Origin of the sequence: Spiroplasma endosymbiont of Colias croceus (genome assembly GCF_964020095.1) — a bacterium.
Lineage (GTDB): Bacteria > Bacillota_I > Bacilli_A > Mycoplasmatales > VBWQ01 > Spiroplasma_E.
The window spans coordinates 2,191,519-2,306,861 of sequence record NZ_OZ026536.1 but is presented as its reverse complement, the minus strand read 5'-3'; the positions used below and the strand labels follow the sequence as shown (position 1 = coordinate 2,306,861).

Here is a 115,343-nt window from a genome sequence, read left to right as displayed (position 1 = left end):
CATTTAAAGCACTTAAAAAAGGATTTATTATTAATAGAAAAGTAGATAATAAAAAATTAACAAATGCATATGATTTATTTGTTAATGGTGAATATTATCAATTATTAGATTTTTTAAAAGAAAATAAAGTTGATGAGCAAATATATAAATATTTTAAAAATAATAAAGATGGTGTTATTAATCAAAAAGAAAATTGAAATCAAGGAGTTTGTGCTGAAAGTGATGTATCACATTTAGTTAAATCTTTAAAAGGATATGGTGCTAAGATTTTTAATGATAAAGTACTTGATAATATGCTTATAATTAATTCAGCAAGAATTAATAAATTAAATCTTATACTTTAATTTTTTAAAACTTAATAAATCTAAACCTAAATAGTTAGGAATTTTTTTCATTTATAATTATAAAATAATTATTTAAAACACTTGATTATAAATGAAAAAAGGTATATAATTTAACCAACAATTAATAATTTATTTTAATTTTATCTTTTATTTAAAAAAAATTAAATTATAACTATTAACTTTATACGCCCAAATTATGATAATGATTATTTTTATAATTATCATAATAAAAATTACTTTAAAGTTATAAAACGTAGATATCGTACTATTTGAACTGAATATGGTTTATTAACTTATTTAAGACGTATTTATAAAAATAAATTAACTAAAGAAATTTTTATTCCAACAGATTTATATATTGGTATAGAACCTTATTCACGAATAATAAATTATATAAAAACTAAAATTATTAATAACATGAATACTGGTAAAAAAAATAAAGATATTTTAGATATAATACCAAATGTAAATATCTCATTAATGGGTAATGTTTAGTAATCTGTGTAACTTACAAAAATAACTATGTTTAATTAATTCTAGTAAATATAATTAAATGACTAGAAAGAGTGAGTTACAGATGGCTAAAAAGCAAAATATTAATAATAATGATCCAATATCAAAAGCAGTAGATTTATTATTAGAAAATACTGAAGATTTAACAACAGTTTTTAAAGAGGGAGGATTGTATAAAGAATTAACAAAAAGATTAGTAGAAAAAATGTTGAATTCTGAGATGCAAAATTATTTGGGATATGAAAAGAATCAACATAGTAATAATGACAATGCTCGTAATGGTATAAGTTCAAAAAAAATAATAACTCAACAAGGTAAAATTGAGATTGATGTACCACGAGATCGCAATAGTAATTTTAATCCTATAATAGTTGCAAAAAGACAAAGAAGATTTGATGGTTTTGATCAACAAGTTCTTTCTTTATATGCAAAAGGTATGACATTATCAGATATTAGAATGCAATTACAAGAGTTATATCATGGTGCTGATATTAGTGAAAGTGTTATTAGTCAAATTACTGATGATGTTATTGATGATGTAAAAGCATGGCAAAATCGACCATTAGAAAGTGTCTATCCGATTGTTTATTTTGATTGCATAGTAGTGAAAGTACGACAAGATAAAAGGATTATTAATAAATCAGTTTATATAGCTTTAGGAGTTGATTTAGAAGGTAAAAAAGATGTTTTAGGTTTATGAATTAGTGAAAATGAAGGTGCTAAATTTTGATTAGCAAATTTAACAGAAATGAAAAATCGTGGCTTAAATGATATTCTTATTGCCTGCAGTGATAATTTAACAGGCATGTCAGAAGCAATACAATCAGTTTATCTTAAAACAGAACATCAATTATGCATAGTTCATCAAATTAGAAATAGTTTGAAATATGTCTCATATAAGCATAGAAAATCTCTAGTTGCAGATTTAAAACCAATTTATACTGCATGTAGTGAAGAACAAGCAATGCAGGCTTTAGAATCCTTTGAAAATAAGTGAAATAAACAATATCCTCAAATTGCTAAATCTTGATATAAAAATTGAGATAATTTAATGGTTTTTATTAGTTATCCTACAGAAATCAAAAGAGTTATTTATACAACAAATGCTATTGAATCTGTAAATAGTCAATTACGAAAAGTTATCAGAAATAAAAAAGTTTTTCCTAATGATATGGCAGTTTTTAAAATATTTTATTTAGCAATTGAAAATATAACAAAAAAATGAACAATGCCCATTCAAAATTGAAATACAGCAATTGCTCATTTTATGATAAAATTTGAAGATAGAATTAATCTAAACTAGTACTTTGTAAAACAAAGATACACAGATTACATAAAAGCCTCCATTAATGACTATTAATAATATTAAAAATAAAAGTAATATTAATTTTATTAATTTACATAAAATTAAAGTAAAAGATAATAGACTTCTTGCAAAACTATGATATTAATCACATTTTTTAAGTTTAAAAATTTATTTTAATAACACTTTTAATATTTTTTAAAAATTATTGTTCAAAATATGTTTTATTTTTTGTCATTAAAATACAACAAAAATTATTATTTCAAATAAAAAAATAAAATATTAAATTATCAAATATATTTAAATTAATAATTGTAAATTATAAATTGAAGCTATTAAATTAAATCTTAATGCAAATTTTTTTCTTCTATTTCGATATTTTTCACTAATAATTATAAATTTTTTAAGAATCGCAAAAACATGTTCAATAACAACTCTCATTTTTGAAATAGCCTTATTATTTTTCTTTTCTTCTTTAGTTAAAGGGTTTTTCTTTGATTTTCGTTTAGGTAATAAGACATTTTTATGTATGTTTTGTATACCTTGATATCCTAAATCTACTAAAATAGTTGTTTCTGATAAAAATTTCGTTTTTGAATTTTTTAAAATTTTAAAATCATGATTTTTACCATAAGAAAAATAAGAACTTATAATTTTTTTACTATCTTTTTCAATTATGACTTGAGTTTTTATTGTATGTTTTTTTCTTTTTTCCTGAATAATATTGTTTTTGACTTTTTTTGGGCGTTGAATAGTACTTTCAGTCACATCAATGATAACTGTTTTATCTTTAAAATTATTATTTAACAGTGATTTTTGCCCATCAAGTTGTTGAAAATCAGGATGTTTTATTAAAGTATTTTCTATTCACTTGATATTCCTATAGCAACTACTTTCACTAATTCCATAACTTTTAGCAATATGAAAATAAGTTCGATACTCTCTTCAATATTCTAAAGTCATTAATAAACGATTTTCTAATGATAATTTATTAGGTGTACCACCATTTTTAAACTTTTTTACTTCTTCTGTCTTTAAAATTTCTAGAATTTTATTAAAAATAATATCATTTATACCAGTTAATCTTAATAATTCTGGATTGTTAATAGTTTTTAATTTATCAAACATCATAGATTACCTATCTTTTTTATTTTTAATTTTATTTTAAAAATTAAATTTTTAATAGATAGGTTTTGCAAGAAGTCTAATGAATATATTTATATAAATGTAGATGATTGTTTTGTACCAGTTTGAAATAAAGATAATAAAAGAGAAATGCAAAAAATTAGAAGTATTTCATATAATACTGGTAAAAAACAAATAAGTAAAAATCGTAATAAATTATTAAATAAAAAATATAATTTTATGTTTAATTATAAATTTGATACTAAAGAAGATTATTATAAAGATAATCCTACTGTAGATTCAACTTGAAAAGGATTAATAAACTATTATGATTTTTATAATCCAAAATTTGTAGTATGTGGTGATGGTGCAACTTGAATTAGAACTTTAGCAAAATATTTAGGAGCATATTATGTTTTTGATAAATATCATGGTTTAAAATATTTATGAACAGCATATAAACCTAATTCTGGTAAAAGAAAATTAATTATTAATAAAGAAAAATATAATAATTATAAAATTGCTAAAGATTATTTTTGTAATGGTAATTATGATGAATTAATAAAATTTTTAATTAAAACAAAAGTTAATAAAGAAACTTTAAGAATTTTTAAAAATAATAAAGAAGGTATTATTAATCAAACTGCTAGTTGAAATATTGGTTGTAGTGCAGAAAGTGATGTATTTCATTTAGTTAAAAGTCAAACTAAAGGTGCAAAAATATATAATTATAAAACTTTAAATAATATGTTAATTTCACGGGCTAATTTTTTAAATAGTAGAATATAAATTTAATTATTTAAAAAATAAAAACTAAGTCATTGACTTAGCATTTTTGTTATAATTAAATTGTAAAAATTTTAATTATAATTCTTGAAGTAATAAACCAAAAGTGCTATAATTAAAGCATAAATATAGATTTTACTAATTTTCTTTCGTTAGATTATTAAAATATATCCACAAAATTTATTCGTCCAATTATTAAATAATAATTGTTATAAACTAATAACATGAACAGCAAAACTAATTGCTTCTTCATATTTATTAAAAAGAAAAAATAAACGTTTATTTTGAAAATTAATTTCAATACCAATATATTTTTGTTTATTTTTTATATAATTATTTTTTTCTCAAAAAAATGTAATACTTTTAACATTAACTAATGGTATTATTTGTAGTTCAAAAGAATCAATAAAATAAAGATTATTTCGTGAAATTAACAAGTCTATTTGATTTAAAGGTATAAAATCTGATGATTTGATAAGATTAATGTCTTTAATTTTATAACGTAAAAATAATTTTTTGGCATCACTATATTCAGTTTTTAAAAGAATATTTTGGCCAGAAATCTTATTAAGATCTTCATACTTTCCCAAAATGACTTTGTCACTATAATAAATATCTTCTTTAATTTTTTCTATTGAAACTGGTAATTCTTTAGTATTTATTTTTTTTAATTTTAAATATTTATATAAAGTATTTATATCTTTAGTAATTTTTAATATTTTCTTTTGTTTATTTTTTTTAATTAATAAAATTAGTGCAATTAATAAAATCAATATTGTTGTGCATGCAATAATAATTAAAATTATTCATCAATTCATAGTATTATCTCCTTTTTTAATACTGTTATCTAATTATTATCTAATAATTTTATCATTAAAACTATTAAAAATAGTTGATGGTTTATTTGTTAAAATCTCACCTGCTACTCTATACCTTAAGTTAGGCAAGTTTATATTATGATAATCGTTAATTGGTTGTTCATTACTTAAATTACAACTTGTAGCTACTAAAGGCCCTGTTAATTTAATTAATTTTTGAATAAAATGTGAAGCACTAACTCTAATTGCTATTGTCTTTTTATTTATTCAATATGATGTGTTTAAACTAGGTTGTTTTAAAACTATAACAGTAACTTTACCAGCACTAAAATTATTTATTAAAAATGACTGTAATTGATCGCTAATTATACCAATGCTTTTAGCTTGTTCTCAACTAGCAACTAAAATTGGCAGTTCTTTAGTATAATCACGTTTTTTTATTTGATAAATTTTATTAATAGCTTTGTCATCATTAAATTTACAAGCAAGACCATAAATTGTATCTGTTGGTAAAGCAACCACTTCGCCATTAGCAATGATTTGACTAATTTCTTTAATTTGATTTTGCTGTAAAGTTATCATGAAAACACCACTATAAATTTTAACTAAATTATACACCTATTATTTTAAATATAATAGTTGTTTCAAAATAATGAATAAAAAACTTATAAATGATATTTGTAATTTAAAATAAACCTTAAAATTACTAATTAAAGATTGGAAAATCATTCATTAATGGTTTAATAAACATCTTAATTTAATATAGATTAATATTTATATTAGATTTTTATTAAATTAAATATAGAAGGAGAATCAAAAAATATGCCCAAAAGAAAAATAAGAATACAACATACTAATGAAGAAATTGAAAAAATAAGAAAAGAAATTGAAGATAATGATAATAAACCATTTATAATAGAAACAATTTGTATTCAAAATATCATTGAAAAAACAATTGATAAAAAATTTAATAATAATGATTTTACAAAAATGATTTTTCCCAATAAAGAATTAGATAGCACTATAAAAAAAGAAATTATAAAATTAGAAACTCAATTTAAAGATGCAGAAATAGATTAGACTTCTTGCAAAACTATGATATTAATCACATTTTTTAAGTTTAAAAATTTATTTTAATAACACTTTTAATATTTTTTAAAAATTATTGTTCAAAATATGTTTTATTTTTTGTCATTAAAATACAACAAAAATTATTATTTCAAATAAAAAAATAAAATATTAAATTATCAAATATATTTAAATTAATAATTGTAAATTATAAATTGAAGCTATTAAATTAAATCTTAATGCAAATTTTTTTCTTCTATTTCGATATTTTTCACTAATAATTTTAAATTTTTTAAGAATCGCAAAAACATGTTCAATAACAACTCTCATTTTTGAAATAGCCTTATTATTTTTCTTTTCTTCTTTAGTTAAAGGGTTTTTCTTTGATTTTCGTTTAGGTAATAAGACATTTTTATGTATGTTTTGTATACCTTGATATCCTAAATCTACTAAAATAGTTGTTTCTGATAAAAATTTCGTTTTTGAATTTTTTAAAATTTTAAAATCATGATTTTTACCATAAGAAAAATAAGAACTTATAATTTTTTTACTATCTTTTTCAATTATGACTTGAGTTTTTATTGTATGTTTTTTCTTTTTTCCTGAATAATATTGTTTTTGACTTTTTTTGGGCGTTGAATAGTACTTTCAGTCACATCAATGATAACTGTTTTATCTTTAAAATTATTATTTAACAGTGATTTTTGCCCATCAAGTTGTTGAAAATCAGGATGTTTTATTAAAGTATTTTCTATTCACTTGATATTCCTATAGCAACTACTTTCACTAATTCCATAACTTTTAGCAATATGAAAATAAGTTCGATACTCTCTTCAATATTCTAAAGTCATTAATAAACGATTTTCTAATGATAATTTATTAAGTGTACCACCATTTTTAAACTTTTTTACTTCTTCTGTCTTTAAAATTTCTAGAATTTTATTAAAAATAATATCATTTATACCAGTTAATCTTAATAATTCTGGATTGTTAATAGTTTTTAATTTATCAAACATCATAGATTACCTATCTTTTTTATTTTTAATTTTATTTTAAAAATTAAATTTTTAATAGATAGGTTTTGCAAGAAGTCTATTGTTTATTTCACTTATTTTCAAAGGATTCTAAAGCCTGCATTGCTTGTTCTTCACTACATGAAGTATAAATTGGTTTTAAATCTGCAACTAGAGATTTTCTATGCTTATATGAGACATATTTCAAACTATTTCTAATTTGATGAACTATGCATAATTGATGTTCGGTTTTAAGATAAACTGATTGTATTGCTTCTGACATGCCTGTTAAATTATCACTGCAGGCAATAAGAATATCATTTAAGCCACGATTTTTCATTTCTGTTAAATTTGCTAATCAAAATTTAGCACCTTCATTTTCACTAATTCATAAACCTAAAACATCTTTTTTACCTTCTAAATGAACTCCTAAAGCTATATAAACTGATTTATTGATAATCCTTTTATCTTGTCGTACTTTCACTACTATGCAATCAAAATAAACAATCGGATAGACACTTTCTAATGGTCGATTTTGCCATGCTTTTACATCATTAATAACATCATCAGTAATTTGACTAATAACACTTTCACTAATATCAGCACCATGATATAACTCTTGTAATTACATTCTAATATCTGATAATAGACTTCTTGCAAAACCTATCTATTAAAAATTTAATTTTTAAAATAAAATTAAAAATAAAAAAGATAGGTAATCTATGATGTTTGATAAATTAAAAACTATTAACAATCCAGAATTATTAAGATTAACTGGTATAAATGATATTATTTTTAATAAAATTCTAAAAATTTTAAAGACAGAAGAAGTAAAAAAGTTTAAAAATGGTGGTACACTTAATAAATTATCATTAGAAAATCGTTTATTAATGACTTTAGAATATTGAAGAGAGTATCGAACTTATTTTCATATTGCTAAAAGTTATGGAATTAGTGAAAGTAGTTGCTATAGGAATATCAAGTGAATAGAAAATACTTTAATAAAACATCCTGATTTTCAACAACTTGATGGGCAAAAATCACTGTTAAATAATAATTTTAAAGATAAAACAGTTATCATTGATGTGACTGAAAGTACTATTCAACGCCCAAAAAAAGTCAAAAACAATATTATTCAGGAAAAAAGAAAAAACATACAATAAAAACTCAAGTCATAATTGAAAAAGATAGTAAAAAAATTATAAGTTCTTATTTTTCTTATGGTAAAAATCATGATTTTAAAATTTTAAAAAATTCAAAAACGAAATTTTTATCAGAAACAACTATTTTAGTAGATTTAGGATATCAAGGTATACAAAACATACATAAAAATGTCTTATTACCTAAACGAAAATCAAAGAAAAACCCTTTAACTAAAGAAGAAAAGAAAAATAATAAGGCTATTTCAAAAATGAGAGTTGTTATTGAACATGTTTTTGCGATTCTTAAAAAATTTAAAATTATTAGTGAAAAATATCGAAATAGAAGAAAAAAAATTGCATTAAGATTTAATTTAATAGCTTCAATTTATAATTTACAATTATTAATTTAAATATATTTGATAATTTAATATTTTATTTTTTTATTTGAAATAATAATTTTTGTTGTATTTTAATGACAAAAAATAAAACATATTTTGAACAATAATTTTTAAAAAATATTAAAAGTGTTATTAAAATAAATTTTTAAACTTAAAAAATGTGATTAATATCATAGTTTTGCAAGAAGTCTAATATCTTTTAAACAGCGATTTGATTGCATAAATGCTTGATGTACTAATGATGCATTTTTTTTAACTCCAACACTATGTCCGATAATTTCGCGGTTAAATAGGTCTATTAATAGGCAAATATAGTTTCACCTACCATTAACTTGTACATAAGTTAAATCACTAACAATAACTTCATTTTTAATCCTATTCTTAAATTTTCTATTAACAAGATTAGTTATTTGACTATCGTTAACTTTGTTATTATGATTTTTGAATGATAATTTAGTATATTTTGATATTAAATTATGTTCATTCATAATTTTTTTAATTTTTCTGCGCGATAAATAAATTTCTTGGTTTTCTAGAATTTTTTTAATCTTCTAGTACCATAAACTTCTTTATTTTCTTTAAAAGCACTAATAACAGCTTCATCATAAATATTATTTTTGATTTTATTTTCTTTTTTCTTTAAATTAAAATAATATGTTGATTTAGATATTTTTAAAAAACGACACATTGTGCGAATTTTATATTTAGCTTTATTTTTGACAATAATTTCTATTTTCTGCCTATTATTAGTGCTGCTTGCTTTAAAATATCATTTTCCATTCGTAATTGCTTTAATTCTTTTCTTAATTTAATTAATTCATTTTCTTCAAAAGAACGATTATCTTTAGTTTTAAAACTTCCTGAATTACTAAATTGCTTAATTCAATTGTAAGTAGCTGCTCTTGTAACATTATATTCTTTAGCAAGGCAAGATACTGATTTGCCACTTTGATATAAAGCTACTATTTGTTTTTTAAATTCATCGGTATATGAGTTAATATTGGCCATAATTATAGTTCCTTTCTTTTAACAAATTTGTTTACTTGTCTACGTAATTAGTGTCCAATAAATTGTAACCCATCCAAGATACACCATATTTTGAAAAAATACGAGAAAGTATATATAAATTACAAGAAAAATTTGAAAAGTTAGAAAAACAAGCATTTGAGAAAATTAAAAAATTAAAAGAAAAAGCAACTGATTTATTTACTAGTGCAGAAAAAAGAGCAATTAAACATGCACAATTAATTCCATTAAATTCCCCAGTATTTATGGGTTGTAAAATTCAACCTTTATCATTAGATAAATGTGCAATTACTATTTATCATAGCAATCCTAAATATAAACCAATTACAGTTGTTGATAGTATTCTTAAAGCAGAAACTTTTGTTACTCAAATACATCCGTTCCATTGATATCGTTGATATAGTGGTTGATACATTGGTTATGGAGTTAATCAAAATAAATGATTAAAAGCAATAGCGTTTGCTCCACCAGTTGTTCAACAAATAATTAGAGATAGTTTTAAAGTATATAGAGAAATATTTAGAACGATAAGAACTTATCATAAAGTAGTAAATGTTATTAATAACCCTATTGAAAATATTAATAAATCATTTAAAAATGTTGGTTTAAAATTTTCAGTTAATACTTTATTTGGTAGTGGATTATTACATCATTTAGAAAAATTTGCATATAGTCAAGTTGTAGCAAAAAGTAAGAAAAAAATTAAAAAAGGTAAAAATAAAATACAAAAAGAAATTGAACATATAACACATAAAAAAACAAAAAAACATACTCATCATTATAAACAAGCATTTTTTAAGGAATGATAAAATATGATTAATAAACTTTGAACTGGTGTCAGTCTAGAAAATTATAATAACTGATATCCATTAACTGGAAAAATTACAGAAACTCCACCACAATATATCAATACATGACCAAATGTTAATGATTGATTTAAAACTTTTGCTATTCGTGCTCAAAATGATATTAATGCTTATCTTGGTTTTATTTTATCTAAATTTCCTTTTGATAGTTTTAAAGATGAATTAATTAAAGAAACATTAAGAGATATGGTTTATGTAACCACTGAACATTGAGTATTTAATCGTACACCAATTGAATTTAATGTTGATGCTACTATTCAATTTAATAATGGTAGTCAATTTAGTGCAAGTAGTATTCCTACAATTAATATATGAGATTTAGCACCAAGTAGAATGAAAATATGGGCAAGACTAACAGAATTAAAACAAATATTATCAAATTATAATGATGATGAAATAGATGTTGAAAAAATTGATTTAAAAGCATTTTATACTAGAAATCAAGTTGATGAATTAATTGAACAACAAAAAGAATTTACATTATCAAAACAAATTAAATTATATGATGATTTAGTTGATGATAATGAAAAGGAAATATATAGAGGTCCTGTTAGTAAATTTGTTAATAAAGGTTATGTTGCAACTGATTATGATAAAGAAACTGAAACAATGATTTTAGATTGACCTGATGAAATTGGTACATTACCACCAGAAGCATTACAAAATAATCCGCAAATTGGTGATTATACACATGCACCAACTTGTGATTTTTCTGCTAAACAACAAAAACGAATTACTACTAATGAAAATGAAATTACCAAATTAAATAGTGAATTAATTAAAACAAACGAAAATATTAATGATGTTAAAAATAATTGATTTAATATTGAAACTAGTCCTTTATGAAAAAAAGTTGAAAATAATAATATAGAAATATTTAAATGATATTTTATTAAAATCAGTTATCAATATTCAACAGAAAATAACTTTATGAAATTTTATAAAGTAATTAAAATTTATTTAAATAATGTTTTTAATGAATTTGAATTGCTAAATGTTGATTCCATGACGTATAGTGAAGAAATCCAAAATAAAAGAATTTTAAATACCGGAACGATTTACTAGACTTCTTGCAAAACTATGATATTAATCACATTTTTTAAGTTTAAAAATTTATTTTAATAACACTTTTAATATTTTTTAAAAATTATTGTTCAAAATATGTTTTATTTTTTGTCATTAAAATACAACAAAAATTATTATTTCAAATAAAAAAATAAAATATTAAATTATTAAATATATTTAAATTAATAATTGTAAATTATAAATTGAAGCTATTAAATTAAATCTTAATGCAAATTTTTTTTCTATTTCGATATTTTTCACTAATAATTTTAAATTTTTTAAGAATCGCAAAAACATGTTCAATAACAACTCTCATTTTTGAAATAGCCTTATTATTTTTCTTTTCTTCTTTAGTTAAAGGGTTTTTCTTTGATTTTTGTTTAGGTAATAAGACATTTTTATGTATGTTTTGTATACCTTGATATCCTAAATCTACTAAAATAGTTGTTTCTGATAAAAATTTCGTTTTTGAATTTTTTAAAATTTTAAAATCATGATTTTTACCATAAGAAAAATAAGAACTTATAATTTTTTTACTATCTTTTTCAATTATGACTTGAGTTTTTATTGTATGTTTTTTCTTTTTTCCTGAATAATATTGTTTTTGACTTTTTTTGGGCGTTGAATAGTACTTTCAGTCACATCAATGATAACTGTTTTATCTTTAAAATTATTATTTAACAGTGATTTTTGCCCATCAAGTTGTTGAAAATCAGGATGTTTTATTAAAGTATTTTCTATTCACTTGATATTCCTATAGCAACTACTTTCACTAATTCCATAACTTTTAGCAATATGAAAATAAGTTCGATACTCTCTTCAATATTCTAAAGTCATTAATAAACGATTTTCTAATGATAATTTATTAGGTGTACCACCATTTTTAAACTTTTTTACTTCTTCTGTCTTTAAAATTTCTAGAATTTTATTAAAAATAATATCATTTATACCAGTTAATCTTAATAATTCTGGATTGTTAATAGTTTTTAATTTATCAAACATCATAGATTACCTATCTTTTTTATTTTTAATTTTATTTTAAAAATTAAATTTTTAATAGATAGGTTTTGCAAGAAGTCTACTATAACAATAAAAAGAAAGAATTTAGTGGTGGCGGTAATTCTTATCCTGAACGTGGAAAAATTAATTTAATTGGTGATATAGAAGAAATATATCAATATATAGGAAAAGATAAACCAACTGAATTTATAGCAGAAGAAAGTACTGAACGTGATTATTATACAAAACTAGAAACTAATAATTTATTAGATAAAAAACAAAATAAATTAACTGCTGGTGAAAATATTAAGATTGATGAAAAAACTAATACTATTAGTGCTACTGGTGGTAGTTCAGTTGATGAAAATAGAATATTTAATAATAAAGATGATAAAGTTAGTACTACAAGATTAGTTAATGAAATTATTAAAACTAATGTTGGTGGTAAAACTTTAATTTATAGAAATAATCCAGTTATAACTGATGATTTAGATATTCCAAATAAAAAATATATAGATGATAAAATTCCTAATTTAGATAATTATTATATAAAAGAAGAAATAGATATAAAAATAGATAAAAAACAAGATAAATTAAAAAAAGGTTCATTTATTAATGTGGATAAAGATAATACAATTAGTGTTGGAGATGAAACATTAATGTGTAAAGGATTAACTTATAATAATTATAAATGTTCAAAAAATTTAAAAACTATTGATAAATCAATTATTGGTGGTATTAATGAAAATAAATCAAATATTTTAGAAAGGTGGTGAATATTATGTTAAATCCATTTAAGAGAAAAGAAAAAAGTAATATTACTGATAATCAAAATGAAAAAGTAAAATTTTTAACTAATAAAAATAAAAGTACACATGCTTCCATTTTAAATTATTTTGGTTTTAATGATTTTAATCATGAAACTTATTTTACTGATTTTGTAGCAGAAAATAATGCTAATTTATATAATGCTCCATTAGATATTAATAATGAAACCATTAAACAATATTTAATTAATCAAGAGTTTTATAGAAAAAATTGAAATTCTATTTTTAAATTAAGTAAATTAGGAATTAGTGGTTATTTAATTTTTATTGCTAATGATGATTTATATTTTCAAGTAGTTGATATACAACAAAGAGTTTATGATATTACTGGTAAATTAATTCAATGTACTATTTTTTATGATAGTTATGAACAAAATGCACAAATGGTTAGATTATTTGAAATTTATACACTAAATAATGAACAAGTAACTATTAATCGTGCAATTTATAGTATTAATGATAGTAAAAAACAATTTCCACTAGATTTTAAATCATTCATTAATAATCCAAATTTAGAACAAGAACAAACACTAAATATTAACTATATACCAATAGCAATTATGAGAAATAAAGCAAATGAGCTAGCAGATTGTAATAAAGTAATGGATAAAATTAAAGCATTAGATGTTATTTATGAACAAATTGTTTTAGATACTATTTTAAACTCACCTAAATTTATTTTTAATCAAACTTATGGTAATGTTCAATCAACGTTAGAGCAAGCAGTAAGAGAACTGGTTACTAAAAATTACTTATTTAAAAGTGGTGGAGATAATAACGAACAAAATGAAAATATTAATATGACAAGTAGTAATTTTAAAGGTAAAAATTTAACTGATATATACGATTGAAATGTTAATGAAATATTTAAACGTTGTGGTATTCATATTCCAAGTCAAAAGAAATCAGCACAACAATCAGTACCCGAAAGTACAGCAGTAAATATTTCAACTATTAATTATATTGAACAAAAGTTATGACAATTTAATATTGATATTCTTAAATTTATTCAAATATTAGTACGTTTAGATAAAGACTTATTAAATAGTAAAACATTTAATATTAATGATGAACAAGACATTAATAATTTAACAGTTAAACTACAATTATTTAATCCTGAAAATAACCAATTAATAGGAGAGAACAATGGAAAACAACAACAAACCACAAACGAAGTTTCCACAGAAACAAACTAAACTTAATCAAGCAGAAGTAGAAAATGATTATTTAATTGATAATATTCCTTATGACTTTACTAATATGATGAGAGCAACTAGTGACCCAGATATTAATAGAGCATACGATGAATTTAAAAAAAGAACAATTTATATTTATGAAATTGAACGTTTATTTAAAAATAATGAAAATAATAGTTTAAGATTTTCAGCAAATACTATTAAAATTGGTTTTATTGATATTGAAAAAGTATTAAAAACTACTGCTGCTGAAACATCAGACTTTACTATGCAATTAAATCAAAGAGCAAGTACTAATATTAATGATAATACTATTGAATATAGTATGACTGATATTAAAAATTTAATTTTTCAAGAAATTAATTTATTAAATCAATTTAAATTATACGCAGTTAGTATAAATGAACAATTAACGGAAGATAATATTGATAATTTATATATTATTAATAATTATTCACAACCTTATCAAAATCCAAAAACTAGAAGTACTAAAAGTATTACTATTATTAAAATTAAAGATTTTAAAACAAGAGATGGTTATCCAATCATTATTAAATTACAAAAACCATTAGATAAAGATACTAAGGTTATTGGCTTAAAAATTAAAGCCCCTAGAAGCATGATTTTTGGCAATATAAAGGTACTTGGTGAAGTTGACAATATGGAAGTATATCCAAAGTTATTTGTTAAAGATAAGATAGCATTTCCGCTATTATCAATGCCTATTGAAACTCAACCAAAAGTTAGAATATTACAACAATGATTTAGTGAACAAATATTACCTTGAAATTTAGCAAAAGAATTTATAGGGCAAGAAAAATCAGTTTTAGATTTAATTAAAATTAGTACTGGAACTGAAACAAGAAGAGAAGTTATTAATAATGCAAGAATAACTCATGCTTGATTAGGATATGAGTTTAGTAATGTTTTAGGTGGTAAATGACCATTAAAAAGCCAAAAAGAATTAAAAGATAAAGAAGTTTGAGATTTTGTAGGTGAAAGTCAATTTTATCAATATGTTGCAACTAATAATAAATTTGATGATATTGAAATAGAAATTAAAGATGCACCAACTAATGATAGTTTACAACAACTATTATTAGATATGCTAAGTTACACATATAACTATAATAGAAATTTTGAAGGTGCTACATATGATGAAAAAACAGGTAAACCAACAAATAAAATGGCAATATTACGTGATACATTTTCAGGACAAAAACCTGATGAAATTATTACTAATTTATTTAGACAGTGAGAATTAGATTATCCAAATTACATAAATTTATCACAATTTAAAATATTTAAACAAGTATTTATTATGTTATCAAAATATATTTATTCATCTTTATCAATAAATAAAGGATTAAATGATGATAATAAAATAGTATTACCTTATTATTTTGAATTAAAATCAAGTCCAATAAAACCTAGTGATAAAGATATTTGAAAATATAAAAACGTAAAAGTTATATTAAAATCTCCATATTTTGATTTTACAGATATAAATAATATTAAATTAAAAAATAATGATATTAGTCAAAATGAATTATTCAAACTAGATGATAATCAATTTAACTGATTATCTATTACAAATGAATTAGAAAGTAATAATATACCTTCTTTAATTCCTGCTGATTGAACATTAGCAAATGGTGAATATGGAAAATACTTTACAAGAGTAATTATTAGTAACAATAAAATTGAGAATGCTTTAAATTTATATGGTTCAAATAAATCTCAATTATTTTCAAAATTGGAATTTTATGAAGAAATTTTACAAATTGATAATATTAATGAATTTGAATTACAAATTAAAAACCCAATTAATAACTTAAATCGCCTAGAAATTAGTGCTATTTTTGGTGCTGGTAACTATGATTTAATTTTAATAACTGATAAGCAAAAAATAAATCTAACTAATATTAACTTATTTGATAAATATAATGAAAACATTTCTTACATAAACTTAGAAATTTAATTATCAAAATATCCATCAGGATATTGACCATTTCATTTTATATCCTCTTTAAATTTTGGCTTAATATCAAAATATAAATCTATTTTATTTTCATCATATAAATTTTTAGTTTCTCAAATTGTTGTTCCAGCCCCCCCAGTAGACTGTATAATCATGTCCTAAAAATGATTGATAACCATTAGTTTTATTTTGTGCTATTGAACCAACTATTAAACCAGTTGTTGCTAAAAATAATGCTAATATTGATGTTATTTTATAAAAATTTGTTTTTATTCATGTTTTCATAATAAATTTCTCTTTTTTTTCCTTGATTTTACTTATAAATTGTACTATTTTTGATTATTTTTACAAGTATGCTTTTAAATGCAAAATAACGCCTAAATTAAAGGCGTTATTTTGTGATACCTATACTATTAATTGTATGTTACTTGTTTATTATATTTTAAATATGAAAGTGGTTTTTTAAATAATTTTTATTTTATTTAAAATTACACTTATATATTTATATAATAATTAAGTAAATTAATTTTTTAAATATATTTACAATAAATTTTGATTTTTTTAAAATAGTTAGGAGAAAAATATGAGTTTTAATTATTTATGAACTTTAAATGAAGCAACAAAAAGAATGTATCAATCTTTTAGAGATGATGTAAAAAATCAATGAGAAAAAAGAGATTGAAGAATATTAAAAGAAAGAGATAGAAAATATATTCCAGTTAAAATTAAAACAAGAACTAGAAATACTATCAATGGTCTTGTTATTTATAACTGTCGTGATTATAAATATTATGATGAACAATTAAAAAAATGAGTTCGCGTTTGTTTATTAGATGAAGAATTAGAATTACCTAAATATAAAAGAACTTGTCAAGATATAAAGAATAATGTTATTGAACATTTTGCAGATGGAAAAAGGTATATTGATATTTTACATACTATGAAACAAACAAAATTTAGCACAACAAGTATTAGTAGATTATTTTAAGAATATCAAGTTAGTAAATTAGATGTTCCTAAAATAAAATTAGAACCAAATCAATTTATTTATATTAGTATTGATGACGGACATCGAAAGTTTTGAAAATTTAAACGAAATTCTGGTAAATATTCAATGCGTTTAGTGTTATTTTGTACAGATAATGTTAATCATAAATTAGTTAATAAAAGAGTAGATGTAATAATAAGACCAACAAAAACTAAAATTGGAGTTCAAAAAACTGCTGAATTTATTTTAGAACAAGGAAATAGATTTTTTGAAAATTTTGACCAAGCAAAAATCATTATTTGTGGAGATAGTGCAGAATGAATTAAAGATGTTGCTAATTATTTAGGTGCACAATTTGTTTTAGATAAATTCCATTTAGTTAAAAAGTTGTATGTAGGAATTATTGCTGGAAACAAAGGAAAATATTTTGAAGAATATAATACTTGTAGAAACTTTATTGAAAATGGTCAATATGATAAATTAATAAAGTATATGAATGAAATATTAAAAAATCATAAAAAATTAAAAAAACAATATTTTAAAAATAATAAACAAGGAATTGAAAATCAAGGTGCAAAATGAAATATTGGTACTTTTGCTGAAAGTAATATTTGATATATTTTAAAAGAAATGCTTGGTAATAGAACATATAGTATAGATATTTATATTAAAATGGTTATTTTTAAATGTAATCTTGTAAATTCTAAAACATAATCATTTTTTTATTTTTAATTAAAAATATTAAAAACTTATTAAATTAAAAGTTAATAAGCATTTTTGTTGTATATTGATATTAAATTTTCTTAGTGATTTTTTAATATTTGTATTTTAATTGAAATTAATTTAATTTAGTAGTAATATAAATGTACAATTGCATATAATTACAATTATTTCTTGTCTATAATTTTAAAGAAATGTTTAAAAAGTAATTATATCCTCCGTTTTTGTTACCGTCGCAATTATTTTTAAAGAAAAATTAAAAATTATTAACGATCATCACCATTATTAATAGTACCTTTAACAATAACATAATCACATTTTGTTAATGCAGATAAATCTTTACCACCAGCATAAGAAATAGCAGATTGTAAATCTTCTTCCATTTCTTTATAAGTATCAGCAATTGAACCTTTATATGGAACAAGTATTTTTTTACCTTCAATATTTTTCGCTTCCGCTTTGTTAAAAATACTTGCTGATCCAAAATATTCTTTGTAAGATTGACCATTTATTGTAACAATTTTGCCAGGTGATTCATCATAACCCGCTAAAATACTTCCTGCCATAATCATAGTGGCACCAAAAGCTATTGCTTTAGCAATATCACCATTACATCTAATACCACCATCTGCAATTAATGGTTTAGTGGTGCTATTGGCAACATCTTGTAAAGCATTTAATTGTCAACCACCTGTACCAAATCCAGTTTTTAGTTTAGTAATACAAGCTTTTCCTGGGCCAACACCAAATTTAATTGCATCAGCGCCTCATTTTTCTAAATCTTTAACAGCGGTTTTTGTCATAACGTTACCAGCAATAATAAAAGGTTTAGTATTTGTTTTAGCAAAAGTAGTTTTTATAAATTTAATCATTTCTTCCATAGCATTACTATGACCATGTGCAATATCAATAGTAATAAATTCTGGAATTAGATTCAGTTTGATTAATTGTTCAAGTAACTCTTTATCCTCTTTTTTAACACCAATGCTAATTGAAGCATATAACTTTTGTTCATGCATACTTTTAATAAATTTAATTTGATCGATATTAAAACGGTGCATTACATAAAAGTAATTATTTTTAGCCAATCAAATACATAATTCTTGGTTAATGACAGCACTCATATTTGCCGGAATAATTGGAATTTTAAAAGTAAAACCATTTAGTTTAACACTGGTATCACATTCTTTTCGTGATTTAACTATTCCTTTATTTGCAATTAGATTTATATCTTCAAAATCAAATTTCACATTCATTTTTTATTTATTCTCCTTAGTCTTTACTAATTGTAATAGTCAAAATATGTACATATTATTTTATAACGTTTTAAATAAAATGCTAAAGGACTAAAACACCATTAGTATTATATATTATTTTTTTGCAATTTAATTATCTTTATTATTAATTAAGTCTGATAATTGGTTAATGATTTTCTTTAAATTAGTAATTAATGGGTTATAAACATCAATTTGTGTTAAATCAACACCCGCATCTTTTAAAATATCTAATGGATATTTGCTGCCACCGGCTTTTAAAAAGTTAAGTAAATTTTCTTTTTTGCCATTTTTAACATCTTCATAAAGTTTATAAGAAACGGTAATTGAAGTAGCATATTTATAAACATAATAAGGTGAGTGGAAAAAATGAAGAATTCGTGGTCATGAGTATCCTTTTGCTTTTTCTTCGTATTTATCTAATGCTTTTTGTCCATATTTATTAGCTGTATTTTCAAATAAATCAGCCAAAATATCGGCGTTTAATGGCACTTCTTTTTCTACTAATTTATGTGCTTCTCATTCAAATTCAGCAAATTGAATTTGACGAAAAAAAGTACCAATTACAGTTTCAATATGAGTTTGTAGTAAGTAAATGCGTTCTTGATTATTTGACGCTTTATTATATAAATAATCAAAGGCTAGATGTTCATTAACTGTTGAAGCAACTTCAGCTAAAATAATTGGATAGTCAGCATTTGGATATTTTTGATATTTTTCTGAAAATAGGGTGTGAACAGAATGACCTAATTCATGAGCTAGTGTATTAAGTGAATTAATAGTATCATCTCAATTCATTAAAATAATGGGTTCTACGCCATTACCACCTGTTGAATAAGCACCAGTTCGTTTATTTGTGTCTTCATAATAGTCAATTCTACCTGGTAATAATGCTAAGTTTAACTGCTCTAAATATTCATCACCTAAGATACTTAAAATTTCTTTGACTGAATTAATACCTTCTTCAACACTGAATTTTTTAGTTGGTATTGTTGTCATTTTTAAACTAGTATCGGTACTATAAAATTTTTTAAATTTAAAAAATTTACGTTTTAAATTATAAAATTCTTCTACTAAAATAGCGTGTTTCTGTCCTGTTTTTATTAAATTTTCATATAGTATTAATGGTACATCATCACTTAATAAACTATATTCTAAAGTAGTTAAATGTTTTTTATTATCTTTTTCTTTATCGTTGTTACGAATTTTTATTTCTTCAACAGCTACTTCTAAAATGCTTTCATAAACTTGTGCTAATGAATGTTTTTTATTTTTAATATCTTCATAAAATTTTTTTGAAATATCAATTCTTAATTGTTGATCTTTTACTGGATTACTATTTTCTAAAATGTCTAAATATAAAGTTTGTGTTAATTCTTGTTCTTTATTTTGATAATTAAACATTGTTTTTTGTTTATCAGCATAAACCAAACTATCATATAAACCACCAGCAGCACTTCTTGATTTGCTAACTTTGCTTAGTAAAGTTTCATCGTGCTCACTTAAAATAAATTTTTCAAATTTAAAAAAAACTTCCATATAATGTTTATATATCATTAATGAGGGGTCATTATTAATTCAGTTTTTAATAGTTTGTAAACCAATAGTTTTGATTTCTGGTTCAATTCATGCTAACTTTTCCGATAACTTACTTTGTTGAGTCGCAAATAAACTAGATAATTGTTGTAATTCTAAGTTAGTTTGATCTAAATCTCCATAATGTAAATATTGCACAACTTTAGAGCCTAACATTGATATTTCTTTGCTAATTGCTAAATATTTTTTAAAGTTATCAATATTATTTAATTTTCCTTTAAAAGTTAAAAGTTGATTGGCAAATTTATCAAACTCAGGTAAAGCTTTTTTTCAAGATTCATTATTAATAAATAAATGCTTAAAATCTCAGCAGTACTTTTTTTTATCTTTTTCATTTAATTCAGAACGCTTCATAGTTTTTGCTCCATTCTATGGTAATATTACAATACAATAATAATACAATAATATTGTTTAACTTATCTATTTTTGTTGTAATTTTCGAAAATATTAATTCAGATATATTGTAATTATTTTAATATTACCATTTAGGAGTGAAAATATGGATAAAAATATTCTACTTAATGTTAGTAGTAAACTTGAATTAAAATTAAAATTAACAGCGGTATTTGCTGATAAAGTTCCTCATGAATTGATTGCTAAAGAAAAAAATAAATTAACATTAATTTCTGAAGATAAAACTTATTACCTATATTTAGGTGATAGTAAAGGCTTAACTCGTAATGATGTTTATAATTTTTTTGTAAATTTTAGTAGTAATAATAGTCAAGATTTGGATATTGATGTCAAATCTTTTGTTACGAGTAATTTAGATGAAAGTATACTTTTACAAACTATATATGAAGCATTATGATTCGGTACTTTTAAAGAATATACTTTAAAAAGTAAAAACAATGAAGAAAAAAAAGTTAAATATAATGTTGTTTCAACAGCAAAATTCCCTAACTATACTTCACAACAACAAATCGAAATTCAAGGAGAAAGTATTAATTTAGCACGTAATTTGCAAGATATGCCACCTAATTTGTTATATCCCGAAGTTTTTGCAAAAAAAATTCAAGATGCAGCAAAAGGTATTAAAAATTTATCAATAAAGGTTTTAGGACAAAAAGAAATAACAGAACTAAATATGAATTTATTATTAGCAGTTAATGCTGGAAGTAATTTTGATGCTTGTGTTGTTGTTTTAGAATATAAAGGTGATCCACAGCATGCCGATGATATTTTAGGATTAGTTGGTAAAGGAATTACTTTTGATAGTGGTGGTTATTCACTAAAACCTTCTTCAGCAATGAAAGGTATGAAATTTGATATGTCGGGTGCAGCTAGTGTATGTAATGCTGCCATTGCTGCTGCTAAATTACAATTAAAAATAAACTTTGTAGCTGTTGCTTGTTTAACAGAAAATAAGATTGGTAGTCATGCTACTTTAGTAGAAACAGTCTTTACTTCAATGAATGGTAAAACTGTAGAAATTAATAATACCGATGCCGAAGGAAGGTTGCTATTAGCAGATGGTATGACATATGCTTTACGTAAAGGAAAAGCAAATCGTATTATTGAATTATCAACTTTAACTGGTGCAATGCTAGTTGCATTAGGTAGTTATATGACTGGTGCTTTTGCTACTGATGATAAATTATTTAATGATTTTGATTTATCATCACAACAAACTAATGAAGAAATTTGAAGAATGCCAATTCATCAACAAAATATTTTAAATATGCGTTCATCTAAAATAGCTGATTTAAGTAATGTTTCTAAAGATCCATATGGTGGTTCATCAAATGCTGCTGCATTTTTAAAAGAATTTAGCGAAGATAAACCATTTTTACATTTAGATATTGCGGGAACTGCTTATAAAAATGATCGTGGTATGGGTGTATTAGTTAAAACATTAGTTCAATATATGAAAAATTATAGTACAAGTAAATAAAGTTATAAAAAAGTTATTTAACAATATTTTTAGTTAATTGGTATTGAAATAATATTTGATTCTATTTTTTGTAGTGTTTTTAATAATGGTGGTAGTTGAGAATTATTAATTTTATTAATATTTAATCGATTACTTGTATCAATAGTATCATTTAATTTAATATTTATTTTTTCTAAGATTTTAATATTTTTATCAAATTTTTCATAATAATTTTTGACTAATTTTTCTAAATTTTCTTCAGTAATATTTGAATTTAATTGGAAAATTGAATTGTTTGAGTAAACAGACTGATAATATTTTTTAGGAAAATTACATATATAACTTAATGTTTGACAAGTATATGTATTTTTAAATTTTTCTCAACAAAAATCAGTAATATTAAGTTTAAATGAAAAACCAATTTGGGCTATTATTGCAACTATTATATTTTCTTTAGTTATTAGTAGTTTTAAATCTTTTATAAAATCTATTTTTTTGTTAGCACTTATTTGAGCAGTAATAATATCAAAATAACTATCAAGTGTCATTGAAGATACTATTGATATTAATCAAGTAAATAAATATTTAATATTTTTACAAATATTGCTATTGTAGTTATTATTAGGATTTAAAGTTTGTATTTCTAAAATATTTTGTATTTCATTTAAATTAAATTCTAGTTTAATAAAATTTAAATCATATCATCTTTTTAAAGCAGTTATTTTTTCATATTCTAATTCAATATCAGCTTAACTAATAGTAGGTTTATTAATAATTTTTTTAATGCATTGTCATAATAATGAGCGTTTAATATTTTTTAATCCATTTTCAAATAGATTAAATTTTAATTTAAAAATTATTAATGCTAAAAAGGACACAATAATAGTTTCAAGAGCAGTAAAAGTTTTAACAAAGGATGTTGGATTTAAAGGTAAATCATTGGCTATATCGTTTTTTATAATACTTATAGAACTAGCAAAAGCTAGTCCGCTAGTAAAAACTGCGAAAGTAGCAATAATTTTTATTAATTCATTAGTAATTATTGAATATGCTTTAAGATTGTTATTAATGTTTTCTTCAATGGTTAATATAATAGACTTCTTGCAAAACTATGATATTAATCACATTTTTTAAGTTTAAAAATTTATTTTAATAACACTTTTAATAATTTTTAAAAATTATTGTTCAAAATATGTTTTATTTTTTGTCATTAAAATACAACAAAAATTATTATTTCAAATAAAAAAATAAAATATTAAATTATCAAATATATTTAAATTAATAATTGTAAATTATAAATTGAAGCTATTAAATTAAATCTTAATGCAAATTTTTTTTCTATTTCGATATTTTTCACTAATAATTTTAAATTTTTTAAGAATCGCAAAAACATGTTCAATAACAACTCTCATTTTTGAAATAGCCTTATTATTTTTCTTTTCTTCTTTAGTTAAAGGGTTTTTCTTTGATTTTCGTTTAGGTAATAAGACATTTTTATGTATGTTTTGTATACCTTGATATCCTAAATCTACTAAAATAGTTGTTTCTGATAAAAATTTCGTTTTTGAATTTTTTAAAATTTTAAAATCATGATTTTTACCATAAGAAAAATAAGAACTTATAATTTTTTTACTATCTTTTTCAATTATGACTTGAGTTTTTATTGTATGTTTTTTCTTTTTTCCTGAATAATATTGTTTTTGACTTTTTTTGGGCGTTGAATAGTACTTTCAGTCACATCAATGATAACTGTTTTATCTTTAAAATTATTATTTAACAGTGATTTTTGCCCATCAAGTTGTTGAAAATCAGGATGTTTTATTAAAGTATTTTCTATTCACTTGATATTCCTATAGCAACTACTTTCACTAATTCCATAACTTTTAGCAATATGAAAATAAGTTCGATACTCTCTTCAATATTCTAAAGTCATTAATAAACGATTTTCTAATAGACATATTCCGTAATTAAATTTTTTAAAAGTCAATTAATAATTTTAAAATTTATTTTATAATTTTGTTATTAACAATAAATTTAGAAAAGTGTTGATAAAAATGATTTTTGAAAATTTAAAAAAATTAAAAAATGAAGAATTTTATAGATATTTTGGTATAAAACGTTTTCATTTTAATGAAATGTTAGAAAAATTAATTGAAATAGAAAAATTAGAAAAAAATAAAGGTCGAAAAAATAAACTTTCAGTAGAAGAAAGATTAATGATGACTTTATTATACTGAAAAGAATATTATACTTTTTTTCAAATGAGTATTAAATCTAAAATGAGCCCATCAAGTTGTTTTCGAAATATTACTTGAGTAGAAAATAAACTTAGTAACCACAAAGATTACCAATTTTTAAAAGAAAGATATAAATTAAAAATTGATAAAAAACAAGAAAATTCAAATGAATTTCAATTTTATTTAATTGATTCAACTGAGATTGAAATTGAAAGACCAACTAAAAAAAACTACAGTTAGAATATTTTTCTGGTAAAAGTTGAATGTATTCTATAAAATTTCAAATTGTATATGATTTTTTTAATAAAAAAATTGTTGATATTTTTGCTGATAATGGTAAAGTGCATGATTTTCAAATATTAAAAAATTCAAATCTTGAATTTTCAGAAAAAACAATAATTATTGGTGATTTAGGATATCAAGGTATACAAAATATTTATAAAAAAACAATAATACCAATTAAAAGAACTAAAAATAAAAAATTAACTAAACAAGAAAGAAAATACAATAAGATTGTATCTAAAATTAGAATTAAAGTTGAACATGTCTTTGCTTGATTGAAAAGATTCAAAATTTTAGTAAATAAATGTAGAAAATCTAAATTTAGACTTATGTACTTAAGATTTAACTTACTTTGTGAAATTTTTAATAAAATAAAACCATTAAAATAAAAAAAATATTAAAAATATTTTTTTAAAATTTAAATTTTTATCGAGTTAATATAAAAATATTATTAACAATTTTTTGTTTAAAATGTAAACTCATTTTTTAAACTATTTTTTCAAAAAATATTTATTTCTATATTCAATAACACTAATGATAATTTATTAGGTGTACCACCATTTTTAAACTTTTTTACTTTTTCTGTCTTTAAAATTTTTAGAATTTTATTAAAAATAATATCATTTATACCAGTTAATCTTAATAATTCTGGATTGTTAATAGTTTTTAATTTATCAAACATCATAGATTACCTATCTTTTTTATTTTTAATTTTATTTTAAAAATTAAATTTTTAATAGATAGGTTTTGCAAGAAGTCTATTGATTTAAAGTCTGATTATACAAATATTTATTTACCTTATACAAAAACTGTTTCAAGTAAATATTCATTACGTTTATATGAGTATTTGCGAAGTTATTTGTATATGAATGCTAAAACTAAAAAAACACCAAATTTTAAACATGAATGAGATTTTGGACAATTAGCAAAAATTTTAAATATAGGTTTGAATAGTAGTTATTTTAAAAGAATTAATGATTTAAAAAGATATGTTTTAGAACCAGTGAAAAAAGATTTGTTGAAAACTGACATTATTTTTACTTATGAATTGATAAAAGTTGGTAAAAAATATAGTAAAATAATTTTAAATACGCATTTAGATTTAGAAAAATTTAATGCTCAAAATCCTGAACTAGAAAAAGTACCAACTAAAAAAGAATATAAAAAGTATTCAAATAAATCAAAGCTAATGGCAAATAATTTTGAAAATAAAAAAAATCAAATAATTGAAAAACCAATTTTAAGTAATGAACAACTACAAAATATTTTAGATAATATTGATAGTAATTAAATTTAACTCAAAAATATGTTTGTTATAGATAATTAATGATTTTTTTATTAATAGGTAGTAATAAATATTATTACATATTGTTGTTATATATATTGTTATTATTATTAATATATATTAGTACAATAATTATTTATGATATTATAATAATAACAACAACAAGTTTTAATTAAAGTTTAAGGAGGAAATTATGAAAATTATATCATTTGTTTCTAGAAAAGGAGGAGTTGGTAAAACTACTATTACTTACTTAATATCAACGTATTTATCGGAAATCAAAAATAAAAGAATTTTATTAATAGACGCAGATCCACAAGGTAATTTATCAAGTATGTTTGATTTATATGAAAACAACACGGCAATATTATTTAGTAAAAATAAATTTAATTTATTTAAAATAATTAAAAAAACAAGTATTAAAAATTTAGAGATAATTAGTTCGAATATTGATTTAGATGAGATTAATAATTTAATTTTAAATTATAATATTAAACAAAAAGTTTTATTTAAAAATATTACACCGTTTTTTAATCAATTAAAAAATAATTATGATTATATATTAATTGATACTAATCCTAGTTTAAATTTAATAAATCAAAATATGTTATTAATTTCAGATGAAATTATTTTAATTTGTGATGAAAGTAGATATTCTGTAAAAGGTATTATGAATTTAATTTCTGATTGATCTGGAATTTGTCATGATTTTGAAATAAAAAACACAATTAGAACAATTATTTTAAATCGTTTAGAAAACAAATCAGCAAGTAAACAAATTGTAGATTTTATGAACCGTGAATTTTCAGATATTGTTCTAGAAAATACCTTGAGAGAATATGCCATCATTAAAAATGCCATAAACAATAATAAAACACTTTCAAAAAATAAATCAATTGTAAATTTAGGTAATCCTATAGAAAAAATAGTTCAAGAATTATTTAACAAAAAAATATTATAATTACTAGTTATAAAAATAATTATAATACTAGTACTAATAATAACATGTTATAATATATGTTGTAATTAATTGCAAGGAGAATAAATGATATGAAAAATATTTTTGATGAATTAAGCAGTAAAGAAGAATTAAATAAAACTAAAGAAGCAGCACAAAGAGCTCAAAAATTAAGAAAAACAACCGAAATTAATTTAGATGATAGCCGGTTAAATGAAAATGAAATAAAATTAAATTTTAATAAAGAAAAATTGTTATTAAAAAATAACAAAAATAAAGAACAATCGGGTGGATTAAAAACTTTTTATTTACATAGTATTCATATCAAAAAATTAAATCAATGAAATAAACAAGGTTATAGTAACTCTAAAATTATTCAAATGTTAATTGAAAATGCACCAGAAAAATTTTAATAATAATTTTTAATATTATAAAGTAAATCATTTACCAAAATTAATTTTGAAATAAAAAAGCCCAACAGGTAAGGTTGGGAATGCGAAGGCTTACTCCTTCTTACAAATAATATTATATCATATTGTAATAACAATTTAAAGATAATTTTAAAAAGTTAGGAATTTAAATACATATGCAAAAACATAATTGAGATTGAAAAAAATTACAGAAAGGACGTGGTATTAAGGTTCAAATTCCCAATGATATTGATAATAAAACTGGTAAGCAAAAGTATCGTCCAGGCATTGTTATTAAATCTTATCCAAGTCATGTAAAAGTACAGTTAATGACTACTGAACCAAGTGGTCATGATTATTTTAAAATTAAAATTGATAATCAAATTCAGTACATACGGTCAATTTATTATAGAACTATACCAATTGAATGAATTAATCGTATTTGAAGAGATAATTTTAATAAACCAATTCAATTGGATAAAAATAGTACTTTATTTACTAAAATACAAGAAATGGAAATAAAAGAAAACCTCAATTATGAAATTAATTTAAACAAAATTAAACAGTTAGAAAAAGAAAATCAGGAACTTAAAAAGCAAATTTGTGTACAAGCTTTAAAGTTAAAAAATCGTAATCGTGGATAGTTTTCTTTATTAAACACCAATATGTGCAAAATTAATTTTGAAATCATGTAAAATTATAATTACTAAATACTTAGGGGGTAAAATTATGTCAAATAAAATTAAAAGACCTATGAATGCTTATATGCTTTTTAGTAAGGAAAAAAGATCAGAGATTATTCAACAAAATCCTGAACTTAAATCAAAAGTTGCAGAGATTGCAAAATTGATTGGTAATCACTGAAAAGAAATGACAAATGAAGAAAAATCTAAATATGTAAAAATGGCAGAAGAAAACAAAAAAATATATGAAAGTGAAACTCAAAAATAAGTATCTTTATTTCATTTAAAACATCTCTCATTAGAGATGTTTATTTTTTGAATACATTAAAACCATATAAACTTTTAAATCGTTTGAATATGAGCAAATTTGATTACTTAAAATTGATTTTAAATATATAAAGAGATTGCATTTTCAATATCTCTTAACATTTCATTGTTAATTGTGATTTTAATAATTTTTCTTTTTGTTTTGAAGTTGTTTTTTCTAATTTATGAGTTGGTACATTTGGTAATAGAGAATCTAATTCAGATCAAATTGAAAAATTTTTATTTTTTTCAATTTGATGTAATTTTATTGTTTGTTTTTCATTAATTTTTTCATTTACTTGTGTTCAACTTTGAGATTGAATTGCTTGTAATTTTTGTCATTGGTTTTGTTTAGCAATTTCTAATTCTTCTATTTTTTTTACGGTTTCTTGATATTTTTGTTCAAGTAAATCTTGTTCACTTACAACTTTGTCACTTTGTCACTTTGTTTTTTAGGATGAAATTTTCCACTAGAACTTTTAACTCCACCTTTATTTGATTGTGAATGACTGTCAATATTTAAAAATCCTTTTTTAAATCGTAAATATTTTTTTCACTTGATTTAAATTTATCATCTTTATCAGAATCATCATCTTTTTTATTTTGAGTTTCTTGAAAAGGTTTACATCCACTTGTTGAAGTTTGTTCCTCTTCGATTTTTAATGAACTTAATTTTATTTTTAATTTTTCACTTTCATTTGTATTTTGACTTGAAACTATTTTACTTCCTTTAGGAATTGCTCCCATTTTTTTAGCTTGTTCTTCAGTTACTTCTTTTGATGATTTTTGAAAATAACGTTTTAAACCAGAAAATGTTTCAGAATAATTACTTGTATGATCTTTATCAGAATCATCATCTTTTTTCTTTTTTAATTCCTCGCTTTCATTTCTACTTTGACTTTGATTTTCATATTGATCTTTCATATTTTCTTGTTGCTCATAATTATTTACTTTTTTATTTATAGGAATTATCTCCTTATTTATTTTTAAAAGTTCTTGTTTTGATTGATCTAAAATTTTTAATTAATTTTCAATTTTGATTCTGTCTTCTTTAGATAATTCTGAATTTTTTAAGTCATTTTCATATTTTTTTATTTCATTATCTAAATTTTCAAAATCCTTTAAAAACTCAATTGTTTCTTTTTCATTAGACTTCTTGCAAAACCTATCTATTAAAAATTTAATTTTTAAAATAAAATTAAAAATAAAAAAGATAGGTAATCTATGATGTTTGATAAATTAAAAACTATTAACAATCCAGAATTATTAAGATTAACTGGTATAAATGATATTATTTTTAATAAAATTCTAGAAATTTTAAAGACAGAAGAAGTAAAAAAGTTTAAAAATGGTGGTACACCTAATAAATTATCATTAGAAAATCGTTTATTAATGACTTTAGAATATTGAAGAGAGTATCGAACTTATTTTCATATTGCTAAAAGTTATGGAATTAGTGAAAGTAGTTGCTATAGGAATATCAAGTGAATAGAAAATACTTTAATAAAACATCCTGATTTTCAACAACTTGATGGGCAAAAATCACTGTTAAATAATAATTTTAAAGATAAAACAGTTATCATTGATGTGACTGAAAGTACTATTCAACGCCCAAAAAAAGTCAAAAACAATATTATTCAGGAAAAAAGAAAAAACATACAATAAAAACTCAAGTCATAATTGAAAAAGATAGTAAAAAAATTATAAGTTCTTATTTTTCTTATGGTAAAAATCATGATTTTAAAATTTTAAAAAATTCAAAAACGAAATTTTTATCAGAAACAACTATTTTAGTAGATTTAGGATATCAAGGTATACAAAACATACATAAAAATGTCTTATTACCTAAACGAAAATCAAAGAAAAACCCTTTAACTAAAGAAGAAAAGAAAAATAATAAGGCTATTTCAAAAATGAGAGTTGTTATTGAACATGTTTGGATGGGTTACAATTTATTGGACACTAATTACGTAGACAAGTAAACAAATTTGTTAAAAGAAAGGAACTATAATTATGGCCAATATTAACTCATATACCGATGAATTTAAAAAACAAATAGTAGCTTTATATCAAAGTGGCAAATCAGTATCTTGCCTTGCTAAAGAATATAATGTTACAAGAGCAGCTACTTACAATTGAATTAAGCAATTTAGTAATTCAGGAAGTTTTAAAACTAAAGATAATCGTTCTTTTGAAGAAAATGAATTAATTAAATTAAGAAAAGAATTAAAGCAATTACGAATGGAAAATGATATTTTAAAGCAAGCAGCACTAATAATAGGCAGAAAATAGAAATTATTGTCAAAAATAAAGCTAAATATAAAATTCGTACAATGTGTAGTTTTTTAAAAATATCTAAATCAACATATTATTTTAATTTAAAGAAAAAAGAAAATAAAATCATAAATATTATTTATGATGAAGCTGTTATTAGTGCTTTTAAAGAAAATAAAGAAGTTTATGGTACTAGAAGATTAAAAAAAATTCTAGAAAACCAAGAAATTTATTTATCGCGCAGAAAAATTAAAAAAATTATGAATGAAAATAATTTAATATCAAAATATACTAAATTATCATTCAAAAATCATAATAACAAAGTTAACGATAGTCAAATAACTAATCTTGTTAATAGAAAATTTAAGAATAGGATTAAAAATGAAGTTATTGTTAGTGATTTAACTTATGTACAAGTTAATGGTAGGTGAAACTATATTTGCCTATTAATAGACCTATTTAACCGCGAAATTATCGGACATAGTGTTGGAGTTAAAAAAGATGCATCATTAGTACATCAAGCATTTATGCAATCAAATCGCTGTTTAAAAGATATTCAAATATTTCATAGTGATCGCGGTAATGAATTTAACAATAAAATTATTGATAAACTTTTACTAGCATTCAACATTAACCGGTCTTTAAGTAAAAAAGGTTGTCCTTATGATAATGCTGTTGCTGAAGCAACTTTTAAAACTTTTAAAACCGAATTTATTAATGATAAAAATTTTACATCATTAATCCAATTAAAATTAGAATTATTTGATTACATCAATTGATATAACAATATAAGAATTCACAGCACTTTAAACTACTTAACTCCAGTTAAATATCAACAACAAATGTTTACCAAAAAATAGTCCTAAAAAGTGTTGCCATTCCACGACATTCAGATTACTCTAAAATGTCGTTTGCAAATAATTATTAAAAAATATATAATTAAGTTGCAGGTTGTACGTTTTCAGAGTGAACCTGTCAGCAATAGGGTATTTCCAGTACGCCTATTGCATTTTTTATTATTTTTATTTATGAAGTTACTTTTATTATATGCTTTTTTTATCATTTATCAAGTCAATAGTATTTATCACATCTAATAAATTGAAAAAAAGTTCAAAAGCAATTTTCTTTTTTTCAATATTAGAAAAATTATTTCATTGACTAAATAATTTTTTATGAATTTCAGATTTGCCTATAATTGCTTTACATAAAGTATTACTATATAAATTAATACTTTGGACATATTCCGTAATTAAATTTAATTAATTGTCAATAAAATTGTTTTAAAACTATTTAGTGTTATTGAATATAGAAATAAATATTTTTTGAAAAAATAGTTTAAAAAATGAGTTTACATTTTAAACAAAAAATTGTTAATAATATTTTTATATTAACTCGATAAAAATTTAAATTTTAAAAAAATATTTTTAATATTTTTTTTATTTTAATGGTTTTATTTTATTAAAAATTTCACAAAGTAAGTTAAATCTTAAGTACATAAGTCTAAATTTAGATTTTCTACATTTATTTACTAAAATTTTGAATCTTTTCAATCAAGCAAAGACATGTTCAACTTTAATTCTAATTTTAGATACAATCTTATTGTATTTTCTTTCTTGTTTAGTTAATTTTTTATTTTTAGTTCTTTTAATTGGTATTATTGTATTTTTATAAATATTTTGTATACCTTGATATCCTAAATCACCAATAATTATTGTTTTTTCTGAAAATTCAAGATTTGAATTTTTTAATATTTGAAAATCATGCACTTTACCATTATCAGCAAAAATATCAACAATTTTTTTATTAAAAAAATCATATACAATTTGAAATTTTATAGAATACATTCAACTTTTACCAGAAAAATATTCTAACTGTAGTTTTTTTTAGTTGGTCTTTCAATTTCAATCTCAGTTGAATCAATTAAATAAAATTGAAATTCATTTGAATTTTCTTGTTTTTTATCAATTTTTAATTTATATCTTTCTTTTAAAAATTGGTAATCTTTGTGGTTACTAAGTTTATTTTCTACTCAAGTAATATTTCGAAAACAACTTGATGGGCTCATTTTAGATTTAATACTCATTTGAAAAAAAGTATAATATTCTTTTCAGTATAATAAAGTCATCATTAATCTTTCTTCTACTGAAAGTTTATTTTTTCGACCTTTATTTTTTTCTAATTTTTCTATTTCAATTAATTTTTCTAACATTTCATTAAAATGAAAACGTTTTATACCAAAATATCTATAAAATTCTTCATTTTTTAATTTTTTTAAATTTTCAAAAATCATTTTTATCAACACTTTTCTAAATTTATTGTTAATAACAAAATTATAAAATAAATTTTAAAATTATTAATTGACTTTTAAAAAATTTAATTACGGAATATGTCTTTTCAATTTTTTGAAAATACTTATCAACTATTTCATTATCAAAATAGTTTGTTAATATTATTTTTAAAGCTTTACTATAATTATTTCAATTCAAATTTTCAGATTTTCAATTAAGGAAATTCATTATTTGTTCATGCATTAATTTTTGTAAATTAAAAAAATAATTACTTCAATCTTCTTCATCTAAAAAATGACGTATTTTTTTTATTTTTTTTCTTAATTCAATATCAAAATTTGTTTCCGATACATCAATAATAATTTTTTTTATATTTTTATCAACTCAAAAAAACAAATCATCTAGTAATATTTTGGTTAATTTTCTTTGTTTACAATAAGGAAATTCATCTCTAATTCTTTTATGATATTCAAAAATATTTTTACTTGACAAAAGAATTATTTGGAATGGCAACACTTTTTAGGACTATTTTTGGGTAAACATTTGTTGTTGATATTTAACTGGAGTTAAGTAGTTTAAAGTGCTGTGAATTCTTATATTGTTATATCAATTGATGTAATCAAATAATTCTAATTTTAATTGGATTAATGATGTAAAATTTTTATCATTAATAAATTCGGTTTTAAAAGTTTTAAAAGTTGCTTCAGCAACAGCATTATCATAAGGACAACCTTTTTTACTTAAAGAACGGTTAATGTTGAATGCTAGTAAAAGTTTATCAATAATTTTATTGTTAAATTCATTACCGCGATCACTATGAAATATTTGAATATCTTTTAAACAGCGATTTGATTGCATAAATGCTTGATGTACTAATGATGCATCTTTTTTAACTCCAACACTATGTCCGATAATTTCGCGGTTAAATAGGTCTATTAATAGGCAAATATAGTTTCACCTACCATTAACTTGTACATAAGTTAAATCACTAACAATAACTTCATTTTTAATCCTATTCTTAAATTTTCTATTAACAAGATTAGTTATTTGACTATCGTTAACTTTGTTATTATGATTTTTGAATGATAATTTAGTATATTTTGATATTAAATTATTTTCATTCATAATTTTTTTAATTTTTCTGCGCGATAAATAAATTTCTTGGTTTTCTAGAATTTTTTTTAATCTTCTAGTACCATAAACTTCTTTATTTTCTTTAAAAGCACTAATAACAGCTTCATCATAAATAATATTTATGATTTTATTTTCTTTTTTCTTTAAATTAAAATAATATGTTGATTTAGATATTTTTAAAAAACGACACATTGTGCGAATTTTATATTTAGCTTTATTTTTGACAATAATTTCTATTTTCTGCCTATTATTAGTGCTGCTTGCTTTAAAATATCATTTTCCATTCGTAATTGCTTTAATTCTTTTCTTAATTTAATTAATTCATTTTCTTCAAAAGAACGATTATCTTTAGTTTTAAAACTTCCTGAATTACTAAATTGCTTAATTCAATTGTAAGTAGCTGCTCTTGTAACATTATATTCTTTAGCAAGGCAAGATACTGATTTGTCACTTTGATATAAAGCTACTATTTGTTTTTTAAATTCATCGGTATATGAGTTAATATTGGCGATAATTATAGTTCCTTTCTTTTAACAAATTTGTTTACTTGTCTACGTAATTAGTGTCCAATAAATTGTAACCCATCCATATTATTCACCGTTTTCCTTCTAAAAATTTATGTTTATTATAAAAAATATCATCATAATTTGAAGCAATAATGTATTGTTTATTATTTTTAAATTGATTTTGAATAATTAAAAAAGAACTCAAATTATATTTATTAAAATTTGGATATTTGCTTGACTTAGGATTTAAATGAATAAAATGTCCAATATAATATCCTAATTGTTTTTTATTCATTTTTATTTCTTTCTTTTTTTATAGATGCTTTTTTTATATTCTTTGTCAATTTATCATCTTTCTTCTGTTCTTTTTTTCCTCTGGTAAAGGGATTATATTTAGGGTTTATACGTCTACGAATTAAAATACCAGCAACAACTGCAACAACTAATGAAATTAAACCAATAGGTAAACCAATTTTTAATTGTCAACCATGAAATTTAATATTTGCTTGACTTTGCAATCAATCATGATAACTTTGTCCATCTGCAAAATTATCAATTTCACTTTTTGTTTGTGGTTTTGATTTACCATTTAAAATTTCTGAAATAGTATATCCGTGTAAATCAAAACCACTTTCAGCATTTTTAATAGCTTGTTGATATGCTTTATCTATATCTGGTAAATTTTGATTTACTCAGGTAATAGTATCTTGTTGTAACTTATCTAATTCAATATATTGTTGATAATCATTGCTTGTAGATTTTAATAATTTATTGTCTTCTCAAACAATATTTTTTAAGTAATTTTTAATATTATCATTATTTAAAAATTGACTAATTTGTGCTTTTATTTTATTTTCTTGTTCGGTTGTTGCAAATCCACGAGAAGCTATTTTTTCAATTTCATTTATTCATTGGTCTTTATTATTATTTATGAAAATATCATAACCTTTTATTCAACTTGTATAATTGTCCAATGTTGATTTATTCACTACATTTTTAGCATCAACATTTAAATGTTCAGTAATTAATTTTACTTTTGTTAAACCATCTTGTAATTTTTGTACTGCAATTTTATTGATTTCATCATTTAATTTTATTTGATTTATAGCATATGAAGTTTTACTATCAATATAGATAACAGGGTCTAAAAATGACTTATAATCACCTTTTAAATCACTTAATATTGTTATATTGAATCCCTTACCTTTACTTAAAACAGTGCTGTTAAAACTGCTATCAGCTAAATTTTTATAGTTATCTAATCAAGCATTAGCTTCCTGTTTTAACTCTTGACTTGCAGAATGACTATCAACTGTAACATTTAATTTATTTGCTTTATCATTTAAAGCTTGATCATCAAATTTACCTTGTAATTTCCAATTACTTTCACCAAGTTCTAAATAACTATCATATTCATTGCCAATCATATCAACTAAATGTAAATGATATATACCATCAGTCTGAATTGATAAATTTTTAGAAACAACTTGTTTAGAACTGCTTGCTGTAAAATCATTTGTTGTTTCATTAACCGTTCCTTGTTCATAGTAACTAGTTTCAAAATTAATCATTTTTGAAGTAATTTTAGTATTTAAAGTGATTACTCCAGTACCATCTTTTTGTTTAGTTTGAATAATTGGTTTACCAATAGTATTACCTAAATCCGATACCAAACCAGTCAATAAGTCTGTATCATGACTAATGGTACTGTAATTAAATTCATCTTGAGTAATTTCATTTTTAATTCAAAAATTAAATGTTATTAGTCCACTATTGGGATCACCACCAAATAAGTCAAGATATTGATTACAATTGTCTTTATTGTTTAAAGTTAAAATTAAATTATGTTTTATTCCTACAGTAATTTTTTGTTTTGAAGAAACATCAATTAGTATTCCATCTAGTGTGGCAGTTTTCAAATAGTTGGAACTTAATTCAATTGTTTGATCGTTTTTATAAACAAAGCCATTATATAAATAGCCAAAATAATCAGGTTTAGTTATTGTAAATAAACTATTAAGTAAATCAACTTTATATAAACCTTGACTTGTTCCAACATAAATACGATCATCAGAAGAAATTGTAATAGATAAAATATCAGCATTATTAAAAATATTATTTATTTTTATAAATTTAATTCCATCAATACTTTTTCATAAACCTTGACTTGTTCCAATATAAATTGTTCCATTTAGAGAAATTGCCAAACCTCTAACTTCACCAATTTCATCTTTTACTTTATCAAAACTTTCTCCACCATTAGTACTTTTATATATACCACTAGCATTACCTACATAAATCGTACCATCAGGATGTATTGCTATAGATCATACAGAATCGTAAAAATTTATTTGATTAAAATTTATTCCATATGTTGATTTATATAAACTCTTATTTGTTCCAATATAAATTGTTCCGTTTAAATCATTTGTAACATAAGTAACAAAACTATAATCAAAATTTACTTTATCAAAACTTTCTCCACCATTTGTTGACTTATACAAACCAAATCATTGTTCAGTCACATAGATTGTTCCGTTTGGAATAACAGTAACTGAACTTATTTTACTTTTTAGACCATTTTCATGAAGTCCTAAACCTTTTACTTTATCAAAACTTTCTCCACCATTTGTTGACTTATACAAACCACTTTTTCAACTCCTTGCATATATATAATTTTGATTTTTCTTTTGTAAAGCAATTGAAAGTATGTCATCTTTATCAAGTGATTTTGTAATAAAATCACTTGACTTTTTTAAATTATCAGGCACTTTTATATTTTTATTTAATTGATTTGATTTAAAACCATGATTTATAATATTATTTGTAAAAACTGGTTTTAAATTACTTGCACTTGTACCTACCAAAGTAGAAACTGCAAGGACACTTAATAAGTTTTTCATTTTATTTATTCTCCTTTAATTAACATTTCAAGTTTTATTATACTTTTTTTCTATCATTTCTAAATGCTGATCACACATTTTAAAATCACCAGTAATGGTTTCTTTAACATCTTTAATTTTCAAAGTTTTAGAACACTCTTTACAACGTAATAATCACGCTATATCTTTACCATCAACTTTTTGCATAAAACCACCACCTAAATTAATATGCCTTTATTTGGCTTATATTTGCTGTTTTTAGCGAGGTTTAAGAATATGAATGGTTTTGTATTCATATTCTTAAATTAAACGCTTTTAATTGTTCAAACACTATATTAGTATACATTGTTACATGTTGTTTACAAATTAGAATTTCTTTCATAATTTCTATCATTTGTTATTTTATTTATTTTTTTGTTTTTTTTATCTTTAGTTAAAGATTTGACTAATATTTCCTTATCATAAATTTTGCAAATAGGAAATATCGCTCTTAAACCTTTTTTATAGTTTTCTTGTTTATAAGTGTGTTTATTATTCATGATTAGTTATATCTTTTTCTTTAAAATTTTTTACTACAAAATCTTTTTCAATTTTTAAAATTTCTTCTAATGAAAAAGATTTATTAAATTTTTCACCTAAAGTTTTAATATAATATTGTCATTTTTCATTATTAATTTTTAATCAAATTGTTTCGCTTATCAATTTTTCTAAATATCATACTTGAAATACCAACATCGAAGTTTTAGAAATAAAATAAGCATTGCACTTATCATTTAATTTATTTTCCTTTAATCACTTTTGATACGTTGATAGAAGTTTTTGTTCTTTATTTGTTAATTGCATATTTTTTCAACTCCTAATCTTTTCAATTATTTTCATCAGATTTATTATTATTTTTTTGGTCATTTAAAATTTGTAAAATCATATCTAATTTTTGATTTCTGTTGTTATCAAAGCTAATAAGATTTTTTAAAGTTAATTTGCTATGTGTAGCTAAACTCAATGAATCATTTGATCTGTTTAATTGCTTTTCATTAACAAATCTCGCACTAATTTCTTTTTCACCAACTGAATTGTCCCCAGCACCTTTATAAATGATATTTAAATCTAAATTCATATCTGTTAAGTCAATTCCATAAAAATATCATAATTTTGTACTTATCTTATTTGCAAAATGTTTTCCTAAATAGTGAATTTTTACTTTTTTATTTCTGATATCAATGCCAGTTTCTTCAAACATTTCATTAATTACTGTTTGATAGTGGTTATTATTTTCTAAACCACCCGTAATAGTACTGTACTGACTTATTTGTTTATTTTTAAATAATGGATTATATTCTTGAGTTAGTAAATAATAATAATCATTATCTTTTAAAACATAGGGTAATATTGCAACACCTTTGTTGTTACATCAAGGTTCTTCAACACCATGCATAAATTCAACTTTAATAATTTTTAAATATTCTTTATTCATAAAAATATCTTCCTTTCAAAGTAGTTTTAAAAATAAAAATCGCAACCAGCATAGGTTACAACTCATTTATCTTTAAAATTTCTTGTTTAAAAGAAAGATATGAAAAAATTAGATAGGCATTTATATTTTCGCGGTTGTACCTATTTTTAGTATTCAATTTTTATAATTTAACTTTACCATATTTAATTTTTGATTGCAAATCAAATCTTTAATTAAATACAATCGTTACTGATGCCAACCGCGAAGCCACACCAGTAACTAGATAATTGTACAATAAATTATTGGATTTTTGAATTATAAATAACAATTTTATAAAAATATTTAAATATAAAAAATACTAATTTTTAATTTATTACCAACATATTGATATAGGTATTTCTCGTAATTAAATATTTTTTATTTTCTTATTTATTAATTTTTTATTTGATTTTTGAACACTTTAATAGTTAATATTATTAAAATTGAAAATAATATTTATAATTTTTTGGTAGTTATTAATAATTATTATATAATACGAGAAATACTTATATCAATTACGAGAAATACCTATATCAATATGTTATAATGATTAGAATTATCAATTATATGTAAGGGGTAAATTATGGCAATAAAATTAGGCAAAGAAAAAAACAAGTTTATTAAAAAATCAAATGTTATTGTAAGAACAATAACAAATGACACATCAGGTTTATTAACTCAAAGATTATTTAATTTTGCTATTTCTTCAATTAAATTCAATACTAATTTTAATGGAATTATTAAAGTAAATTTAAGTGATTTTTGCATTTTTCATAATATTAATAATACAAATTTATATGAAAAAGTTATTCATAAGAAAAAAGAAATGACGATTATTGAGAAAGAAATTGATAATATTACTAGTTTAAAATTTTGATTACAAGATGAAAATAAAGAAGAATATAGTTTTATAAATCTTTTTGAAAGAGGTACTTGATTTAAAAATCAAGGAATACTTGAATTTAAAGTTGTTCAAGATTTAATAAAAAAACATTATATTAGACTTCTTGCAAAACTATGATATTAATCACATTTTTTAAGTTTAAAAATTTATTTTAATAACACTTTTAATATTTTTTAAAAATTATTGTTCAAAATATGTTTTATTTTTTGTCATTAAAATACAACAAAAATTATTATTTCAAATAAAAAAATAAAATATTAAATTATCAAATATATTTAAATTAATAATTGTAAATTATAAATTGAAGCTATTAAATTAAATCTTAATGCAAATTTTTTTCTTCTATTTCGATATTTTTCACTAATAATTTTAAATTTTTTAAGAATCGCAAAAACATGTTCAATAACAACTCTCATTTTTGAAATAGCCTTATTATTTTTCTTTTCTTCTTTAGTTAAAGGGTTTTTCTTTGATTTTCGTTTAGGTAATAAGACATTTTTATGTATGTTTTGTATACCTTGATATCCTAAATCTACTAAAATAGTTGTTTCTGATAAAAATTTCGTTTTTGAATTTTTTAAAATTTTAAAATCATGATTTTTACCATAAGAAAAATAAGAACTTATAATTTTTTTACTATCTTTTTCAATTATGACTTGAGTTTTTATTGTATGTTTTTTCTTTTTTCCTGAATAATATTGTTTTTGACTTTTTTTGGGCGTTGAATAGTACTTTCAGTCACATCAATGATAACTGTTTTATCTTTAAAATTATTATTTAACAGTGATTTTTGCCCATCAAGTTGTTGAAAATCAGGATGTTTTATTAAAGTATTTTCTATTCACTTGATATTCCTATAGCAACTACTTTCACTAATTCCATAACTTTTAGCAATATGAAAATAAGTTCGATACTCTTTTCAATATTCTAAAGTCATTAATAAACGATTTTCTAATGATAATTTATTAGGTGTACCACCATTTTTAAACTTTTTTACTTCTTCTGTCTTTAAAATTTCTAGAATTTTATTAAAAATAATATCATTTATACCAGTTAATCTTAATAATTCTGGATTGTTAATAGTTTTTAATTTATCAAACATCATAGATTACCTATCTTTTTTATTTTTAATTTTATTTTAAAAATTAAATTTTTAATAGATAGGTTTTGCAAGAAGTCTATTACCTTTTACTTTTTTAAAGTAAGAAAATAATAAAAAAATAACGGTATTTTATTATTTTTTTAATAAAAATCTTTATTTTTTACAACTAAATTAATAGTTAAAAGATTATGAACAAAAAACCCATTATTTTTTTTGTTTTTTTTGTATTTTGCTATTCCCTTTTACCATTACACTATGTTATACTTACAAGGCGTGATTTTTGTTTATAAATGCTGATACACTAATATTAGTTGTCATTATATCACATGTTTTGTTCTTTATTTTATTAAAAATCGTTCTAAGGAGGATATAGCCAATGGCAATCATAGGAGACAAAGTAAAAATTCGTTTAGAAAGTTATGATCACTCAGCTATTGACCAAATAGCACAGAAAATTAAAGATGTGTTAAAAAAAGAAGGTGCTGAAGTGGTAGGTCCAATTCCATTACCAACTCATAAAGAAATTTTCACTATTCTTCGTTCACCGCATAAACATAAAGATTCACGTGAACAATTTGAAAAGAGAACTCACAAAAGAATTATTGGTGCTCAATTATCACCAAAATCTTTAAATGCTCTAAGTGGACTTACTATCCCTAATAGTGTTAGTATCTCTTTGATAATCGAATCTAAAGATGAAAAAAAATCAACTTTAAATCAAGTATCAAAAAAGATTAATAAAAAAAATTATTAAAATCGATAAATATTAATTATTTACAACATATTCCAAGGAGGAAATTATGAAAGGAATCTTAGGTAAGAAACTAGGAATGTCACAAGTTTTCTTAAACAACGGACAACTAGTTCCAGTAACAATTATCGAAGTACAACCAAATGTAGTAAGTCAAGTTAAAACAAATGTAGAAGACAAATATAGTAGTTTACAACTTGCAACGTTCGATCTTCGCGTTACTTTATCAAACAAACCAACAATCGGACACTTTAAAAAAGCCGACAGTCAACCTAAGCGCTTCGTGAAAGAAATTCGTAACATGAACGGATTTAATCATAAAGATCTTATTAATGTTGCTGACGTATTCACAGCAGGTGAATTCGTTGATGTCCAAGGAACTTCTAAAGGTAAAGGATTTACAGGACGTATTAAACGTCATAATCAATCACGTGGTCCAATGGGTCATGGATCAGGTTTACATCGTCAAATGGGTTCAACAGGTTCTATTAATGCTAACCGTGTGTTTAAATCACAACCAATGCCAGGGCAAATGGGAAATGTTAAACGTAGTGTTGCTAACTTAGAAGTTATTAAAGTAGATAAAGAAAATAATTATCTTTTACTAAAAGGTTCAGTTCCAGGACCAAAACAAGGCTTTCTTGTTATTAAACAAGCAGTTAAAAAACCAATTCTCAAAACCCCAGTATCATTAGTTGTTAGAAATCAAAATACTACAACCGAAGTTACTGATGGTCAATAAAGTTAATTATGGAGGATAGCAAAATGAAAATTAATGTTGTTAACAACGCTGGAACAAAAGTTAGCGAATTAACTTTAAACGAAAAAATTTGAGGAATTGAACCGCACAAGCAAGCGCAGTTTGATAGTTTATTAAGTTATAATGCTACAAAACGTCAAGGAACACACGCTGTTAAAAGTCGTGCTGAAGTTGCTGGCGGTGGTAGAAAACCATGAAAACAAAAAGGAACAGGGAATGCGCGTCAAGGCTCAATTCGTTCACCACAATGAAAAGGTGGGGGGATTGTTTTTGGACCAAATACTGATCGTAATTATTTAATTGGATTACCAAAAAAAGTAAGAAGATTGGCAATAAAATCAGCATTGGCTGCCAAATTCCAAAATAAAAACATAGTTGTAATTGATGAATTAAACTTTGAAAAACCTTCAACTAAAATTATGTTAGAAACTTTAAAAGTTTTAGAATTAGCAAACAATAAAACACTAATTGTTTCAGGAATAAGCAATAAAGAAACAGTTATTAAATCAGGTCGTAATTTACCTAGAACAACAACAATCGCTGCTAATAGTATTAATATTTACGATTTATTAAATGCTAAAAAAGTATTGTTTACTACTGAGGCAATTAAAATCGTTGAGGAGGCTTTAATTTAATATGCATTTAAGTGAAGTTATAGTAAAACCAGTATTAACTGAGAAAACTTATAAACAAATGGCTGAAGGTATCTATACATTTACTGTTAACCGTAAAGCTAATAAAAGTCACGTTAAAAAAGCCTTTGAACAGATTTTTGAAGTTAAAGTAGCAAACGTTAATATTATTAATAGTAAACCAAAAACTAAAACTGTTGGTAGATTTGTTGGAAAAACATCGGCAGTAAAAAAAGCTCTTATTAAATTAGCTCCTGGTGAACAATTAAGTTTGTTTAGTTCTGAAGAACAAAGCTAATGAGATTGGAAGGAGAAAAAAACAATGGCAATTAGAAAAATTAATCCCACTACTGCAGGAAGACGTAATATGACCGTTCTGGATTACAAACAGAACTTAACTATTGGTAATAGCCCTGAAAAATCTTTATTAGTAAATTTAGTTAAACAAGCTGGTAGAAATAATCAAGGTAAAATTACAGTAAGACATCAAGGTAATGGTCATAAGGTTAAATACCGTATTATTGATTTTAAACGTAACAAAGACAATGTAGTTGGAACAGTTAAAACAATTGAATACGATCCAAATCGTAATGCTAACATTTGTCTTATTTCTTATCTTGATGGTGAAAAGCGTTATATCTTAGCACCAAAAGGAATCAAAGTAGGAGATAAGTTATTAAGTGGTGAAAACAGTGATACTGTTAAAATTGATATTACTGTTGGTAACTGTTTACCATTATCACAGATTCCACAAGGAACAGTTGTTCATAATGTTGAATTAAAACCAGGTAAAGGTGGACAAATGGCACGAAGTGCTGGTGGTAGTGTTCAAATTCTTGGTCGTGATGAAACAGCTAAGTATACATTATTAAAATTAACATCAGGTGAAGTTAGAAAAGTATTAAGTAATTGTCGAGCTACAATTGGTACAGTTGGAAATGATGATCATAACTTAGTAAACATTGGTAAAGCGGGAAGAAATCGTTGAAAAGGAATTAGACCTACTGTTCGTGGTAGTGTTATGAATCCAAATGATCACCCACATGGTGGAGGAGAAGGTAAAGCTCCAATCGGAAGAAAAGCTCCAGTAACACCATGAGGTAAAAAAGCATTAGGTTTAAAAACTCGTGATAGTAAAAAAGCATCAAATAAATTAATTGTACGAAGAAGAAATGCAACAAAGTAGGAGGAAAGTAATATATGTCAAGATCTTTAAAAAAAGGACCCTTTGCTGATAGTCATTTATTAAACAAAGTGGAAACTCAAAATAAAAATAAATCAAAAAAAATTATTCAAACTTGATCTCGTCGTTCAACAATTTTCCCACAATTTGTTGGACATACATTCGGTGTACATAATGGCAAAACACATTTACCTGTATATGTAACAGAAGATATGGTTGGTCATAAATTAGGAGAATTCGCACCCACACGTAAATTTGGTGGTCACGGTTCTGACAAGAAAAAGCGTTAGGAGATAGAAATTATGGAAGCAAAAGCTCATTTAGATAAATTACGCATTAGTCCAAGAAAAGTGCGTTTAGTAGCGAATTTAGTTCGTGATAATGCTGTTGCCAAAGCTCTAGTAATTCTAGCTCATGAAAAAAAACGCGCAGCACAGCCAATTATAAAATTAATTAATTCAGCAGTTGCTAATGCTGCTAATAACTATGGAATGGAAGCCAACAAATTACGTATTAAGGAAATATTTGTAAATGAAGGTCCAACTATGAAAAGATTTATGCCCCGTGCTCATGGTAGAGCATATCAAATCTTAAAAAGAACAAGCAAAATCACTATCGTGGTTAGCGATAATTAGGAGGTAAATAAGTAATATGGGTCACAAAGTTAGTCCAAATGGATTAAGATATGGTATCAATAAAGATTGACAATCACGTTGATATGCAACTAGTAACGAAGATTTAGCAAAATGAATTTTAGAAGACCACAAAATTAGAAAAGCACTATTTGCACATTTAAAAACTTCTGGTGTTTCTAAAATTGAAATTGAAAGAACTAAATCACAAATTACCTTATTTATCCACTGTGTTCGTGTTGGTTCAGTTTTAGGGCAAGGCGGTTCAAACATTGAAGTATTAACAACACTAGTTCGTAAAACAATTAAAAATCGTAAAATAGGTATTAGAATTAATGTTGTTGAAATTAAAAATCCTGATATTGATGCGCAAACAATTGCTAATACATTAGCACAACAAATAAGCAATCGTATGTCACATCGTACAACACAAAAATTAGCAATTCGTAAAGCACTTCGTGCTGGAGCAAAGGGAATTAAAACTCGTGTTTCAGGAAGACTTGGTGAAGCGGATATGGCACGTGTTGAAGGTTATTCAGAAAGTAGTGTTCCTTTAGCAACATTACGTAGTAATATTGATTATGCTACTGCTGAAGCAAAAACAACTTTTGGTCAAATTGGTATTAAAGTTTGAGTATATAAAGGTGAAATTTTATCAGGAACTGACTCAACTCAACCTGAAATTATTTCAAAATATAATCAAAGAAATAATAACAATCGCCGAAATAATTACTCACAACAACCACGTAAGGAGGTAAAGTAATATGGCTATACCTAAGAGATATAAACACTCTTGCGTCCACCGTTTAAGTTATGAAGGAACTGCAAAAGGTTGTAAAACAGTTGCTTTTGGAACTTACGGACTTCGTGCTGAAGAAGGTTCTTACATTACTGAAAGACAAATTGAGGCAGCCAGAGTAGCAATGACACGTTACATGAAACGTGGTGGAAAAGTTTGAATTAGAATCTTTCCACATTTACCAATTACTAGAAAACCAGCGGAAGTACGTATGGGTTCAGGAAAAGGTTCAATTGATCATTGAGTTTCAGTAGTAAAAGCAAAAACAGTTATGTTTGAAGTATCATATCCTAATGAAGCAACAGCACGTGAAGCATTGCGTCTTGCAATGCACAAGTTGCCAATCAAATGTAAAATTGTTACTAGAGAAATAAAACCAACAGAAGAAGTAAAGGTTGCTAAAAATTTAACAACAGAATTGGGTGAAGCAAATGGAAATGCAAGTAATTAAAAATAAATCAAGTTTAGAATTACAACAACATGAAGAAACTCTTCGTGCGCAATTGTTTGCTTTACGAATTCAAAGTTCGTTAGGTAAACTAGAAACTCCGCATATGATAAATAATCTTCGTAAGGATATTGCTCGTATTAAAACTGAATTAACTATCAGAATTAATAATGGTGAAAAAATCAAACCATTACATATTAATAAAATGGTATTACCAGAAGAAAATAAAGAAAGCAAAAAAACTAAAAAAGTTGCTAAAGTTGATGATAAAAAAGATATTAAAGTTAAAACAATAACTAAATCAGAAGTTATTAAAGAATCAGATAAAATTGCTAAAAAAGAAGTTACTGAAAAAACAACTAAAGCAAAATCATCAAACAAAGAAGTTAAAAAAGTTACTACTACTAAAGTAGAAAAACCATTTAAAAAACCTACAGTTAAGAAAACTGTGACACCAGCTAAGGAGGACAAAAAATAATGACAAATATTATTCCAAACAAACAACGTAAAACTTTTGTTGGAATTGTAAGTTCTGACAAAAATGATAAAACAATTACTGTTGTTGTTGAAACTTCAAAACGACATCCAATGTACCATAAAAGTTTTAAGTCAACTAAAAAGTATCATGCCCATGATGAAACTAACCAAGCTAAAATTGGTGACAAGGTTGAAATCATTTCAACTCGTCCACTTTCAGCTCTAAAACGCTTCCGTTTGTTAAAGATTATTGAATCTAAAACAAATAAAAAAGCTTAATTAACCAGGAGGATAAGAAAGATGTTACAAAATCTATCGTGAGCCAATGTGGCTGACAACACTGGTATTAAAGAAGTTATGGTTATTAGAGTTTTGGGTGGTAGTACTAAAAAATTTGCTAAAATTGGTGATATTGTTGTTTGTTCAGCAAAATCAGTAACACCTAATAGTGCAATGAAAAAAGGACAAGTTGTTAAAGCAGTTGTCGTACGTAGTAAATTTGGTGTAAAACGTAATGATGGTTCTTGTGTAAAATTTGATGATAATGCAGTAGTAATTATTAAAGAAGATAAAACGCCACGTGGTACTAGAGTATTTGGTGTCTTGGCTCGTGAAGTTAAAGAGCGTGGTTATAATAAAATTGCTTCTTTAGCAGAAGAAATTGTTTAGGAGGATGAAATAAATGGCAAGCAAAAAGAAACCAGTTATTAGTCTTGATACTAAATTAAAAAGAGGCGACCAAATTAAAATCATTGCAGGAAAGCATAAAGGTCATACCGGACCAATTATCCAAGTACTTCGTGAAAAAAATCGTGTTATTATTGAAGGTATTACTGCTAAGAAAAATAAAAAACCTACCCAAAATGATCAAGAAGGTGGAATTGTGGAAGTAAAAACTAGTGTTCACATTTCTAATGTAATGATCCTTGATGGTAAAAAAGATAAAAAAGTAACAAAAATTGGGTACAAAATTGATAAAGATGGCAAAAAAATTCGTATTGCACGAAGATCTGAAACAGAATTACGATAATAAAGGAGTAACAGCATAAAAATGAATCGTTTACAAGAAAAATATAATAAAACTATTATTCCCCAATTGCAAAAAGAATTAAATTTTACATCAATAATGCAAGTACCCAAAATTGAAAAAGTTGTTATTAATATTGGCGTTGGAGATGCAAGTAGTAATCCAAAAGCCATTGATAAATCAGTATCTGAATTATCAAAAATTACTGGTCAAAAACCAATTATCACTAAAGCAAAAAAATCAATTGCCGGCTTTAAATTAAGAGCAGGAATGCCAATTGGTTGTAAAGTTACATTACGTGGCGAAAAAATGTATGATTTCCTTGATAAATTTATTTCAATTTCTTTACCAAGAATTCGTGATTTTCAAGGGTTATCAGCTAAAGCATTTGATCAAAATGGTAATTACACTGTTGGTATTAAAGAACAAATTATTTTCCCTGAAATTAATTATGAAGAAGTAGATAAAGTTCGTGGTATGGAAATCTCAATTATTACCACAACATCAAATAATGCAACAGCATTATTGTTATTAAAAAAAATAGGATTACCGTTTAAAAAACAAGGAAAGCAGGTGGCATAAGATGGCAAAAACTTCATTAAAAGTAAGACAAGCCCGTAAATCAAAGTTTAGTACGCAAGCATATACACGCTGTCAAAAGTGTGGCCGTCCTCATGCGGTTATTCGTAAATTTATGTTATGCCGTATTTGTTTTCGCGGTTTAGTATACCAAGGACAAATTCCTGGTATTAGAAAAGCATCATGATAGGAGGTATATAATTATGATGACAGATCCAATAAGTAATATTTTAACAGTTATTCGTAATGCTATTAGCGCTGGGGATAGCAGTAAACATCGAGTAGTTAGTGTACCTTCTTCAAAACAACTAGTTAAGATAGCTGATATCTTGCAAAAAAATGGTTATATTGAAAAATATCGTGTTACTAAAGAAAATCCTAGCAAACCTAAATTAGAACTTTTATTAGTTCATACTGGTAAAAGTCCAATTCTTGGTTTAAAAAGAATATCTAAACCAGGATTAAGAATGTATGCAAAATGTGAAGACTTACCAAGTGTGTTAAATGGTTATGGAATTGCAATCATTTCTACATCAAAAGGTATTATGACAAATAAACAAGCAAAAAAACTTGGTCTTGGTGGCGAAGTTCTTGCTTATGTATGATAAGGAGGAAACTATATGTCACGTATTGGTAACCGTATCCTTACCATTCCAGTAAATACTTCAATAACGCTAGATGCAAGTAACTTGTTAACTGTTACAGGAGCAAAAGGTTCTTTAAAAAAACTATTACCAAATGTTATTAAAATTAACGTTGATGAAGAGAAAAAAACAATTACTACAACAAGACCTGATGATAACAAAAAAAATAAACAACTTCACGGAACAACTAATTCATTAATTAATGGAATGTTAGTTGGTGTATCAACAGGTTTCATGAAAGAATTAGAAATAAATGGTGTTGGATATCGTGCTGCTGTTCAAGCTAATATCTTAAATTTAACATTAGGATATTCTCATCCTATTAAGTTTGAAATTCCGCAAGGAATTACCATTGTTGCTCCCAAACCAACAGTATTAGAAATTAGTGGTATTGATAAACAATTAATTGGAGAAGTTGCAGCCAAAATTCGTAAATTCCGTAAACCAGAACCATATAAAGGTAAAGGAATTAAATATAAAAATGAACACATTCGTCGTAAGGAAGGAAAAGCTGCTGGTAAAGGTAAATAATCTTATACTGGCACTTAAGGAGAATAGAAAATGATTAATAAACAACAAGCTCGTAAAGTTCGTCATTATCGTATTCGTAGTAAAATTATGGGTACTAGTGAAAGACCACGCTTAAATATCTTTAAATCTAATAATAGTTTTTATGCTCAAATTATTGACGATACTGCTTCAAATACAATTATTGGTGTATCAACATTAACATTTAAAGATTTAGCATCAAAAAGCAATATAGATGCTGCTACTAAACTTGGAGAAACAATTGCTAATTTAGCTATTAAGAAAAAAATTAAAAAAGTGGTTTTTGATCGTGGTGGATATTTATATCATGGTAAAGTGAAAGCATTCGCAGAAGCGGCGCGTAGTTCTGGATTAGAATTCTAAAAAAGGAGAATTAAAAGTATGAGTTTAGAAAATAAAAAAACAATTATTGATGATAAAGAAAATACTGAAGTTCAAAAATCAGTAGCAAAACCTTCTGTTAAAGCAGAAGTAAAAAATCCTGCTGGTAATGAAAATAAAATTAGACATACTAATTCATCACAACCAAGAAATAGCCACGATAAAAAAGAAAATAAAGTTCGTGAACCACGTAAAAATTTTGAACGTAAACCAAAAACTCCAAGTGAATTTATTGAAAAAGTGATTTGAATCAGAAAAATTAACAAAGTAACAACTGGGGGAAGAAGATTGCGTTTCTCTGCTGTTGTTGCTATTGGTAATGGTAAAGGAGTAGTTGGTTTTGGTATATCTAAAGCCAATGAAGTTCCTGATGCAATTAAAAAGGCAATTGAAGCTGCTCACAAAAATTTAACAACAATTACGATAACTAAAAACAATAATTCTATTGTTCATGAAGTTAAAGGTAAATATTGTGGAAGTGAAATTTTATTAAAACCAGCTAGAGAAGGAATCGGAATTAAAGCTGGTGGATCTGCTCGTGATATTTTAGAATTAGCTGGTATTCATAATATTTATTCAAAAGCATTTAGATCTAGAAATAAAATTAATTTAGCTAGAGCAACAATTGCAGGTCTTGGCAATGTTAAACCAGCAGAATATTTTATAAAAAATAAAAATCTTACTACTAAGCGTAGTAATGGTTAGAGGTGGATTATGGAAACAACATTACATAACTTAAAACCAACACCAGGTTCTCGTAAAGACATTAAACGTTTAGGTAGAGGAACTTCATCTGGAAAAGGTAAAACGGCTGGTAAAGGGACAAAAGGACAAAATGCCCGTACCGGTGGTGGAACAAGACCCGGATTTGAAGGAGGACAAACACCACTGTACCGTCGTATTTCAAAACGAGGGTTTACTAACTTTACTACAACCAATTATAGTATTATTAACTTAGAACAAATTGATTTAATTAAAGAGCATGAAATAACACCTGAACTTTTATTTCAATTAAAATTGATTAGAAGTAAAAAAGATGGTATTAAAGTTCTTGGTAAAGGTAAATTAACAACACCAAAAACAATTAAAGCTCATAAATTTTCAAAATCAGCAATTACTGCTATTGAACAAGCCGGAGGAAAAGCGCAGGTGATCTAAGTGTTCACAACAACCCGTAAATTAATAAAAAAGTATAAAGAAGTTATAATTAGAATTTTATTTACCATTTTTATTTTATTTATTTTTCGTGTTGGAGCATTTATTACAGTTCCAGGAGTAACTTTGAATGAAGATTTAAGTAGCAGTAATAGTAGTGGTATTGAATTCTTTAATTTAATTTCAATGTTAGGTGGTGGTGCTATTAGCAGATTTTCTGTTTTTGCACTTGGAGTCTCACCTTACATTACTGCATCAATTATTGTGCAGTTATTATCAACTGATGTTGTTCCTACTTTAACAAGATGGGCTAAATCAGGCGAAAAAGGTAAGAAAAAATTAGAGTTAATGAATCGAGTATTAACTGTCCCGTTTGCTATTATGCAAGGTTTTGCCACAATCTTTGGTTTACAATCTCAACATATTATTAGTGTTGATTGAAGTTCGGGATCGGGAGCAGCTGGACCAGAAGTTTTCTATTATGTATTGATTCCAGCTATTTTACTAGCAGGGACAATGTTATCATTATGAATGGCTGATCAGATTACTAATCGTGGTATTGGTAATGGAATTTCACTAATTATTTTTGTTGGAATTGCTGCTAATTTACCATTTAACTTAGCTTCAACTTTTAAGTCTTGAGTAGGACCAGATACTAATAACGGTGTTATTTTTCAAGGGGCTTTAAAATTTGCTCTTTATTTTGCAGCCTTCCTACTCATTATTCTTGTTGTTGTATTCTTTAGTGAATCAGAGCGACACTTACCAATTCAACAAACTGGTAGTGGTTTAACTTTAAAGGGTGATAAAAGTTCTTATTTACCTTTAAAAGTTAACTCAGCCGGAGTAATTCCTGTTATTTTTTCTTCGGCACTAATTACTGCTCCAATGACAGTGGCACAAATTGTTGATCAAAATAGTGGTTTTCCTAATTTTGCTACAAATTATTTATCTTTACAGTCGTGGCCGGGAATTAGTATTTTTGCTATAATGACAATTATGTTTACTTTCTTATATGCACAAGTGCAAATTAATCCCGAACAAATGGCTAAGAATTTTCAAAAATCAGGAACTTATATTCCTGGCGTTCAGCCAGGAAAGGAAACAGAAATTTATATTAAAAGAATGTTAAATCGTTTAAGTACGATTGGTTCCTTTTTCTTAACTGCTGTTGCAGTAACTCCATTTTTGATTTCTAAATTTACTAATCTACCTTCTTCATTATCAGTTGGTGGAACTGGATTAATAATTATGGTTGGAGTAGCATTAGATACAACAAAACAAATTAAGGGACGAATTACTCAACATTCATTCTTAAATTATAAGGACAACAAAGATGTTAAAGAACACTTATGGTCTTAGGGGGTAACGATGAATTTAATTATTTTAGGTCCACCAGGATCAGGGAAAGGGACACAGTCACAGTTTCTGAAAGAACAATATAATTTAATGCATTTATCAACTGGTGATTTGTTTCGTGATGAAATCACAAAACAATCACCAGTAGGTAAAAAAGCTCAAACTTATGTTAATAAGGGTCAATATGTTCCTGATGAGATTACAAATGAGATTATTAGTAATACTTTAAAAAATATTAAACATAATTTTATTCTTGATGGTTATCCAAGAACAATCTCACAAGTAGCATCATTAGATAAAGTATTAACAAGTTTGAATGAAACGCTTTCAATGGTATTGTATCTAGATATTAATGAAGAAACAGTTATTAAACGTTTGTCTTCAAGAGTTACTTGTCCTCAATGTAAAGCAATTTATAATCTTAATTTCCTAGCACCAAAGATTACTGGTATTTGTGATAATGATGGGGTAAAATTAATTAAGCGAATTGATGATAGTGATGAAAAGACAATTATCAATCGTTTAAAAACTTACAAAGTAGCAACGGCACCATTGGTAGATTCTTATCAAGAACGTGGACTGTTAAGAACAGTGGATGCCAACCAAGATAATAGTGATATTAAAGAACAAATTAAATCATATTTATCATCATTAAAAGGAAATAAAAATAATGGTTAGCATTAAAAGTCAAAGTGAAATTCAAAATATCAAAGCCGCTAGTCAAGTTGTAGCAGTTATTCATAAAGAGTTAGCAAAGATAATAAAAGTTGGAATAACTGGTAAAATGCTTGATAAAGTGGCAGCACAAATTATTAAAGAAAATAATGCTGTACCTTCTTTTTTAAATTATCATGGGTTTCCTGCCACAATTTGTGTTTCAGTTAATGAACAATTAATTCATGGCATTCCTAATGATAAACCTTTTAAAATGAATGATATTGTGAAAATTGATGCTGGTGCTGCTGTTAATGGTTATCATGCAGATGCTGCCTTTACAATGTGTGTTGGTGGGAAACCAACACCAGAACAAGCAAAACTTATTAATGTGACTAAAGAATCATTAAATAAAGCAATAGCAATTATTGCACCAGGAGTTAGAATTGGTGATATTAGTAACGCCATTCAAACTTATGTAGAAAGCGAAGGCTTTTATTTACCAACATCGTATACTGGGCATGGTATTGGTAAAAAAATCCACGAAGACCCAGCTATTCCTAATGTTGGTAAGCCCAACACTGGAATAAAATTGCAGTCAGGAATGACAATTTGTATTGAACCAATGGTTCAAACAACAACTGATAAAATTCTGGTTTTAAGTGATAAGTGAACAGTAGTTGCTGCTGATAAACAGCAAACTGCTCACTTTGAACACACTATCCTAGTAACTAATGATGGATGTGAAGTACTAACAATACTTAATGAAAATCAAAAAAATAATGAGGAATGTAATTAATGGCTAAACCAAAACAAGTAGTTAAACCCAAAGTTCAAAAAGTAAAAAAAACTAATGATAGTACTATTGAATGTGAAGGTATAGTAATAGAAGTCTTACCTAATGCTAGATTTAAAGTAAAGTTGAATGAATATGACTTTACTCCTATTGTAAGACCATCGGGTCGTATGCAAACACATAAAATTAAAATTATCAAAGGTGATCATGTAAAAGTTGAATTATCAACTTATAATTTAACTGAAGGACGAATTACTTTTCGTAACAGAATGGCTACTACACATTTACCGATAAATAAAGATGATGAAAACAAAGAAAACTAATAGTTTAACAGGAGGAAAATGATGAAAGTACAAGCATCAGTTAAAAAAATTTGTGACAAATGTCAATCAATCAAACGTAAAAAACGTAATGTAATCATTTGTGAAAATCCTAAACATAAGCAACGTCAAGGATAGAAATATTAAGGAGGAAAAATAAATATGACATCAAATACTAACAATGCAAGTCGAAGAATTGCGCAAGTAAATATTCCTGGAAATCAACATACAGTAATTGGTTTAACAAGAATTTATGGCATTGGTCGCAGCAAATCTTCAGAAATATTAAAAGAACTAAAAATTGAAGAAACTAAAAAAATTAATGAATTAACAGAAAAAGAATTAAGTTCAATTAGTCAATTAATTGAAAAGAAATATAAAACTGAAGGTGAATTAAGACGTGAAGTGTCTTTAAACATTAAGAGATTAATGGAAATTGGATGTTATCGTGGTATTCGTCATCGTAAAGGATTACCAGCCAGAGGACAATCAACAAAAACTAATGCAAGAACTTGCAAGGGACCACGTAAAACGGTTGCTAACAAGAAAAAAGCAAGTTAATTAGGAGGAAAAAAATAATGAATATAAAAACAACAGTAAAGAAAAAAATTAAAGTTAATCCTAATTTTATTAAAGCAAAAGCATTTATTAAAGCAAGTTTTAATAATACTATTGTTACTATTACTGATCTTAATGGTAATGTTATTGCTTGATCAAGTGCTGGAGCAGTAGGTTTCAAAGGAACTCGTAAATCAACTCCTCACTCAGCACAGTTAGCAGCTGAAGCTGCAGGTAAAACTGCTATGGAACACGGAGTTAAAATTTTAAGTGTTTTTGTTAATGGAACAGGACCAGGAAGAGAACCATCAATTCGTAGTTTACAAGCAGTAGGTTTTGAAATCAAAGATTTAAATGATGTGACACCAATCCCTCATAATGGTTGTCGTCCACCAAAAAAACCAAGAAAATAAAGTAGGTGAAAATAAAACATGGAACAACAATTTTTAAAACCAAAATTTAGTTTAAACAGTGAAAATAGTGCTATTAATTACAGTGAATTTATTGTGAGTCAATTAGAACGTGGTTATGGAACAACTTTAGCTAATGCCTTAAGAAGAACATTGTTATCTTCAGTACCAGGTATTTCTGTATATGCAATTAGAATAAGTGGTGTATCTCATGAATTTACTGCAGTTAAAGGTGTAATTGAAAATGTTTCTGAAATAATTTTAAATGTTAAGGACTTAGTTTTAGCTTTTGATGGTGATATTCAAAAGGACGAAAAAATTGCTAATTTAAAAATTAGTATTACTGGTAAACAAGATATTACTGCCGGAGATATTATTTGTCCAACTGATGTTAGAGTAGTTAATCCAGAATTAATTATTGCTCGAACAACTTCAAGAAATGTTCTTTTTGAAATGGAATTAATGGTAAAGAAATCTCGTGGTTATTCTTCATTTGAGGAAAATAAAAAAGAAATTGCTAATAGTTCAGGCATTATTGCTATTGATTCAAACTTTTCACCTGTTGAAAAAGTTGATTATAAAATTGAACCTGTAACTAAAACAGTAAAGGGTATTGAATATGAAAAATTAATTCTTGGTGTACAAACTAATGGTTCAGTTAAAGCAGCATCAGCTATTGCAATGGCAGCTAAAATTTTAATGAGTCATATTGAGTTTTTTGTTAATTTAGATGATAATGTTAAAAACTTTGAAGTTATTTCAATTACTAATGAGCAAGAAAATAATGATTTAAACAAAGCCTTAGAAGAGTTGAATTTAACTGTTCGTTCATACAATTGTTTAAAACGTGATGGTTATAAAACTTTGGGTGATATTGTAACTAAAAGTTTAGATGAAATTAAACAAATTAAACATTTAGGTTCAAAATCAATTAAAGAAATTGAAGATTGTGTATCAAAACATAATTTAGAGTTTTCTATTAAAAACTAAGAAGGAGGATAAGAAAAAATGTCATATATTAACGATATCGGAAGAAATAGTGCTAAAGTAGATGCTGAAATCCGTAATTTAGCAAGTGAATTAATTGTTCATGGAAAATTAGTTTTGTTAGAAAAAAGAGCAAAAAGATTACAAACATTTATTGAACCTTTAGTAACGTTAGCTAAACGTGGTGATTTGCATTCAAGAAGAATGGCAATTGCTAAATTGCGTAAAATTACAACTAAAGAGCATCCAAAGGATGGTGTTATTCCAACATTATTTGGCAATATTGCTGAAAGATATAAAGACCGTAAAGGTGGATATACAAAGTTAATTAAAGTAGATAATAGAACTGGTGATAATGCACCAATGGTAGTAATTACTTTTGTTTAATTAAAAATATTAAAGCAAGAAAATTTTTGGAAAGAGTAAAGCATTTTTATGTTTTCTCTTTTTTATATGTTGACAATTTTAAATAAAATTGTATTTTTTAATACAATTATTGATAAATATTTTTTATGGTATTTTTATTATAGTTACAGTAAATATTAGTGCGCTTTGAGTTGAAAGAGAATTTGGATTTCAAAATAACTTAATTAAATCACATGCTGATAAAGATATTAAAGAATTTATTTTAAATTCAAATGCTGATAAAAGTTTTGATAAACAATCACTTTTTGTTAAATTAGGTATGTTTTGAAAATTAGATCAGGCCTTTGTTAATCAAAAATAGTATTCTTTAAAAGAATAAAAATAGAATTTACTATTAATAGCAATTTCTATTTTTATGACATAGTAATTTTGATTTTTTTGGTTTTATTTTTTATATAGTAAAATTTAGTTTTTTATATATTTTTTAAAATTATATAAAGTTAGAAAACCTTTATGATATTATTAATTCATAATTTAATAAATGTTTAATAAATGTTTAGTACTAATATCGATATTTTATCTATATTAGTTTCTTTTATGTTTATTAAATTTTACTTTTGATTTGAATAAAAAGGAGAAAATGAAAGATGATATCTATAGAAAATATTAATAATTTAGATATAGAGATATTTATTAAAAATGTAAAAAGATTATTTCAAGAAAAAATTAATACTTATCAACTTATTGATAAATCTTTTAAAGAACTAGAAAATTTTAAAATTATAGAAGAGATAAAATTAAAATTACAAGATAATCTTGAAATAATAAAAGAAAGATTAATTAACTATGAATATGAAAAAGATGGAGATAGTTTAAAAGATTCTGCAGAATTAAAAAAGATAGAATTGTTTTTAGAAGAATTAGAAAATATAATAGTAAATAAATATGATATTAATATTAGTTATAAATGTGCTAATTTTCTTATTATGAATGATTAAAAGGAACAATTAGTAAATTTATTTAAAGTTAATAATTCAATTTTATTTAAAAGTAAATTAAGTTTTGCATTAGCAAAAAAATTAATTGAAGAAGGAAATATCAAAGGTATAAAATTATTAACTAATATTATTAGTTTAGAAGAAATAATTGATAATGAGAGTAATCTTTTTCATATTGCTGCAAATAATGGTCAAATTGATATTTTAAAATATTTATTATCAATTAATAAAGAATTAATTAATAATAAAAATAAAAAAGGAAAAACACCTATTGAATGTGCTTTCGAATATGCTGCCAAACGTTTTATCAAATATGGTGAATTTGATAATGAAGTTATTGAATTTTTAATTAATAATTCTAATGTTAATTTATTGTTTACTAATAATGAAATATGAAAATCATTAGATCCTAACTCAAATATTAATTCAGTTAAAGGATGAAATATATTCCATATAGCAATACTTTTCGGAAATGTAGATATTAGACTTCTTGCAAAACTATGATATTAATCACATTTTTTAAGTTTAAAAATTTATTTTAATAACACTTTTAATATTTTTTAAAAATTATTGTTCAAAATATGTTTTATTTTTTGTCATTAAAATACAACAAAAATTATTATTTCAAATAAAAAAATAAAATATTAAATTATCAAATATATTTAAATTAATAATTGTAAATTATAAATTGAAGCTATTAAATTAAATCTTAATGCAAATTTTTTTCTTCTATTTCGATATTTTTCACTAATAATTTTAAATTTTTTAAGAATCGCAAAAACATGTTCAATAACAACTCTCATTTTTGAAATAGCCTTATTATTTTTCTTTTCTTCTTTAGTTAAAGGGTTTTTCTTTGATTTTCGTTTAGGTAATAAGACATTTTTATGTATGTTTTGTATACCTTGATATCCTAAATCTACTAAAATAGTTGTTTCTGATAAAAATTTCGTTTTTGAATTTTTTAAAATTTTAAAATCATGATTTTTACCATAAGAAAAATAAGAACTTATAATTTTTTTACTATCTTTTTCAATTATGACTTGAGTTTTTATTGTATGTTTTTTCTTTTTTCCTGAATAATATTGTTTTTGACTTTTTTTGGGCGTTGAATAGTACTTTCAGTCACATCAATGATAACTGTTTTATCTTTAAAATTATTATTTAACAGTGATTTTTGCCCATCAAGTTGTTGAAAATCAGGATGTTTTATTAAAGTATTTTCTATTCACTTGATATTCCTATAGCAACTACTTTCACTAATTCCATAACTTTTAGCAATATGAAAATAAGTTCGATACTCTCTTCAATATTCTAAAGTCTGGATGGGTTACAATTTATTGGACACTAATTACGTAGACAAGTAAACAAATTTGTTAAAAGAAAGGAACTATAATTATGGCCAATATTAACTCATATACCGATGAATTTAAAAAACAAATAGTAGCTTTATATCAAAGTGGCAAATCAGTATCTTGCCTTGCTAAAGAATATAATGTTACAAGAGCAGCTACTTACAATTGAATTAAGCAATTTAGTAATTCAGGAAGTTTTAAAACTAAAGATAATCGTTCTTTTGAAGAAAATGAATTAATTAAATTAAGAAAAGAATTAAAGCAATTACGAATGGAAAATGATATTTTAAAGCAAGCAGCACTAATAATAGGCAGAAAATAGAAATTATTGTCAAAAATAAAGCTAAATATAAAATTCGCACAATGTGTCGTTTTTTAAAAATATCTAAATCAACATATTATTTTAATTTAAAGAAAAAAGAAAATAAAATCAAAAATAATATTTATGATGAAGCTGTTATTAGTGCTTTTAAAGAAAATAAAGAAGTTTATGGTACTAGAAGATTAAAAAAAATTCTAGAAAACCAAGAAATTTATTTATCGCGCAGAAAAATTAAAAAAATTATGAATGAACATAATTTAATATCAAAATATACTAAATTATCATTCAAAAATCATAATAACAAAGTTAACGATAGTCAAATAACTAATCTTGTTAATAGAAAATTTAAGAATAGGATTAAAAATGAAGTTATTGTTAGTGATTTAACTTATGTACAAGTTAATGGTAGGTGAAACTATATTTGCCTATTAATAGACCTATTTAACCGCGAAATTATCGGACATAGTGTTGGAGTTAAAAAAGATGCATCATTAGTACATCAAGCATTTATGCAATCAAATCGCTGTTTAAAAGATATTCAAATATTTCATAGTGATCGCGGTAATGAATTTAACAATAAAATTATTGATAAACTTTTACTAGCATTCAACATTAACCGTTCTTTAAGTAAAAAAGGTTGTCCTTATGATAATGCTGTTGCTGAAGCAACTTTTAAAACTTTTAAAACCGAATTTATTAATGATAAAAATTTTACATCATTAATCCAATTAAAATTAGAATTATTTGATTACATCAATTGATATAACAATATAAGAATTCACAGCACTTTAAACTACTTAACTCCAGTTAAATATCAACAACAAATGTTTACCAAAAAATAGTCCTAAAAAGTGTTGCCATTCCAGAGATACAATTATTATAAATTAAAATTTAACTTTTTTTTAAAAATCAAAATAGAATAAAACTTATTAAATGTGTTTTAATAAGAATTTTTGTTGTGTATAAATATTAAATTTATTTTTTAATAATTTTTAAAAATAAGTATTTTAGTTGCATTTAATTTAAAAAAATTATATTTTTTAAATACAATTTCATAAAAATCCAAATTATTTCTTGTCTAAAAAATAATAAGACTATATGAATTAATTTATTCCGGATTTTTGACAATCTCCTATAATTTTTCAGATAGTTTAGTTACTGATACTGTTTCTTATACAACAAGATTTTAGTGTTTAAAAATAAACTTTTTTAATAAATCTTAAATATTTTATAAAAATTTAAAAGTGTTATCTAGCAAGTATAATATATATTTAATAAAGTTTATATATAATATATATGAAAAACTAAATATAGTTTTCAATCCATTATTTTTTTTAAAAAAATAATCGATTTTTTTATTTTGAAAGGAAGATTTTGATGCCAGTTACTGAACAAGAAAAACGTAAAAAAGAAAGTTCAGAAATAAAAAAAAGTAATTAAAGCCTTTGAAAAAGAAATCAAAGAAAATGATAAGCAAATTAAAAATGAAAAAAAAGAAATAAAAAAATGAGAAAAACTAAAGTTAAATATTAATGATGAAAAAAAAGATTTAAGTAAAGAAATTAAAAAACTTAAGATAGCCTTAAATGAAATTAAAAATAAATTAAAGGAAAAAAAAGAAAAAAATATTAAATATGAAGAAAAAGAGATAAAGTTTAAAGAAAAAGATTTAATAAAATTAGAAAATTTAAGAAAAGAAATTGAAAATAAAATTGAAGTAGAAGAAAAGCAACAACAACAAATACAAGAAAATATAACAAAATTAAAAGAAAATGAACAAGAAATAATAAATCAATTAGAAAAATTCAAAAAAAATGAGAAAGAAATGGAAGAAGAAATAGGTAAATTAAAAGAAACGATAGTTGATGATGATAGTAATGTGAATATTTTGATTAAAGAAAAAGAAAATGAAATATTAGAAGTAAGATTAAAAATTGCTAATTTATCTGATAGTTTAAAAAGAAAAGAGAAAGAAATAACATTATTAGAATTTGAAGAATTTAAACATAAACAAATTATTTTAGAAAATAAAGAACAATTAATAAAAGCAAATCATAAATTATATTCAAATAAAAAAACAGAAAATGAAGTTAAAATAGCAGAATTGGAGATCAAAAAAAAACAAGAAAATTTGTGAAATATATGAATTACAGCATAAACTAAATATAGTGGTTATAGATGATGCAAATATTAATTCAAAAATTTTAAGTTTACTTTTGACAATATGTAGGCTTGAAAAATCTTCTATAGAAATTACCAAAGAAATTACAACAAAAAAAGATGTCTTAAAACAAATAAAAAATAATTCATTAGAAGAATCAATAGTAATTTCACCAGAAGAAAACGCTACTTCTGTTCAGCAAAATGCAAAACCATGGTTTAAACGTATATATAAACCATTTACTAAACTTTATAGAGGTAGTAAACAAAAAATTACATTAGGATATTATCAAAGAAAAGAAAAATCTTTAGAAGCGGAAATTAGGAAATTAGAAGCCGAAAAATTAAAAGATTTTTGAAATAAATTTTGATTACTTATGAGCTGTGGTTGTTATAATAATTATGGCAAAACAACAAGAAAAATATAAGAAAAAAAACGAGAATTAAAAGATATTAAAAAAGAACTAGAAAAATTATCAAAAAATAATGTTTCAAATAATGATCCGCAACCTTCAACTTCATCAGCAGTACCCAGTTCATCTAAAAGTTGAAGTGACAAATTATTGAAATCAACAGAAGAAGTAACAAAAAATGATTCTTTATTAAAAGAAAATTCTAAAAATCTGGATGTTTCTTTACATTAATTTCATAGAATAGAAATTTATATAACTTTAATTTATAAACTAAATTTTATTAGAAAATGAACAATAATTTTACTTCAATTTTGAACAGATATTGTTCATTTTTTTCTTTTTTTATAATTTTTATAAATTATAAATTGATATATATAAAATTACTGTTATAATTTTACTAGCATAATATTTAAAATGGAGTTAGAAGTAATATGAGTAAATCTAAAATTTCATTAAGTTTAAAAAATGTTGAATTTCGTTATAAACCAGAATACAATAACGCTGTTGATAATGTTAGTTTTGATATTAATCATGGTGAATATATTACTATAATTGGTCATAATGGTAGTGGTAAGTCAACACTTTCAAAAATTATTATTGGTGTTTTACACAAACAAAAAGGTACAATTCAATTATTTGGTGAAACAATTACTAATAAAAACATTAAACAATTACGTCGTCACTTAGGTATTGTTTTTCAAAATCCTGATAACCAATTTATAGGTTCAACTGTTCGTGATGATATTGCTTTTGGCTTGGAAAATCATTTAGTTGAATCCAGTGATATGCCAGCAATTATTGACAGAGTTTCTAGGGCAGTGGGTATGGAAAAATATTTAGATCATGAACCACTATGATTATCTGGTGGTCAAAAACAACGTGTAGCTATTGCTTCAGTTTTAGCTTTAGAACCTGATATTATTATTTTTGATGAGGCAACTAGTATGCTTGATCCAAAAGGTAAACGAGAAGTTAAAGAAATTATGTTAAAATTACAAGAACAACGCAATAAAACTATTATTTCTATTACTCATGATATGGATGAAATTATTAATGCCGATAAAATTATTGTTATGAATAAAGGTAAATTAGTTCGTTATGGAACTCCATCTGAAATATTAAAAGAATGAGAGTTTTTACAAAGTATTCATTTAGATATTCCTTTTGTTTTAAAAGTATCGTTAGGTTTAAAAAATAAGGGAATTAATATTAATGAAACATTAAGTGAAGAGGAGCTGATTTCTAGCTTATGTCAATTAAATTCAAAGAAGTAAGTTATACTTATTCTCCAAAAACCCCTTATCAATATCAAGCATTAAAAGATATTACTATTGAAATTGTTGAACAAAAAATAGTTGCTATTATTGGTGAAACTGGTAGTGGTAAATCAACTATGATTCAACATATTAATGGTTTATTAGTTCCAATGGCAGGTTCAGTTGCTATTAATGATTTTATTATTAAGGCTAATCAAAAAAAAATTCGTGATATTAAAAAAATACGTAAACAAATTGGCTTAGTTTTTCAATTTCCCGAATATCAGTTATTTGAAGAAACTATTGAACGAGATATTATGTTTGGACCAGTTAATTTTGGTGAGAAAAAAGATAAAGCACGAGAGTTAGCAAAAAAATATATTAATTTGGTTGGATTAGACGAAACATACTTATCAAGAAGTCCATTTGATTTGTCTGGTGGTCAAAAACGAAGAGTTGCTATTGCTGGTATTTTGGCATTACAAGGTCATACTTTAATTTTAGATGAACCAACAGCAGGACTTGATCCCGATGGTGAAAAAGAATTAATTAATTTATTTTATGATTTAAATCATAAAGAAAATAAAACTATTATTTTAGTAACTCATAATATGAATCATTTACTAATGGTTGCTGATGAAGTTATTGTATTACATAATACACAGATTTATAAAAAAGCAGATCCAATTACTATTTTTAGAGATAAAAAATTAATTACCGAAACCGGAATTGAGCCACCAAAAATTTATAGTTTTTTATATAAATTAGAAGCAGCAGGATTTGATACATCAAAAATTACTGCTAGAAGTGATTCAGAATTAATTGACCAGTTGTCAAAAATATTATCCAAAAAAAATAGCAATAAAAAGTAAGGAGTAATAAATAATGAAAGTTAGTTTTGGTCGTTATTTACCTTTAAATTCAATCATTCATCGTGTAGATCCAAGAATTAAATTACTAGTTTTAATTTGTTTAATTGCTTCACTTTTTTTTGATACTGGTTTTGAAGGTTACGCTCTTATTGGTTTTACTGTCATAACAATTTTCTTTTGTGCAAAATTACCTTTTATGATGTTATTAAAATTAATGCGCCCCATTTTATTTATGGCATTTATTTTATTTATAATTAACTGTTTTTTAACTGATGGCCCTAATGTAGGAATGATTTGACGTTGGCATGGTATTAAAGTATCGTATAAAGCTATATTTGTTAGTATTTATATTGCTCTTAGAATTTATTTAATGATTTTAATTACAACAATTTTAACAACCACAACTCAACCATTAGATTTAACATTAGCATTAGAAGATTTAATGTTACCACTAAAATTAATTAAATTTCCAGTACATATTATTTCAATGATTATTTCTATTGCTCTTCGTTCAATTCCTACATTATTAGATGAAGCGGGCAGAATTTTAAAAGCACAAGCATCACGTGGTGTAGATTTAAAAAATGGTCATTTTAAAGAAAAAGTTAAATCGTTAGTATCATTAATTATTCCCTTATTAGTTTCTTCATTTCAAAAAGCAGAAGATTTAGCATATGCTATGGATTCAAGGGGTTATGATCCACAAGGTAAAAGAACACGTTTTCGTCAATACCATATTGATTTTAAAGATATATTTTTCTTTATTATTGGTGTAGGATTGTTAGCATTTCTTATATCTTATACTTATCATCCAGAAATATTTTGAAGAATTCCATTTATTGATGATTATTATTCACAATAATAAACGTATATGAATTAGGTTTACTAATTTTAAATATTTATTAATATTTAGTTAAAATAAAAATTTTGCAACAAGTGTCATAATATTTATCATTTTTTTTCTTATACTCCCTATTATTTTTTTAATTAAAAATTCTTAATTTAAATTTAAAACATATTAATAATTAAAATTAATTAAGGAGTAAGTCCGGTTGCTAAATTATAATCATAAATATCACTATCTAAGTTACTTGTAACTACAATACTGTTATTTCATTCAACATTTTGTTTTGCTATTTTTTCACTAACTAACAATTGTTCAATAGCTTTATCTAATAAATTTAATTGATCTAATTCTAAATTATTTAATGCATTTTTTATAACTTGTTCATCATACATATTATTACTATTAAAATTACTTAAATCAAAAATTTGTTTTGAACTAGAAACATGATCATATTGCAATTCTGGTAATGTTTAGTAATCTGTGTAACTTACAAAAATAACTATGTTTAATTAATTCTAGTAAATATAATTAAATGACTAGAAAGAGTGAGTTGCAGATGGCTAAAAAGCAAAATATTAATAATAATGATCCAATATCAAAAGCAGTAGATTTATTATTAGAAAATACTGAAGATTTAACAACAGTTTTTAAAGAGGGAGGATTGTATAAAGAATTAACAAAAAGATTAGTAGAAAAAATGTTGAATTCTGAGATGCAAAATTATTTGGGATATGAAAAGAATCAACATAGTAATAGTGACAATGCTCGTAATGGTATAAGTTCAAAAAAAATAATAACTCAACAAGGTAAAATTGAGATTGATGTACCACGAGATCGCAATAGTAATTTTAATCCTATAATAGTTGCAAAAAGACAAAGAAGATTTGATGGTTTTGCAAAAGGTATGACATTATCAGATATTAGAATGCAATTACAAGAGTTATATCATGGTGTTGATATTAGTGAAAGTGTTATTAGTCAAATTACTGATGATGTTATTGATGATGTAAAAGCATGGCAAAATCGACCATTAGAAAGTGTCTATCCGATTGTTTATTTTGATTGCATAGTAGTGAAAGTACGACAAGATAAAAGGATTATTAATAAATCAGTTTATATAGCTTTAGGAGTTGATTTAGAAGGTAAAAAAGATGTTTTAGGTTTATGAATTAGTGAAAATGAAGGTGCTAAATTTTGATTAGCAAATTTAACAGAAATGAAAAATCGTGGCTTAAATGATATTCTTATTGCCTGCAGTGATAATTTAACAGGCATGTCAGAAGCAATACAATCAGTTTATCTTAAAACAGAACATCAATTATGCATAGTTCATCAAATTAGAAATAGTTTGAAATATGTCTCATATAAGCATAGAAAATCTCTAGTTGCAGATTTAAAACCAATTTATACTGCATGTAGTGAAGAACAAGCAATGCAGGCTTTAGAATCCTTTGAAAATAAGTGAAATAAACAATATCCTCAAATTGCTAAATCTTGATATAAAAATTGAGATAATTTAATGGTTTTTATTAGTTATCCTACAGAAATCAAAAGAGTGATTTATACAACAAATGCTATTGAATCTGTAAATAGTCAATTACGAAAAGTTATCAGAAATAAAAAAGTTTTTCCTAACGATATGTCAGTTTTTAAAATATTTTATTTAGCAATTGAAAATATAACAAAAAAATGAACAATGCCCATTCAAAATTGAAATACAGCAATTGCTCATTTTATGATAAAATTTGAAGATAGAATTAATCTAAACTAGTACTTTGTAAAACAAAGATACACAGATTACATAAAAGCCTCGCAATTCTCTTTCTTTTTCTTTAATAAGTTGATGTCTTTTTTGGTCATATTTTTTCTTTCTTACTTTTATTTCGGATCTTTGATAATATTTTTTATTTTTTGCTTTTACTTCGGGTTTTTGATCATATTTTTTCTTTCTTTGTTTATTTTTTTGGTATCACATTTGATCATATTTTTTCTTTTTTACTTTTACTTAGGGTTTTTGATCATATTTTTTCTTTCTTTGTTTATTTTTTTTGGTATCACATTTGATCATATTTTTTCTTTTTTGCTTTTACTTCAGGTCTTTGTTCATATTCTTGTCATTTTCTTTTTTTAGATTGTTTATTAAATATTTCTTCATTGGTTTGAAATGAAGAAGTAGTATACTTAAACTATTATTCATATCTTTTTCCCCTAAATATAATTAAAGTTAATTTTATTTAAACTTTTATTATATATTTTTTGCTATTTATTAAAAATAATATTTTTTGATACATAAAAATGTATATTATAACTTTTTCAAAGTTTTAAAAATAAGATTAATAAGATATATAAATTAAAATTGTATAAATTATACCAATTTTAAATGTTTTTTTCAATCTTTAAAACTATTATTTTGTTTTGTTTTTGGTGCTCTTAATTAAAATTAATTGAGAAAGGAATGAGTATATTGCTAAATTTTTAATCATAAGTATTAGTATCTAAATTACTTGTAAGTTAGTATTGTTAATAAAATTTGATTAATAAATTGATTTAATAAGATATTATCTATTACATTTTTATGCTTTTTATTAAGGGCATAATAAAACTTTATTTTAAGAGTATTTAAATTAATAATTAACCATAATTATTAATTTAAAATTGTGTTCTAATTGTTAATAGTAACATTGTTTTTTATTATTGTTATTGTTATATAGGAAAATTAGATGATTATTTTTGTAGTTTTATGAAAAAAAATATTAAAAAATCATAAATTTATTGTATAATATTTAACGGTTTTACTTATAGAAACTAATATGGCGACTGTGGCGTAGCGGTCTAGCGCATCAGTTTGTGGAACTGACATTCGCGGGTTCGAATCCCGTCAGTCGCCCCATTTAATAAAATTATGTTTTTTTACTACTCCTTTTTGGAGTTTTTTCTTTTTTAAATAAATATTATTATAAATTTATTTTTCGCTTTTTATTTACTAAATAAATAATGGTATAATTATTATGTTTTATGATTTGCAGAAAGTTGAGGTTTAAATCTATATGTACCTTAAAGAAGGGCAAATACTTTCAATTCATGCATATAAGCATAATGGCGATTTATATCGTAGTTGAAATAATTCAATTGTTTTAGAAGATACTCAAAAATATTTAGTTTTAGTAAATGAGAATGTAACAATTACTGAAATTAATGGTCGTAAATGAACAACCGTTGATCCAGCAATTTGGTTATTTTTTAAAAATGATTGATACAATATTATTTGTATGATTCGTAATGATGGTGTTCATTATTATTGTAATATTGCCAGTCCTTTTATTTTAGATTCGCAAACAGTTAAATACATTGATTATGATTTAGATGTTAAAGTATTTCCTAATCGTTCTTATAAACTGTTAGACTTGAAAGAATTTAAAACTAATCGTCGAATATGAAAGTATCCAATACCTTTACAAAATATATTATGACAAAATATAAATAAATTAAAAAAAGGAATTAAGAAAAATGAAATTAATTTATTTAATGATGATGTAATTTTAAATTATTGAAAAAATTATCAAGACCAAAGTTTACAAAAATAGTAAGAACATATGTTCTTACTATTTTTGATATTAAAACTTTTTATAACTAAATTAAATTTTTTTATAAAATAGGTAATGTTTTTGCATAATTATGTTCTCTCATAATACTGTTTATATTAATTTTTTTACTTTTATCTTCAATACTATTATTTATATTTTGAATATTTATATCATTAAATTGTATTTTCTTTTTGTAATTATGATAATTAATAGCATATGTTTTTAATTTTTTTTATTTCTTTAAACATTAAGTTTTTTATTTCTTGTTCAATTTCTTTATTCATTTTTTACTCCTTTTAAAAATAAAAACCTATTTACTTTGAGAAACAAAGTAAATAGGTTAAAAACTATATTTAGTTTGTAGTTATTTTTAACATCTTTTTGAAAATTTACAATTAATAAACATATATATATATCAAATATATTAACTTTGTAAATTATTTTCATATATTTTCATATTTTTTGAAATAATGTTTTAGTAAATTTAATCAATTATCTAAATTAGAACCATATTTTTTTTCTAAATCTCATAAAAAATTACCATATACATCATTACCGCCAACTAGTACATAAGTTTCTTTTCAACCAATTTTTCCTTCTTCTAGTTTAATTTCTTTTACAAAACCAAGATTTTTTAGATCACTATCAATTAAACTATTTTTTTCATTTTCTTTTCAATAATGTTCTATTATTTCTCCATTTTCATTTTTTGTAAATCAAAATTCATCTCCCACTTTACCAATTAAGTTATTAAAATTTTTATTATTTATTAATTCATTTTTTAATGATATTTTATCAATTAATTTTGAATTAGTTAAATTAGAATGAAAATCATTAATGTTATCACCCAATCTCATTACAATATGTGATGGTACATTTTTTATTGGTATTAAATCATTTTCTCAATTTTTTATTTGCATACTATTTTTATCTTTTGATGATAATTTAAAATTGTTATTATTAATATAATTAAAACGATTTTCTTTTGATATTAGACTTCTTGCAAAACCTATCTATTAAAAATTAAATTTTTAAAATAAAATTAAAAATAAAAAAGATAGGTAATCTATGATGTTTGATAAATTAAAAACTATTAACAATCCAGAATTATTAAGATTAACTGGTATAAATGATATTATTTTTAATAAAATTCTAGAAATTTTAAAGACAGAAGAAGTAAAAAAGTTTAAAAATGGTGGTACACCTAATAAATTATCATTAGAAAATCGTTTATTAATGACTTTAGAATATTGAAGAGAGTATCGAACTTATTTTCATATTGCTAAAAGTTATGGAATTAGTGAAAGTAGTTGCTATAGGAATATCAAGTGAATAGAAAATACTTTAATAAAACATCCTGATTTTCAACAACTTGATGGGCAAAAATCACTGTTAAATAATAATTTTAAAGATAAAACAGTTATCATTGATGTGACTGAAAGTACTATTCAACGCCCAAAAAAAGTCAAAAACAATATTCAGGGCGTATTTCATTAATAGTTAGATTTGATAAAAATATAAATGAGAGATAATTCTCTCATTTTTAATTGTTGAACAATTATAATTAATTATTTTATTAAACCAGCACTTTATTAAAGTAATTAATTATTACATAACTTAATAAAAAATTATGTAGGCTATTGTGCTGGAATTAACCAATAGTAATTTTTGTGTTGCTTTTTTAAAACTTGATATTTTTTGGTTCCCTTCCCCTAGAACCCCTACCCTCCAAGGCTTTGCTACTTACAGTAGCATAAGCCTTACGTATAGTAGTAGAAGTATTTAGTTACTAGTATATAAGCCTTTTATCACTGTAGGTGATAAGGCTTATACGTAGAAAGGATTCATAATGATTAATGTTAATTTAGATATTAAAAATAAAGTAAGAGAAACAACTAAAGGTATGTTATTAGAAATTGGTGAATATGAAACATGATTTCCGATTAAAGATACTACTATTAATAAAAATAATAAAAAAATAACATTAAAAATAATTGAAGATTTTAATTATAAATTAGGTAAAAAATCAATTACAAAAGATATTGAAAGTATTAAAGGTAGTGATATTTTAAAATATATAAAAAATATTTCAGATATTACTACTAATGAAAATGAATTAATATCTTGTGAATTTTATGAACAATATAATGGTTATTATATTTTTACAAATGATAAAAATCAAGAATGTTTTAAATATAACATTACATGAGAACAAGATATGAAAAGTTTTAAAATAAATAATCCATATAAAGATAATGATTTAGCAATTAATTATATAGTTACACCAATAAAAGATATAAATACTAATAATGAAAAAATATTTTATTTAAAGTATTAAAGGAAATTAATATGTTATTAAATGTTGAAAAAATAGAATTAATAAAAAATTTATGTAATGAAAAATTACTTAAAAATGAAAAATATATTGAAATACAAGAAATATTAAAAATTATAGAAAGAGAGAATTAATTATGTTGAATTTAAAAGAAGATAAAAGAATATATTTAAAATATGAAGAAATTGAAAAAATATATGGTTCATGTGATATTTGTCATAAAAATTCATCATTTGCAAATAGAACTTGTAATAAATGTTTTTATAAATTAATGAGTGATAATGATGAAATGTAATATTCATAATGAAAAATATATATGATTTTCTGAATCAGAAAATACATATTATTGTAATAAATGTATAGATGAAATGATTGAAGAAGATATGTATTTAACAAGTGATAATTGAGATTTTTTAAAAGAACATTATATTAATGAATTACAATTAGAAAATTTTAAAGGAGTGTAAAAATAATGAATAGATTAGAATTACAAAATGCAATGAAATTAATAGAAAAATTTGAAGAATTACAAGAAGAATTTAATAGTAAATATGAAGATTTATACGTTGAAATTGATAATGATGGTGATTTAAAAATTAGTAGTGATTATTTTGACTTTGAAAATGTAAATAAATTACAACAAGCAATTATTGATTATAAAAGAATTATTAAAGGTTAAAAGAAAGTAGTGAATAAAAATGGTAGCAGCTCCTAAAAAGAAACCAGAAGAATTAATGATAAAACAAATTATTGTTAATTTAAGATTTACTGAAAAAGATTATGAAACATTAAAAGAAATTTGTGAAGAAAAAAATATGAAAATTAATGGATTTATAAGGAGTTTAATTAAAAATGCAATTAAACAATCAAAAAAATAATTTAATTTTTAAAAAAGAAACACATCAATATTTTATTCAAAATAAAGAATTAATATCAGTAAGTAAAATACTTGATTATTATTTAGGTAATTCATATTGTAAATGTAATAAATGTAAATATTGTTTTAATATAAATAATGCAAGAATTCGTGGTAATTGTGTTCATAAAGTAGCAGAATTATATTTTAAAAATATAACTATTAAAAATATAAATAATCAAATTAAAAATATTATTAAAGAATTATTTCCCGAAAATTATTTAAATTATTGTTATACATTATTAGAATATTTACCAATTAAATTTATTAATAATAATGAATATATTAGTGAAAAAATATTTAATTATGATATTGTTGCTGGAACACCAGATTTAATTTATAAAGAAAATAATTTAAATATAATAGTAGATTTTAAAACTTATAAAGTTTTTACTAAAGAATTATTAGAAAAATCAAAATTACAAATAATAGCATATTATTGATTATTAAAAAATAATAATTATGAATTATCAAATATTCATTTTATATGTTGAGTTAAAGAAAATGAAATTGAATTAATAAAAGTTGAAATAACAAATGAATTATTAATTGAATGAGAAAAAGCAATTTGAACATGAAAGGAATTAAAATAAAATGGCAAATGAATTATTAGTGAAAAATATTAATAATGGTAATGTAGAAAAATTTATTAGACAAAAAGGTATTATTAATAATTTAGAAATTCAAAAATTTAAAAGTAATGTATTAGCAATTTCAAATCAATATGGTTTAGATAAAGCATATCCAGATACTATTATTAATAGTTGTTATCAAGCAGTATTATTAAATTTACCTTTAGAAAAGAATTTTGATTATTGTTATATTGTACCTTATTGAGATAGTAATACAAAAGTAAATAATGCTCAATTTCAAATGGGATATAAAGGTTATATTCAATTAGCATTACGTAGTCAACAATATAAAGAAATTAATGTAAGTGATGTTAGATTAACAGAAATTAAAAAAGTAGATAGACTTAAGGGAATTGAATTTAATTGAATACAAGATGATTTAGAAAGATTGAAACAACCTATTATTGGTTATGTAGCATATTTTCAATTAGTAAATGGTTTTGAAAAAATTTTATATATGTCAAAAGAACAAATTGAAAAACATTTTTTAAAATATTCAAAAACTTATGCAAAAAATAAAGAATTTGTTGTTAGTGATTTTGATAGTATGGCATTAAAAACTGTATTAACTCAATTATTAAGAAAATGGGGAATTATGAGTACTGAAATGCAAATTGCATATGAAAATGACCAAGCAATTATTACTGAAACAGAAAAAATATATATTGATAATCCAAATACTAATAATGTAATTGAAAATAATACAAATTTTCAACAATTAGAAGCAAATATAAATAAATTAGATAATTTGGTATTTAAAAATGAATAAATGTAGAACATGTAATAAAAGAATTTGATTAAGTAAAAATTGATGTATTAAATGTTTAGAAATATTAGTTATGAATTTAAATAAAAATAAGGAGAAATAATAATGAATAATTATTTACTTTCAATTGACCCAAGTATTAAAAATACAGGATTTACATTATGAGAAAAAGAATATAAATATGATAAAAATTTAAATTATTGACCTACTAGAGAATATGTATATTGTGAAATTCATAATGATGAAAATGCTTCATTAAAAATTGTTGAAGAATGTAAAAATTGTTATGAAAATGAAATAATTTGAAAACCAATATTTCTTAAAAGTTATAATTTAAAAGAATATGATGGACAAAGAAGATTTTATTGAGATATAAAAGTTAATGATAATGAATTGGATTTAATTATTGAACGTGGTACTTTTCATAGTAAAAATGGAATTGGTTATGAAACTCAAGAACATTTAAGAGGTTTTATTGCTGGACAATTTAATAAATTATTAACAAAAGATATGTTAATTAGTCCAAGTGAATGAAAGAAATGATATGTAAAAAATGATAAATATTGTTCTGCTATTACATTTGTAAATGGTATAAATTATAAATGAGATAAAAATATTTCTTTGTTTATGTGTGAAAATTTAATAAAAGAAAATAATTGAAATATAAAAATATCAAATCATGATGAAGCTGATAGTTTATTAATTGGTTGATATTATTTAAATAAGGACAATAAAATGCAAAACGAAAAATACAAAGGACGAAAAAGCCCATTTAATTTCGAAATATTTATAGAAGAAAACAACAAGGAGAATAAAAAATGATTATAGTAACTGGATGACAATGTGATTATTATGAAAATAATATAAGATGTGAAGAATATAGTAAAATTAAACCACATAAAGATTTTAATAATAATAGAGTTTATTGTGAAAATCATTGAAAAATAGTTAATAAAATAAATCAAGAGAGAAAAGAATTTGCTATAAAACAATATAAACAAAAATTAATTGATTATTTAAATTTATGTATTGATATGGATAATAAAAGATTAATAACTAAACTTTATAATGAAAATCATATAAATGGTTCAATAGAACAAACAAATGTTATTTTACAATTAATAAAGAATGGAGTATTTGATTAATGAAAATATTTGCTATTTTATTAAGAATTATACTTGTACCAATATTTTTAATTTTAATAATTATTCCTGCAATAATAATTGGAATATTAAAATTTATATGAACTGGTAATTCTGAATTTACAATAAAATTAGAAAAAATTAAGGAGTAAATAATGCAAAAACAAAAACAAGAAAAAGTATTACTTAAATGTATTGTTAAAAATTGTAATAGTAAAGTATTAGTTACTTTAAAAATTGTAAATTTAGAAGATAGTGTAATTCAATTTTTTAATATGTGTTATTTTCATAAAAAACAATTTAAAAATAAAGTTAAAGAAATAAAAAATAAGGAGTAAATAATGAATTTATGAGACTTTTTAAAATATAGTGATAAATATAATGTTTTTAAAATATATACAAGAAATACAGAAATATATTTTTCATGAAATGGTGGAAGTAGTGAATTAGATGATGACCGTACTTTATTAGGTTATGAATTAGCTGATTGAAAAGTTTTATCATATAAACAATATCCAAATGAAATTAGAGTATTTATTAAATTAGATAATCAAGAAATGTGTTCATATAATCATTTTCCAAAAACAAAAGAAGAAAGGTTAAATTATGAATAAAGAAAAATTAATTGAAGAACTTAAATATGAAATGGAAAGATTAAATTTTATATATGAAAAAATTAGAAAGGATAAATTTGATAATGAATAATTAGTTAAATTATCTATATTTAATATAGAAAATATGATATAATTAATATGAAATTTCAATTTAAAATACTATTAAAGTCAGATTCTAGTCAGGTAAATACTACTGGAAATAAAGTTGCTGGTGTGTTCTTAGAGAGCAGGCAAGCTGATTTAAAGTAAAGGGTTTATCATTTTCCCTTGCTAAGACAAAATAAATGACGATTAGGAGCTTTAATAAAGCAGTCTTATTTATTAATTGCAACAGATAGTCATTAGAACCTTTAATTAGGTTCTTTTAGTTTTTATAAAAAAAGTTACCAATTAAGGTAACTTTTTAATTAGGTTCCAACCTAATAATATAACTAATATAACAGTGAAATTATATACTTATCTTTCTCTATAACCCTTGATAAGTATTACAATTAATTATACATTAATATTTAAGATTGTGGGGAAATATTATTTTGTTTAGGTTTTCTTTTAAATTTAAAAATAGATTTTAATTTTGGAAATCTTTTAATTAATTTTAAAATTATTGGAATAAAATAAAAATATAATAACTCAATACATCCAAAAATAATAAATATATAATAAACACTTTTTATATTTAAATTATTAGCAAAAAAATAAAAAAGTAAAGGACATATAAATAAAAAAGTTAAGGCGGTATATATATATATATATATAATTTTTAAAATTTTTATTATCACAAAAACGAATAAATAATTTGTATGGTACAAACATTAGAAATAAAAATGTCAAAGACATGGCAATTGAAATTGTGTAAGGAGAATTTATAAAATTACCTCATCATGGTCAAAATTCATTACGATTTAAAAAATACATGTTTATTCACTTCCTAGAACTTAATTATATTTTAATTTGGTAATGTTTAGTAATCTGTGTAACTTACAAAAATAACTATGTTTAATTAGTTCTAGTAAATATAATTAATTTTCTAGAAAGAGTGAGTTACAGATGGCTAAAAAGCAAAATATTAATAACAATGATCCAATATCAAAAGCAGTAGATTTATTATTAGAAAATACTGAAGATTTAACAACAGTTTTTAAAGAGGGAGGATTGTATAAAGAATTAACAAAAAGATTAGTAGAAAAAATGTTGAATTCTGAGATGCAAAATTATTTGGGATATGAAAAGAATCAACATAGTAATAGTGACAATGCTCGTAATGGTATAAGTTCAAAAAAATTAATAACCCAACAAGGTAAAATTGAAATTGATGTACCAAGAGATCGTAATAGTAATTTTAATCCTGTAATAGTTGCAAAAAGACAAAGAAGATTTGATGGTTTTGATGAACAAGTTCTTTCTTTATATGCAAAAGGTATGACATTATCAGATATTAGAATGCAATTACAAGAGTTATATCATGGTGCTGATATTAGTGAAAGTGTTATTAGTCAAATTACTGATGATGTTATTGATGACGTCAAAGCATGGCAAAATCGACCATTAGATAGTGTTTATCCGATTGTTTATTTTGATTGTATAGTAGTTAAAGTACGACAAGATAAACGGATTATTAATAAATCAGTTTATATAGCTTTAGGAGTTGATTTAGAAGGTAAAAAAGATGTTTTAGGTTTATGAATTAGTGAAAATGAAGGTTCTAAATTTTGATTAGCCAATTTCACAGAAATGAAAAATCGTGGCTTAAATGATATTCTGATTGCTTGTAGTGATAATTTAACAGGCATGTCAGAAGCAATACAATCAGTTTATCCTAAAACCGAACATCAATTATGCATCGTTCATCAAATTAGAAATAGTTTGAAATATGTCTCATATAAGCATAGAAAATCTCTAGTTGCAGATTTAAAACCAATTTATACTGCATGTAGTGAAGAACAAGCAATGCAAGCTTTAGAATCATTTGAAAATAAATGAACTAAACAATATCCTCAAATTGCTAAATCTTGATATAAAAATTGAGATAATTTAATGGTTTTTATTAGTTATCCTGCAGAAATAAAAAGGGTAATTTATACCACAAATGCTATTGAATCTGTAAATAGTCAATTACGAAAAGTCATCAGAAATAAAAAAGTTTTTCCTAACGATATGTCAGTTTTTAAAATATTTTATTTAGCAATTGAAAATATAACAAAAAAATGAACAATGCCCATTCAAAATTGAAATACAGCAATTGCTCATTTTATGATAAAATTTGAAGACAGAATTAATCTGAATTAGTAACTTTGTAAAACAAAGAAACACAGATTATTAAAAAGCCTCTTTAATTTTACCAAATTATCTCGCATTTAAAACTATTTTATTAATATTAGATTTAATATTTGATATATATCTATATGCTCAACTTTTATCAGGTTCTCTTTGTGCAGAATTGGTATATTCTATTTTACCTAAATTACCTTGTAAATAAATAATTCAATTTAATTTTTCAGAGTTATTAATTATACTAAATGCTATAGGATAATCATTACTTATTTTTTGTTCATAAGAATCATAAGACTTCTTAATTTTTAAATCAAATGCATAAGCACATAATGAATATGAAGTAAAAACATTATAATTACAAATACTTTTATAATAAGCATTTGCAAAATAATCAGTAACTTCTTTAGGAGCAATTGTTCCAAATTTACTAAAACAGTCAGCCTCTGGAAAATTAACTTTGTTTATTTTTAAATCTTTTAAATCAATAGTTTTACTTATGTTTTCACTTTTTGCCGGTCTAAAAGTTTCACTATTAATATCAATAGTATTTAAATCAGAATTCTTTGAATTTGATATTGTTTCAAATTTATAACTATAATATATTGTGATACTTTTATAAAATCTTTGTAAATCATTAAAAGTATTAATTAATAATGTAGGGTCTAATAAAGAATTTAAATCTATTTCATATTTACTAAATTTACTTTTATTTTTATCTTCTCATTCTTTTATATTACTATATCCATTTGGACGGTTGTCAAATTTACGAAATAATTAATTATCATATTAGTAACTTATTTCCAAAATTACCATTTAAAAATGATGATAGACAAATTAAATTCTCTTTTACCCTTAAATTTAATATTCGACGTATTTTAAAAAATATACATTTAAAAGATAAAATAAAAATTATTAACAAGGAAAAAGACAAGAAATAATCTTGTCTTTTTTTGTAATTGTAAAATTTTAAAATTTTTAAGAACCCTCTTTAACGCTATTATCAACACGTGTTAGGGAACTAAAAAAGTGAACTACAACACAGTTGTTAAAAATAGTAGCTAGAGCATGTGGACTTGCATGGATAAATAAAAAGTGGAGTGATACCTAATAAAATATACTAACCATTTAATGGTAATTCTTGGGGTGGGAGCGAATTGGAAACTAGTATATATAGACCTGTTGTAGGGACCTATTGTATTAATTCTATTTTTTATTTAATCAACCTTGCCACTCCCCAGTGAGCAAGTGTTGATTTTATTTTTTATTTTTTTTTGAAAATTTTTTTGGGCGAGAAAATAAATTTCAAACTTGTAAAAAAATTGAGCGAGGCCGGTTCAATTAAAATATTAATTTGTTTAACACAAATTAAATAAATATTGAATCGAATGCCTCAATGTTTTTTAAAATTTCACAATTTATTTTTGAGCCCAGTTTTCATGGAATGAATAAAACGAATAGTAGTAGTATTAATAATCTAAAAATCAAAATATATGTTCTGTTGCTTCTAGCATAAAGAACATATTAGGAAAGGATTATTATGAAAATAGAATTTAAAAAAGAACAAATTATTAAAGATAAACCACAATCTATTCTTATTGATTATGTTGAATATAAATTATCGCTTCCAAAATGAATGATTAAAAATAATTCTTTTATTGTTGATAACAGTTACACATATTGAGTTTTTAATTTAGACAATATTAAAAGAGAATTAAGTGGTAATGAATTAATAAAATTATTAGAACCATATATTAAAGACCAAAAAATAACTGTTAATAAACCAACTGCTCCAAAAGAATATTATCTTAATGATATAAAACTTGAACCATTAACATTTTATGAACAGCATAATAGTTGATTTATGGGTGAAATAACAGATAACAAAACTAAAATTACTAATCCTTGTTTTAAATATAACATTACGTGAGAAGAAAACAGAAAAGGTTTTAAAATAAATAATCAATATAAACATGATGATTTACCAATTAATTATATAGTTACTTTGTATAAGGAAATTTCAACTCATAATGAAAAAGTATTTTTGTTGAACATGTAAACAAAATAAATTAGATTATTTATTCTTTAATACTAATGATATTAAAACAAGAAAATATTTTTTAAGAGATAAAAATAGTAAAGCAATTTGTTATGACTGTATTTTAAATGTTAGGTTAAGTAGGAGGTATAAATATGAATAAACAAAAACCATTTTCTTATAAAGACCAAGAAATTATTAATGAATATAATAAAAAACGTAATCAAGAAATAACAAAAGAACATTTAAATAATATAGAAAAATTAAGAAAAGATTTTAAAAAAGAAGTTATTAATGAATATAAGAAAAATTTAATTTGTTCATTAAATATATTTTTAGGTCATTATATAGAACAATACAAAAAAGAAAAAGAAACATTTTATCGAAATCAATTAAAAGGTTCAATTGATACTATTCAATTCTTAATTAATAAAATACAATCCAAAGAATTTGATTAATAATGCAATATGACTTAATTATTGGTATTGACCCAGCAGGAATAGGTAGTAATGGAATTGTTATATATTCAAATGAAACTAATAATATTATTTTTAATGAAACATTCAATACATTAACTGTTTTATGGACTAAAAATATGTATAAAGAAAAATTTCAATTAATTAAAGAAAAATTTATTGATAAAAAAATATTAGTTATTGTAGAAAATTTCTTTTTAAGTTCAAAACAATTATTAACTAATCCATTAGCAACTCCTAAAATTATTGGTTCATTAATGGTATTAGTACAAGATGTTTTCAACTGAGATTATCTAGAAAACCACCCAAAAAATAAAAATAAAATAACAAATTATAAAGGAAATATAAAATTAACAAAACATGAACAAGATGCTTATAAGCATATTCAATATTATTTAAAAAATCATAAGAAAATATTGATTTTTGATAATTATTTAAGGAAATTATAAAAATGAAAGATAAAGCAAATTATGTGAAATTAACAGTAAAACTTAGTAACACTATTGAAGCAAAATATTACGAAAAAGGTAATAAGGAATTATATTATAGTGTTCGTGGTCAATGAAATGGATTAAATTATGTTACTTTAATTTTTAATAACCCAAAACTTTATAGACGCTGTATTTTATTAAACAAAAACGATGAAATTATTGTAACTGGTCAAATCTTTAACACTTTAAACATTCCTAAAAATCGTGCATTTTGTTCAATCAATGTTAAATGATTTAAAAAATGAAAAGAGTAAAAAATGATATTATGAAAAATTTTATTAATAGCACCAATATTAATAACCAGTATAACACTAATAATAATTTTAATATTTATTATTAAAGAATTAAAAAATGAATATAAAGTATTGAAAATATTAAGTGAAATTGCTAATCAAATTAAAAATAAGGAGAATAATTAATGATAATATTACCTACTTTGTTTGAAAATAAAGATGAAATTGAAGTATTATCACCATTTCCAAAAGCAATTCATACAAGTAATGATATTAGAGCAATTATTTTAAGACAATACCCAAATGTTAAATCAAAACACATAATTGTTTCTGACCCCGAAAGTAATGTTGCATTAATAGTTGGTGATAATGATGTTTATCAAGGTTGAATTAAAGTAACAGTTAAAAAATTAGAAATTAAAGGAGATTAAACAAATGCAAAAGGAAAAAATTAAAATTAGAAATTATGAATTTGAATTAAATTCTTATGTAGTAGATTCCTTATTAGATGTTATAAGAGAACTGATAAAAACAAATAAAGGAGAATAAAATGCCAAACGAAAATACACAATCAAAATATACTTTAACCAAATTAATTAGAACTGGTATAAGTCCTATTTGTGCAATGATTGGTACAAGTGCTTATTATGGTCAAGTAATAGATAATTCAATATTGGGTTCAATTAATAGTTTATTATTTGGTAAAAAATTAGGTTTAGATATATGAAATTTAAATCAAAGACCAAATACTAAAACTAAATTAATTAATAGTAGTAAAAAAATATTATTAGGTTTAGGAACAATTGGTTTAGCAAATTATAGTAAATGAAGTGAAAATAATATTACTCCAATTATTCCAACACCACCAACTCCAATAACAACTACAACTACAACTGAGGGTCCTCCGTGATTACTATTAGATAAACAAGAACATCAGTCATTAATGGATTGAGATACATATATTAGTTTAAATGCTTATGGTATTTCAAATCTTATTAGTGGATTAACTGAGTTAATACCTAATAGATTTGAAAATATAAAAAAGATTTGTAATATGGCAACTGGTGGATGTTTGATTAGTAGTGGTGTTGCTATGGGTATTAATAATGATTTTAATAATGCTTATGCAATACCTACCATAGTTGCTGGTGCAAGTGAAATTATTCATAATTTACTTCCAATAGAAACAAATCATAGTAGAGAAATGCAAGAAACAGCATTTAATAATGAAACTTCAAGATTAATTAATGATAATAGATTCACAATTAATAGTGAAACAACTAGTCAATATGGTAGTGATAATATGAGTGAAGTACCATTAAATCACGATAATGCTTCATTAAATTGAGATTATAATCACATGAGTTTATAAAGGAGGTGAATAATTTATGAATAAAGAAAAAATACTTGAATATTATAATAATGAAATTCAGACATATAAAGAAAGATTGGAACAATTAAATAAAGAAATATCTGTATTAGTAGAAATTATAAGTAATTCACAATCAATGATTGAAAGAATTAATGGTGGTCAATTTGATGAATAATTAAAAATTAAAAATAAATAATTGAAAGGAAAATATTCAAATGAAAGAATTTTTACATGAATTAATAATTATTGGAACAAGTGTTGGAACATTAATTTGCAGAGAAATTATTGTTTTATTAAAAAGATTTATCACAACTCCAAAACATGTTAGAGCAAATAACAAAATTATCAAACATCAAAAAAAATTAGCAAAGTTAAATGAAAAGATTAATAAAGAAAATAAATAATAAAGTGGTGATGTAAATGTTAGAAAATGAAAATAATGTTCAACAAACAACTGAACCTTTAACTGAAAACAATGCTTCTTCACAAGAAATAGAAAATAAAGTTAATGAAGCAGAAAATAAGTTAAATAAACTTAATTTAGAAATTAAAGAAAAAGAAATTATTAATATATTTAAAAAATATCAAGTTAAAACTGAATTTTATGATTATTTAAAATTTAAAACTAATAATTTAGAAAATTCAAAAATTGAAGAAACTATTAAAAAAATGATTAAAGAACAACCAGTATTTAAAGAAATAATTAATACAGGTGGCAAACCACAAACAATAATAACAAATCAACCAAATTCAATAAAAAGTACATTATTGGATTATAAAAAGAAAAATAATTTATAACAGAAAGGAAATAAAAAAAATGTCAGTACCATTCAATCAAAATTTAGATAATACCGAAAAATTAGTAGAGGCACCTGAGTTTATAGAATTTTATAAACAATCAAATTCACCATGAGCAAGTTTTTTTCCTATTGAAATGGTTAATTCTACAAAAATTGAATTTATAGTTAAAAAACCAAAAAATTCAGAAATTAAAGTACTAAAATGAAATGATAAAAGCAAAGGATTAGATGTTAGTTACGCTGAAACTATTAAAATTTTAAAAGAAATTAAACAAGAAGCAGTTGCAGGTGAAATAATTGCTAATGTTGATTTAAATGCAGAAAATGGACAAAATTTGTTAAACACAATGCAATATGAAGTTGCTAATGATTTAGCAGATTATTTAGCAAATAATGATACAAATGTAATTACAAAATATGCAACTAAATTAGATATTACTGATAAAACACCAGTAGGATATTTAAAATCAATGCTATCTGCTTGAAATACTTTATTTCAATTAAGAAATAGTAATAATTGTCAATTTTTTATTACTAATAATTTATATGATAGTTTAGTTTATTTAGCAGATAATAAAGGTTTAATTACTGATAACCAAATAGCACAACAATTAAGATTAAATGGAACAAATTTATATATCAAAGGTGTACTATGTCAAATTGTAATGGATGATTATATGACTTTTACTGATAATAATGAAACTAAAATTATGTCTTTTGTTTTAGCAACACCAAGAGCAATGAAAAGATATATGTTACAAAATACAGTTGTATATGTTCAAGATATTAATGATGGTAAAGTTGGAAGAAGATATTTAGTTGGGGGAGAAGTAACTGGTGAAGCAATACCCTATATAACAGATGAAGAAACAACTTCACGCTGAATGTTATGTGGAATTATTAATAGTGATAAAACTGATTTAAAAACTAAAATTACAATTTTAACAACTGATATTACTGCAAATGTTAATAACAATAATAGTGAATTAAATACACAAATAAAAAGTACTAATGAACTTAAATCATTAAATCCTAATTTAACAAATCCAACTATTAAATATTTTAGTGATGCACAAGGCAAAACTAATGTAAGTAATCAAAAACAAAAAGCAGGTGATTTATATATAACTATTATTGCAAATGTTAATGACTTAAATTATAAAGGAACAACAAATCCAATTAAAATAACTCTTAAATAAAGGACATTAATATCATGCCAATCGGTACAACTAATACAGCAATACTTTTAAACATAAATAAACCAAAACATACTAGAATAAGTAAACAACAAGAAAATAAAAGTTTTTGATGAGAAATTTTAGAAATGATTGGTGTACAAGTAATAGCAGTAGCACTTGCTCCTTTTACTGGTGGATTAAGTGAAAGTTTTGCACTTGGATTAGGTGCAAGTGATTTAGTTGCTAGTATTAGTGCTGTTGGTGTAGAATTTTTAACTGATTTTACTATTAATCAAGTTTATGATTATTTAAAAGGAAATGTAACACCATTAAATACTTTTTTTAATATATTACCAGCATTTGCTGGAATTAATAAAATTAGTCGTGGTTATCGTACTACTAAATTTATTAATTTAGCACAAAAAACTAAAACATTAGAACAAATAGGTGTTAAAGAAGCAAAAAATTTACAAGAAATTATTAGTCAAGTAAGTGGAAAAGAAATTTTAACAGATAAAATTGTTGGTAAAAATCGTTATTTATTTAATTACAGTTTTGCTCCAAATCGTGAAACAATAATCCAAAATTTAGGTTATGTTGCTGAAAGACAATATAAAAATAATTTTCAAAAATTAGAAGCACAAGAATTAAAAGATTATTTATTATTACAAAATACATTAATAAAATTAAGTCCACAATTAACTCCTAAATTTAAAATCAAAGATATTGAAAAAGCAAATAACTTTTTAAAAAAATATAATACTGATTTAAAAAAAGTATTATTTATGAACCAACATGATTGATTAAATTTAGTTCATACAATACACACAGAAAATAGATATGGAAAAACTTTAATTTTGGATTTACAAAAAATTCGTGCTAATGCTATTAAATTTAATTTTAAAAATAGTATTATTCATCAACTTGTTTTAAAAGCAAATCAAATTTTTAAATATTTTGATATTAGATTTTATTTAAAAAAAGGTTTAAATAAATTTTGAAAAGATACTTCATATTTTGAAAAAATACGAGAAAGTATATATAAATTACAAGAAAAATTTGAAAAACTAGAAAAACAAGCATTTGAAAAAATTAATAAATTAAAAGAAAAAGCAACTGATTTATTTACTAGTGCAGAAAAAAGAGCAATTAAACACGCACAATTAATTCCATTAAATTCACCAGTATTTATGGGTTGTAAAATTCAACCTTTGTCATTAGATAAATGTGCAATTACTATTTATCATCGTAATCCTAAATATAAACCAATTACAGTTGTTGATAGTATTCTTAAAGCAAAAACTTTTGTTACTCAAATACATCCATTTCATTGATATCGTTGATATAGTGGTTGATACATTGGTTATGGTGTTAATCGTAATAAATGATTAAAAGCAATAGCATTTGCTCCACCAGTTGTACAACAAGTAATTAGAGATAGTTTTAAAGTATATAGAGAAATATTTAGAATAATAAGAACTTATCATAAAGTAGTAAATGTTATTAATAATCCTATTGAAAATATTAATAAATCATTTAAAAATGTTGGTTTAAAGTTTTCAGTAAATACTTTATTTGGTACTTGATTATTACATCATTTAGAAAAATTTGCATATAGTCAAGTTGTAACAAAAAGTAAAAACTTAAAAAAAGGAAAAAATAAAATACAAAAAGAAATTGAACATATCACACATAGAAAAACTAAAACAAAAACTAAACATTATAAAAAAGCATTTTTTAAGGAATGATAAAATATGATTAATAAACTTTGAACTGGTGTCAGTCTTGAAAATTATAATAACTGATATCCATTAACTGGAAAAATTACAGAAACACCACAGCAATATATAAAAACATGACCAAATGTTAATGATTGATTTAAAACATTTGGAATACGTGCGCAAAATGATATTAATGCCTATCTTGATTTTATTTTATCTAAATTTCCTTTTGATAGTTTTAAAGATGAATTAATTAAAGAAACATTAAGAGATATGGTTTATGTAATGGTTGAACATTGAGTATTTAATCGTACACCAATTGAATTTAATGTTGATGCAACTATTCAATTTAATAATGGTAATCAATTTAGTGCAAGTAGTATTCCAACAATTAATGTTTGAGATTTAGCACCTACTAGAATGAAAATATGAGCAAGATTAACAGAATTAAAACAAATATTTTCAAGTTATAATGATGATGAAATAGATGTTGAAAAAATTGACTTAAAAGCATTTTATACTAGAAATCAAGTTGATGAATTAATTAAAGAACAAAAAGAATTTACATTATCAAAACAAATGAAATTATATGATGATTTAGTTGATGATAATGAAAATGAAATATATAGGGGTCCTGTTACAAATTTTATTAATAAGGGTTATGTAGCAACAGATTATGATAAAGAAACTGAAACTATGATTTTAGATTGACCTGATGAAATTGGTACATTACCACCTGACGCATTACAAAATAATCCACAAATTGGGGATTATACACATGCACCAACTTGTGATTTTTCTGCTAAACAACAAAAAAGAATTACTACAAATGAAAATAGTATTAAATTATTAGAAACTAAAGTTGATAATAATATCAAATTATTAGAAAATAAAATTGAGATTAATAAACAAAATATTGATGATATTAAAAATAACTGATTTAATATTGAAACTAGTCCATTATGAAAAGAGATATCTAATGAACTTTCAACTGATAATTTAAATAAAGAAATATTAGTAATATGAGGTTATATTTATGAGAGTAATATTTATAAATATAAATATACTAGAAAATCTATATTTAAATTAGATGAAGAATCTGCAATAAAATCATATACTCTATTAGATACTTTTTATTCAGATGAAACTAATAATATTAGATTATATTTAACTTGCGTTAATTATAAAATTCGCGCTAGTGCTACACCCGGAACATATTATTCAGGATTTATTTCTAAAATATATCAATATCAAGGAATAGATACACCAACTGAATTTATAGCAGAAGAAAATACTGAACGTGATTATTATACAAAACTAGAAACTAATAATTTATTAGATAAAAAACAAAATAAATTAATTGCTGGTGAAAATATTAAGATTGATGAAAATAATAAAATTAGTGCTATTGGTGGTTCTACTGATTTAACTGATTATTATAAAAAAGAAGAAATAGATAAAAAATTAGAAGATACAAAAGCATTATTTCCAATTGCTTTTTCTATGAATGCTATTGGTCAAGAAATTCCTAATTTAGAAACTACTAATAAAACTATTGCTGGGGCTGTTAATGAATTAAAAGAAAAAATAAAAGACAAAAAATTTTCAAATGATTATTTTAAATATAATACTGAAACAAATGAAATTTTATTAAATGATGAAGAAAATTCATTACTTTGTAGGGATTTATTAGAAAATAATGAATATAAAATATTAAAAACTCAAAATAAAAAAATATTACAAGCAATTAATGAAATATTAGAAAAACAACCACAACCAACTCCAACTATAAATAATTGAAAAGAAGTAGGAACAAGAGAAAAAAATAAATGAGATTATTGACAAATTACTTATGATTTTGAAGAGAATAAACATTATAGAGTTTATTATTCTTGAAGTATATATAATCCAGTTTATACTATTCAAGAATTTATTATAACTAATAAAAAAATTGCTGGTGTACAAATACAAACCTTTAATGATAGTGCTAATATAGTAATTTTATCAGTTCAACATGCAAAATTGATTACTATTTATACTGTAAAAGGTAATTTAAAAGGTAATGTATGAAAATTAGAAGAATTACAGGAATAAGATTATGTTTTTTAAAATTATAAAAATTATTTTAGCTTTAATTGGAGTAATTCTATCATCTGCAACTGTTGGTTTAATTATATTTATTATTGTAAAAATTATATTAAAAATTAATCAAATATTTTAAAGAAAGGTGGTGAATATTATGTTAAGTTTATTTAAAAGAAAAGATAAAACAAATATTAGTGATAATCAAAATGAAAAAGTAAAATTTTTAACCAATAAAAATAAAAGTACTCATGCTTCTATTTTAAATTATTTTGGTTTTAATGATTTTAATCATGAAACTTATTTCACTGATTTTGTAGCAGAAAATAATGCTAATTTATATAATGCTCCATTAGATATTAATAATGAAACTATTAAACAATACTTAATTCAACAAGAATTTTATAGAAAAAATTGAAATTCTATTTTTAAATTAAGTAAATTAGGAATTAGTGGTTATTTAATTTATATTGCTAATGATGACTTATATTTTCAAGTAGTAGATATTCAACAAAGAGTTTATGATATTACTGGTAAATTAATTCAATGTACTATTTTTTATGATAACTATGAACAAAATGCACAAACAGTAAGACTATTTGAAGTTTATACATTAAACAATGAAGAAGTAACAATTAATCGTGCAATTTATAGTATTAGTGATAATAAAAAACAATTTCCATTAGATTTTAAATCATTTATTAATAATCCTAATCTATTACAAGAACAAACACTAAATATTAATTATATACCAATAGCAATTATGCGAAATAAAGCAAATGAGTTAGCAGATTGTGATAAAGTAATGGATAAAATTAAAGCATTAGATGTTATTTATGAGCAAATTGTTTTAGATAGCATTTTAAATTCACCTAAATTTATATTTAGTCAAACTTATGGTAATGTTCAATCAACATTAGAAGAAGCAGTAAGAACATTAGTTACTAAAAATTACATATTTAAAAGTGGTGGAGATAATAATGAACAAAACGAAAATATCAATATGACAAATAGTAATTTTAAAGGTAAAAATTTAACTGATATATATGATTGAAATGTTAATGAAATATTTAAACGTTGTGGTATTCATATACCAAGTCAAAAGAAATCTGCACAACAATCAGTTCTAGAAAGTACAGCTGTAAATATTTCAACCATTAATTATATTGAACAAAAATTATGGCAATTTAATATTGATATTCTTAAATTTATTCAAATATTAGTACGTTTAGATAAAGATTTATTAAATAGTAAAACATTTAATATTAATGATGAACAAGAAATTAATAATTTAACAGTTAAATTAAAATTATTTAATCCCGAAAATAACCAATTAATAGGAGAAAACAATGGAAAACAACAACAAACCACAAACGAAGTTTCCACAGAAACAAACTAAACTTAATCAAGCAGAAGTAGAAAATGATTATTTAATTGATAATATTCCTTATGATTTTACTAATATGATGAGTGCTACTAGTGACCCAGATATTAATAGAGCATACGATGAATTTAAAAAAAGAACAATATATATTTATGAAATTGAACGTTTATTTAAAAATAATGAAAATAATAGTTTAAAATTTTCAGCAAATACTATTAAAATTGGATTTATTGATATTGATAAAGTGTTAAAAACTACTGCTGTTGAAACATCTGATTTTACTATGCAATTAAATCAAAGAGCAAGTACTAATATTAATGACAATACAATTGAATATAGTATGACTGATATTAAAAAGTTAATATTTCAAGAAATAAATTTATTAAATCAATTTAAGTTATATGCTGTATCTATCAATGAACCATTAACTGAAAATAATATTGATAATTTATATATCATTAATAATTATTCACAACCTTATCAAAATCCAAAAACAAGAAGTACTAAAAGTATAACTATTATAAAAATTAAAGACTTTAAAACAAGAGATGGTTATCCAATCATTATTAAATTACAAAAACCATTAGAAAAAGATACCAAGGTTAAAAGTATAACTTTAAAATTTCCTAAAACAATGTTATTTGGCAATATAAAAGTAAATGGTGAAATTGATGGATTAAAAGTATCACCAAATTTATTAATTGCTGATGATAACCAATTATTTCCATTATATGCTTTACCAATTCAAACTCAACCAAAAGTTAATATTTTACAACAATGATTTAGTGACCAAATTTTAGAGTGAAATATTGCTAAAAATTTCATTAATCAAAATTCTATTTTAGAATATTTAGATATTGGTGAAATTATACCTAATCGACCAGCACAAGAATTTAAACATGTTAAAAAAATTGAGTTTAAAAATGTTGAAACTATAACTACTAATGAAGACAAACAAATAGATAATATTCAAAAAGAACAATATTTTATGTTTTCTAAAGAAAATGAAAGTGATTACATATTAGCATATAATGATTGACAAAGTGGAGTTAATAAAGTTGGAGTTGGAGGAAGTAAAAACCAAAAAGTAAAAATGTCACAAGGTAAAACGGTACAAACTCATTGAAAAATTAATAATATTGATAGTGTATTATTAACTTATGATAAAGTTAAACCACTTACAACATTAGGAAAATTATTAATGGACATGTTAAGTTATACTTATAATTATCAAGCGAATTTTAAAGGTTATGACCCTAAATATGACGAAAAACATGATGATTTACCAGATATTACAAAATTAAGAAATGAATTTGAAAACCAAAAACCACATGATGTTATTACTAATTTATTTGAACAATGAAAATTAGATAATCCAGATTTTATTAATAATCCAAAAATAAAAAAATTTAAGCAAGTAGTTATGATGTTATCAAATTATATACTTTCTTACTTATCAATAAATAAAGGTTTAGATGATGATTATAAATTATTGTTACCCTATTATTTTGAAATAAAATCAAAACCAACAAGAAAATCAACTCATGATAGATGAAATTTTGAAAATGTTTATGTTGTTTTAAAATCTGAGTATTTTGATTTTACTGACCTTAATAATATTAAAATAAAAAACAAAAATATTAATCAAAATGAATGATTTAAACTAAGTAATAATCAATTTAATTGATTATCATTAACTAATGAACTAGAAAATAATAATATACCTTCATTATTACCACAAGATATGAGTTTAAGTAATGGTGAATATGGAAAGTATATGGTTAAAAGTATAATTAATAATGTTTTAGAATTATTAAAATTATTTAATAGTCAAAAACAATATTTTTCAAGTTGAGATTGATTTAATTTTGTTCAAAAAAATTATTTTAATGATACAGTTAAATTCAATATAGAAAAAGAAATTTCTAATTTACATAAAATAGAAATCTCAGGTATTTTTGGTGCTGGAAATTATGATATTTTATTAGAAATAGAAAATAAAATTATAAACATTAATAATATTTCATTATTTAATAATAATGATGAAACAATATCATATATTAATGTTGAATTTTAATCTCATCAAAAATATCCAGTAGGATACTTACCATCTCATTTTATATCTGTTTTATCTTTTTTATTATTTGCAAAATAAAATGAAACTGTACTTTTATCATAACGATGTTCTCATATAGTCCCCCCCAAATACTGCAGTATGGTCTGGTTTTAAATAAAAACTTAATTTTTGTCTTCCGTCTTTACATGCAAAACCTAAGGCAATACATGCAAAAATTAATGCTATAATAGTTGTTATTTTATAGAAATTTCTTTTTATTCATTTTTTTATTTTAGAGTTTATTTTTTCTTGTTGTTGTTCAACTTCATTTTGAATATTTTTTAATATCTCTTTACTATCTTGCATTTTAATCTCCTTTTTTAACTTTTTATTTTTTCCCAATTTTTCAGAAGTTTTTAATCATTTTGGTAATAATTCATGTTCTAAATTAATTGCATGATTTTCACAAAGAAAAAGACTAAATGTTTTTGATTTTAAATCTAATAATACAATATTACTTCATTTGTTATTACAATTTTTACTTTGACAAATAACATTCATTTTGTAAAATCTTTTTTAAAGATTTCAGTTTATTTATACTTTTTAACTCTTTTTCTCTATTTATCATATCTTATTCCCTTTTTCATAACATTTTATTATTTAATTGTACTTATTTTTGATTATTTTTACAAGTATGCTTTTAAATGCAAAATAACGCCTAAATTAAAGGCGTTATTTTGTGAGACCTATACTATTAATTATATTGAAATTGTTTATTATATTTTAAATATGAAAGCATTTTTTAAAATATTTTTTATTTTATTTAAAATAACACTTATATATTTATATAATAATTAAGTAAATTAATTTTTTAAATATATTTACAATAAATTTAGATTTTTTTAAAATAGTTAGGAGAAGTAAATGTGAATTTTAATTATAAATGAAATTTTAGAGAAGAAAGTGCAAAAATTGATAAATTAGTTTTAGAACATATAACAAATAAATGAGAAAAACGAGATTGAAGAATATTTAAAACAAGAGATAAAAAGAAATATAAAATTGTTGATTATCAATATCGAACTAGAAAAACATTATATGGAATGGTAACTTATAAAAGAAGAATTTATGAATATTTTGATGAAAAATTACAAAAATTAGTTCAGACATATTCCGTAATTAAATTTTTTAAAAGTCAATTAATAATTTTAAAATTTATTTTATAATTTTGTTATTAACAATAAATTTAGAAAAGTGTTGATAAAAATGATTTTTGAAAATTTAAAAAAATTAAAAAATGAAGAATTTTATAGATATTTTGGTATAAAACGTTTTCATTTTAATGAAATGTTAGAAAAATTAATTGAAATAGAAAAATTAGAAAAAAATAAAGGTCGAAAAAATAAACTTTCAGTAGAAGAAAGATTAATGATGACTTTATTATACTGAAAATAATATTATACTTTTTTTCAAATGAGTATTAAATCTAAAATGAGCCCATCAAGTTGTTTTCGAAATATTACTTGAGTAGAAAATAAACTTAGTAACCACAAAGATTACCAATTTTTAAAAGAAAGATATAAATTAAAAATTGATAAAAAACAAGAAAATTCAAATGAATTTCAATTTTATTTAATTGATTCAACTGAGATTGAAATTGAAAGACCAACTAAAAAAAACTACAGTTAGAATATTTTTCTGGTAAAAGTTGAATGTATTCTATAAAATTTCAAATTGTATATGATTTTTTTAATAAAAAAATTGTTGATATTTTTGCTGATAATGGTAAAGTGCATGATTTTCAAATATTAAAAAATTCAAATCTTGAATTTTCAGAAAAAACAATAATTATTGGTGATTTAGGATATCAAGGTATACAAAATATTTATAAAAATACAATAATACCAATTAAAAGAACTAAAAATAAAAAATTAACTAAACAAGAAAGAAAATACAATAAGATTGTATCTAAAATTAGAATTAAAGTTGAACATGTCTTTGCTTGATTGAAAAGATTCAAAATTTTAGTAAATAAATGTAGAAAATCTAAATTTAGACTTATGTACTTAAGATTTAACTTACTTTGTGAAATTTTTAATAAAATAAAACCATTAAAATAAAAAAAATATTAAAAATATTTTTTTAAAATTTAAATTTTTATCGAGTTAATATAAAAATATTATTAACAATTTTTTGTTTAAAATGTAAACTCATTTTTTAAACTATTTTTTCAAAAAATATTTATTTCTATATTCAATAACACTAAATAGTTTTAAAACAATTTTATTGACAATTAATTAAATTTAATTACGGAATATGTCCTTCGTATTTGTTTAGTTGATGAATGACTAGAATTACCTAAATATAAAAGAATTGGTGAAGATGTTGAACAAACTATTATTCAATATTTTGCTGATGGAAAAAGATATCATGATATTTGTGCTATTTGTAAAAAAGCAGGTATTAGTGTTAGTACTATTCATAGAGTTTTTAAAAATTTAGAAGTAATTGAAGCAAATCCAGTAAAAGTAAAACTAGAAAAAAATCAACCTATTTTTGTAGCAATTGATGACGGTCATCGAAAATTTTGAAATTTTAAACGTAAAGGTATAAAACACTCTATGAGATTAATAACAACATATACAGATAATATTAATCACAAAGTACAAAATAAAAGAGTAAAAGCAATTATAAGACCAACAAGAACAGCAATTGGAGTTAAAAAAACTGCTGAATTTGTTAAAGAACATTGGACATATTCCGTAATTAAATTTAATTAATTGTCAATAAAATTGTTTTAAAACTATTTAGTGTTATTGAATATAGAAATAAATATTTTTTGAAAAAATAGTTTAAAAAATGAGTTTACATTTTAAACAAAAAATTGTTAATAATATTTTTATATTAACTCGATAAAAATTTAAATTTTAAAAAAATATTTTTAATATTTTTTTTATTTTAATGGTTTTATTTTATTAAAAATTTCACAAAGTAAGTTAAATCTTAAGTACATAAGTCTAAATTTAGATTTTCTACATTTATTTACTAAAATTTTGAATCTTTTCAATCAAGCAAAGACATGTTCAACTTTAATTCTAATTTTAGATACAATCTTATTGTATTTTCTTTCTTGTTTAGTTAATTTTTTATTTTTAGTTCTTTTAATTGGTATTATTGTATTTTTATAAATATTTTGTATACCTTGATATCCTAAATCACCAATAATTATTGTTTTTTCTGAAAATTCAAGATTTGAATTTTTTAATATTTGAAAATCATGCACTTTACCATTATCAGCAAAAATATCAACAATTTTTTTATTAAAAAAATCATATACAATTTGAAATTTTATAGAATACATTCAACTTTTACCAGAAAAATATTCTAACTGTAGTTTTTTTTAGTTGGTCTTTCAATTTCAATCTCAGTTGAATCAATTAAATAAAATTGAAATTCATTTGAATTTTCTTGTTTTTTATCAATTTTTAATTTATATCTTTCTTTTAAAAATTGGTAATCTTTGTGGTTACTAAGTTTATTTTCTACTCAAGTAATATTTCGAAAACAACTTGATGGGCTCATTTTAGATTTAATACTCATTTGAAAAAAAGTATAATATTCTTTTCAGTATAATAAAGTCATCATTAATCTTTCTTCTACTGAAAGTTTATTTTTTCGACCTTTATTTTTTTCTAATTTTTCTATTTCAATTAATTTTTCTAACATTTCATTAAAATGAAAACGTTTTATACCAAAATATCTATAAAATTCTTCATTTTTTAATTTTTTTAAATTTTCAAAAATCATTTTTATCAACACTTTTCTAAATTTATTGTTAATAACAAAATTATAAAATAAATTTTAAAATTATTAATTGACTTTTAAAAAATTTAATTACGGAATATGTCTATTGTCAAAAATTTTATGAAAATGTTGAACAAGCAAAAATAATTATTTGTGGTGATAGTGCAGGATGAATTAAAGATGTAGCAGATTATTTAGGTGCACAGTTTGTTTTAGATAAATTCCATTTAATTAGAACATTATATCTTGGAATAATGGCGGGAAATAAAGGAAAATATTTAAAAGAATATAATTACTGTAAAAATTTAATTAATAATGGTCAATATGAACAATTAATTGATTATTTATATAAAGAATTAGATAATCATAAAAAATTAAAGAAAAAATATTTTAAAAATAATAAACAAGGTATTGAAAATCAAGGTGCAAAATGAAATATTGGTTGCTTTACTGAAACTAATATTTGACATGTTTTAAAAGAAATGCTTGGTAATAGAACTTATAATATTTCAATTTATATTAAAATGGTTATTTTTAAATGTAATAAAATAAATACAGAGATGCAATTATTATAAATTAAAATTTAACTTTTTTTTAAAAATCAAAATAGAATAAAACTTATTAAATGTGTTTTAATAAGAATTTTTGTTGTGTATAAATATTAAATTTATTTTTTAATTTTTTAGTAATTTTTAAAAATAATCATTTTAGTTGCATTTAAGTTAAAAAAATTATATTATTTAAATACAATTTCATAAAATTCCAAATTATTTCTTGTCTAACATAATAATAAGACTATATGAATTAATTTATTCCGGATTTTTGACAATCTCCCCTTTTATTTTGTACTTTATGATTAATATTATCTGTATATGTTGTTATTAATCTCATAGAGTGTTTTATACCTTTACGTTTAAAATCTCAAAACTTTCGATGTCCATCATCAATTGCTACAAAAATAGGTTGATTTTTTTCTAATTTTACTTTTACTGGATTTGCTTCAATTACTTCTAAATTTTTAAAAACTCTATGAACGCTACTAACACTAATACCTGCTTTTTTACAAATCGCACAAATATCACGATATCTTTTTCCATCAGCAAAATTTTCAATAATAGTATCTTCGATATCTTCACAAATTCTTTTATATTTTGGAAGTTCCATTTTTTCATCAACTAAACAAACACGAACTAATTTTTGTAATTTTTCATCAAAATATTCATAAATTCTTCTTTTATAAGTTACTAATCCATACATTGTTTTTCTTGTTCGATATTGAAAATCAACAATTTTATATTTCTTTTTATCTCTTGTATTTTTTATTCTTCAATCTCACTTTTCTCATTTCTTTGGACATATTCCGTAATTAAATTTAATTAATTGTCAATAAAATTGTTTTAAAACTATTTAGTGTTATTGAATATAGAAATAAATATTTTTTGAAAAAATAGTTTAAAAAATGAGTTTACATTTTAAACAAAAAATTGTTAATAATATTTTTATATTAACTCGATAAAAATTTAAATTTTAAAAAAATATTTTTAATATTTTTTTTATTTTAATGGTTTTATTTTATTAAAAATTTCACAAAGTAAGTTAAATCTTAAGTACATAAGTCTAAATTTAGATTTTCTACATTTATTTACTAAAATTTTGAATCTTTTCAATCAAGCAAAGACATGTTCAACTTTAATTCTAATTTTAGATACAATCTTATTGTATTTTCTTTCTTGTTTAGTTAATTTTTTATTTTTAGTTCTTTTAATTGGTATTATTGTATTTTTATAAATATTTTGTATACCTTGATATCCTAAATCACCAATAATTATTGTTTTTTCTGAAAATTCAAGATTTGAATTTTTTAATATTTGAAAATCATGCACTTTACCATTATCAGCAAAAATATCAACAATTTTTTTATTAAAAAAATCATATACAATTTGAAATTTTATAGAATACATTCAACTTTTACCAGAAAAATATTCTAACTGTAGTTTTTTTTAGTTGGTCTTTCAATTTCAATCTCAGTTGAATCAATTAAATAAAATTGAAATTCATTTGAATTTTCTTGTTTTTTATCAATTTTTAATTTATATCTTTCTTTTAAAAATTGGTAATCTTTGTGGTTACTAAGTTTATTTTCTACTCAAGTAATATTTCGAAAACAACTTGATGGGCTCATTTTAGATTTAATACTCATTTGAAAAAAAGTATAATATTCTTTTCAGTATAATAAAGTCATCATTAATCTTTCTTCTACTGAAAGTTTATTTTTTCGACCTTTATTTTTTTCTAATTTTTCTATTTCAATTAATTTTTCTAACATTTCATTAAAATGAAAACGTTTTATACCAAAATATCTATAAAATTCTTCATTTTTTAATTTTTTTAAATTTTCAAAAATCATTTTTATCAACACTTTTCTAAATTTATTGTTAATAACAAAATTATAAAATAAATTTTAAAATTATTAATTGACTTTTAAAAAATTTAATTACGGAATATGTCTTTTGTTATATGTTCTAAAATTAATTTATCAATTTTAGGATATTGTTCTTTATAAGTTCATTTATAATTAAAATTCACATTTACTTCTCCTAACTATTTTAAAAAAATCTAAATTTATTGTAAATATTTTTAAAAAATTAATTTACTTGTTTATTATATACATATATAAGTGTAATTTAAAATTAAATCAAAAATATTTAAAAAACCACTTTCATATTTAAAATATAATAAACAATTTCAATACAATTAATAGTATAGGTATTATAAAATAAACGCCTTTAATTTAGGCGTTATTTTGCATTTAAAAGCATACTTGTAAAAATAATCAAAAATAAGTACAATTTATAAGTAAAATTAAGAAAAAAGGAGAAGAAAATGTCAAAAAAAAGAAAAAACAAATTTAAACCAAAAATAATTACAAAAAAGTATAAAAATAATATTGTTGATAATAATTTAAATAATAAATCTTTTTTTGAAAAATGAGAAATTAAAATATTAGATGACATTATTGAACTTGAACAAGAAATAAAAAATAAAATAAATAATATTATAGAAGAACATAATTACTCATTAAAAAAATAATTAATAAAAAAGGAGAAATTTAATATGAAAACATGAATAAAAACAAATTTTCAAAAAATAGCATTATCATTTGCTGTAATAACTGGTTTTACTGGTTTAATCTTAGGAATAGTTTCATATAATAAAACTAATCAATTAACATATTTTTTTGATTACGACCATGAAGCGCACTGGGGGGGCCAACTATTTGAGCAAGAGCAGTAAGTAATAAACATAAAATTACTCTTTACTGAGCATCAAATAAATTAACTGATGACGCAGTAAAATGAGATGGTATTTATCCAGATGGATATTTTGATAATTAAATCTCTAAATTTATATAAGAAATATTTTCATTATATTTATCAAATAAATTAATATTTTTTAAATTTATTTCTTGTTTATCTGTTACTAAAATTAAATCATAATTACCAGCACCAAAAATACCACTAACTTCTATACGATTTAAATTATTAATCGGATTTTCAATTTGTAATTCAAAATCATTATTATTATCAATTTGTGAAATTTCTTTATAAAATTCTAATTTAGAAAATAATTGATATTTATTTGAACCATATAAATTTAAAAAACTTTCTAATTTATTTTTATCAATTACTAATCGTGTAAAATATTTACCATACTCACCATTACCTAGTGTTCAATCTGCCGGAATTAATGATGGTATATTATTGCTTTCTAATTCATTAGTTATGGATAGTCAGTTAAATTGATTATCATCTAATTTCAATAATTCATTTTGACTAATGTCATTGTTTTTTAGTTTAATATTATTGATATCTGTAAAATCAAAATATGCAGATTTTAATACTACTTTTATATCTTTAAATTCTCAAACCTTATCGGGTGTAGAATGTATAGGATTTGATTTTAATTCAAAATAATAAGGCAATAATAATTTATAGTCATCGTTTAAACCATTATTAATAGACATGGTTGAATAAATATTTTTTGATAGCATTATAAGTATTTGTTTTAATATTTTAACTTGTGATAAATTTGTATAGTTAGGATAATCTAATTCTCATTGTTTAAATAAATTAGTAATAACTTCATTTGGTTTTTGTCCCTCAAATTTAGCACGCATTTTATCTAAATCATTCATTTCTTTTAAAACATTACTTAACGATGCACCATCAAAATTTCTATTGTAAGTATATGTATAAGTTAGCATATCTAATACTACTTTTTGTAAACTATCAATTGGTGGTCTATCTTTTATTTCTAATTCAACATCGTGAAATTTATTTGTTGTAGAAATAAATAAATTATAGTTACCTGCTAAAAATCATGACTCTAATTTTGTATCTTTTAATTCTAGTTCATCAGATAAGGGTCATACTTTTGAATTTTTAGTAACATCATAACCAATTTTAGCATTTGTTACTCTGGCATTATTAATAATTTCTTTTCTTGTTTCAGTTCCACCACCAATAGCAATTAAATCTAATACTGATTTTTCTTGTCCTATAAATTGTTTTGCTAAATTTCAAGGTAATATTTGTTCACTAAATCATTGTTGTAATATTCTAACTTTTGGTTGAGTTTCAATAGGCATTGATAATAGCGGAAATGCTATCTTATCCTTGACAAATAACTTTGGGTATACTTCCATATTGTCAACTTCACCAAGTACCTTTATATTGCCAAAAATCATGCTTCTAGGGGCTTTAATTTTTAAACCAATAACTTTGGTATCTTTATCTAATGGTTTTTGTAATTTAATAATAATTGGATAACCATCTCTTGTTTTAAAATCTTTAATTTTAATAATAGTAATACTTTTAGTACTTCTTGTTTTTGGATTTTGATAAGGTTGTGAATAATTATTAATGATATATAAATTATCAATATTATTTTCAGTTAATGGTTCATTAATAGATACAGCATATAATTTAAATTGATTTAATAAATTAATTTCTTGAAAAATTAAATTTTTAATATCAGTCATACTATATTCAATAGTATTATCATTAATATTAGTACTTGCTCTTTGATTTAATTGCATAGTAAAGTCTGATGTTTCAACAGCAGTAGTTTTTAATACTTTATCAATATCAATAAAACCAATTTTAATAGTATTTGCTGAAAATTTTAAAGTATTATTTTCATTATTTTTAAATAAACGTTCAATTTCATAAATATAAATTGTTCTTTTTTTAAATTCATCATATGCTCTATTAATATCTGGGTCACTAGTTGCTCTCATCATATTAGTAAAGTCATAAGGAATATTATCAATTAAATAATCATTTTCTACTTCTGCTTGATTAAGTTTAGTTTGTTTCTGTGGAAATTTGGTCTGTTGTTTGTTGTTTTGATTGTCCATTGTTCTCTCCTATTAATTGATTATTTTCGGGATTAAATAATTTTAATCTCACTGTTAAATTATTAATTTCTTGTTCATCATTAATATTAAATGTTTTACTATTTAATAAATCTTTATCTAAACGTACTAATATTTGAATAAATTTAAGAATATCAATATTAAATTGCCATAATTTTTATTCAATATAATTAATGGTTGAAATATTTACAGCTGTACTTTCGGGAACTGATTGTTGTGCAGATTTCTTTTGACTTGGTATATGAATACCACAACGTTTAAATATTTCATTAACATTTCAATCATATATATCAGTTAAATTTTTACCTTTAAAATTACTATTTGTCATATTGATATTTTCGTTTTGTTCATTATTATCTCCGCCACTTTTAAATATGTAATTTTTATTAACTAATGTTCTTACTGCTTCTTCTAATATTGATTGAACATTACCATAAGTTTGACTAAATATAAATTTAGGTGAATTTAAAATGGTATCTAAAACAATTTGTTCATAAATAACATCTAATGCTTTAATCTTATCCATTACTTTATTACAATCTGCTAACTCATTTGCTTTATTTCGCATAATTGATATTGGTATATAATTAATATTTAGTATTTGTTCTTGTTCTAAATTTGAATTATTACTATATGTTTTGAAATCTAATGGAAATTGTTTTTTATTATCACTAATACTATAAATTGCACGATTAATAGTTACTTGTTCATTATTTAATGTATAAATTTCAAATAATCTTACAATTTGTGCATTTTGTTCATAGTTATCATAAAAAATAGTACATTGAATTAATTTACCAGTAATATCATAAACTCTTTGTTGTATATCTACTACTTGAAAATATAAGTCGTCATTAGCAATATAAATTAAATAACCACTAATTCCTAATTTGCTTAATTTAAAAATAGAATTTCAATTTTTTCTATAAAATTCTTGTTGAATTAAATATTGTTTAATAGTTTCATTATTAATATCTAATGGCGCATTATATAAATTAGCATTATTTTCTGCTACAAAATCAGTAAAATAAGTTTCATGGTTAAAATCATTAAAACCAAAATAATTTAAAATTGAAGCATGAGTACTTTTATTTTTATTAGTTAAAAATTTTACTTTTTCATTTTGATTATCACTAATATTACTTTTTTCTTTTCTCTTAAATGGATTTAACATAATATTCACCACCTTTTTTAAAATATTTGATTAATTTTTAATATTATTTTTACAATGATAAATATAATTAAACCTGCTGTTGCTGATGATAAAATTACTCCTATTAAACCTAAAATAATTTTTATAATTTTAAAAAACATAATATTATTCCTGTAATTCTTCTAATTTTCATACATTACCTTTTAAATTACCTTTGCCAGTATAAATAGTAATCAATTTAGCATGTTGAACTGATAAAATTACTATATTAGCACTATCATTAAAGGTTTGTATTTGTACACCAGCAATTTTGTTATCCGTTATAATAAATTCTTGAATAGTATAAACTGGATTATATATACTTCAAGAATAATAAACTCTATAATGTTTATTCTCTTGAAAATTATAAGTAATTTGTCAATTATCTCATTTATTTTTTTCTCTTATTCCTACTTCTTGTCATTGAGGAATATATGGTGTTGGAGGAATATTATATTCAATCTTTCAATAATTTTCTTCAAGTTCATGTGTTTCTAAACTATTTGAAATAATTTTTATTGGTTTTTCCATATTAATTTTATTTGGTGAAGTAATATCTAATGTATTACTAATTATTTTATAATTATTTATTTTAGTTTTTTTTAATTTCTCTAATGTGAAAATATAACAATTATCATTATTACAATTTTCAAAAAATATTGTATTAAAAATAAGAGGTTTTATATCTAATTTTAGAGTAATATATAGTTCATTAATTTTTTTTATATTATCAAGTATAAATATTCCATCTTGTATGGCTTCATTAGTAGAAAATTCTAATTTCTTTTTTATAGGATTTGTTTTATCATCATTATCATTATATATATAAAATACTCTATAATTTGTAAACGGTTCTAATATAAAATAGACTCAAGTATAATTATTTAATCTATGACCAACTTCTTCTCAAATATTACTATTATTAATAATTTTTTTATCTATTTTTTTTAATTCTTCTGTTACTAAATCAAAATCATGTACAATATATTTAAAACCTGTTTCTATTTTTTCTTTTAATTCATTAATACCACCAGTAACTGTTTTATTAGTAGTTTCTAAATTAGGAATTTCTTGACTAATAGTATTTATTTGAAATGCAATAGGAAATTGTGCTTTTGTATCTTCTAATTTTTTATCTACTTCTTCTTTTTTATAATAATCACTTAAGTCAATTTCACTACCAGAACTACTAATAACATTATCTTCATCAATAATAATATTAGTACCTGCTGTTAATTTTTCTTGTTTTTTATCTAATAAATTATCAACATATTCTTTTGTAGTAGCATCAGTTTCAAAAGTAGGTGTACCAACATCAATAATTCTTTTATCATTAGCACTAATACCTTTATCATCTTTTGAATTAATAAAATTAGGATTATCTTTGTTAACTTCTCATAATGATTCACCATCACTACTAGTAGCACTAATAACATTATTTTCAATTTTAATATTTTCACCAGCAATTAATTTATCTTGTTTTTTATCTAATAAATTATTAGTTTCTATTTTTGTGTAATAATCACGTTCAGTACTTTCTTCTGTTATAAATTCAGTTGGTGTTCCAGTTCCTTGATATTGATATATTTTAGAAATAAATCCTGAATAATATGTCCGGGGTGTAGCACTAGCACGAATTTTATAATTACTGCAAGTTAAATATAATCTAATATTATTAGTTTCATCTGAATAAAAAGTATCTAATAGAGTATATGATTTTATTGAATATTCTTCATTTAATTTAAATATAGATTTTCTAGTATATTTATATTTATAAATATCACTCTCATAAATATAACCTCATATTACTAATATTTCTTTATTTAAATTATCAGTTGAAAGTTCATTAGATATCTCTTTTCATAATGGACTAGTTTCAATATTAAATCAGTTATTTTTAATATCATCAATATTTTGTTTATTAATCTCAATTTTATTTTCTATTGATTTGATATTATTATCAACTTTAGTTTCTAATAATTTAATATTATTTTCATTTGTAGTAATTCGTTTTTGTTGTTTAGCAGAAAAATCAGCAGTTGGTGCATGTGTATAATCACCAATTTGTGGATTATTTTGTAATGCTTCGGGTGGTAATGTACCAATTTCATCAGGTCAATCTAAAATCATTGTTTCAGTTTCTTTATCATAATCTGTTGCAACATAACCTTTATTAATAAATTTACTAACAGGACCTCTATATATTTCATTTTCATTATCATCAACTAAATCATCATATAATTTCATTTGTTTTAATAATGTAAATTCTTTTTGTTCTTTTATTAATTCATCAACTTGATTTCTAGTATAAAATGCTTTTAAGTCAATTTTTTCAACATCTATTTCATCATCATTATAACTTGAAAATACTTGTTTTAATTCTGTTAATCTTGCTCATATTTTCATTCTACTAGGTGCTAAATCTCAAACATTAATTGTAGGAGTACTATTTGCACTAAATTGACTACCATTATTAAATTGAATAGTTGCATCAACATTAAATTCAATTGGTGTACGATTAAATACTCAATGTTCAATCATAACATAAACCATATCTCTTAATGTTTCTTTAATTAATTCATCTTTAAAACTATCAAAAGGAAATTTAGATAAAATAAAATCAAGATAAGCATTAATATCATTTTGCGCACGAATAGCAAAAGTTTTAAATCAATCATTAACATTAGGTCATGTTTGTATGTATTGCTGTGGAGTTTCTGTAATTTTTCCAGTTAATGGATATTAGTTATTATAATTTTCTAGACTGACACCAGTTCAAAGTTTATTAATCATAATTTATCATTCCTTAAAAAATGCTTGTTTATAATGATGAGTATGTTTTTTTGTTTTTTTATGTGTTATATGCTCAATTTCTTTTTGTATTTTATTTTTACCTTTTTTTAATTTTTTCTTACTTTTTGCTATAACTTGACTATATGCAAATTTTTCTAAATGATGTAATAATCCTGTACCAAATAAAGTATTTACTGAAAATTTTAAACCAACATTTTTAAATGATTTGTTAATATTTTCAATAGGATTATTAATAACATTTACTACTTTATGATAAGTTCTAATAGTTCTAAATATTTCTCTATATACTTTAAAACTATCTCTAATTACTTGTTGCACCACTGGTGGAGCAAATGCTATTGCTTTTAATCATTTATTACGATTAATACCATAACCAATGTATCAACCACTATATCAACGATATCAATGAAATGGATGTATTTGAGTAACAAAAGTTTTTGCTTTAAGAATACTATCAACAACTGTAATTGGTTTATATTTAGGATTGCGATGATAAATAGTAATTGCACATTTATCTAATGACAAAGGTTGAATTTTACAACCCATAAATACTGGTGAATTTAATGGAATTAATTGTGCATGTTTAATTGCTCTTTTTTCTGCACTAGTAAATAAATCAGTTGCTTTTTCTTTTAATTTATTAATTTTTTCAAATGCTTGTTTTTCTAACTTTTCAAATTTTTCTTGTAATTTATATATACTTTCTCTTATTTTTTCAAAATATGGTGTATCTTTTCAAAATTTATTTAAACCTTTTTTTAAATAAAATCTAATATCAAAATATTTAAAACTTTGATTTGCTTTTAAAACAAGTTGATGAATAACATTATTTTAAAAATTAAATTTAATAGAATTAGCACGAATTTTTTGTAAATCTAAAATTAAAGTTTTTCCATATCTATTTTCTGAATGTATTGTATGAACTAAATTTAATCAATCATGTTGGTTCATAGATAGTACTTTTTTTAAATCAGTATTAAATTTTTTTAAAAAGTTATTTGCTTTTTCAATATCTTTGATTTTAAATTTAGGAGTTAATTGTGGACTTAATTTTATTAATGTATTTTGTAATAATAAATAATCTTTTAATTCTTGTGCTTCTAATTTTTGAAAATTATTCTTATATTGTCTTTCAGCAACATAACCTAAATCTCGTAATACTGTTTCACGATTAGGAGTAAAACTATAATTCATTAAATAACGTTTATTACCAATAATTTTATCTGTTAAAATTTCTTTTCCACTTACTTGACTAATAATTTCTTGTAAGTTTTTTACTTCTTTAATTCCAACTTGTTCTAATGTTTTAGTTTTTTCTGCTAGTTTAATAAATTTAGTAGTACGATAACCACGACTAATTTTATTAAGTCCAGCAAATGCAGGTAGTATATTAAAGAAAGTATTTAACTTTGTTACATTTCCTTTTAAATAATCATAAACTTGATTAATAGTAAAATCAGTTAAAAATTCTACACCAACAGCACTAATACTAGCAACTAAATCACTTGCACCTAATCCAAGTGCTATACTTTCACTTAACCCACCAGTAAAAGGAGCAAGTGCTACTGCTATAACTTGTACACCAATCATTTCTAAAATTTCTCATCAAAAACTTTTATTTTCTTGTTGTTTACTTATTCTAGTATGTTTTGGTTTATTTATATTTAATAGTATTGCTGTACTAGTTGTACCGATTGGCATGGTATTAATTTCCTTTATTTAAGAGTTATTTTAATTGGATTTGTTGTTCCTTTATAATTTAAGTCATTAACATTTGCAGTAATAGTTATATATAAGTCACCTGCTTTTTGTTTTTGATTACTTACATTAGTTTTTCCTTGTGCATCACTAAAATATTTAATAGCTGGATTTGTTAAATTTGGATTTAATGATTTAAGTTCATTAGTACTTTTTATTTGTGTATTTAATTCACTATTATTGTTATTAACATTTGCAGTAATATCAGTTGTTAAAATTGTAATTTTAGTTTTCAAATCAATTTTATCATTATTAATAATTGCACATAACATTCAGCGTGAAGTTGTTTCTTCATCTGTTATATATGGTATTGATTCACCAGTTACTTCTCCACCAACTAAATATCTTCTTCCAACTTTACCATCAGCAATATCTTGAACATATACAACTGTATTTTGTAACATATATCTTTTCATTGCTCTTGGTGTAGCTAAAACAAAAGACATAATTTTAGTTTCATTATTATCAGTAAAAGTCATATAATCATCCATTACAATTTGACACAGCACACCTTTAATATATAAGTCATTTCCATTTAATCTTAATTGTTGTGCAATCTGATTATCAGTAATTAAACCTTTATTATTAGCTAAATAAACAATATTATCATAAAGATTATTAGTAATAAAAAAACGACAATTATTACTATTTCTTAATTGAAATAAAGTATTTCAAGCATCTAACATTGATTTTAAATATCCTACTGGTGACTTATCAGTAATATCTACTTTAGTTGCATATTTTGCAATTACATTTGTATCATTATTTGCTAAATAATCTGCTAAATCATTAGCAACTTCATATTGCATTGTATTTAATAAATTTTGTCCATTTTCAGCATTTAAATCAACATTAGCAATTATTTCACCTGCAACTGCTTCTTCTTTAATTTCTTTTAAAATTTTAATAGTTTCAGCATAACTAACATCTAATCCTTTGCTTTTATCATTTCATTTTAGTATTTTCATTTCTGGATTTTTTGGTTTTTTAACTATAAATTCAATTTTTGTAGAATTAACCATTTCAATAGGAAAAAAACTTGCTCATGGTGAATTTGATTGTTTATAAAATTCTATAAATTCTGGTGCTTCTACTAATTTTTCGGTATTATCTAAATTTTTATTGAATGGTACTGCCATTTTTTATTTTCCTTTCTGTTATAAATTATTTTTCTTTTTATAATCTAATAAAGTGCTTTTTATTGAATTTGATTGATTTGTTATTATTGTTTGTGGTTTGCCACCTGTATTAATTGTTTCTTTAAATACTGGTTGTTCTTTAATGATTTTTTTAATAGTTTCTTCAATTTTTGAATTTTCTATATTACTTGTTTTAAATTTTAAAAAATCATAAAATTCAGTTTTAACTTGATATTTTTTAAATATATTAATTATTTCTTTTTCTTTAATTTCTTGATTAAGTTTATTTAACTTATTTTCTGCTTCATTAACTTTATTTTCTATTTCTTGTTGAACATTATTTTCAGTTAAAGGTTCAGTTGTTTGTTGAACATTATTTTCATTTTCTAACATTTAACATTCTCCTAATCTTATCCCAATAATCAATCTTTAACTAATTGTGGCATTTCACTTATTAGTTTTTTATAATCTTTAACTGCATTTTCTAATGTATCAATATCAGAAAATTTAAAACAATTATCAATATGTAAATCAAAATCTCTATCAATACTGATATCTTGTTTTCTATATTTTTCATTAAATTCAATTTTTGTCATATTATTTTTCTCCTTTATTAATCTTTTCATTTAATTTTGCTAATTTTTTTTGATGTTTGATAATTTTGTTATTTGCTCTAACATGTTTTGGAGTTGTGATAAATCTTTTTAATAAAACAATAATTTCTCTGCAAATTAATGTTCCAACACTTGTTCCAATAATTATTAATTCATGTAAAAAATCTTTCATTTCAAATTTTCCTTTCAACTATTTATTGTTTATTTTTGATTATTCATCAAATTCTCCTTTTTTTATTTTTTCTTGTAATTGTGATATAAATATAAGATTACAATTATTATTACTAATATCTATTTCATTTTTATCACTAATATCATTTTTAAGTTCTTTATTAAATTCATTTTCAAGATAATTAATTAATTTTTCTTTATTCATAAATTATTCACCTCCTTTATAAATTCATGTGATTATAATCTCAATTTAATGAAGCATTATCATGATTTAATGGTACTTCGTTCATATTATCACTACCATAATATTGACTTGCAGTTTCACTATTAATAGTAAATCTATTGTCATTAATTAATCTTGTAGTTTCATCATTAAATGATGTTTCTTGAATTTCTTGAATATGATTTGTAGTTTCCATAGGTAATAAATTATGGATAATTTCACTTGCACCAGCAATTATGGTAGGTACTGCATAAGCATTATTAAAATCATTATTTATCCCCATTGCAACACCACTTGAAATTAAACAACCACCAGTAGCCATATTACAAATTTTTCTTATTTTTTCAAATTTATTAGGTATTAACTCAGTTAAGCCACTAATAAATTTGAAATACCATAAGCATTTAAAGAAAAATATGTATCTCAATCCATTAATGACTGATTATCTTTTTTATCTAATAATAATCATGGAGGACCCTCAGTTGTAGTTGTAGTAGTTATTGGAGTTGGTGGTGTTGGAATAATAGGAATAATATTATTTTCTGTTCATTTACTATAATTTGATAAACCAATTGTTCCTAAACCTAATAATATTTTTTTACTACTATTAATTAATTTAGTTTTAGTATTTGGTATTTGATTTAAATTTCATATATCTAAACCTAATTTTTTACCAAATAATAAACTATTAATTGAACCTAATACTGGATTACCTATTACTTGACCATAATAAGCACTTGTACCAATCATTGCACAAATTGGACTTATTCCAGTTCTAATTAATTTGGTTAAAGTATAATTTGATTGATTTTCTATATTTGGCATTTTATTCTCCTTTAATTTTCTAATTTTTTAACTGTTACTTTAATTCAACCTTGATAAACATCATTATCACCAACTATTAATGCAACATTACTTTCTGGGTCAGAAACAATTATGTGTTTGGATTTAACATTTGGGTATTGTCTTAAAATAATTGCTCTAATATCATTACTTGTATGAATTGCTTTTGGAAATGGTGATAATATTTCAATTTCATCTTTATTTTCAAACAAAGTAGGTAATATTATCATTAGTCAAATTCACCTCTTTCAAGTCTTATAATTCAGTTTTCTAATTCATAAAGTTTGGATGAATATTCTCTTAATGAATTATTCAATAAATCTATTCTTTCTTTCATAGAAATAATTAATTTTTCTTTATTCATAATTTAATCTCTCTTTCCTAACTCTTTTATTTTGTTTTTGTTTACATAAGTTATTACATTTATGAGCAAAAACTCTACCATAACCACATTTATTATTCTTTTTAATTTTTATTATCATTATTTTTAAATGTTTCTTCTTTTTCATCAAAATACAATTTAGTGTTTGCTTCTATTCACTTCTCAAAAGAATTTAACTTTAATTTATTCATTAGTCAAATTTACCATTTTTTTTCATATAATGATTTATACAATACAATGATTCTAGACTTCCATTTTCGTATTTTTCTAATATATATTGTTCATTATTACAATCTAATTTACACTTCATTAATCAAATTCTCCTTATTTTTAGTTAAATTATTAATCATTATTTCTAAGCATTTCATACATCAATTTTTACTTAACCATATTCTTTTCTTACATTGTTTACATTTATTCATTTTTATTCATTTCATTTTTTAAATCATTTAACATTTATTGAACAAAATGCACGATTTTTAGGAATGTTTAAAGTGTTAAAGATTTGACCAGTTACAATAATTTCATCTTTTTTGTTTAATAAAATACAGCGTCTATAAAGTTTTGGGTTATTAAAAATTAAAGTAACATAATTTAATCCATTTCATTGACCACGAACACTATAATATAATTCCTTATTACCTTTTTCGTAATATTTTGCTTCAATAGTGTTACTAAGTTTTACTGTTAATTTGACATAATTTGCTTTATCTTTCATTTTTATAATTCCTTAAATAATATTGAATATGCTTATATGCATCTTGTTCATGTTTTGTAAATTTTATATTTCCTTTATAATTTTCTATTTTAGTTTTATTTTTTGGTTCACTTTCTAAATAATCTCAGTTCATAACATCTTCTACTAATACCATTAAAGCGCCAATAATTTTAGGAGTTGCTAATGGATTAGTTAATAATTGTTTTGAACTTAAAAAGAAATTTTCAACAATCACTAATATTTTTTTATTAATAAATTGTTTTTTAATTAATTTAAAATATTCTTTATATATATTTTTACTTTTTAAAACTGTTTTAGTTTTGAATGTTTCATTAAAAACAATATTATTAGTTTCATTTGAATATATAATAATTCCATTATTGCCAATACCAGCGGGGTCAATACCAATAATTAAGTCATATTGCATTATTAATCAAACTCACCATTATTGATTTTTTTAATTAATGAATAATATATGGAATCATTACTTGCACTTCTATATCCATCATTTTCAATTTTATTTTCTAAATATTTAATTAATTTTGCTTTATCAATAAAGTTCTCAAATCTTTTTCATAAACCGTTATATAATTTATCACTATTTTGTTTAAGTAGTTCTATTTCCAATTTTAATGAATTAATTTCTTGGTTTTTATTCATATTTATATCTCCTACTTAATCTAACATTTAAAATACAGTCATAACAAATTGCTTTATTATTTTTGTCTCTTAAAAAGTTTTGTCTTGTTTTTATATCATTAGTATTAAAGAATAAATAATCTAATTTATGTTGTTTACATGTTCAACAAAAATACTTTTTCATAATAGTTCTTTCTAATATATTCTGTTGCTTGTAGCATAAAGAATATATATTTTTATTTTTATATTATTAATACTATTAGTTTTATTCATTCCAGGAATTCTGGGCTCAAAAATAAATTGTGAAATTTTAAAAAACATTGAGGCATTCGATTCAATATTTATTTAATTTGTGTTAAACAAATTAATATTTTAATTGAACCGGCACCGCTCAATTTTTTTTACAAGTTTGAAATTTATTTTCTCGCCCAAAAAAATTTTCAAAAAAAATAAAAAATAAAACCAACACTTGCTCACTGGGGAGTGGCAAGGTTGGTTAAATAAAGAATAGAATTAATATAGTAGGTTCCCTAAGCAGGTCTATATATACTAGTTTCCAATCCGCTCCCACCCCAAGGATTACCATTAAATGGTTAGTATATTTTATTAGGTATCACTCCACTTTTTATTTATCCATGCAAGTCCACATGTTCTAGCTACTATTTTTAACAACTGTGTTGTAGTTCACTTTTTTAATTCCCTAACACGTGTTGATAATAGCGTTAAAGAGGGTTATTAATTATTAACTTTCTCCTACTTGGTCACTGCGTGTAGTAGATATTTAAAGGTTGCTAATAATAAAAATTTTAAAATTTTACAATTACAAAAAAAGACAAGATTATTTCTTGTCTTTTTCCTTGATAATAATTTTAATTTAACTTACAAAATGTATCTTTTATTTTTTTTAAAATACGTCGAATATTAAATTTAAGGGTTAAAGAGAGTAATTTTGTCTAATTTTCATTATTTTTCAAATAATTCATTTTTGGAAATAAGTTACTAATATGATAATTAATTATTTCGTAACTTTGACAACCGCCCATTATATTCTCTCATTAACTTTATCTCAATATAATGTTTGAACATCAGTATTCAACTCACCATATAAAAATTCTTTACACATAAAAGCAAATTTCTTATTACTTGATTGATTTTCAAAATTATAATAAATTTTATATTTAGTATTTGATTTAAAAGTATATTTAATATGATTTATATTTATTTTTGTTCCTACTTCTTTTCATTGTGGAATACTTGGAGTTGGTGTATTTTTTAATTCAATATCTCAAATATTTTCTTCTATTTCATTTGTAGTTAAACTACCAGACCTTATTTGTAATTTTGATTTAATATCAACTTTAATAGTATCTTGTAATTCTTCTAATGAAAATATATTCCCATATTGTTTATTTCCTCCAATAATAATTAATTGACTTTTTCTATTAACAGTTCCTAATTTAATAATTAATGAAGCATCTTCATTATCAATTTTACCTTTAACAAGCATATAATCTCCACCTATATGAGTAGAACTAGATTTAAATTCTATTTTTAGTTTTACACTTGTTTGATTAAAAGGTGGTTTATCTCATGTTATAAATGCTCTATAATATTTATTAAAACTAAGAGCAAAATCTTCTCATGTACGATTATCAAGACTTTTACCTATTATTTTTCAATTTTCTTTATCTTGTTTTTTATCAATATTAATTTTAGTTTCATTAATAGCACCAACAATAGTTTTATTACTAGTTTCTAAAGTAGGAATTTCTTGACCAATAGCATTCATAGAAAAAGCAATTGGAAATTGTGATTTTGTATCTTCTAATTTTTTATCTACTTCTTCTTTTTTATAATAATCTGATAAATCTGCACTTCCACCAGTAGCACTAATAGTATTAGTTTTTTCATCAATCTTAATATTTTCACCAGCAGTTAATTTATTTTGTTTTTTATCTAATAAAGTATCAACATATACTTTATTTGTAGAATCAGTTTCAAAAGTAGGTGTACCAACATCAATAATTCTTTTATCATTAGCAGAAATACCTTTATCATCTTTTGAATTAATAAAATTAGGATTATCTTTATTAACTTCTCATAATGAATTACCACCAATAGCACTAATAACTTTCTTTTCTTGAGTTTCTTTACCATCAACTAATTTCATAGTATCATTACTAAAATATTTAGTAAATAATTCAAGTGTTGTTAAATTATCTATTGATTTAATACCCCTAGTATCAATATAAAGTACTGAACCCATAATATTTTTTGGATGACTAATAGTAATTTCAGTTCTAGGGTCTGATGATTTTAAATTAAGAGTTTGTAAATAAATTTCTCATGGATTTTGTTCACCACCATTACCCATAAATTTTTTAAATCAATTTTGTTTAGGTGAAACATTAAGATTAAAACCTTGCATAGTTGGATATTCATTTATTTCTTTTAAATAATTAAATACTTGTGGAACAATATAATAAGGTTCTTCTGGATTATTTTGTGAATAAGTAATACCACCTTGACCAATACTTGCTTGACCACGTGCATATTCAACACCTTTACCTAATAAAAAATTAACATAATGAGTAGTTGCTGTTTGTATATTATCAGTAAATTTTGTTGGATTTATTTCTGGTCATTTTTTTGAAATAGTAAAACCACTTAAAAAATCAATATTACTACTTGCAATTTCTATTGCATATCTAATTTCACTATCTGGTGTTGTAACTTCATCAAATAATGATTTATTAAATCCTTTTCAATTTTTAAATTCTTCAATTGTAATAAACATTAATGGGTCTTTAATAGCCATAATAATTTACTCCTTAATGTAAAATAAAGGGTATTTAAACCCTTTAAATTTTAAATTTAGTTACTTTTTTCTTATCTTTTTCAGATAATTCTTTCTTTTTAGATTTTTGTGCTATTACAAAATTATCTATTTGTTCTTGTTCTACATTAAAACTATCAAGTAATTTAGCAGTTGATGTAGTTTCTAATTGTAATTGAGAATTTATTTGTTTAATATTTGCTTTAATAAATTCTAATTCTTTATTATTTTTTAATTCTTTTGCTAAATTAGATTGTTTTGATTTTTTAATAAATTTTGATAAAAATAATAAAACAATAGTAACAATTACTCCACTAGCAACTGCTCCACTTAATACTGCTGATATTACTGTTGTAGATAAATTCATTTTTTATTCCTCCAATTGTATTTTATTTGAATGTTGTTTACATAAAAGACATTCTTTTTTATGTTTTTTAATTTCTTTATATTGATATATTGGACATATTCCGTAATTAAATTTAATTAATTGTCAATAAAATTGTTTTAAAACTATTTAGTGTTATTGAATATAGAAATAAATATTTTTTGAAAAAATAGTTTAAAAAATGAGTTTACATTTTAAACAAAAAATTGTTAATAATATTTTTATATTAACTCGATAAAAATTTAAATTTTAAAAAAATATTTTTAATATTTTTTTTATTTTAATGGTTTTATTTTATTAAAAATTTCACAAAGTAAGTTAAATCTTAAGTACATAAGTCTAAATTTAGATTTTCTACATTTATTTACTAAAATTTTGAATCTTTTCAATCAAGCAAAGACATGTTCAACTTTAATTCTAATTTTAGATACAATCTTATTGTATTTTCTTTCTTGTTTAGTTAATTTTTTATTTTTAGTTCTTTTAATTGGTATTATTGTATTTTTATAAATATTTTGTATACCTTGATATCCTAAATCACCAATAATTATTGTTTTTTCTGAAAATTCAAGATTTGAATTTTTTAATATTTGAAAATCATGCACTTTACCATTATCAGCAAAAATATCAACAATTTTTTTATTAAAAAAATCATATACAATTTGAAATTTTATAGAATACATTCAACTTTTACCAGAAAAATATTCTAACTGTAGTTTTTTTTAGTTGGTCTTTCAATTTCAATCTCAGTTGAATCAATTAAATAAAATTGAAATTCATTTGAATTTTCTTGTTTTTTATCAATTTTTAATTTATATCTTTCTTTTAAAAATTGGTAATCTTTGTGGTTACTAAGTTTATTTTCTACTCAAGTAATATTTCGAAAACAACTTGATGGGCTCATTTTAGATTTAATACTCATTTGAAAAAAAGTATAATATTCTTT

154 protein-coding genes, 1 tRNA gene and 4 pseudogenes (2 of these 159 only partly in view) are annotated in these 115,343 nt (G+C 22.7%); 102 read left to right on the top strand and 57 right to left on the bottom strand.

Features of this window, described 5'->3' with window-relative positions; genetic code table 4:
• Together AACL24_RS14560 and AACL24_RS14555 are read left to right on the top strand one after the other, a co-directional pair.
• Nucleotides 1-344, top strand: the end of a protein-coding gene (locus tag AACL24_RS14560) for an Mbov_0401 family ICE element transposase-like protein (protein WP_339047629.1). It extends 799 nt beyond the left edge of the window; only the last 344 of its 1,143 coding nucleotides appear in the window; the start codon falls outside the window, past its left edge; the stop codon is at nucleotides 342-344.
• 577 nt (nucleotides 345-921) lie between these two features.
• On the top strand, nucleotides 922-2,160 hold the full coding sequence (locus tag AACL24_RS14555; RefSeq protein WP_339049465.1) for an IS256 family transposase: 1,239 nt from the start codon (nucleotides 922-924) through the stop codon (nucleotides 2,158-2,160).
• A 300-nt stretch (nucleotides 2,161-2,460) separates the two neighbouring features.
• Here AACL24_RS14555 and AACL24_RS14550 read toward each other — a convergent pair whose 3' ends face one another.
• The gene (locus AACL24_RS14550) at nucleotides 2,461-3,291 is read right to left on the bottom strand and encodes an IS5 family transposase (protein ID WP_339047627.1); all 831 of its coding nucleotides are present in this window, start codon (nucleotides 3,289-3,291) and stop codon (nucleotides 2,461-2,463) included.
• A gap of 144 nt (nucleotides 3,292-3,435) precedes the next feature.
• On the opposite strand from AACL24_RS14550, the gene AACL24_RS14545 reads away from it, so the two are divergent.
• A complete protein-coding gene (locus AACL24_RS14545; RefSeq protein ID WP_339047625.1) occupies nucleotides 3,436-4,074 on the top strand; it encodes a hypothetical protein in 639 nt (212 codons plus the stop codon).
• A gap of 206 nt (nucleotides 4,075-4,280) precedes the next feature.
• On the opposite strand, the gene AACL24_RS14540 is transcribed toward AACL24_RS14545, so the two are convergent.
• On the bottom strand, nucleotides 4,281-4,889 hold the full coding sequence (locus AACL24_RS14540) for a hypothetical protein (RefSeq protein WP_338958323.1): 609 nt from the start codon (nucleotides 4,887-4,889) through the stop codon (nucleotides 4,281-4,283).
• Nucleotides 4,890-4,925: 36 nt separating this feature from the next.
• Complete coding sequence (locus AACL24_RS14535; protein ID WP_339047623.1) at nucleotides 4,926-5,471, bottom strand: L-threonylcarbamoyladenylate synthase; 546 nt, start codon at nucleotides 5,469-5,471, stop codon at nucleotides 4,926-4,928.
• Nucleotides 5,472-5,711: 240 nt separating this feature from the next.
• Here AACL24_RS14535 and AACL24_RS14530 point away from each other — a divergent pair, with 240 nt between their 5' ends.
• Nucleotides 5,712-5,969: a hypothetical protein gene (locus tag AACL24_RS14530; RefSeq protein WP_339047621.1), complete on the top strand. Its 258-nt coding sequence runs from the start codon at nucleotides 5,712-5,714 to the stop codon at nucleotides 5,967-5,969.
• A gap of 177 nt (nucleotides 5,970-6,146) precedes the next feature.
• On the opposite strand, the gene AACL24_RS14525 is transcribed toward AACL24_RS14530, so the two are convergent.
• Both AACL24_RS14525 and AACL24_RS14520 read right to left on the bottom strand, forming a co-directional pair.
• Nucleotides 6,147-6,976, bottom strand: a protein-coding gene (locus AACL24_RS14525; protein WP_339047619.1) for an IS5 family transposase whose coding sequence is annotated in 2 segments (ribosomal slippage) — nucleotides 6,147-6,580 and nucleotides 6,580-6,976 — 831 coding nt in all. Because the reading frame shifts where the segments join, the coding sequence is not laid out codon by codon here.
• Nucleotides 6,977-7,052: 76 nt separating this feature from the next.
• Nucleotides 7,053-7,595, bottom strand: a pseudogene (locus AACL24_RS14520) (IS256 family transposase); the annotation flags it as partial.
• Nucleotides 7,596-7,692: 97 nt separating this feature from the next.
• On the opposite strand from AACL24_RS14520, the gene AACL24_RS14515 reads away from it, so the two are divergent.
• Nucleotides 7,693-8,522 (top strand): IS5 family transposase gene (locus tag AACL24_RS14515; protein ID WP_339047617.1). Its coding sequence is split into 2 segments (ribosomal slippage): nucleotides 7,693-8,089 and nucleotides 8,089-8,522, totalling 831 coding nucleotides; the frame shifts between segments, so codons are not numbered across the junction.
• A 152-nt stretch (nucleotides 8,523-8,674) separates the two neighbouring features.
• On the opposite strand, the gene AACL24_RS14510 is transcribed toward AACL24_RS14515, so the two are convergent.
• The 3 genes from AACL24_RS14510 to AACL24_RS14500 are packed head-to-tail and all read right to left on the bottom strand — an operon-like array spanning nucleotide 8,675 to nucleotide 9,518.
• Nucleotides 8,675-8,998: a hypothetical protein gene (locus tag AACL24_RS14510; protein ID WP_339047615.1), complete on the bottom strand. Its 324-nt coding sequence runs from the start codon at nucleotides 8,996-8,998 to the stop codon at nucleotides 8,675-8,677.
• A 44-nt stretch (nucleotides 8,999-9,042) separates the two neighbouring features.
• A complete protein-coding gene (locus AACL24_RS14505; RefSeq protein ID WP_339047613.1) occupies nucleotides 9,043-9,198 on the bottom strand; it encodes a hypothetical protein in 156 nt (51 codons plus the stop codon).
• A 41-nt stretch (nucleotides 9,199-9,239) separates the two neighbouring features.
• Nucleotides 9,240-9,518 (bottom strand): transposase, encoded by a 279-nt coding sequence (locus AACL24_RS14500; protein ID WP_338987908.1) that lies wholly within the window; start codon nucleotides 9,516-9,518, stop codon nucleotides 9,240-9,242.
• 263 nt (nucleotides 9,519-9,781) lie between these two features.
• Here AACL24_RS14500 and AACL24_RS14495 point away from each other — a divergent pair, with 263 nt between their 5' ends.
• Both AACL24_RS14495 and AACL24_RS14490 read left to right on the top strand, forming a co-directional pair.
• Nucleotides 9,782-10,345, top strand: coding sequence for a hypothetical protein (locus tag AACL24_RS14495; RefSeq protein WP_339047611.1), 564 nt, complete (start codon nucleotides 9,782-9,784; stop codon nucleotides 10,343-10,345).
• A 3-nt stretch (nucleotides 10,346-10,348) separates the two neighbouring features.
• Complete coding sequence (locus AACL24_RS14490) at nucleotides 10,349-11,467, top strand: hypothetical protein (RefSeq protein WP_339047609.1); 1,119 nt, start codon at nucleotides 10,349-10,351, stop codon at nucleotides 11,465-11,467.
• Nucleotides 11,468-11,644: 177 nt separating this feature from the next.
• Here AACL24_RS14490 and AACL24_RS14485 read toward each other — a convergent pair.
• A pseudogene (locus tag AACL24_RS14485) lies at nucleotides 11,645-12,472 on the bottom strand (IS5 family transposase).
• 62 nt (nucleotides 12,473-12,534) lie between these two features.
• On the opposite strand from AACL24_RS14485, the gene AACL24_RS14480 reads away from it, so the two are divergent.
• Genes AACL24_RS14480 through AACL24_RS14470 form a run of 3 tightly spaced genes read left to right on the top strand, consistent with a single transcriptional unit; the run spans nucleotide 12,535 to nucleotide 16,470 of the window.
• Nucleotides 12,535-13,254, top strand: a complete 720-nt coding sequence (locus AACL24_RS14480; RefSeq protein WP_339047607.1) for a hypothetical protein — start codon at nucleotides 12,535-12,537, stop codon at nucleotides 13,252-13,254.
• On the top strand, nucleotides 13,248-14,489 hold the full coding sequence (locus tag AACL24_RS14475; protein ID WP_339047605.1) for a hypothetical protein: 1,242 nt from the start codon (nucleotides 13,248-13,250) through the stop codon (nucleotides 14,487-14,489). The genes AACL24_RS14480 and AACL24_RS14475 overlap by 7 nt, the downstream gene beginning before the upstream one ends.
• The gene (locus AACL24_RS14470; RefSeq protein ID WP_339047603.1) at nucleotides 14,440-16,470 is read left to right on the top strand and encodes a hypothetical protein; all 2,031 of its coding nucleotides are present in this window, start codon (nucleotides 14,440-14,442) and stop codon (nucleotides 16,468-16,470) included. Before AACL24_RS14475 ends, AACL24_RS14470 begins: the two co-directional genes overlap by 50 nt.
• On the opposite strand, the gene AACL24_RS14465 is transcribed toward AACL24_RS14470, so the two are convergent.
• Complete coding sequence (locus AACL24_RS14465) at nucleotides 16,467-16,625, bottom strand: hypothetical protein (RefSeq protein WP_339047601.1); 159 nt, start codon at nucleotides 16,623-16,625, stop codon at nucleotides 16,467-16,469. The genes AACL24_RS14470 and AACL24_RS14465 overlap by 4 nt on opposite strands.
• A 428-nt stretch (nucleotides 16,626-17,053) precedes the next feature.
• On the opposite strand from AACL24_RS14465, the gene AACL24_RS14460 reads away from it, so the two are divergent.
• Nucleotides 17,054-17,458: a hypothetical protein gene (locus tag AACL24_RS14460; protein ID WP_339047599.1), complete on the top strand. Its 405-nt coding sequence runs from the start codon at nucleotides 17,054-17,056 to the stop codon at nucleotides 17,456-17,458.
• 126 nt (nucleotides 17,459-17,584) lie between these two features.
• Complete coding sequence (locus AACL24_RS14455) at nucleotides 17,585-18,172, top strand: Mbov_0401 family ICE element transposase-like protein (RefSeq protein ID WP_339047597.1); 588 nt, start codon at nucleotides 17,585-17,587, stop codon at nucleotides 18,170-18,172.
• 272 nt (nucleotides 18,173-18,444) lie between these two features.
• Here the strand turns inward: AACL24_RS14455 and AACL24_RS14450 are convergent, their stop codons facing one another.
• Complete coding sequence (locus AACL24_RS14450; protein WP_252320243.1) at nucleotides 18,445-19,434, bottom strand: GMP reductase; 990 nt, start codon at nucleotides 19,432-19,434, stop codon at nucleotides 18,445-18,447.
• A gap of 129 nt (nucleotides 19,435-19,563) precedes the next feature.
• Nucleotides 19,564-21,402, bottom strand: coding sequence for an oligoendopeptidase F (gene pepF, locus AACL24_RS14445; RefSeq protein WP_339047595.1), 1,839 nt, complete (start codon nucleotides 21,400-21,402; stop codon nucleotides 19,564-19,566).
• A gap of 145 nt (nucleotides 21,403-21,547) precedes the next feature.
• On the opposite strand from pepF, the gene AACL24_RS14440 reads away from it, so the two are divergent.
• Nucleotides 21,548-22,942, top strand: coding sequence for a peptidase M17 (locus AACL24_RS14440; protein ID WP_339047593.1), 1,395 nt, complete (start codon nucleotides 21,548-21,550; stop codon nucleotides 22,940-22,942).
• Nucleotides 22,943-22,971: 29 nt separating this feature from the next.
• On the opposite strand, the gene AACL24_RS14435 is transcribed toward AACL24_RS14440, so the two are convergent.
• Entirely contained in the window at nucleotides 22,972-23,469 is a 498-nt protein-coding gene (locus tag AACL24_RS14435; RefSeq protein ID WP_339047591.1) for a hypothetical protein, read from the bottom strand.
• A gap of 235 nt (nucleotides 23,470-23,704) precedes the next feature.
• On the opposite strand from AACL24_RS14435, the gene AACL24_RS14430 reads away from it, so the two are divergent.
• Nucleotides 23,705-24,055: a hypothetical protein gene (locus tag AACL24_RS14430; RefSeq protein ID WP_339047589.1), complete on the top strand. Its 351-nt coding sequence runs from the start codon at nucleotides 23,705-23,707 to the stop codon at nucleotides 24,053-24,055.
• A 179-nt stretch (nucleotides 24,056-24,234) separates the two neighbouring features.
• On the opposite strand, the gene AACL24_RS14425 is transcribed toward AACL24_RS14430, so the two are convergent.
• On the bottom strand, nucleotides 24,235-24,585 hold the full coding sequence (locus tag AACL24_RS14425; RefSeq protein WP_339049464.1) for a transposase family protein: 351 nt from the start codon (nucleotides 24,583-24,585) through the stop codon (nucleotides 24,235-24,237).
• Complete coding sequence (locus tag AACL24_RS14420) at nucleotides 24,582-24,908, bottom strand: transposase family protein (RefSeq protein ID WP_339047587.1); 327 nt, start codon at nucleotides 24,906-24,908, stop codon at nucleotides 24,582-24,584. Before AACL24_RS14420 ends, AACL24_RS14425 begins: the two co-directional genes overlap by 4 nt.
• Before the next feature lie 67 nt (nucleotides 24,909-24,975).
• On the opposite strand from AACL24_RS14420, the gene AACL24_RS14415 reads away from it, so the two are divergent.
• A complete protein-coding gene (locus tag AACL24_RS14415) occupies nucleotides 24,976-25,398 on the top strand; it encodes a transposase family protein (protein WP_339045912.1) in 423 nt (140 codons plus the stop codon).
• A gap of 23 nt (nucleotides 25,399-25,421) precedes the next feature.
• Nucleotides 25,422-25,829: a transposase family protein gene (locus AACL24_RS14410; RefSeq protein WP_339047585.1), complete on the top strand. Its 408-nt coding sequence runs from the start codon at nucleotides 25,422-25,424 to the stop codon at nucleotides 25,827-25,829.
• 77 nt (nucleotides 25,830-25,906) lie between these two features.
• On the opposite strand, the gene AACL24_RS14405 is transcribed toward AACL24_RS14410, so the two are convergent.
• Entirely contained in the window at nucleotides 25,907-26,125 is a 219-nt protein-coding gene (locus tag AACL24_RS14405; protein ID WP_339047583.1) for a hypothetical protein, read from the bottom strand.
• A 180-nt stretch (nucleotides 26,126-26,305) separates the two neighbouring features.
• On the opposite strand from AACL24_RS14405, the gene AACL24_RS14400 reads away from it, so the two are divergent.
• The 5 genes from AACL24_RS14400 (at nucleotide 26,306) to AACL24_RS14380 (ending at nucleotide 29,044) form a co-directional block, all read left to right on the top strand.
• Nucleotides 26,306-26,731: a hypothetical protein gene (locus AACL24_RS14400; protein WP_339047581.1), complete on the top strand. Its 426-nt coding sequence runs from the start codon at nucleotides 26,306-26,308 to the stop codon at nucleotides 26,729-26,731.
• 187 nt (nucleotides 26,732-26,918) lie between these two features.
• Nucleotides 26,919-27,686, top strand: coding sequence for a ParA family protein (locus tag AACL24_RS14395; protein ID WP_339047579.1), 768 nt, complete (start codon nucleotides 26,919-26,921; stop codon nucleotides 27,684-27,686).
• Between the two features lie 89 nt (nucleotides 27,687-27,775).
• On the top strand, nucleotides 27,776-28,096 hold the full coding sequence (locus tag AACL24_RS14390) for a hypothetical protein (protein ID WP_339047577.1): 321 nt from the start codon (nucleotides 27,776-27,778) through the stop codon (nucleotides 28,094-28,096).
• A 173-nt stretch (nucleotides 28,097-28,269) separates the two neighbouring features.
• Complete coding sequence (locus tag AACL24_RS14385) at nucleotides 28,270-28,737, top strand: hypothetical protein (RefSeq protein ID WP_339047575.1); 468 nt, start codon at nucleotides 28,270-28,272, stop codon at nucleotides 28,735-28,737.
• A gap of 85 nt (nucleotides 28,738-28,822) precedes the next feature.
• Nucleotides 28,823-29,044 (top strand): hypothetical protein, encoded by a 222-nt coding sequence (locus tag AACL24_RS14380; RefSeq protein ID WP_339047573.1) that lies wholly within the window; start codon nucleotides 28,823-28,825, stop codon nucleotides 29,042-29,044.
• Nucleotides 29,045-29,601: 557 nt separating this feature from the next.
• Here AACL24_RS14380 and AACL24_RS14375 read toward each other — a convergent pair.
• The gene (locus AACL24_RS14375; protein WP_339047571.1) at nucleotides 29,602-30,006 is read right to left on the bottom strand and encodes a hypothetical protein; all 405 of its coding nucleotides are present in this window, start codon (nucleotides 30,004-30,006) and stop codon (nucleotides 29,602-29,604) included.
• A gap of 300 nt (nucleotides 30,007-30,306) precedes the next feature.
• Here AACL24_RS14375 and AACL24_RS14370 point away from each other — a divergent pair, with 300 nt between their 5' ends.
• From AACL24_RS14370 to AACL24_RS14365, 3 genes are all read left to right on the top strand, one after another.
• Nucleotides 30,307-30,747 carry a transposase family protein gene (locus tag AACL24_RS14370; RefSeq protein WP_339047357.1) on the top strand — a complete coding sequence of 147 codons (441 nt, stop codon included), beginning with the start codon at nucleotides 30,307-30,309 and terminating at the stop codon, nucleotides 30,745-30,747.
• Nucleotides 30,744-31,064 (top strand): transposase family protein, encoded by a 321-nt coding sequence (locus tag AACL24_RS15655; RefSeq protein ID WP_422398104.1) that lies wholly within the window; start codon nucleotides 30,744-30,746, stop codon nucleotides 31,062-31,064. Before AACL24_RS14370 ends, AACL24_RS15655 begins: the two co-directional genes overlap by 4 nt.
• Before the next feature lie 31 nt (nucleotides 31,065-31,095).
• A protein-coding gene (locus AACL24_RS14365) for an IS3 family transposase (protein ID WP_422398056.1) occupies nucleotides 31,096-32,216 on the top strand; the annotation gives its coding sequence in 2 pieces (ribosomal slippage) (nucleotides 31,096-31,339 and nucleotides 31,339-32,216; 1,122 coding nt in all).
• Between the two features lie 576 nt (nucleotides 32,217-32,792).
• On the opposite strand, the gene AACL24_RS14360 is transcribed toward AACL24_RS14365, so the two are convergent.
• From AACL24_RS14360 to AACL24_RS14325, 8 genes are all read right to left on the bottom strand, one after another.
• Entirely contained in the window at nucleotides 32,793-33,200 is a 408-nt protein-coding gene (locus AACL24_RS14360) for a transposase family protein (RefSeq protein WP_339045908.1), read from the bottom strand.
• 23 nt (nucleotides 33,201-33,223) lie between these two features.
• Entirely contained in the window at nucleotides 33,224-33,646 is a 423-nt protein-coding gene (locus AACL24_RS14355) for a transposase family protein (RefSeq protein ID WP_339045912.1), read from the bottom strand.
• A 40-nt stretch (nucleotides 33,647-33,686) separates the two neighbouring features.
• On the bottom strand, nucleotides 33,687-34,157 hold the full coding sequence (locus AACL24_RS14350) for a hypothetical protein (protein ID WP_339047567.1): 471 nt from the start codon (nucleotides 34,155-34,157) through the stop codon (nucleotides 33,687-33,689).
• 12 nt (nucleotides 34,158-34,169) lie between these two features.
• A protein-coding gene (locus AACL24_RS14345; RefSeq protein WP_339049462.1) for an IS3 family transposase occupies nucleotides 34,170-35,296 on the bottom strand; the annotation gives its coding sequence in 2 pieces (ribosomal slippage) (nucleotides 34,170-35,020 and nucleotides 35,020-35,296; 1,128 coding nt in all).
• Nucleotides 35,297-35,571: 275 nt separating this feature from the next.
• A complete protein-coding gene (locus AACL24_RS14340; protein ID WP_339047565.1) occupies nucleotides 35,572-38,187 on the bottom strand; it encodes a hypothetical protein in 2,616 nt (871 codons plus the stop codon).
• A gap of 15 nt (nucleotides 38,188-38,202) precedes the next feature.
• A complete protein-coding gene (locus tag AACL24_RS14335; protein ID WP_339047563.1) occupies nucleotides 38,203-38,373 on the bottom strand; it encodes a hypothetical protein in 171 nt (56 codons plus the stop codon).
• A 324-nt stretch (nucleotides 38,374-38,697) separates the two neighbouring features.
• Nucleotides 38,698-39,009 (bottom strand): hypothetical protein, encoded by a 312-nt coding sequence (locus AACL24_RS14330; RefSeq protein WP_339047561.1) that lies wholly within the window; start codon nucleotides 39,007-39,009, stop codon nucleotides 38,698-38,700.
• A gap of 13 nt (nucleotides 39,010-39,022) precedes the next feature.
• On the bottom strand, nucleotides 39,023-39,640 hold the full coding sequence (locus AACL24_RS14325) for an NUDIX hydrolase (protein ID WP_339047559.1): 618 nt from the start codon (nucleotides 39,638-39,640) through the stop codon (nucleotides 39,023-39,025).
• Between the two features lie 601 nt (nucleotides 39,641-40,241).
• Here AACL24_RS14325 and AACL24_RS14320 point away from each other — a divergent pair.
• Nucleotides 40,242-40,685 (top strand): RepB family plasmid replication initiator protein, encoded by a 444-nt coding sequence (locus tag AACL24_RS14320; protein ID WP_339047557.1) that lies wholly within the window; start codon nucleotides 40,242-40,244, stop codon nucleotides 40,683-40,685.
• 152 nt (nucleotides 40,686-40,837) lie between these two features.
• Here AACL24_RS14320 and AACL24_RS14315 read toward each other — a convergent pair.
• Nucleotides 40,838-41,667 (bottom strand): IS5 family transposase gene (locus AACL24_RS14315; RefSeq protein WP_339047555.1). Its coding sequence is split into 2 segments (ribosomal slippage): nucleotides 40,838-41,271 and nucleotides 41,271-41,667, totalling 831 coding nucleotides; the frame shifts between segments, so codons are not numbered across the junction.
• A gap of 379 nt (nucleotides 41,668-42,046) precedes the next feature.
• Between AACL24_RS14315 and rpsJ the strand changes: the two are divergent.
• The 32 genes and pseudogenes from rpsJ to AACL24_RS15645 all read left to right on the top strand — a co-directional run.
• Nucleotides 42,047-42,349 (top strand): annotated as a pseudogene (rpsJ, locus tag AACL24_RS14310) (30S ribosomal protein S10); the annotation flags it as partial.
• Between the two features lie 115 nt (nucleotides 42,350-42,464).
• On the top strand, nucleotides 42,465-43,157 hold the full coding sequence (gene rplC, locus AACL24_RS14305; protein ID WP_339047553.1) for a 50S ribosomal protein L3: 693 nt from the start codon (nucleotides 42,465-42,467) through the stop codon (nucleotides 43,155-43,157).
• A gap of 23 nt (nucleotides 43,158-43,180) precedes the next feature.
• A complete protein-coding gene (gene rplD / locus AACL24_RS14300; protein WP_281748516.1) occupies nucleotides 43,181-43,810 on the top strand; it encodes a 50S ribosomal protein L4 in 630 nt (209 codons plus the stop codon).
• Nucleotide 43,811: 1 nt separating this feature from the next.
• On the top strand, nucleotides 43,812-44,105 hold the full coding sequence (rplW, locus tag AACL24_RS14295; RefSeq protein WP_339047549.1) for a 50S ribosomal protein L23: 294 nt from the start codon (nucleotides 43,812-43,814) through the stop codon (nucleotides 44,103-44,105).
• Nucleotides 44,106-44,129: 24 nt separating this feature from the next.
• On the top strand, nucleotides 44,130-44,993 hold the full coding sequence (gene rplB, locus AACL24_RS14290) for a 50S ribosomal protein L2 (RefSeq protein WP_252319248.1): 864 nt from the start codon (nucleotides 44,130-44,132) through the stop codon (nucleotides 44,991-44,993).
• Nucleotides 44,994-45,007: 14 nt separating this feature from the next.
• Nucleotides 45,008-45,280, top strand: a complete 273-nt coding sequence (gene rpsS / locus AACL24_RS14285; RefSeq protein ID WP_174480930.1) for a 30S ribosomal protein S19 — start codon at nucleotides 45,008-45,010, stop codon at nucleotides 45,278-45,280.
• Between the two features lie 12 nt (nucleotides 45,281-45,292).
• On the top strand, nucleotides 45,293-45,625 hold the full coding sequence (gene rplV, locus AACL24_RS14280) for a 50S ribosomal protein L22 (protein WP_339047547.1): 333 nt from the start codon (nucleotides 45,293-45,295) through the stop codon (nucleotides 45,623-45,625).
• Between the two features lie 16 nt (nucleotides 45,626-45,641).
• Entirely contained in the window at nucleotides 45,642-46,385 is a 744-nt protein-coding gene (gene rpsC, locus AACL24_RS14275; protein WP_252319246.1) for a 30S ribosomal protein S3, read from the top strand.
• 1 nt (nucleotide 46,386) lies between these two features.
• The gene (rplP, locus tag AACL24_RS14270; protein ID WP_281748520.1) at nucleotides 46,387-46,872 is read left to right on the top strand and encodes a 50S ribosomal protein L16; all 486 of its coding nucleotides are present in this window, start codon (nucleotides 46,387-46,389) and stop codon (nucleotides 46,870-46,872) included.
• Entirely contained in the window at nucleotides 46,853-47,347 is a 495-nt protein-coding gene (gene rpmC, locus AACL24_RS14265; protein WP_339047545.1) for a 50S ribosomal protein L29, read from the top strand. Before rplP ends, rpmC begins: the two co-directional genes overlap by 20 nt.
• Entirely contained in the window at nucleotides 47,347-47,625 is a 279-nt protein-coding gene (rpsQ, locus tag AACL24_RS14260; protein ID WP_252319243.1) for a 30S ribosomal protein S17, read from the top strand. Before rpmC ends, rpsQ begins: the two co-directional genes overlap by 1 nt.
• 21 nt (nucleotides 47,626-47,646) lie before the next feature.
• A complete protein-coding gene (rplN, locus tag AACL24_RS14255) occupies nucleotides 47,647-48,015 on the top strand; it encodes a 50S ribosomal protein L14 (protein ID WP_174480924.1) in 369 nt (122 codons plus the stop codon).
• A gap of 13 nt (nucleotides 48,016-48,028) precedes the next feature.
• Nucleotides 48,029-48,376 carry a 50S ribosomal protein L24 gene (gene rplX, locus AACL24_RS14250; RefSeq protein ID WP_252319242.1) on the top strand — a complete coding sequence of 116 codons (348 nt, stop codon included), beginning with the start codon at nucleotides 48,029-48,031 and terminating at the stop codon, nucleotides 48,374-48,376.
• Between the two features lie 21 nt (nucleotides 48,377-48,397).
• Nucleotides 48,398-48,955 carry a 50S ribosomal protein L5 gene (rplE, locus tag AACL24_RS14245; RefSeq protein WP_338958174.1) on the top strand — a complete coding sequence of 186 codons (558 nt, stop codon included), beginning with the start codon at nucleotides 48,398-48,400 and terminating at the stop codon, nucleotides 48,953-48,955.
• A gap of 1 nt (nucleotide 48,956) precedes the next feature.
• A complete protein-coding gene (locus AACL24_RS14240; RefSeq protein ID WP_174480921.1) occupies nucleotides 48,957-49,142 on the top strand; it encodes a type Z 30S ribosomal protein S14 in 186 nt (61 codons plus the stop codon).
• A 13-nt stretch (nucleotides 49,143-49,155) separates the two neighbouring features.
• Nucleotides 49,156-49,560, top strand: coding sequence for a 30S ribosomal protein S8 (rpsH, locus tag AACL24_RS14235; RefSeq protein ID WP_339047543.1), 405 nt, complete (start codon nucleotides 49,156-49,158; stop codon nucleotides 49,558-49,560).
• Nucleotides 49,561-49,572: 12 nt separating this feature from the next.
• Complete coding sequence (gene rplF / locus AACL24_RS14230) at nucleotides 49,573-50,127, top strand: 50S ribosomal protein L6 (protein WP_339047541.1); 555 nt, start codon at nucleotides 49,573-49,575, stop codon at nucleotides 50,125-50,127.
• Nucleotides 50,128-50,157: 30 nt separating this feature from the next.
• Nucleotides 50,158-50,508: a 50S ribosomal protein L18 gene (gene rplR, locus AACL24_RS14225; protein WP_339047539.1), complete on the top strand. Its 351-nt coding sequence runs from the start codon at nucleotides 50,158-50,160 to the stop codon at nucleotides 50,506-50,508.
• Between the two features lie 18 nt (nucleotides 50,509-50,526).
• Nucleotides 50,527-51,231 carry a 30S ribosomal protein S5 gene (gene rpsE, locus AACL24_RS14220; RefSeq protein ID WP_339047537.1) on the top strand — a complete coding sequence of 235 codons (705 nt, stop codon included), beginning with the start codon at nucleotides 50,527-50,529 and terminating at the stop codon, nucleotides 51,229-51,231.
• 9 nt (nucleotides 51,232-51,240) lie between these two features.
• Nucleotides 51,241-51,684, top strand: coding sequence for a 50S ribosomal protein L15 (rplO, locus tag AACL24_RS14215; RefSeq protein ID WP_174480916.1), 444 nt, complete (start codon nucleotides 51,241-51,243; stop codon nucleotides 51,682-51,684).
• Nucleotides 51,685-53,043 (top strand): preprotein translocase subunit SecY, encoded by a 1,359-nt coding sequence (gene secY, locus AACL24_RS14210; protein WP_339047535.1) that lies wholly within the window; start codon nucleotides 51,685-51,687, stop codon nucleotides 53,041-53,043.
• Between the two features lie 9 nt (nucleotides 53,044-53,052).
• The gene (locus AACL24_RS14205) at nucleotides 53,053-53,718 is read left to right on the top strand and encodes an adenylate kinase (protein WP_339047533.1); all 666 of its coding nucleotides are present in this window, start codon (nucleotides 53,053-53,055) and stop codon (nucleotides 53,716-53,718) included.
• Entirely contained in the window at nucleotides 53,711-54,493 is a 783-nt protein-coding gene (gene map, locus AACL24_RS14200; RefSeq protein ID WP_339047531.1) for a type I methionyl aminopeptidase, read from the top strand. The genes AACL24_RS14205 and map overlap by 8 nt, the downstream gene beginning before the upstream one ends.
• A complete protein-coding gene (gene infA / locus AACL24_RS15650) occupies nucleotides 54,493-54,813 on the top strand; it encodes a translation initiation factor IF-1 (protein WP_348774424.1) in 321 nt (106 codons plus the stop codon). The genes map and infA overlap by 1 nt, the downstream gene beginning before the upstream one ends.
• A 21-nt stretch (nucleotides 54,814-54,834) precedes the next feature.
• Complete coding sequence (gene rpmJ, locus AACL24_RS14190; RefSeq protein WP_339047529.1) at nucleotides 54,835-54,948, top strand: 50S ribosomal protein L36; 114 nt, start codon at nucleotides 54,835-54,837, stop codon at nucleotides 54,946-54,948.
• Nucleotides 54,949-54,972: 24 nt separating this feature from the next.
• A complete protein-coding gene (gene rpsM / locus AACL24_RS14185) occupies nucleotides 54,973-55,371 on the top strand; it encodes a 30S ribosomal protein S13 (protein ID WP_174480910.1) in 399 nt (132 codons plus the stop codon).
• A gap of 17 nt (nucleotides 55,372-55,388) precedes the next feature.
• Nucleotides 55,389-55,781: a 30S ribosomal protein S11 gene (gene rpsK, locus AACL24_RS14180; RefSeq protein ID WP_252319229.1), complete on the top strand. Its 393-nt coding sequence runs from the start codon at nucleotides 55,389-55,391 to the stop codon at nucleotides 55,779-55,781.
• Between the two features lie 18 nt (nucleotides 55,782-55,799).
• Nucleotides 55,800-56,768, top strand: coding sequence for a DNA-directed RNA polymerase subunit alpha (locus AACL24_RS14175; protein ID WP_339047527.1), 969 nt, complete (start codon nucleotides 55,800-55,802; stop codon nucleotides 56,766-56,768).
• A gap of 18 nt (nucleotides 56,769-56,786) precedes the next feature.
• Nucleotides 56,787-57,152: a 50S ribosomal protein L17 gene (gene rplQ, locus AACL24_RS14170; protein ID WP_339047525.1), complete on the top strand. Its 366-nt coding sequence runs from the start codon at nucleotides 56,787-56,789 to the stop codon at nucleotides 57,150-57,152.
• Between the two features lie 88 nt (nucleotides 57,153-57,240).
• Entirely contained in the window at nucleotides 57,241-57,492 is a 252-nt protein-coding gene (locus AACL24_RS14165) for a hypothetical protein (protein WP_339047523.1), read from the top strand.
• Nucleotides 57,493-57,778: 286 nt separating this feature from the next.
• Complete coding sequence (locus AACL24_RS14160) at nucleotides 57,779-58,129, top strand: hypothetical protein (protein WP_339047521.1); 351 nt, start codon at nucleotides 57,779-57,781, stop codon at nucleotides 58,127-58,129.
• Nucleotides 58,130-58,138: 9 nt separating this feature from the next.
• Nucleotides 58,139-58,639 (top strand): ankyrin repeat domain-containing protein, encoded by a 501-nt coding sequence (locus AACL24_RS15645; protein WP_422398103.1) that lies wholly within the window; start codon nucleotides 58,139-58,141, stop codon nucleotides 58,637-58,639.
• A 152-nt stretch (nucleotides 58,640-58,791) separates the two neighbouring features.
• On the opposite strand, the pseudogene AACL24_RS14155 reads toward AACL24_RS15645, so the two are convergent.
• A pseudogene (locus AACL24_RS14155) lies at nucleotides 58,792-59,226 on the bottom strand (transposase family protein); the annotation flags it as partial.
• A 301-nt stretch (nucleotides 59,227-59,527) separates the two neighbouring features.
• Here AACL24_RS14155 and AACL24_RS14150 point away from each other — a divergent pair.
• The 6 genes from AACL24_RS14150 (at nucleotide 59,528) to AACL24_RS14125 (ending at nucleotide 65,369) form a co-directional block, all read left to right on the top strand.
• A protein-coding gene (locus AACL24_RS14150) for an IS3 family transposase (RefSeq protein ID WP_339046622.1) occupies nucleotides 59,528-60,648 on the top strand; the annotation gives its coding sequence in 2 pieces (ribosomal slippage) (nucleotides 59,528-59,771 and nucleotides 59,771-60,648; 1,122 coding nt in all).
• 983 nt (nucleotides 60,649-61,631) lie between these two features.
• On the top strand, nucleotides 61,632-61,964 hold the full coding sequence (locus tag AACL24_RS14145; protein WP_339047519.1) for a hypothetical protein: 333 nt from the start codon (nucleotides 61,632-61,634) through the stop codon (nucleotides 61,962-61,964).
• A 10-nt stretch (nucleotides 61,965-61,974) separates the two neighbouring features.
• Nucleotides 61,975-62,394 (top strand): hypothetical protein, encoded by a 420-nt coding sequence (locus AACL24_RS14140; protein ID WP_339047517.1) that lies wholly within the window; start codon nucleotides 61,975-61,977, stop codon nucleotides 62,392-62,394.
• 416 nt (nucleotides 62,395-62,810) lie between these two features.
• Nucleotides 62,811-63,653 (top strand): energy-coupling factor transporter ATPase, encoded by an 843-nt coding sequence (locus AACL24_RS14135; RefSeq protein ID WP_339047515.1) that lies wholly within the window; start codon nucleotides 62,811-62,813, stop codon nucleotides 63,651-63,653.
• Entirely contained in the window at nucleotides 63,629-64,507 is an 879-nt protein-coding gene (locus AACL24_RS14130) for an energy-coupling factor transporter ATPase (RefSeq protein WP_339047513.1), read from the top strand. Before AACL24_RS14135 ends, AACL24_RS14130 begins: the two co-directional genes overlap by 25 nt.
• 13 nt (nucleotides 64,508-64,520) lie before the next feature.
• Nucleotides 64,521-65,369 (top strand): energy-coupling factor transporter transmembrane component T, encoded by an 849-nt coding sequence (locus tag AACL24_RS14125; protein ID WP_339047511.1) that lies wholly within the window; start codon nucleotides 64,521-64,523, stop codon nucleotides 65,367-65,369.
• A gap of 173 nt (nucleotides 65,370-65,542) precedes the next feature.
• On the opposite strand, the gene AACL24_RS14120 is transcribed toward AACL24_RS14125, so the two are convergent.
• The gene (locus AACL24_RS14120; protein ID WP_339047509.1) at nucleotides 65,543-65,812 is read right to left on the bottom strand and encodes a hypothetical protein; all 270 of its coding nucleotides are present in this window, start codon (nucleotides 65,810-65,812) and stop codon (nucleotides 65,543-65,545) included.
• 98 nt (nucleotides 65,813-65,910) lie between these two features.
• Between AACL24_RS14120 and AACL24_RS14115 the strand changes: the two genes are divergently transcribed.
• A complete protein-coding gene (locus AACL24_RS14115) occupies nucleotides 65,911-67,125 on the top strand; it encodes an IS256 family transposase (RefSeq protein WP_339049461.1) in 1,215 nt (404 codons plus the stop codon).
• On the opposite strand, the gene AACL24_RS14110 is transcribed toward AACL24_RS14115, so the two are convergent.
• The gene (locus AACL24_RS14110) at nucleotides 67,117-67,329 is read right to left on the bottom strand and encodes a hypothetical protein (protein WP_339047507.1); all 213 of its coding nucleotides are present in this window, start codon (nucleotides 67,327-67,329) and stop codon (nucleotides 67,117-67,119) included. The two genes, AACL24_RS14115 and AACL24_RS14110, sit on opposite strands and share 9 nt — an antisense overlap.
• 838 nt (nucleotides 67,330-68,167) lie before the next feature.
• On the opposite strand from AACL24_RS14110, the gene AACL24_RS14105 reads away from it, so the two are divergent.
• Nucleotides 68,168-68,244: transfer RNA gene (locus tag AACL24_RS14105), tRNA-His, on the top strand.
• A gap of 157 nt (nucleotides 68,245-68,401) precedes the next feature.
• Nucleotides 68,402-68,938 (top strand): DUF402 domain-containing protein, encoded by a 537-nt coding sequence (locus tag AACL24_RS14100; RefSeq protein ID WP_339047505.1) that lies wholly within the window; start codon nucleotides 68,402-68,404, stop codon nucleotides 68,936-68,938.
• A 437-nt stretch (nucleotides 68,939-69,375) separates the two neighbouring features.
• Here the strand turns inward: AACL24_RS14100 and AACL24_RS14095 are convergent, their stop codons facing one another.
• Nucleotides 69,376-69,858 carry a hypothetical protein gene (locus AACL24_RS14095; RefSeq protein WP_339047503.1) on the bottom strand — a complete coding sequence of 161 codons (483 nt, stop codon included), beginning with the start codon at nucleotides 69,856-69,858 and terminating at the stop codon, nucleotides 69,376-69,378.
• Nucleotides 69,859-70,006: 148 nt separating this feature from the next.
• Here AACL24_RS14095 and AACL24_RS14090 point away from each other — a divergent pair, with 148 nt between their 5' ends.
• The 28 genes from AACL24_RS14090 (at nucleotide 70,007) to AACL24_RS13955 (ending at nucleotide 91,463) form a co-directional block, all read left to right on the top strand.
• Complete coding sequence (locus AACL24_RS14090) at nucleotides 70,007-70,435, top strand: transposase family protein (RefSeq protein ID WP_339047501.1); 429 nt, start codon at nucleotides 70,007-70,009, stop codon at nucleotides 70,433-70,435.
• A gap of 352 nt (nucleotides 70,436-70,787) precedes the next feature.
• On the top strand, nucleotides 70,788-71,276 hold the full coding sequence (locus AACL24_RS14085) for a hypothetical protein (protein ID WP_339047258.1): 489 nt from the start codon (nucleotides 70,788-70,790) through the stop codon (nucleotides 71,274-71,276).
• 133 nt (nucleotides 71,277-71,409) lie between these two features.
• Entirely contained in the window at nucleotides 71,410-71,568 is a 159-nt protein-coding gene (locus AACL24_RS14080) for a hypothetical protein (protein ID WP_339047256.1), read from the top strand.
• Nucleotides 71,555-71,740 carry a hypothetical protein gene (locus AACL24_RS14075; RefSeq protein WP_339047254.1) on the top strand — a complete coding sequence of 62 codons (186 nt, stop codon included), beginning with the start codon at nucleotides 71,555-71,557 and terminating at the stop codon, nucleotides 71,738-71,740. Before AACL24_RS14080 ends, AACL24_RS14075 begins: the two co-directional genes overlap by 14 nt.
• Nucleotides 71,741-71,745: 5 nt before the next feature.
• On the top strand, nucleotides 71,746-71,952 hold the full coding sequence (locus AACL24_RS14070; protein WP_339047252.1) for a hypothetical protein: 207 nt from the start codon (nucleotides 71,746-71,748) through the stop codon (nucleotides 71,950-71,952).
• A 19-nt stretch (nucleotides 71,953-71,971) separates the two neighbouring features.
• Nucleotides 71,972-72,151: a hypothetical protein gene (locus AACL24_RS14065; RefSeq protein ID WP_339047499.1), complete on the top strand. Its 180-nt coding sequence runs from the start codon at nucleotides 71,972-71,974 to the stop codon at nucleotides 72,149-72,151.
• Nucleotides 72,126-72,782, top strand: a complete 657-nt coding sequence (locus AACL24_RS14060; protein ID WP_339047248.1) for a PD-(D/E)XK nuclease family protein — start codon at nucleotides 72,126-72,128, stop codon at nucleotides 72,780-72,782. The genes AACL24_RS14065 and AACL24_RS14060 overlap by 26 nt, the downstream gene beginning before the upstream one ends.
• Before the next feature lies 1 nt (nucleotide 72,783).
• Nucleotides 72,784-73,590 (top strand): recombinase RecT, encoded by an 807-nt coding sequence (locus AACL24_RS14055; RefSeq protein ID WP_339047497.1) that lies wholly within the window; start codon nucleotides 72,784-72,786, stop codon nucleotides 73,588-73,590.
• A 102-nt stretch (nucleotides 73,591-73,692) separates the two neighbouring features.
• Nucleotides 73,693-74,415, top strand: a complete 723-nt coding sequence (locus AACL24_RS14050) for a hypothetical protein (RefSeq protein ID WP_339047495.1) — start codon at nucleotides 73,693-73,695, stop codon at nucleotides 74,413-74,415.
• Complete coding sequence (locus AACL24_RS14045; protein ID WP_339047242.1) at nucleotides 74,406-74,732, top strand: hypothetical protein; 327 nt, start codon at nucleotides 74,406-74,408, stop codon at nucleotides 74,730-74,732. Before AACL24_RS14050 ends, AACL24_RS14045 begins: the two co-directional genes overlap by 10 nt.
• A 152-nt stretch (nucleotides 74,733-74,884) precedes the next feature.
• Complete coding sequence (locus AACL24_RS14040) at nucleotides 74,885-75,067, top strand: hypothetical protein (protein ID WP_339047493.1); 183 nt, start codon at nucleotides 74,885-74,887, stop codon at nucleotides 75,065-75,067.
• Between the two features lie 3 nt (nucleotides 75,068-75,070).
• A complete protein-coding gene (locus AACL24_RS14035) occupies nucleotides 75,071-75,343 on the top strand; it encodes a hypothetical protein (protein WP_339047238.1) in 273 nt (90 codons plus the stop codon).
• 1,047 nt (nucleotides 75,344-76,390) lie between these two features.
• Entirely contained in the window at nucleotides 76,391-77,629 is a 1,239-nt protein-coding gene (locus tag AACL24_RS14030) for an IS256 family transposase (protein WP_339047491.1), read from the top strand.
• 1,522 nt (nucleotides 77,630-79,151) lie between these two features.
• Complete coding sequence (locus tag AACL24_RS14025; RefSeq protein WP_339047123.1) at nucleotides 79,152-79,670, top strand: hypothetical protein; 519 nt, start codon at nucleotides 79,152-79,154, stop codon at nucleotides 79,668-79,670.
• A 134-nt stretch (nucleotides 79,671-79,804) separates the two neighbouring features.
• The gene (locus AACL24_RS14020) at nucleotides 79,805-80,107 is read left to right on the top strand and encodes a hypothetical protein (RefSeq protein ID WP_339047121.1); all 303 of its coding nucleotides are present in this window, start codon (nucleotides 79,805-79,807) and stop codon (nucleotides 80,105-80,107) included.
• 2 nt (nucleotides 80,108-80,109) lie between these two features.
• Nucleotides 80,110-80,574 (top strand): hypothetical protein, encoded by a 465-nt coding sequence (locus tag AACL24_RS14015; RefSeq protein ID WP_339047489.1) that lies wholly within the window; start codon nucleotides 80,110-80,112, stop codon nucleotides 80,572-80,574.
• Between the two features lie 2 nt (nucleotides 80,575-80,576).
• Entirely contained in the window at nucleotides 80,577-80,870 is a 294-nt protein-coding gene (locus AACL24_RS14010; RefSeq protein ID WP_338961240.1) for a hypothetical protein, read from the top strand.
• 3 nt (nucleotides 80,871-80,873) lie between these two features.
• Nucleotides 80,874-81,035, top strand: coding sequence for a hypothetical protein (locus tag AACL24_RS14005; RefSeq protein WP_174480256.1), 162 nt, complete (start codon nucleotides 80,874-80,876; stop codon nucleotides 81,033-81,035).
• Nucleotides 81,035-81,280, top strand: coding sequence for a hypothetical protein (locus AACL24_RS14000; RefSeq protein ID WP_339047117.1), 246 nt, complete (start codon nucleotides 81,035-81,037; stop codon nucleotides 81,278-81,280). The genes AACL24_RS14005 and AACL24_RS14000 overlap by 1 nt, the downstream gene beginning before the upstream one ends.
• A gap of 119 nt (nucleotides 81,281-81,399) precedes the next feature.
• The gene (locus tag AACL24_RS13995; protein WP_339047487.1) at nucleotides 81,400-82,221 is read left to right on the top strand and encodes a hypothetical protein; all 822 of its coding nucleotides are present in this window, start codon (nucleotides 81,400-81,402) and stop codon (nucleotides 82,219-82,221) included.
• Between the two features lie 16 nt (nucleotides 82,222-82,237).
• Nucleotides 82,238-82,396, top strand: a complete 159-nt coding sequence (locus AACL24_RS13990) for a hypothetical protein (protein WP_339047113.1) — start codon at nucleotides 82,238-82,240, stop codon at nucleotides 82,394-82,396.
• A gap of 40 nt (nucleotides 82,397-82,436) precedes the next feature.
• Nucleotides 82,437-82,625, top strand: coding sequence for a hypothetical protein (locus AACL24_RS13985; RefSeq protein ID WP_174480113.1), 189 nt, complete (start codon nucleotides 82,437-82,439; stop codon nucleotides 82,623-82,625).
• Nucleotides 82,626-82,641: 16 nt separating this feature from the next.
• Nucleotides 82,642-83,019, top strand: a complete 378-nt coding sequence (locus AACL24_RS13980; protein ID WP_339047109.1) for a hypothetical protein — start codon at nucleotides 82,642-82,644, stop codon at nucleotides 83,017-83,019.
• Nucleotides 83,020-83,038: 19 nt separating this feature from the next.
• Nucleotides 83,039-84,220, top strand: coding sequence for a hypothetical protein (locus tag AACL24_RS13975; protein ID WP_339047107.1), 1,182 nt, complete (start codon nucleotides 83,039-83,041; stop codon nucleotides 84,218-84,220).
• A 14-nt stretch (nucleotides 84,221-84,234) separates the two neighbouring features.
• The gene (locus AACL24_RS13970; protein ID WP_339047485.1) at nucleotides 84,235-85,950 is read left to right on the top strand and encodes a hypothetical protein; all 1,716 of its coding nucleotides are present in this window, start codon (nucleotides 84,235-84,237) and stop codon (nucleotides 85,948-85,950) included.
• Nucleotides 85,951-85,953: 3 nt separating this feature from the next.
• Nucleotides 85,954-88,014 (top strand): hypothetical protein, encoded by a 2,061-nt coding sequence (locus AACL24_RS13965; protein ID WP_339047484.1) that lies wholly within the window; start codon nucleotides 85,954-85,956, stop codon nucleotides 88,012-88,014.
• Between the two features lie 145 nt (nucleotides 88,015-88,159).
• Entirely contained in the window at nucleotides 88,160-89,401 is a 1,242-nt protein-coding gene (locus AACL24_RS13960; RefSeq protein ID WP_339047482.1) for a hypothetical protein, read from the top strand.
• The gene (locus tag AACL24_RS13955) at nucleotides 89,352-91,463 is read left to right on the top strand and encodes a hypothetical protein (RefSeq protein ID WP_339047480.1); all 2,112 of its coding nucleotides are present in this window, start codon (nucleotides 89,352-89,354) and stop codon (nucleotides 91,461-91,463) included. The genes AACL24_RS13960 and AACL24_RS13955 overlap by 50 nt, the downstream gene beginning before the upstream one ends.
• A 93-nt stretch (nucleotides 91,464-91,556) precedes the next feature.
• Here AACL24_RS13955 and AACL24_RS13950 read toward each other — a convergent pair whose 3' ends face one another.
• Nucleotides 91,557-92,003: a hypothetical protein gene (locus AACL24_RS13950; RefSeq protein ID WP_339047478.1), complete on the bottom strand. Its 447-nt coding sequence runs from the start codon at nucleotides 92,001-92,003 to the stop codon at nucleotides 91,557-91,559.
• 365 nt (nucleotides 92,004-92,368) lie between these two features.
• Between AACL24_RS13950 and AACL24_RS13945 the strand changes: the two genes are divergently transcribed.
• The 5 genes from AACL24_RS13945 (at nucleotide 92,369) to AACL24_RS13925 (ending at nucleotide 94,222) form a co-directional block, all read left to right on the top strand.
• Nucleotides 92,369-92,668 (top strand): hypothetical protein, encoded by a 300-nt coding sequence (locus AACL24_RS13945; protein ID WP_339047476.1) that lies wholly within the window; start codon nucleotides 92,369-92,371, stop codon nucleotides 92,666-92,668.
• A gap of 40 nt (nucleotides 92,669-92,708) precedes the next feature.
• Nucleotides 92,709-92,897, top strand: coding sequence for a hypothetical protein (locus AACL24_RS13940; protein WP_339047474.1), 189 nt, complete (start codon nucleotides 92,709-92,711; stop codon nucleotides 92,895-92,897).
• Between the two features lie 18 nt (nucleotides 92,898-92,915).
• On the top strand, nucleotides 92,916-93,131 hold the full coding sequence (locus AACL24_RS13935) for a hypothetical protein (RefSeq protein WP_339047170.1): 216 nt from the start codon (nucleotides 92,916-92,918) through the stop codon (nucleotides 93,129-93,131).
• 23 nt (nucleotides 93,132-93,154) lie between these two features.
• Entirely contained in the window at nucleotides 93,155-93,562 is a 408-nt protein-coding gene (locus tag AACL24_RS13930) for a transposase family protein (RefSeq protein WP_339045908.1), read from the top strand.
• Between the two features lie 501 nt (nucleotides 93,563-94,063).
• The gene (locus tag AACL24_RS13925) at nucleotides 94,064-94,222 is read left to right on the top strand and encodes a hypothetical protein (RefSeq protein ID WP_339047472.1); all 159 of its coding nucleotides are present in this window, start codon (nucleotides 94,064-94,066) and stop codon (nucleotides 94,220-94,222) included.
• A 173-nt stretch (nucleotides 94,223-94,395) separates the two neighbouring features.
• Here the strand turns inward: AACL24_RS13925 and AACL24_RS13920 are convergent, their stop codons facing one another.
• The gene (locus AACL24_RS13920) at nucleotides 94,396-94,803 is read right to left on the bottom strand and encodes a transposase family protein (RefSeq protein WP_339045908.1); all 408 of its coding nucleotides are present in this window, start codon (nucleotides 94,801-94,803) and stop codon (nucleotides 94,396-94,398) included.
• Nucleotides 94,804-94,826: 23 nt separating this feature from the next.
• Complete coding sequence (locus AACL24_RS13915; RefSeq protein ID WP_339045912.1) at nucleotides 94,827-95,249, bottom strand: transposase family protein; 423 nt, start codon at nucleotides 95,247-95,249, stop codon at nucleotides 94,827-94,829.
• Between the two features lie 251 nt (nucleotides 95,250-95,500).
• Between AACL24_RS13915 and AACL24_RS13910 the strand changes: the two genes are divergently transcribed.
• Entirely contained in the window at nucleotides 95,501-95,821 is a 321-nt protein-coding gene (locus AACL24_RS13910) for a hypothetical protein (RefSeq protein ID WP_339047470.1), read from the top strand.
• A 229-nt stretch (nucleotides 95,822-96,050) separates the two neighbouring features.
• Here AACL24_RS13910 and AACL24_RS13905 read toward each other — a convergent pair whose 3' ends face one another.
• From AACL24_RS13905 to AACL24_RS13895, 3 genes are all read right to left on the bottom strand, one after another.
• Nucleotides 96,051-96,569 (bottom strand): UPF0236 family transposase-like protein, encoded by a 519-nt coding sequence (locus tag AACL24_RS13905; RefSeq protein WP_339049460.1) that lies wholly within the window; start codon nucleotides 96,567-96,569, stop codon nucleotides 96,051-96,053.
• A gap of 230 nt (nucleotides 96,570-96,799) precedes the next feature.
• Nucleotides 96,800-97,207, bottom strand: coding sequence for a transposase family protein (locus AACL24_RS13900; RefSeq protein WP_339045908.1), 408 nt, complete (start codon nucleotides 97,205-97,207; stop codon nucleotides 96,800-96,802).
• 23 nt (nucleotides 97,208-97,230) lie between these two features.
• Nucleotides 97,231-97,653, bottom strand: a complete 423-nt coding sequence (locus AACL24_RS13895; RefSeq protein ID WP_339045912.1) for a transposase family protein — start codon at nucleotides 97,651-97,653, stop codon at nucleotides 97,231-97,233.
• A 476-nt stretch (nucleotides 97,654-98,129) separates the two neighbouring features.
• Between AACL24_RS13895 and AACL24_RS13890 the strand changes: the two genes are divergently transcribed.
• Nucleotides 98,130-98,336: a hypothetical protein gene (locus AACL24_RS13890; RefSeq protein WP_339047468.1), complete on the top strand. Its 207-nt coding sequence runs from the start codon at nucleotides 98,130-98,132 to the stop codon at nucleotides 98,334-98,336.
• Between the two features lie 24 nt (nucleotides 98,337-98,360).
• The gene (locus AACL24_RS13885) at nucleotides 98,361-98,540 is read left to right on the top strand and encodes a hypothetical protein (RefSeq protein WP_339047466.1); all 180 of its coding nucleotides are present in this window, start codon (nucleotides 98,361-98,363) and stop codon (nucleotides 98,538-98,540) included.
• A gap of 97 nt (nucleotides 98,541-98,637) precedes the next feature.
• On the opposite strand, the gene AACL24_RS13880 is transcribed toward AACL24_RS13885, so the two are convergent.
• The 21 genes from AACL24_RS13880 to AACL24_RS13780 all read right to left on the bottom strand — a co-directional run.
• A complete protein-coding gene (locus AACL24_RS13880; protein ID WP_339047464.1) occupies nucleotides 98,638-100,665 on the bottom strand; it encodes a hypothetical protein in 2,028 nt (675 codons plus the stop codon).
• A gap of 175 nt (nucleotides 100,666-100,840) precedes the next feature.
• A complete protein-coding gene (locus AACL24_RS13875) occupies nucleotides 100,841-101,857 on the bottom strand; it encodes a hypothetical protein (RefSeq protein WP_339047462.1) in 1,017 nt (338 codons plus the stop codon).
• Nucleotides 101,858-102,001: 144 nt separating this feature from the next.
• Nucleotides 102,002-104,428, bottom strand: coding sequence for a hypothetical protein (locus AACL24_RS13870; protein WP_339047460.1), 2,427 nt, complete (start codon nucleotides 104,426-104,428; stop codon nucleotides 102,002-102,004).
• Between the two features lie 243 nt (nucleotides 104,429-104,671).
• The gene (locus tag AACL24_RS13865; RefSeq protein ID WP_339047458.1) at nucleotides 104,672-105,214 is read right to left on the bottom strand and encodes a hypothetical protein; all 543 of its coding nucleotides are present in this window, start codon (nucleotides 105,212-105,214) and stop codon (nucleotides 104,672-104,674) included.
• 306 nt (nucleotides 105,215-105,520) lie between these two features.
• Nucleotides 105,521-106,390 (bottom strand): hypothetical protein, encoded by an 870-nt coding sequence (locus tag AACL24_RS13860; RefSeq protein WP_339047456.1) that lies wholly within the window; start codon nucleotides 106,388-106,390, stop codon nucleotides 105,521-105,523.
• Nucleotides 106,391-106,404: 14 nt separating this feature from the next.
• A complete protein-coding gene (locus tag AACL24_RS13855; protein WP_339047454.1) occupies nucleotides 106,405-107,586 on the bottom strand; it encodes a hypothetical protein in 1,182 nt (393 codons plus the stop codon).
• An 18-nt stretch (nucleotides 107,587-107,604) separates the two neighbouring features.
• A complete protein-coding gene (locus AACL24_RS13850) occupies nucleotides 107,605-107,979 on the bottom strand; it encodes a hypothetical protein (protein WP_339047452.1) in 375 nt (124 codons plus the stop codon).
• Nucleotides 107,980-107,996: 17 nt separating this feature from the next.
• Complete coding sequence (locus tag AACL24_RS13845; protein ID WP_339047450.1) at nucleotides 107,997-108,212, bottom strand: hypothetical protein; 216 nt, start codon at nucleotides 108,210-108,212, stop codon at nucleotides 107,997-107,999.
• Nucleotides 108,184-108,372, bottom strand: coding sequence for a hypothetical protein (locus AACL24_RS13840; RefSeq protein WP_339047448.1), 189 nt, complete (start codon nucleotides 108,370-108,372; stop codon nucleotides 108,184-108,186). The genes AACL24_RS13845 and AACL24_RS13840 overlap by 29 nt, the downstream gene beginning before the upstream one ends.
• Before the next feature lie 39 nt (nucleotides 108,373-108,411).
• Entirely contained in the window at nucleotides 108,412-108,576 is a 165-nt protein-coding gene (locus AACL24_RS13835) for a hypothetical protein (RefSeq protein WP_339047446.1), read from the bottom strand.
• 16 nt (nucleotides 108,577-108,592) lie between these two features.
• Entirely contained in the window at nucleotides 108,593-108,916 is a 324-nt protein-coding gene (locus tag AACL24_RS13830; RefSeq protein ID WP_339047444.1) for a hypothetical protein, read from the bottom strand.
• Between the two features lie 47 nt (nucleotides 108,917-108,963).
• Complete coding sequence (locus AACL24_RS13825) at nucleotides 108,964-109,419, bottom strand: hypothetical protein (RefSeq protein WP_339047442.1); 456 nt, start codon at nucleotides 109,417-109,419, stop codon at nucleotides 108,964-108,966.
• Nucleotides 109,420-109,430: 11 nt separating this feature from the next.
• On the bottom strand, nucleotides 109,431-109,667 hold the full coding sequence (locus AACL24_RS13820; RefSeq protein ID WP_281748585.1) for a hypothetical protein: 237 nt from the start codon (nucleotides 109,665-109,667) through the stop codon (nucleotides 109,431-109,433).
• Nucleotides 109,667-109,801, bottom strand: a complete 135-nt coding sequence (locus AACL24_RS13815; protein WP_339047440.1) for a hypothetical protein — start codon at nucleotides 109,799-109,801, stop codon at nucleotides 109,667-109,669. The genes AACL24_RS13820 and AACL24_RS13815 overlap by 1 nt, the downstream gene beginning before the upstream one ends.
• A gap of 442 nt (nucleotides 109,802-110,243) precedes the next feature.
• Nucleotides 110,244-110,537: a hypothetical protein gene (locus tag AACL24_RS13810; protein ID WP_339047438.1), complete on the bottom strand. Its 294-nt coding sequence runs from the start codon at nucleotides 110,535-110,537 to the stop codon at nucleotides 110,244-110,246.
• A complete protein-coding gene (locus AACL24_RS13805) occupies nucleotides 110,527-110,964 on the bottom strand; it encodes a hypothetical protein (protein ID WP_339047436.1) in 438 nt (145 codons plus the stop codon). The genes AACL24_RS13810 and AACL24_RS13805 overlap by 11 nt, the downstream gene beginning before the upstream one ends.
• 2 nt (nucleotides 110,965-110,966) lie before the next feature.
• On the bottom strand, nucleotides 110,967-111,197 hold the full coding sequence (locus tag AACL24_RS13800) for a hypothetical protein (RefSeq protein ID WP_339047434.1): 231 nt from the start codon (nucleotides 111,195-111,197) through the stop codon (nucleotides 110,967-110,969).
• A 1,021-nt stretch (nucleotides 111,198-112,218) separates the two neighbouring features.
• Nucleotides 112,219-113,994 (bottom strand): hypothetical protein, encoded by a 1,776-nt coding sequence (locus AACL24_RS13795; protein WP_339047432.1) that lies wholly within the window; start codon nucleotides 113,992-113,994, stop codon nucleotides 112,219-112,221.
• Between the two features lie 43 nt (nucleotides 113,995-114,037).
• Nucleotides 114,038-114,379: a hypothetical protein gene (locus tag AACL24_RS13790; protein ID WP_174480417.1), complete on the bottom strand. Its 342-nt coding sequence runs from the start codon at nucleotides 114,377-114,379 to the stop codon at nucleotides 114,038-114,040.
• Nucleotides 114,380-114,672: 293 nt separating this feature from the next.
• Complete coding sequence (locus AACL24_RS13785; protein WP_339045908.1) at nucleotides 114,673-115,080, bottom strand: transposase family protein; 408 nt, start codon at nucleotides 115,078-115,080, stop codon at nucleotides 114,673-114,675.
• Nucleotides 115,081-115,103: 23 nt separating this feature from the next.
• Nucleotides 115,104-115,343 carry the 3' portion of a transposase family protein gene (locus tag AACL24_RS13780; RefSeq protein ID WP_339047430.1) on the bottom strand. Its footprint extends 183 nt past the window's final position, so the window shows 240 of its 423 coding nt (coding positions 184-423); the start codon falls outside the window, past its right edge; it ends in the stop codon at nucleotides 115,104-115,106.